Source organism: Streptomyces sp. Edi2 (assembly GCF_040253635.1).
Classification (GTDB): Bacteria; Actinomycetota; Actinomycetes; order Streptomycetales; family Streptomycetaceae; genus Streptomyces.
Genome location: NZ_JBEJGX010000003.1, coordinates 8,933,751 through 9,049,093 on the forward strand (window position 1 = coordinate 8,933,751; position 115,343 = coordinate 9,049,093).

Annotated in this window: 94 protein-coding genes and 4 pseudogenes (2 of these 98 cut by a window edge); 42 read left to right on the forward strand and 56 right to left on the reverse strand. The window is 70.5% G+C overall.

Features of this window, described 5'->3' with window-relative positions; translation table 11 throughout:
• From ABR737_RS42680 to ABR737_RS42715, 8 genes are all read right to left on the reverse strand, one after another.
• On the reverse strand, positions 1-1,284 hold the 5' portion of the coding sequence (locus ABR737_RS42680; RefSeq protein ID WP_350256519.1) for an NAD(P)/FAD-dependent oxidoreductase. The gene continues 396 nt to the left of window position 1, outside the view; 1,284 of the gene's 1,680 nt are visible here — the first part of the coding sequence; the start codon lies at positions 1,282-1,284; the stop codon falls past the left edge of the window.
• 288 nt (positions 1,285-1,572) lie between these two features.
• Positions 1,573-2,970 (reverse strand): M1 family metallopeptidase, encoded by a 1,398-nt coding sequence (locus ABR737_RS42685; protein WP_350256520.1) that lies wholly within the window; start codon positions 2,968-2,970, stop codon positions 1,573-1,575.
• Between the two features lie 97 nt (positions 2,971-3,067).
• On the reverse strand, positions 3,068-6,979 hold the full coding sequence (locus tag ABR737_RS42690; RefSeq protein ID WP_350256521.1) for a Pls/PosA family non-ribosomal peptide synthetase: 3,912 nt from the start codon (positions 6,977-6,979) through the stop codon (positions 3,068-3,070).
• A gap of 332 nt (positions 6,980-7,311) precedes the next feature.
• Positions 7,312-8,598 carry a PucR family transcriptional regulator gene (locus ABR737_RS42695; RefSeq protein WP_350256522.1) on the reverse strand — a complete coding sequence of 429 codons (1,287 nt, stop codon included), beginning with the start codon at positions 8,596-8,598 and terminating at the stop codon, positions 7,312-7,314.
• Between the two features lie 257 nt (positions 8,599-8,855).
• On the reverse strand, positions 8,856-10,637 hold the full coding sequence (mhpA, locus tag ABR737_RS42700) for a bifunctional 3-(3-hydroxy-phenyl)propionate/3-hydroxycinnamic acid hydroxylase MhpA (RefSeq protein WP_350256523.1): 1,782 nt from the start codon (positions 10,635-10,637) through the stop codon (positions 8,856-8,858).
• Between the two features lie 28 nt (positions 10,638-10,665).
• Complete coding sequence (locus tag ABR737_RS42705; protein WP_350256524.1) at positions 10,666-11,586, reverse strand: VOC family protein; 921 nt, start codon at positions 11,584-11,586, stop codon at positions 10,666-10,668.
• Positions 11,587-11,630: 44 nt separating this feature from the next.
• A complete protein-coding gene (locus ABR737_RS42710; RefSeq protein WP_350256526.1) occupies positions 11,631-12,503 on the reverse strand; it encodes a fumarylacetoacetate hydrolase family protein in 873 nt (290 codons plus the stop codon).
• 145 nt (positions 12,504-12,648) lie between these two features.
• Entirely contained in the window at positions 12,649-13,086 is a 438-nt protein-coding gene (locus ABR737_RS42715; protein WP_350256527.1) for a lipocalin-like domain-containing protein, read from the reverse strand.
• A 469-nt stretch (positions 13,087-13,555) separates the two neighbouring features.
• Between ABR737_RS42715 and ABR737_RS42720 the strand changes: the two genes are divergently transcribed.
• Positions 13,556-15,025, forward strand: coding sequence for an MDR family MFS transporter (locus tag ABR737_RS42720; protein ID WP_350256528.1), 1,470 nt, complete (start codon positions 13,556-13,558; stop codon positions 15,023-15,025).
• A 173-nt stretch (positions 15,026-15,198) separates the two neighbouring features.
• On the opposite strand, the gene ABR737_RS42725 is transcribed toward ABR737_RS42720, so the two are convergent.
• A complete protein-coding gene (locus ABR737_RS42725) occupies positions 15,199-15,789 on the reverse strand; it encodes a TetR/AcrR family transcriptional regulator (RefSeq protein ID WP_350256530.1) in 591 nt (196 codons plus the stop codon).
• 70 nt (positions 15,790-15,859) lie between these two features.
• On the opposite strand from ABR737_RS42725, the gene ABR737_RS42730 reads away from it, so the two are divergent.
• Positions 15,860-16,753, forward strand: a complete 894-nt coding sequence (locus ABR737_RS42730) for an NADP-dependent oxidoreductase (RefSeq protein WP_350256531.1) — start codon at positions 15,860-15,862, stop codon at positions 16,751-16,753.
• Positions 16,754-17,146: 393 nt separating this feature from the next.
• On the opposite strand, the pseudogene ABR737_RS42735 reads toward ABR737_RS42730, so the two are convergent.
• Positions 17,147-17,321: pseudogene (locus ABR737_RS42735) on the reverse strand (IS5/IS1182 family transposase); the annotation flags it as partial.
• A gap of 52 nt (positions 17,322-17,373) precedes the next feature.
• Positions 17,374-17,907 carry a hypothetical protein gene (locus ABR737_RS42740; RefSeq protein ID WP_350256532.1) on the reverse strand — a complete coding sequence of 178 codons (534 nt, stop codon included), beginning with the start codon at positions 17,905-17,907 and terminating at the stop codon, positions 17,374-17,376.
• Between the two features lie 503 nt (positions 17,908-18,410).
• On the opposite strand from ABR737_RS42740, the gene ABR737_RS42745 reads away from it, so the two are divergent.
• The 6 genes from ABR737_RS42745 (at position 18,411) to ABR737_RS42770 (ending at position 22,043) form a co-directional block, all read left to right on the forward strand.
• A complete protein-coding gene (locus ABR737_RS42745) occupies positions 18,411-19,415 on the forward strand; it encodes an alpha/beta fold hydrolase (RefSeq protein ID WP_350256533.1) in 1,005 nt (334 codons plus the stop codon).
• 151 nt (positions 19,416-19,566) lie between these two features.
• Positions 19,567-19,974 carry a hypothetical protein gene (locus ABR737_RS42750; RefSeq protein ID WP_350256534.1) on the forward strand — a complete coding sequence of 136 codons (408 nt, stop codon included), beginning with the start codon at positions 19,567-19,569 and terminating at the stop codon, positions 19,972-19,974.
• 14 nt (positions 19,975-19,988) lie between these two features.
• Complete coding sequence (locus ABR737_RS42755; protein ID WP_350256535.1) at positions 19,989-20,201, forward strand: hypothetical protein; 213 nt, start codon at positions 19,989-19,991, stop codon at positions 20,199-20,201.
• 37 nt (positions 20,202-20,238) lie between these two features.
• Entirely contained in the window at positions 20,239-20,445 is a 207-nt protein-coding gene (locus ABR737_RS42760) for a hypothetical protein (RefSeq protein ID WP_350256536.1), read from the forward strand.
• Positions 20,391-21,077 carry an enoyl-CoA hydratase/isomerase family protein gene (locus ABR737_RS42765; RefSeq protein ID WP_350256537.1) on the forward strand — a complete coding sequence of 229 codons (687 nt, stop codon included), beginning with the start codon at positions 20,391-20,393 and terminating at the stop codon, positions 21,075-21,077. Before ABR737_RS42760 ends, ABR737_RS42765 begins: the two co-directional genes overlap by 55 nt.
• 564 nt (positions 21,078-21,641) lie before the next feature.
• A complete protein-coding gene (locus tag ABR737_RS42770; RefSeq protein ID WP_350256538.1) occupies positions 21,642-22,043 on the forward strand; it encodes a hypothetical protein in 402 nt (133 codons plus the stop codon).
• A gap of 163 nt (positions 22,044-22,206) precedes the next feature.
• Here ABR737_RS42770 and ABR737_RS42775 read toward each other — a convergent pair whose 3' ends face one another.
• Both ABR737_RS42775 and ABR737_RS42780 read right to left on the reverse strand, forming a co-directional pair.
• Positions 22,207-22,485, reverse strand: coding sequence for a hypothetical protein (locus tag ABR737_RS42775; RefSeq protein ID WP_350256539.1), 279 nt, complete (start codon positions 22,483-22,485; stop codon positions 22,207-22,209).
• Positions 22,486-22,622: 137 nt separating this feature from the next.
• Positions 22,623-23,105, reverse strand: coding sequence for a MarR family winged helix-turn-helix transcriptional regulator (locus tag ABR737_RS42780; RefSeq protein ID WP_350256540.1), 483 nt, complete (start codon positions 23,103-23,105; stop codon positions 22,623-22,625).
• Positions 23,106-23,480: 375 nt separating this feature from the next.
• Between ABR737_RS42780 and ABR737_RS42785 the strand changes: the two are divergent.
• Both ABR737_RS42785 and ABR737_RS42790 read left to right on the forward strand, forming a co-directional pair.
• Positions 23,481-23,926 (forward strand): annotated as a pseudogene (locus tag ABR737_RS42785) (TIGR03618 family F420-dependent PPOX class oxidoreductase).
• 168 nt (positions 23,927-24,094) lie between these two features.
• Entirely contained in the window at positions 24,095-24,298 is a 204-nt protein-coding gene (locus tag ABR737_RS42790; protein WP_350256541.1) for a PASTA domain-containing protein, read from the forward strand.
• A gap of 30 nt (positions 24,299-24,328) precedes the next feature.
• On the opposite strand, the gene ABR737_RS42795 is transcribed toward ABR737_RS42790, so the two are convergent.
• Together ABR737_RS42795 and ABR737_RS42800 are read right to left on the reverse strand one after the other, a co-directional pair.
• Positions 24,329-25,477 carry a Glu/Leu/Phe/Val family dehydrogenase gene (locus tag ABR737_RS42795; RefSeq protein ID WP_350256542.1) on the reverse strand — a complete coding sequence of 383 codons (1,149 nt, stop codon included), beginning with the start codon at positions 25,475-25,477 and terminating at the stop codon, positions 24,329-24,331.
• Between the two features lie 64 nt (positions 25,478-25,541).
• Positions 25,542-28,466: an FAD-binding and (Fe-S)-binding domain-containing protein gene (locus ABR737_RS42800; RefSeq protein ID WP_350256543.1), complete on the reverse strand. Its 2,925-nt coding sequence runs from the start codon at positions 28,464-28,466 to the stop codon at positions 25,542-25,544.
• A gap of 185 nt (positions 28,467-28,651) precedes the next feature.
• Between ABR737_RS42800 and ABR737_RS42805 the strand changes: the two genes are divergently transcribed.
• On the forward strand, positions 28,652-29,566 hold the full coding sequence (locus tag ABR737_RS42805) for a LysR substrate-binding domain-containing protein (RefSeq protein WP_350256544.1): 915 nt from the start codon (positions 28,652-28,654) through the stop codon (positions 29,564-29,566).
• 79 nt (positions 29,567-29,645) lie between these two features.
• Here ABR737_RS42805 and ABR737_RS42810 read toward each other — a convergent pair whose 3' ends face one another.
• On the reverse strand, positions 29,646-31,043 hold the full coding sequence (locus ABR737_RS42810) for an amino acid permease (RefSeq protein WP_350256545.1): 1,398 nt from the start codon (positions 31,041-31,043) through the stop codon (positions 29,646-29,648).
• 417 nt (positions 31,044-31,460) lie between these two features.
• Complete coding sequence (locus ABR737_RS42815; protein WP_350256546.1) at positions 31,461-32,387, reverse strand: LysR family transcriptional regulator; 927 nt, start codon at positions 32,385-32,387, stop codon at positions 31,461-31,463.
• A gap of 179 nt (positions 32,388-32,566) precedes the next feature.
• Here ABR737_RS42815 and ABR737_RS42820 point away from each other — a divergent pair, with 179 nt between their 5' ends.
• The 4 genes from ABR737_RS42820 to ABR737_RS42835 all read left to right on the forward strand — a co-directional run bounded on the left by ABR737_RS42820 (position 32,567) and on the right by ABR737_RS42835 (position 38,926).
• On the forward strand, positions 32,567-33,736 hold the full coding sequence (locus ABR737_RS42820; protein ID WP_350256547.1) for an NAD(P)/FAD-dependent oxidoreductase: 1,170 nt from the start codon (positions 32,567-32,569) through the stop codon (positions 33,734-33,736).
• Between the two features lie 28 nt (positions 33,737-33,764).
• The gene (gene hglS / locus ABR737_RS42825) at positions 33,765-35,156 is read left to right on the forward strand and encodes a 2-oxoadipate dioxygenase/decarboxylase (protein WP_350256548.1); all 1,392 of its coding nucleotides are present in this window, start codon (positions 33,765-33,767) and stop codon (positions 35,154-35,156) included.
• Positions 35,157-35,212: 56 nt separating this feature from the next.
• Positions 35,213-36,742: an L-piperidine-6-carboxylate dehydrogenase gene (amaB, locus tag ABR737_RS42830; RefSeq protein ID WP_350256549.1), complete on the forward strand. Its 1,530-nt coding sequence runs from the start codon at positions 35,213-35,215 to the stop codon at positions 36,740-36,742.
• 354 nt (positions 36,743-37,096) lie between these two features.
• Positions 37,097-38,926 carry a M28 family peptidase gene (locus ABR737_RS42835; protein ID WP_350256550.1) on the forward strand — a complete coding sequence of 610 codons (1,830 nt, stop codon included), beginning with the start codon at positions 37,097-37,099 and terminating at the stop codon, positions 38,924-38,926.
• A 52-nt stretch (positions 38,927-38,978) separates the two neighbouring features.
• On the opposite strand, the gene ABR737_RS42840 is transcribed toward ABR737_RS42835, so the two are convergent.
• The 5 genes from ABR737_RS42840 to ABR737_RS42860 all read right to left on the reverse strand — a co-directional run bounded on the left by ABR737_RS42840 (position 38,979) and on the right by ABR737_RS42860 (position 43,775).
• Positions 38,979-39,305, reverse strand: coding sequence for a hypothetical protein (locus ABR737_RS42840; RefSeq protein ID WP_350256551.1), 327 nt, complete (start codon positions 39,303-39,305; stop codon positions 38,979-38,981).
• 103 nt (positions 39,306-39,408) lie between these two features.
• A complete protein-coding gene (locus tag ABR737_RS42845) occupies positions 39,409-40,251 on the reverse strand; it encodes a DUF1206 domain-containing protein (protein WP_350256552.1) in 843 nt (280 codons plus the stop codon).
• Positions 40,252-40,460: 209 nt separating this feature from the next.
• Positions 40,461-41,750: a PP2C family protein-serine/threonine phosphatase gene (locus ABR737_RS42850; RefSeq protein WP_350257139.1), complete on the reverse strand. Its 1,290-nt coding sequence runs from the start codon at positions 41,748-41,750 to the stop codon at positions 40,461-40,463.
• 182 nt (positions 41,751-41,932) lie between these two features.
• Positions 41,933-42,826 carry a Vgb family protein gene (locus ABR737_RS42855; RefSeq protein ID WP_350256553.1) on the reverse strand — a complete coding sequence of 298 codons (894 nt, stop codon included), beginning with the start codon at positions 42,824-42,826 and terminating at the stop codon, positions 41,933-41,935.
• 184 nt (positions 42,827-43,010) lie between these two features.
• Complete coding sequence (locus ABR737_RS42860; protein ID WP_350256554.1) at positions 43,011-43,775, reverse strand: TetR/AcrR family transcriptional regulator; 765 nt, start codon at positions 43,773-43,775, stop codon at positions 43,011-43,013.
• Positions 43,776-43,838: 63 nt separating this feature from the next.
• On the opposite strand from ABR737_RS42860, the gene ABR737_RS42865 reads away from it, so the two are divergent.
• Positions 43,839-45,440: a hypothetical protein gene (locus ABR737_RS42865; protein ID WP_350256555.1), complete on the forward strand. Its 1,602-nt coding sequence runs from the start codon at positions 43,839-43,841 to the stop codon at positions 45,438-45,440.
• Between the two features lie 204 nt (positions 45,441-45,644).
• Complete coding sequence (locus tag ABR737_RS42870; RefSeq protein WP_350256556.1) at positions 45,645-46,532, forward strand: SigB/SigF/SigG family RNA polymerase sigma factor; 888 nt, start codon at positions 45,645-45,647, stop codon at positions 46,530-46,532.
• Between the two features lie 106 nt (positions 46,533-46,638).
• On the opposite strand, the gene ABR737_RS42875 is transcribed toward ABR737_RS42870, so the two are convergent.
• The 3 genes from ABR737_RS42875 to ABR737_RS42885 form a co-directional block, all read right to left on the reverse strand.
• Positions 46,639-47,058, reverse strand: a complete 420-nt coding sequence (locus tag ABR737_RS42875; RefSeq protein ID WP_350256557.1) for a PPOX class F420-dependent oxidoreductase — start codon at positions 47,056-47,058, stop codon at positions 46,639-46,641.
• A 136-nt stretch (positions 47,059-47,194) separates the two neighbouring features.
• Positions 47,195-48,493 (reverse strand): PP2C family protein-serine/threonine phosphatase, encoded by a 1,299-nt coding sequence (locus ABR737_RS42880; RefSeq protein ID WP_502964461.1) that lies wholly within the window; start codon positions 48,491-48,493, stop codon positions 47,195-47,197.
• A gap of 117 nt (positions 48,494-48,610) precedes the next feature.
• Positions 48,611-49,369 carry an IclR family transcriptional regulator gene (locus ABR737_RS42885; protein WP_350256558.1) on the reverse strand — a complete coding sequence of 253 codons (759 nt, stop codon included), beginning with the start codon at positions 49,367-49,369 and terminating at the stop codon, positions 48,611-48,613.
• A 286-nt stretch (positions 49,370-49,655) separates the two neighbouring features.
• On the opposite strand from ABR737_RS42885, the gene ABR737_RS42890 reads away from it, so the two are divergent.
• Positions 49,656-50,282: an alpha-ketoglutarate-dependent dioxygenase AlkB gene (locus tag ABR737_RS42890; RefSeq protein WP_350256559.1), complete on the forward strand. Its 627-nt coding sequence runs from the start codon at positions 49,656-49,658 to the stop codon at positions 50,280-50,282.
• A gap of 88 nt (positions 50,283-50,370) precedes the next feature.
• Here ABR737_RS42890 and ABR737_RS42895 read toward each other — a convergent pair whose 3' ends face one another.
• From ABR737_RS42895 to ABR737_RS42915, 5 genes are all read right to left on the reverse strand, one after another.
• Complete coding sequence (locus tag ABR737_RS42895) at positions 50,371-50,649, reverse strand: hypothetical protein (protein ID WP_350256560.1); 279 nt, start codon at positions 50,647-50,649, stop codon at positions 50,371-50,373.
• Between the two features lie 316 nt (positions 50,650-50,965).
• On the reverse strand, positions 50,966-52,462 hold the full coding sequence (gene yczR / locus ABR737_RS42900; protein WP_350256561.1) for a MocR-like transcription factor YczR: 1,497 nt from the start codon (positions 52,460-52,462) through the stop codon (positions 50,966-50,968).
• A 234-nt stretch (positions 52,463-52,696) separates the two neighbouring features.
• Positions 52,697-53,461, reverse strand: coding sequence for an ankyrin repeat domain-containing protein (locus ABR737_RS42905; protein ID WP_350256562.1), 765 nt, complete (start codon positions 53,459-53,461; stop codon positions 52,697-52,699).
• Complete coding sequence (locus tag ABR737_RS42910) at positions 53,458-53,697, reverse strand: hypothetical protein (RefSeq protein WP_350256563.1); 240 nt, start codon at positions 53,695-53,697, stop codon at positions 53,458-53,460. The genes ABR737_RS42905 and ABR737_RS42910 overlap by 4 nt, the downstream gene beginning before the upstream one ends.
• A 77-nt stretch (positions 53,698-53,774) precedes the next feature.
• Positions 53,775-54,383 carry a TetR/AcrR family transcriptional regulator gene (locus tag ABR737_RS42915; protein ID WP_350256564.1) on the reverse strand — a complete coding sequence of 203 codons (609 nt, stop codon included), beginning with the start codon at positions 54,381-54,383 and terminating at the stop codon, positions 53,775-53,777.
• A gap of 121 nt (positions 54,384-54,504) precedes the next feature.
• Between ABR737_RS42915 and ABR737_RS42920 the strand changes: the two genes are divergently transcribed.
• Entirely contained in the window at positions 54,505-55,464 is a 960-nt protein-coding gene (locus ABR737_RS42920; RefSeq protein WP_350256565.1) for an alpha/beta fold hydrolase, read from the forward strand.
• 70 nt (positions 55,465-55,534) lie between these two features.
• Here the strand turns inward: ABR737_RS42920 and ABR737_RS42925 are convergent, their stop codons facing one another.
• From ABR737_RS42925 to ABR737_RS42935, 3 genes are all read right to left on the reverse strand, one after another.
• Positions 55,535-56,803: a glycosyltransferase gene (locus ABR737_RS42925; protein WP_350256566.1), complete on the reverse strand. Its 1,269-nt coding sequence runs from the start codon at positions 56,801-56,803 to the stop codon at positions 55,535-55,537.
• A 180-nt stretch (positions 56,804-56,983) separates the two neighbouring features.
• On the reverse strand, positions 56,984-58,045 hold the full coding sequence (locus ABR737_RS42930; RefSeq protein ID WP_502964462.1) for a class I SAM-dependent methyltransferase: 1,062 nt from the start codon (positions 58,043-58,045) through the stop codon (positions 56,984-56,986).
• A gap of 122 nt (positions 58,046-58,167) precedes the next feature.
• A complete protein-coding gene (locus tag ABR737_RS42935) occupies positions 58,168-59,361 on the reverse strand; it encodes an acyltransferase family protein (protein WP_350256567.1) in 1,194 nt (397 codons plus the stop codon).
• Between the two features lie 650 nt (positions 59,362-60,011).
• Here ABR737_RS42935 and ABR737_RS42940 point away from each other — a divergent pair.
• Complete coding sequence (locus ABR737_RS42940; protein WP_350256568.1) at positions 60,012-61,088, forward strand: S1 family peptidase; 1,077 nt, start codon at positions 60,012-60,014, stop codon at positions 61,086-61,088.
• A gap of 93 nt (positions 61,089-61,181) precedes the next feature.
• Here the strand turns inward: ABR737_RS42940 and ABR737_RS42945 are convergent, their stop codons facing one another.
• Together ABR737_RS42945 and ABR737_RS42950 are read right to left on the reverse strand one after the other, a co-directional pair.
• Positions 61,182-62,210, reverse strand: a complete 1,029-nt coding sequence (locus ABR737_RS42945) for a phosphotransferase family protein (protein ID WP_350256569.1) — start codon at positions 62,208-62,210, stop codon at positions 61,182-61,184.
• Between the two features lie 502 nt (positions 62,211-62,712).
• On the reverse strand, positions 62,713-63,636 hold the full coding sequence (locus ABR737_RS42950; RefSeq protein WP_350256570.1) for a hypothetical protein: 924 nt from the start codon (positions 63,634-63,636) through the stop codon (positions 62,713-62,715).
• Positions 63,637-64,635: 999 nt separating this feature from the next.
• Between ABR737_RS42950 and ABR737_RS42955 the strand changes: the two genes are divergently transcribed.
• The 4 genes from ABR737_RS42955 (at position 64,636) to ABR737_RS42970 (ending at position 68,937) form a co-directional block, all read left to right on the forward strand.
• Positions 64,636-65,328 carry a right-handed parallel beta-helix repeat-containing protein gene (locus tag ABR737_RS42955; protein ID WP_350256571.1) on the forward strand — a complete coding sequence of 231 codons (693 nt, stop codon included), beginning with the start codon at positions 64,636-64,638 and terminating at the stop codon, positions 65,326-65,328.
• A gap of 121 nt (positions 65,329-65,449) precedes the next feature.
• Positions 65,450-66,202, forward strand: coding sequence for an IPT/TIG domain-containing protein (locus ABR737_RS42960; RefSeq protein ID WP_350256572.1), 753 nt, complete (start codon positions 65,450-65,452; stop codon positions 66,200-66,202).
• 171 nt (positions 66,203-66,373) lie between these two features.
• Positions 66,374-68,191 carry a beta strand repeat-containing protein gene (locus ABR737_RS42965; protein WP_350256573.1) on the forward strand — a complete coding sequence of 606 codons (1,818 nt, stop codon included), beginning with the start codon at positions 66,374-66,376 and terminating at the stop codon, positions 68,189-68,191.
• A 113-nt stretch (positions 68,192-68,304) separates the two neighbouring features.
• On the forward strand, positions 68,305-68,937 hold the full coding sequence (locus ABR737_RS42970) for a GNAT family N-acetyltransferase (RefSeq protein ID WP_350256574.1): 633 nt from the start codon (positions 68,305-68,307) through the stop codon (positions 68,935-68,937).
• Here the strand turns inward: ABR737_RS42970 and ABR737_RS42975 are convergent.
• The gene (locus ABR737_RS42975; RefSeq protein ID WP_350256575.1) at positions 68,925-69,512 is read right to left on the reverse strand and encodes a metal-dependent phosphohydrolase; all 588 of its coding nucleotides are present in this window, start codon (positions 69,510-69,512) and stop codon (positions 68,925-68,927) included. The genes ABR737_RS42970 and ABR737_RS42975 overlap by 13 nt on opposite strands.
• Positions 69,513-69,883: 371 nt before the next feature.
• Here ABR737_RS42975 and ABR737_RS42980 point away from each other — a divergent pair, with 371 nt between their 5' ends.
• Positions 69,884-70,450: a GNAT family N-acetyltransferase gene (locus tag ABR737_RS42980; protein ID WP_350256576.1), complete on the forward strand. Its 567-nt coding sequence runs from the start codon at positions 69,884-69,886 to the stop codon at positions 70,448-70,450.
• Positions 70,451-70,556: 106 nt separating this feature from the next.
• On the opposite strand, the gene ABR737_RS42985 is transcribed toward ABR737_RS42980, so the two are convergent.
• The 3 genes from ABR737_RS42985 to ABR737_RS42995 all read right to left on the reverse strand — a co-directional run bounded on the left by ABR737_RS42985 (position 70,557) and on the right by ABR737_RS42995 (position 74,553).
• On the reverse strand, positions 70,557-72,062 hold the full coding sequence (locus tag ABR737_RS42985; RefSeq protein ID WP_350256577.1) for a SufS family cysteine desulfurase: 1,506 nt from the start codon (positions 72,060-72,062) through the stop codon (positions 70,557-70,559).
• A 127-nt stretch (positions 72,063-72,189) separates the two neighbouring features.
• Complete coding sequence (locus ABR737_RS42990; protein WP_350256578.1) at positions 72,190-73,572, reverse strand: family 2B encapsulin nanocompartment shell protein; 1,383 nt, start codon at positions 73,570-73,572, stop codon at positions 72,190-72,192.
• Between the two features lie 588 nt (positions 73,573-74,160).
• Positions 74,161-74,553 (reverse strand): peptidase inhibitor family I36 protein, encoded by a 393-nt coding sequence (locus ABR737_RS42995; protein WP_350256579.1) that lies wholly within the window; start codon positions 74,551-74,553, stop codon positions 74,161-74,163.
• Positions 74,554-75,228: 675 nt separating this feature from the next.
• Between ABR737_RS42995 and putP the strand changes: the two genes are divergently transcribed.
• From putP to ABR737_RS43015, 4 genes are all read left to right on the forward strand, one after another.
• Complete coding sequence (gene putP, locus ABR737_RS43000; RefSeq protein ID WP_350256580.1) at positions 75,229-76,731, forward strand: sodium/proline symporter PutP; 1,503 nt, start codon at positions 75,229-75,231, stop codon at positions 76,729-76,731.
• A 273-nt stretch (positions 76,732-77,004) separates the two neighbouring features.
• Complete coding sequence (locus tag ABR737_RS43005; protein WP_350256581.1) at positions 77,005-77,676, forward strand: hypothetical protein; 672 nt, start codon at positions 77,005-77,007, stop codon at positions 77,674-77,676.
• Positions 77,673-78,986: a sensor histidine kinase gene (locus ABR737_RS43010; protein WP_350256582.1), complete on the forward strand. Its 1,314-nt coding sequence runs from the start codon at positions 77,673-77,675 to the stop codon at positions 78,984-78,986. The genes ABR737_RS43005 and ABR737_RS43010 overlap by 4 nt, the downstream gene beginning before the upstream one ends.
• Positions 78,987-79,140: 154 nt before the next feature.
• Entirely contained in the window at positions 79,141-81,207 is a 2,067-nt protein-coding gene (locus tag ABR737_RS43015; RefSeq protein WP_350256583.1) for a SpoIIE family protein phosphatase, read from the forward strand.
• 248 nt (positions 81,208-81,455) lie between these two features.
• On the opposite strand, the gene ABR737_RS43020 is transcribed toward ABR737_RS43015, so the two are convergent.
• From ABR737_RS43020 to ABR737_RS43070, 11 genes are all read right to left on the reverse strand, one after another.
• On the reverse strand, positions 81,456-82,100 hold the full coding sequence (locus ABR737_RS43020) for a LysE family translocator (RefSeq protein ID WP_350256584.1): 645 nt from the start codon (positions 82,098-82,100) through the stop codon (positions 81,456-81,458).
• Between the two features lie 124 nt (positions 82,101-82,224).
• Entirely contained in the window at positions 82,225-82,509 is a 285-nt protein-coding gene (locus ABR737_RS43025; protein WP_350256585.1) for a hypothetical protein, read from the reverse strand.
• A gap of 252 nt (positions 82,510-82,761) precedes the next feature.
• Positions 82,762-83,133 carry a YybH family protein gene (locus tag ABR737_RS43030; protein ID WP_350256586.1) on the reverse strand — a complete coding sequence of 124 codons (372 nt, stop codon included), beginning with the start codon at positions 83,131-83,133 and terminating at the stop codon, positions 82,762-82,764.
• A gap of 171 nt (positions 83,134-83,304) precedes the next feature.
• Positions 83,305-83,595 carry a muconolactone Delta-isomerase family protein gene (locus ABR737_RS43035; protein WP_350256587.1) on the reverse strand — a complete coding sequence of 97 codons (291 nt, stop codon included), beginning with the start codon at positions 83,593-83,595 and terminating at the stop codon, positions 83,305-83,307.
• A 148-nt stretch (positions 83,596-83,743) separates the two neighbouring features.
• Positions 83,744-85,132 (reverse strand): amidase, encoded by a 1,389-nt coding sequence (locus ABR737_RS43040; RefSeq protein WP_350256588.1) that lies wholly within the window; start codon positions 85,130-85,132, stop codon positions 83,744-83,746.
• Entirely contained in the window at positions 85,119-85,328 is a 210-nt protein-coding gene (locus ABR737_RS43045) for a hypothetical protein (RefSeq protein ID WP_350256589.1), read from the reverse strand. The genes ABR737_RS43040 and ABR737_RS43045 overlap by 14 nt, the downstream gene beginning before the upstream one ends.
• 415 nt (positions 85,329-85,743) lie before the next feature.
• A complete protein-coding gene (gene sbnA, locus ABR737_RS43050; protein WP_350256590.1) occupies positions 85,744-86,820 on the reverse strand; it encodes a 2,3-diaminopropionate biosynthesis protein SbnA in 1,077 nt (358 codons plus the stop codon).
• An 81-nt stretch (positions 86,821-86,901) separates the two neighbouring features.
• Positions 86,902-87,939 carry a 2,3-diaminopropionate biosynthesis protein SbnB gene (sbnB, locus tag ABR737_RS43055; protein WP_350256591.1) on the reverse strand — a complete coding sequence of 346 codons (1,038 nt, stop codon included), beginning with the start codon at positions 87,937-87,939 and terminating at the stop codon, positions 86,902-86,904.
• A gap of 32 nt (positions 87,940-87,971) precedes the next feature.
• Positions 87,972-91,688, reverse strand: a complete 3,717-nt coding sequence (locus tag ABR737_RS43060) for a non-ribosomal peptide synthetase (protein WP_350256592.1) — start codon at positions 91,686-91,688, stop codon at positions 87,972-87,974.
• A 5-nt stretch (positions 91,689-91,693) separates the two neighbouring features.
• Positions 91,694-94,273: a Pls/PosA family non-ribosomal peptide synthetase gene (locus ABR737_RS43065; protein ID WP_350256593.1), complete on the reverse strand. Its 2,580-nt coding sequence runs from the start codon at positions 94,271-94,273 to the stop codon at positions 91,694-91,696.
• 1,062 nt (positions 94,274-95,335) lie between these two features.
• Positions 95,336-95,695, reverse strand: a complete 360-nt coding sequence (locus ABR737_RS43070; RefSeq protein ID WP_350256594.1) for a PRC-barrel domain containing protein — start codon at positions 95,693-95,695, stop codon at positions 95,336-95,338.
• A 483-nt stretch (positions 95,696-96,178) separates the two neighbouring features.
• Here ABR737_RS43070 and ABR737_RS43075 point away from each other — a divergent pair, with 483 nt between their 5' ends.
• The 6 genes and pseudogenes from ABR737_RS43075 to melC2 all read left to right on the forward strand — a co-directional run bounded on the left by ABR737_RS43075 (position 96,179) and on the right by melC2 (position 103,131).
• Complete coding sequence (locus ABR737_RS43075) at positions 96,179-96,670, forward strand: DUF6303 family protein (RefSeq protein ID WP_350256595.1); 492 nt, start codon at positions 96,179-96,181, stop codon at positions 96,668-96,670.
• A 155-nt stretch (positions 96,671-96,825) separates the two neighbouring features.
• Positions 96,826-97,568, forward strand: a pseudogene (locus ABR737_RS43080) (DUF2268 domain-containing putative Zn-dependent protease).
• Between the two features lie 98 nt (positions 97,569-97,666).
• The gene (locus ABR737_RS43085; RefSeq protein ID WP_350256596.1) at positions 97,667-98,866 is read left to right on the forward strand and encodes a CaiB/BaiF CoA transferase family protein; all 1,200 of its coding nucleotides are present in this window, start codon (positions 97,667-97,669) and stop codon (positions 98,864-98,866) included.
• Between the two features lie 231 nt (positions 98,867-99,097).
• Positions 99,098-100,849 carry an amidase family protein gene (locus ABR737_RS43090; RefSeq protein WP_350256597.1) on the forward strand — a complete coding sequence of 584 codons (1,752 nt, stop codon included), beginning with the start codon at positions 99,098-99,100 and terminating at the stop codon, positions 100,847-100,849.
• 919 nt (positions 100,850-101,768) lie between these two features.
• A complete protein-coding gene (melC1, locus tag ABR737_RS43095) occupies positions 101,769-102,272 on the forward strand; it encodes an apotyrosinase chaperone MelC1 (protein WP_350256598.1) in 504 nt (167 codons plus the stop codon).
• A gap of 40 nt (positions 102,273-102,312) precedes the next feature.
• Positions 102,313-103,131 (forward strand): tyrosinase MelC2, encoded by an 819-nt coding sequence (gene melC2 / locus ABR737_RS43100; protein ID WP_350256599.1) that lies wholly within the window; start codon positions 102,313-102,315, stop codon positions 103,129-103,131.
• 705 nt (positions 103,132-103,836) lie between these two features.
• Here the strand turns inward: melC2 and ABR737_RS43105 are convergent.
• The 3 genes from ABR737_RS43105 to ABR737_RS43115 form a co-directional block, all read right to left on the reverse strand.
• Positions 103,837-104,106, reverse strand: coding sequence for a hypothetical protein (locus tag ABR737_RS43105; RefSeq protein ID WP_350256600.1), 270 nt, complete (start codon positions 104,104-104,106; stop codon positions 103,837-103,839).
• Between the two features lie 523 nt (positions 104,107-104,629).
• Positions 104,630-105,454, reverse strand: a complete 825-nt coding sequence (locus tag ABR737_RS43110) for a hypothetical protein (protein ID WP_350256601.1) — start codon at positions 105,452-105,454, stop codon at positions 104,630-104,632.
• Between the two features lie 250 nt (positions 105,455-105,704).
• Entirely contained in the window at positions 105,705-106,571 is an 867-nt protein-coding gene (locus tag ABR737_RS43115; protein WP_350256602.1) for an alpha/beta fold hydrolase, read from the reverse strand.
• A gap of 368 nt (positions 106,572-106,939) precedes the next feature.
• Between ABR737_RS43115 and ABR737_RS43120 the strand changes: the two genes are divergently transcribed.
• Both ABR737_RS43120 and ABR737_RS43125 read left to right on the forward strand, forming a co-directional pair.
• Positions 106,940-107,716 (forward strand): methyltransferase domain-containing protein, encoded by a 777-nt coding sequence (locus ABR737_RS43120; protein WP_350256603.1) that lies wholly within the window; start codon positions 106,940-106,942, stop codon positions 107,714-107,716.
• Positions 107,717-108,509: 793 nt separating this feature from the next.
• The gene (locus ABR737_RS43125; protein WP_350256604.1) at positions 108,510-109,337 is read left to right on the forward strand and encodes an APH(3'') family aminoglycoside O-phosphotransferase; all 828 of its coding nucleotides are present in this window, start codon (positions 108,510-108,512) and stop codon (positions 109,335-109,337) included.
• Between the two features lie 42 nt (positions 109,338-109,379).
• On the opposite strand, the pseudogene ABR737_RS43130 reads toward ABR737_RS43125, so the two are convergent.
• Both ABR737_RS43130 and ABR737_RS43135 read right to left on the reverse strand, forming a co-directional pair.
• Positions 109,380-109,695, reverse strand: a pseudogene (locus ABR737_RS43130) (helix-turn-helix domain-containing protein); the annotation flags it as partial.
• Between the two features lie 53 nt (positions 109,696-109,748).
• A complete protein-coding gene (locus ABR737_RS43135; RefSeq protein WP_350256605.1) occupies positions 109,749-110,870 on the reverse strand; it encodes a lipid II:glycine glycyltransferase FemX in 1,122 nt (373 codons plus the stop codon).
• 294 nt (positions 110,871-111,164) lie between these two features.
• Between ABR737_RS43135 and ABR737_RS43140 the strand changes: the two genes are divergently transcribed.
• The 3 genes from ABR737_RS43140 to ABR737_RS43150 all read left to right on the forward strand — a co-directional run bounded on the left by ABR737_RS43140 (position 111,165) and on the right by ABR737_RS43150 (position 113,523).
• The gene (locus ABR737_RS43140; protein ID WP_350256606.1) at positions 111,165-111,668 is read left to right on the forward strand and encodes an MFS transporter; all 504 of its coding nucleotides are present in this window, start codon (positions 111,165-111,167) and stop codon (positions 111,666-111,668) included.
• Between the two features lie 704 nt (positions 111,669-112,372).
• Positions 112,373-112,768, forward strand: coding sequence for a peptidase inhibitor family I36 protein (locus ABR737_RS43145; RefSeq protein WP_350256607.1), 396 nt, complete (start codon positions 112,373-112,375; stop codon positions 112,766-112,768).
• 413 nt (positions 112,769-113,181) lie between these two features.
• Positions 113,182-113,523 (forward strand): GNAT family N-acetyltransferase, encoded by a 342-nt coding sequence (locus ABR737_RS43150; RefSeq protein WP_350256608.1) that lies wholly within the window; start codon positions 113,182-113,184, stop codon positions 113,521-113,523.
• 207 nt (positions 113,524-113,730) lie between these two features.
• Here the strand turns inward: ABR737_RS43150 and ABR737_RS43155 are convergent, their stop codons facing one another.
• Positions 113,731-113,892: a hypothetical protein gene (locus tag ABR737_RS43155; RefSeq protein ID WP_164993132.1), complete on the reverse strand. Its 162-nt coding sequence runs from the start codon at positions 113,890-113,892 to the stop codon at positions 113,731-113,733.
• Positions 113,893-114,187: 295 nt separating this feature from the next.
• Here ABR737_RS43155 and ABR737_RS43160 point away from each other — a divergent pair, with 295 nt between their 5' ends.
• Both ABR737_RS43160 and ABR737_RS43165 read left to right on the forward strand, forming a co-directional pair.
• Positions 114,188-114,430 carry a hypothetical protein gene (locus tag ABR737_RS43160; RefSeq protein ID WP_350256609.1) on the forward strand — a complete coding sequence of 81 codons (243 nt, stop codon included), beginning with the start codon at positions 114,188-114,190 and terminating at the stop codon, positions 114,428-114,430.
• A 468-nt stretch (positions 114,431-114,898) separates the two neighbouring features.
• Positions 114,899-115,343: the 5' portion of a glutamate racemase gene (locus tag ABR737_RS43165; protein WP_350257142.1), read on the forward strand. Its footprint extends 377 nt past the window's final position; only the first 445 of its 822 coding nucleotides appear in the window; it begins with the start codon at positions 114,899-114,901; the stop codon falls past the right edge of the window.

Below are 115,343 nucleotides of genomic sequence, written 5' to 3' on the forward strand. Positions count from 1 at the left end.
CGTGGGCGTCTCGTCGACCTGCTGGACGAGGTAGTGCGACATCGACGTGGACAGGGAAGGTCTCCGCACCAGTACGGTGACCGACTTCGCGCTCCGGGCCAGGTAAATCGCGGCCTGGCCGGCGGAGTTCGCGCCGCCGACGATGTACACGTCATGGCCTTGGCACGCGGCCGCTTCGGTCAGGGCGGAACCGTAGAACACGCCGCAGCCCGTCAACTCGGTCACCCGGGGCGCATCCAGTTGCCGGTACGACACGCCGGTCGCCAGAATCACGGAGTGCGCGGCGACGGCGGAGCCGTCCGAGAACCGGACGACGCGCGAGGCGCCGTTGACCTCCAGCCCGGTGACCTCGCGCGCGGTCAGTATCTCGGCGCCGAACTTCGCCGCCTGACGCCGGGCCCGGTCGGTGAGCTGCGCGCCGGACACGCCGTCCGGAAAGCCGAGGTAGTTCTCGATGCGTGAGCTCTGGCCCGCCTGGCCTCCGGTCGCCGAGCGCTCCACGAGGACGGTGCGCAGGCCCTCGGAGGCCCCGTACACCGCCGAACCCAGACCGGCCGGTCCGCCGCCGATGACGACAAGGTCGTAGAAGTCGGTGGCCGGGGTGGTCGCGAGACCGACCCGGGCTGCGAGTTCCGGGTCCGAGGGTTCGACGAGGGCCGTGCCGTCCGGAGTGATCACCAGCGGGAGCCGCAGGCCGCCCTCCTCGCCCGCGGCGCACAGCAGTCGCCGGCCTTCCGGATCGTCGGACGAGTACCAGCGGTACGGCACCTGATTGCGGGCCAGGAACTCCCGTACGGCCGACGAACGGGCCGACCAGCGGTGCCCGACGACCTTGGTGACGGCCACCGGCCGGTTGTCGGCGGTCCGCCAGGCCTGCAGCAGGTCGTCGAGGACGGGGTAGAGCTTTTCCTCGGGTGGCTCCCAGGGCTTGAGGAGGTAGTGGTCGAGGTCGACGACATTGATCGCGTCGATGGCGGCGTTGGTGTCCGCGTACGCGGTCAGCAGTACCCGCCGGGCGCCGGGGTAGATGTCGAGAGCCTGCTCGAGGAACTCGATGCCGTTCATCTTCGGCATCCGGTAGTCGGCCAGGAGCACGGCGACGGGGCCGCCGCGCAGCTTCAGCTCGCGCAGGGCGGCCAGCGCGGACTCGCCGGACTCCGCGCGGACGATCCGGTACGACGCGCCGTAGCGTCGCCGCAGGTCGCGGGCGACGGCCCGCGACACGCCCGGATCGTCGTCCACGGTCATGATGACGGTCCGCGCCGGACCGGCGGTCTGCTCCATAGGCATCTCGTCCCCGAGTCGATCACCGTTCCCGAGTCGTTCGCCCTTCCGCACCGGCTTCAGCGGCCTGTCCGGTACGACGCCAGTGCGCGAGCAGTGCCCATTTTATGGGGGAATATCATGCTTCGCTCTGCGCCGTCAGGGACGTGGTTCCGATCATGGCCATGGGGGGCGAGGCGATCTCCACCGTCCTGGCACTGTGCTCCACCGTGTGTGCCCTGCGTCCGGCGCCGTGCGCAGCGGCGCCTACCTGTGGCGGGGGGACCAGGGACCGGCGCGGCCTGGCAGTCAGTCCGGCGACAGGGGGTCGACCTGCAGTTTTGCCGGATGGCGGGGCCCCGCGGGCTGCGGTAGCGGCGGCAGGGAGGGAGCTCGCAGCCAGGCGTCGAAGAGGCCGTCCAGGGGGGCGGCCGCGTACCGCTGGGCGTGCGCGGTGAAGTCGTCGGTGCTCACGGCCCCGTGGCGATGGATACCGGTCCAGTCCTTGAGCATCGGGAAGAAGGCATCGTCGCCGAGGGCGCAGCGCAGCGCATGGACCGTCAGCCCTCCCCGCTCGTAGAGCCGGTCGTCGAACATCAGCTCCCTGCCCGGGTCGGCCAACAGCAGGTCCTGCGGAAGCGAGGCCAGCAGCTGGTGCGCGGCGGCGGCGTGAGAGACAGCACTCCGGCCTCCTGCGTGCTCCGACCACAGCCACTCCGCGTACTTGGCGAAGCCCTCGTTGAGCCAGATGTGCTGCCAGTCGGCGACCGAGACGCTGTTGCCGAACCACTGGTGGGCCAGTTCATGGGCGATCAGGCGTTCCGAGGTGCGTGCGCCGTCGAGGTGGTTGGCGCCGAAGGTGGCGATGCCCTGGGCCTCCACGGGGACGTCCAGTTCCTCGTCGGCGACCACGACCGTGTACTCCCCGAAGGGGTACGGTCCGAAGGCCTCCTCGAAGAACTGCATCATGCGGGGCTGCCGGGCGAAGTCCTCGGTGAACTCGGGCAGCAGCCGCGCGGGCAGGTAGGCGGTCTGCGGCACCGGCGGGCGCCGTCCGTCCACCGGGACCGGGCCGGCGAGCGGCACGGCCGTGTATCTGCCGAGGGAGACGGTCATCAGGTAGGCCGAAGTGGGGGCCGGCTGCTCGTATACCCAGGTGGTGCTGCTCGCCCGGGTGGTGCGGCTGAGCAGCCGGCCGCCGACGATCGCGGTGTACGGGGACGGCGTGGTGATCGCCACCCGGTACGAGGCCTTGTCGGCCGGCCGGTCGTTGCAGGGATACCAGGACGGTGCTCCGACCGGCTGGCTGGCCACCAGCGCACCGTCGGTCAGCTCCTCCCAGCCCAGGCCGCCCCACGGGCTGCGCACCGGCTCGGGGTTGCCGGAGTAGCGCACCCCGACGGTGAAGGCGGTGCCCGGGGCGAGCGCCTTCGCCGGGCGGATCCGCAGCTTGTCCGCCCGGTGGGTGTAGCGCACGGTCCGGCTGTCCAGCAGTACCCGCTGAATCCTGAAGGCGGCCAGATCGAGGATGATCTCCCCCAGTGGCGCCGGGCCTGCCAGCGCGCTGAGCCGGGCCGAGCCGCTGAGCCGATTGGACACCGGCCGGTAGTCCAGGTCGAGTGCGTAGTGGCGGACCCGGTAGCGGGGATCCCCGTGATCCGGGAAGTACGGGTCCGTACCGGGAGGGGAAACCTGTCGGGGGTTCAACGGTCTCACTCCCTCCTGGCAGCGGTGGGCTGACTCCTGGTAGCGGTGGGTTGACTCCGGGCACCGGTGGGCCGCCGGTGCGGCGTCGCGCTGTGCCTCATTCTCGCCAGGCCGCCATCGGGTTGCCCAGCCACCGGGTGCCGTCCGGGACGGTTTCCGCACCCATGGCCAACGACGCCGGCCCGAGCGTGCTGCGCGCCCCGAGGGTGCTGCCGGGCAACACGATGCCGCCGGGACCGAGTGTGGCGCCCTCGCGGAGCACCACGGTGTTCATCCGCATGATGCGGTCGTGAAAGAGGTGGGTCTGCAGCACACAGCCCCGGTTGACGCTCACCCCGTCCTCCAGGGTGACCAGGTCGGCCTCCGGCAGCCAGTAGGTTTCGCACCACACGCCCCGGCCGACGGAGGCTCCCAGAGCCCGCAGCCAGAGGTTCATCAGCGGGGTGCCCGGCACCGCACCGACCAGCCACGGCACCGCCAGCACCTCGACGAAGGTGTCGGCGAGCTCGGTACGCCAGACGAAGCCGCTCCAGAGCGGGTGCTCCGCCGGGCGGAACCGGCCCACCAGCAGCCACTTGGCGGCGATGGACACCCCGCAGGCAACGATCCCCGCGGCCGGCAGCACCAGGCCGGACAGCAGCGCGGCCACCGCCGGCGAGCCGTGTCCGGCCAGGTGGGCCAGCGCGGCAACCGTCAGCAGGCCGAGGGCGGCGGAGACCAGCACCGGAAGCAGCCGGCACCCTTCGACCAGTCCTCGGGCCCAGAGCAGCCGGGCCGGCGGATCGTAGGTCAGGTGACGGTCCACGGTGTCGGCCGAGCGCGGCAGACGCATGGGCGGCATCCCCAGGTACGAGCTGCCCTTCTTCGCCTTCTCCGGAGTTGCGGACAGCACCCCCACCAGGCCTCGCGCGGGGACGGCGCGGCCCGGCGCGGTCATGCCGGAGTTACCGAGAAAAGCCCGCTCGCCGATCTCGGCCGTGCCGATCCGCAGCCACCCGCCGCCCAGCTCGTACGGGGCGACCAGGGTGTCATCGGCCAGGAAGGCTCCGTCGCGCACCGTGGTGAGCCCGGGCAGCGCCAGCACGGTGGAGACCTCGACGCGCCTGCCGACCTTCATTCCCAGCGCCCGCAGCCAGACGGGAGTGACGAGGCCGGCGTAGAGCGGGAACAGCGTGTCACGGGCCCGGTCCATGAGCTGGCTGACGGTCCAGGCCTGCCAGCCGGTCCGGCCGTGCAGCGGATACCAGCCGGGGCGCAGACCGCGGCTCAGCAAGCGGACGGCGACGATCAGCAGGGCGGCGTACGCCAGCCCGAAGGCCAGCGTGGCAGGCACGAGCGCGATCAGCGCTCCGCATACGGCGTCGCCGAGGCCGTCCCCGGCGTGGACGAAGCAGGCCGCCACGGCCAGTGCCGGGAGTGCTGCCGGCAGCCGCAGCAGCCCGAGCCCCGAACCGCTCATTCCGTAGAGCGCCGCCCACCCGGCCCGGCGCGGGGGACGACGCTTGGGCCAGCGCCGTTCGGCCTTGCCCAGCTTGACGGCGGGCGCACCGCCCCAGTGCTGCCCGGTCGGCACTCGGGCGGTGACGACGGAGCCGGGCGCGACCTGGGCCCGCTTGCCCACCCGGGCGCCGGGGAAGAGCGTGCTGCGGACACCGACCACCGCGCCGGAGCCGACCTTCACCGGACCGACCTCCAGCCGGTCCCCGTCCAGCCAGTAGCCGGACAGGTCCACCTCGGGCTCGACGGCACACCCCCGGCCCAGCTTGAGCATCCCGGTGACCGGCGGCAGCGAGTGCAGGTCGGCATCCGGCCCGATACGGGCGCCCAGCGCCCGGCCGTAACGGACCAGCCAGGCCCCCGACAGGCAGACCGCCCCGCTCACCTCCGCGAGCCGTTCCGCGGTCCACAGCCGCAGATGGACGCTCCCGCCGCGGGGGTAGCTGCCGGGACGCAGTCCCCGCAGCAGCAGCCGCGCCCCACCGGCCGCTATCGCCAGCCTGCCCGGCGGGCTGAAGAACAGCAGGCCACCGGCTGCCGGCCACCACCAGGAGACCGCCGGCGCCCACGGATAGCTGCCGCACCACGCCAGGACCTTGCCCAGAGCCAGCAGCGCGACGGTCCAGCGGAGCCCGGCCACGGTGAAGAGCGGCAGGAGCAGCAGCAGTTGCATGAGGCCGGCCCGGGCCGGGACGGGCGTCACCCGGCGTGTGGCGTCGCGTTCGTCCGGCACGGAACGCTCCAGCAGACGGGCCAACTTGCGCAGCGTGGGCTGCCGGTAGATGTCGCGGACGGCGGTGGCCGGGTAGCGGTCGCGGAGCAGGGTGGTGAGCTGGGCGGCGGCGAGGCTGCCGCCGCCGATCGAGAAGAAGTCGTCCCGGGCGTCGGTGACCGGCACACCGAGGATTTCGCGCCACTGCTCGGCCAGCCAGGCTTCGGTGCCGGTGGGCTGCCCTCCCGAACCCGGGAGGCCGGGACCGGGCCCTGCCGTCCGTGGCAGCGGCCAGGGCAGCGCGGCCCGGTCCACCTTGCCGGAGGTGCGGGTGGGCAAGGCATCGACGGGAGCGAGCAACGGCACCAGGGCGGCGGGCAGCTGGGCGCGCAGCCGCTCGACGGCCTTCGCCCGGTCCCAGCCGCCCCAGGTCACCACATAGCCGACCAGCAGGGGGTTGCCGCCGCGTGCGGTCCGGAGGGCGGCCGCGGCACCGCTCACGCCGGGCAGAGCCTGCAGGGCCGCGTCCACTTCCCCGAGCTCGATCCGCCGGCCGCCGAGCTTGATCTGATCGTCGTCACGTCCCAGGAAGAGCAGTCCGCCGGGCTCGGCCCGTACGAGGTCACCGGTGCGGTAGGCCCGGGGCCAGCCGAGTGACGCCAGCGGGCCGTACTTCTCGGCGTCCTTGTCGAGGTCCAGGTAACGCGCCAGTCCGGCCCCGCCGATGACCAGTTGGCCGCTGCCGCCCATGGCGACCGGTTCACCGGCCCGGTCCACCACGGCCACCTCCCAGCCGGACAGCGGCAGGCCGATCCTGACGGGCCCTTCGCCGGTCAGCAGCGCCGCACAGGTGACCACGGTCGCCTCGGTCGGACCGTAGGTGTTCCAGACCTCCCGCCCCTCGGTGACCAGCCGCTCCACCAATTCGGGCGGACACGGCTCACCGCCGAAGACCAGCAGCCGTACCTCGTTCAGCGCCTCGGCCGGCCACAAGGCGGCGAGTGTGGGGACCGTGGACACGACGGTGATGTCCTGTTCGGCGAGCCACGGGCCGAGACCCGCTCCGTCGCGCACCCGGGAACGCGGCACCGGCACCAGACAGGCGCCGTGCCGCCAGGCGAGCCACATCTCCTCGCAGGAGGCATCGAAAGCGACGGAGAGACCCGCCATCACCCGGTCACCCGGACCGATCGGCTCCTCCTGGAGGAACAGCGCCGCCTCGGCGTCGACAAAGGCCGCCGCATTGCGGTGGGTGACGGCGACGCCCTTGGGCCTGCCGGTGGAACCGGAAGTGAAGATGATCCAGGCGTCATCCGCGGGACCCGGGCGGCGCGGAGAGCCGCCGGCGCGGATGCCCGTCAGGGTGAGACGCCGCCCGGCCTCCAGGACGGCGCTCACCGCCGCCTCGCCGAACACCAGATCCGCACGTTCGTCCGGGTCCTCGGCGTCCACCGGTACGTACGCCGCACCCGCGGTGAGCACCGCCAGAATGCAGACGTAGAGGTCATTGGTACCGGACGGCAGCCGCACCCCGACGCGGTCGCCCACGCCGATCCCGGCCGACGCCAGTCGGCGCCGTAGTGCATCGACCTCACCGGCGAGCTCCTGGTAGCTCAGCGAGGTCCGTCCGTCGTCCAGGGCCGGCTCGTGCGGATGGATCAGGACGGTGGCGTCCAGGACGTCCACGAGCGTCCGGGCAGCGGGAGCCGTACGTCCGCCGAACACGGCGGGAGGGCCGTCGGCGCGCTCACCGACGGGGTCCGGTTCCCGCACCATGCGCCCCGACACCAGGTCAACCATGCGCTCCTCGTCCTTCGTTCCCCTTGCACGCCCCTTCCACGGCGACGGGTCAGGGCCGGGGCCGGCGCCGGGGGACCGGGGGGCGTGTACCTCGTGCCGGGGTGCCGTGCGGCTCCGCCCCGCCGCGGCATGACACGGCATGACACGGGATGAGATGGCACGGCACCGCGGCACGGAGCAGGTGAATCGCCTGCAGGGCTCACTCACTCGCCCGTCCATGCGAATATCCGGCATCCCGCAATGCCCAGCGAGGATTACGGGCAAAAGGGTTGCTTTGTCCGGACCGCGCAGCGCTCCCTCCCCGCCGGGAGGGAGCGGGCCCGTCGGCGTCGTCAGCCGAGCAGGGCGCGGGCGATCTCCAGGGCGAGCCGCAGTTCCAGCGTGTTGTCCGTGGTGGTGGCCGTGGGCAGGAGTTCTTCCGCGCGTTTGACGCGGTAGGTGACGGTGTTGCGGGCCACGTGCAGGGTGCCGGCGGCGGCCCGCAGACTGCGTTCCGCCGCGAGGTAGACCCGCAGGGTCTCGCGCAGCTCCCGTACCCGGGTGCCCTCGGAAGCCAGGGGACCGAGGAGGTCGTGCACGAACCAGCGGGCGTGTTCGGGGTCGGCGGTGGCCAGGGCGACCAGGCGCGCTTCGCGGTAGTCGGTCAGCCAGCCGCCGGGAGCGAGCCGGGCGACGCGTTCCGCCTCGCGGGCGCCGTAGTGGCTGCGGCGCATCCCCGCCGCGCCGGGCGCGGGTGGGCCGAGGGCGACGTTCACCCCCGGGGCGCGGTCGGTCGCGGCCCGTGCGCGGTCGGGGAGGCTGGTGAAGTCGTCAGGGGCGTGCAGCCACAGCCAGGCGACGGTCCCGGTGGCGGGGATCATGAGCGGCCGGCCGGTGCCGGCCGTGCGGGCCAGCGCGGTCGCCGTGTGTTGCAGCCGCTCCGCTGTGGGCAGCGGGTCCTCCGTGCTGGTGCACCACAGCACGGCGGCCAAATGCGTACGGGTGACGTCGTAGCGCAGCTTCCGGGTTGCGGCTTCCGGGTCCACCGGGCGGGCGGCCAGCAGGTCGTCGATCGTCTTGCGGCGGGCCGCTTCGTCACTGCCGCGCCAGCGGTCGCGTTCGGCGATGTAGGACTCGGCCATGAGGCTGGCGTGGGTGTCGGCGTGGGCGAAGAGTTCCTCGGTGACCCGGCGCAGCTCGGGGAGGCGTTCGCCGGCCGGGACGTACTGCTCGACGGCCGAGGTGAGTTCCTGGGTGAGTCTGGCGTGGCCGAGCCGTACTCCGCGCAGGACCCGGTCGAGTCCGACGCCCCGGCGCGCGAACTCGCGGCAGCCCTCCAGGGCTTCATCGGGCATCGCGCCTCCCTCGCCGGCGCTCTCGGTGAGCAGCAGGCGCATGGCCGCCAGGACCGTCGACTCGGTGGAGCGGCGCAGCGTGGCCAGGGGCGCCGGGCCGCCGCCGTGTTCGGGAACCTGCTCCAGGATCTCCGCGGCCATGGTGTCGGCGGTCTGCACCGCCCACCGGACGGGGCCGGGTCCGAGGACGGCGGTCATGGCGGTCACGGCGGCCGGGGACAGCGCCGGCTCGTGGTGCGGGTGGTCCTGGTCCGCCTTGAGCTGCCGGAGCCATTGCCGTGTCATGACCGCCTCCCTTCGGGTCCATGGTGCCGGGCCGAGGACCGCACCGCTTCCGGCTCGTCCCGCCCCATCCCGCCCCATCCGTCGCTGTCACCCCCTACCCCCACCGGTCTCTGCCGTCCGCCGTGGACCGTCCCTGCCGTCCGGGCCGTCCCTGCGGTCCGGGCCGTCCCTGCGGTCCGGGCCGTCCCTGCGGTCCGGGCCGTCCCTGCCGTCCGTCCGCCCCTCCCGGCGCGGACGGACGCAGGGACGGAGCTGCCTCACCGGGCGGGCGACACGGCGGCGGGTGCCACGAACTCCTGGGATGCCACGAGCCCCTGCCGCAGCGCCGCCACCAGGCCGGGCACCTCCGCCATGCGGGGCGCACCGCCGAAGAGGTAGTGGTCCGGACGCAGCAGCAGAGCCTGCAAGCCGCACCGTTCCAGGTGGGAGCCATAGGCGCCGTCAAGGTCGACGACATCGGCCGGCCCGTTCGCCGCCGGGTCTCCGGTGACCCGCAGGAGGCGGATGCCGAGCCGCGCACACCAGCCGAGTGTGTCGTCGTCGAGGACGGTCCGTGGGTCCTCGGTGGCGAGCAGGGCGAAGCCGGTGCCGATGACCTGGTCGAAGAGCCCGGCGCGGCCGCGGAAGCGTACCCGGCCCTGGTAGCTGAGCTGTCCGGCCGGGGCCGTCGGGGTCCCGTCCGCTGCCTGCCGCAGCAGTCCTCCGGTGAGGATCTGCGGGGGCATCTCCGCCAGCGGGTCCCGGCCTGCCCGCCGGTCGGCGAGCATCCGCGTGTCGCGCAGGGCAGCGGCTGCGGGGTCGGGTTCGCAGATGATGCCGCCCAGGAAGACGGAGAGTTCGATGGCGTGCTGCAAGTGCTGGGAGCGTTCCGTGGTGTAGGTGTCCAGCAGGGGCTCGCCGGCCTCGCCGCGGAGCACGAGGTCCAGTTTCCAGGTGAGGTTGGCGGCGTCGCGGATGCCCGAGCACATGCCCTGGCCGGCGAACGGCGGCATCTGGTGGGCCGCGTCACCGGCCAGCAGCAGTCGGCCCTCGCGCCAGTTCCCGGCCCAGCGGGCGCGGAAGGTGTAGACGGTGTGCCGCTCCAGGGTCGCGTTGCCCGGGTGCAGGTCCCAGCCGGCCAGCAGCCGCCAGGCGTTCTCCGCGCTGCCGAACTCCGCGGCCGATTCGCCGGGCAGCAGCATGAACTCCCAGCGGCGCCGGCCCGGACCGCCGGAGACCGCCGTGGTGGGCCGGCGGGGGTCGCACACCTGGAGGTTGCGCGGGGCGAAAACGCGGTCCGGGTCGTGCGGGAGGACGTCCAGGACCAGCCAGTCGTGCTGGAAGCCGCGGTCGGTCATCGGGGTCGTCATCCGGGAGCGGACGAAGCTGTTGGCGCCGTCGCAGCCGACGACGTACTGCGCGCGCAGCGTGCGGTGTCTGCGCATTCCGCCGCGGAGCACCGGCTCGTCACCGGCGCTCTCGCCGACGGTCAGCGAGACCCCGGCTGCGTCCTCGGTGAGATCCGTGGCCTCCCAGCCGCGCAGCACCTCGACTCCCGCGGTGCGGTGGGCGTGCGCCTCCAGGGCGGCCTCCAGCTGCGGCTGGGTGAAGAGGTTCATCGCCGGCCAGCCGGAGGCGCCGGTGTCCTCGAATGCCAGCCGCAGCAGCGTCTCGCCGCGGCCGTTGCGCCACTCGTAGTCCGCGGTCGGCTCGCTGAAGGTGGACAGCGTGTCCGCCAGGCCCAGCGAGGCCAGGATGCGGGCGACCTCGTGGTCGAAGACCACCGCCCGCGGCAGCGGATAGGGCTGCGGCCAGCGTTCGACGAGGCCGACCCGCCATCCCCGGGCCCCGAGCTGTATCGCGCAGCTGAGCCCGACGGGCCCGGCACCGACGACCAGCACGTCATATGTGTCATCGCCGCCCGACGCGACGGCGACGGGGCAGGGGCTGGCAACCGGGAGGGCGCCGGCAACCGGGGCGGCGCCGGTAACCAAGGCGGGGCGGTCGGCCGTCTCCGTCGCGCCACCCGCTTCGGCATCCGTCGTCTGGTTCTCGTTCATGGTGTCCTCCTGCCGTACGGGTCGGTCGTCAGCTCGCGTCGTGGGCGCCGGTCATCAGCGCGGCAAGGTCCTCGGGCGCAAGGAAGGAGGGCGGGACCGGCGGGCCCCAGTTGTAGAGCGAGCGGGCGTCCTCCCACACCCGGGGCGTCCACAGCTGGTCGTCGACGATGCAGTCCATATCGGCGAAGTACTCGGAGAAGTTGCCGGCCGGGTCCTTGAGGTACCAGAAGAAGTTCGAGCCGACGTGGTGGCGGCCCAGGCCCCAGACATGGCGTTCGGGGTGGCCCTCCAGCATGTGCGTCGCGCCGCGCCCGACTTCGTCGACGTCGTCGACCTGCCAGGAGGAGTGGTGCAGGAAGGGGATCGGCGCCTGCTGCACCAGGACGTTGTGATGGTCGGTGGAGCAGCGCAGGAAGGCGGCGCCCGGAACCAGATCGCTGACCTTGAAGCCCAGGCCCTCGGTGAAGAACCGCTGCGAGGCCGCCTGGTCGGTCGACCCCAGCACCACATGCCCCAGGCGGCGCGGCCGGACGGTGCCCTCGCGCAGGACCGCCGGTGCCCGGCCGTCGGGCCGCTCGGCGCGTCCGGGCGCGTTGTACGGCACGGGTGCGGCGGCAGGTTGCACGAGACGGGGCTGGACCTCGACGGTGACGGTCACCTCCGTCCCCGGATCGACCGCACGCAGGCAGTGCCCGTCGCGGACGTACGGCAGCTCCAGGCGGCTCAGGGCGGCGCCGATGTGCCCAAGGTCGTCGGCGTCATCGGCGGCGACCACCAGTTCGTCCAGCCGGCGGCGGGCGGCGTGCACGATCTTCAGCTGCTCGCCGCCGTCGGCCGAGGCGAAGCGCCCGCGGCCGAGCGCGGTGAGCCCGAAGTCGGCGTAGTAGTCGTGCGTGGTGCCCACGTCGGGCACGCCCATGGTGATCCGGGCGAGACGGTGCAGGGGCATAACGGTTCCTTCAAAGGGGGGAGAGGGACAGGGATGTCATCGGGTCAGGCGCCGGGGCCGTCGGGGTAGCCGACGCCGGCGACCAGCCGGTTGCGGAGCGCGCCGATACCGTCGATCCAGCTGTGCAGTTCCTCGCCGGGGGCGAGGAAGCGGCGCGGAGTGCGGGCGCCGCCGACGCCCGCCGGAGTACCGGTGAAGACCAGGTCACCGGGCAGCAGCGGGCAGACGGCGGAGAGCCACGCGATCTGCTCCGCGACCGGAAAGACCATCCGGCCGGTGCGGGACGCCTGCATCGTCTCGCCGTCAACGGCACAGCCGAGTGCCAGGTCATCGGGATCGGCGAACTCATCGGGCGTGACCATGACCGGACCGGTCGGACTGAACCCCGGGAACGACTTGCCGAGCGCGAACTGCGGTGCCGGCCCCTGGAGTTGGATACGGCGTTCCGAGAGGTCCTGCCCCAGGGTGAGACCGGCGACGTGCTTCCAGGCGTCCTCCGCACGCACCCGGTGCGCGCGGAGGCCGATGACCGCGACCAGTTCGACCTCCCAGTCCACCATCGCGCTGGGCAGCTCCACCGTGTCGTAAGGACCGGCCAGCGAGGTCGGGTACTTGGTGAAAACGGCCGGGCGGGCCGGGGTGTCGAGGGCGGACTCCGCAATGTGGTCGGCGTAGTTCAGCGCGACCGCGAACACCTGGCGCGGGCGCGGCACGGGGGCGCCGAGCCGGCGCTCCTCCAGCGGCATCCGCTCGGCGTCCTGCGCGGCAGGTGTCCGGGCCCAGGCGGTGAACTCCTCCCAGCGGTCGAAAACGGCCTGCGGGTCGGACGAAAAGCGACCGACACTGGCCTTCTCCACGTCGACGGCTCCGTCCTCGTGAACGAGTACCAAACGGTTGCCGAGATGTGCTGTGCGCATGGCGCACCACCTCCAGAAAGAAAGAAGGGAAAGGGGAGGGAGAAGAAAGGGAGAGGGAGAAAAGGAAAGGGGAAAAAGGGGGAAGCCGAGTGCTGCGGGACACAGCGGCAGCACGGGAGAGGAACGGCCCGCGCCGCCTGCGAAGTCAGCCCCGCATTCGGCGCCACCGCAGACGCTGACGGGCTCCGTCGTCCGTGGCGGCCGTCAGCACCAACTCGTCCGGCTCGCGGCGGACGCCCCGCTCCAGGGCGATTCCCACCCACGGCCCGTAGTGGCTCGCGACGACGTGATGCCGCACCGACCCGTCCGGCATGCGCTCCCAGCGCCCGGCGTACGCCACGGTCCCGCCGGCCACCCCCGCCTCGGTGGCGGCTTCCGGTTGCCCCGCGGCCCGGCCGGCGATCGCCGGGTCGCTCGTCAGCAGTGCGCTCATCCAGCCGTCGCGGGTGTACAGCAGCATCCCGCCGGGCCGGTCACCCAGCGGCCGGGTCTCCTTTCCGGCCCGCTCGACCGAGCAGCGCACCAACCTCCAACCGCCGATGATCTCGTCCACGTCCACGCCCACCTCTACGTCCACGGCCATATACGCCTCACAGGTTTGATTCCGGACCGGTCCGGCCGGGGACCGAGCGCCCAGGAGCACCACACAGGAGCACCACACCGGAGCACCACACAGCAGCACCCGGCCCGACCGGACCGCGGGCGACCGAAGCCGCCCACGTCCTCAGCCAACCGCGGCCCCCGCCCGCCCGCCTCGGCCTGCGAGCCCAAAGAGTGGGTCCGTGTTTGCGCTCAGTGGCCGCTCCGCGGGACCGGCGGGGCCGTCAGCGGGGCCGGTGGGGAGGGGCTGGCGGCGCGACGCATACCTTCGTCCGCGGGTGAAAATTCGGGTGAGATCGGCGCGACGATGCGAAACACTCGCGCTGACCGATGAGTCTTACGAGGCATGCCGGTCTCTTCCTACAATCACCACCCACCCACCACCCACGTTCGTGCCGACAGCCCTTGGCTGCGAGGCGACTGTGCCCAGGAACCCCCAGCGAGGTGCTGCCATGACAGCTGCGATTCAAGAACGACCGGCCGTGCAGACGGGCCGCATACCGACTGTGGTGCGACTGCTGGTGCTGGCCACATTCGTGGTGATCCTGAACGAGACGATTTTGATCAACGCCATCCCGCGGTTGATGGAGTCGTTGCACATCACCCAGCAGTCGGCGCAGTGGGTCTCCACGGTGTTCATGCTGACCATGGCCGCCGTGATTCCGATCACCGGCTGGTTCCTGCAGCGGGTCACCACCCGCCAGGCCTACGCCATCGCGATGGGAGTGTTCCTCGCGGGTACGGCTCTGTCGGCCGTCGCGCCCTCCTTCGAGGTGCTGCTGCTGGGACGCGTCGTGCAGGCCGCAGGGACAGCCGTGATGATGCCCCTCCTGATGACCACGTTGATGATCGTGGTGCCCGAGCAGGACCGCGGCCGGGTGATGGGCAACGTCACCCTGGCGATCTCGGTGGCGCCCGCGCTCGGACCTGCTGCCTCCGGGCTGATCCTGCAGGCCGGCTCCTGGCGGATGCTGTTTGTGGTCGTCCTGCCGATCGCGGGCCTGGTGACCCTGTTCGGGCTGCGCAAGGTGGACAACATCAGTGAGCCGCAGGTGAGCGCCATCGACTGGCTCAGTGTCTCCGTGGCGGCGCTCGGCTTCGGCGGCCTGGTGTACGGTCTGAGCCTCCTCGGCGAAAGCGGCGGCAGATTCGGGCTCGGCATCGGCATCGTCGTCGCCGGGGTCGCGGCAATCGCGGTTTTCGTGATCCGTCAGCTCAAATTGCAGCGCACCGGCACGCCTTTGATGGACCTGCGAACCCTCGGTCACCGCACCTATGCCCTGTCCCTGGCCCTCATTTCCATCGGTTTCCTGGCGATGCTCGGGTCGATGATCCTTCTGCCGCTGTACCTGCAGAACGTACGCGGGCTCAGCCCGCTGGAGACCGGCTTGCTGGTCATGCCGGGCGGCCTGGCCATGGGACTGCTCGGACCGACCGTGGGGAAGCTGTTCGACCGGTTCGGCAGCCGGCCGCTGGTGCTGCCCGGCTCGATCGGGATGGTGCTCACCCTCGCCGGTTTCACCCAGGTCTCGATGACGATGCCGTACTGGCAGGTGCTGGGACTGCACGCGCTGCTGATGGTGAGCCTGGCGGCGACGTTCACCCCCGTCTTCACGCTGGGCATGGGCGCGCTTCCCCCGCACCTGTACCCCCACGGCAGCTCGATGCTCGGGACGTTGCAGCAAGTCGCCGCGGCGTTCGGGACCGCACTCGTGGTGACCGTGATGTCCGCGCGCACCGGTCACCTGGTCGCCGACGGCGTCGCCGCAGTGCCCGCAGAGCTCAGCGGAATGAAGCTGGCCTTTGCCGTCGCCGCCGCTCTCAGTGTGGTGACCATCGTCTTTGCCGCAAAACTGCCGCGCAGGATCGCCGACGCCGACGCCCACGACAGCAACGTCGCGGACCAGCCCACCGGATCATGAAGGCCGGCGGGAGCGAGCCGCCGTCCCCATGACCATTGCGCGGCCCTCCAGCCGTCGCCGACGCCCGCTTTGCCACAGAGAGACGCCTCGACTCACACCGAGACCGCGAAGGCCGGACGGTGTCGAGGCCGACGCGTTACCCGCGCCTCGGCCTCGGCCGGCCGACGGCGACTCTAACGACCGCCCGCAGAAGGGCAGGTGACCTCCCAGGCCGCCTCGATCATCCGGAAGATCTCGTCCAGCGCGGCCTCCGGATCGGTCGCCTCACGGGCCAGCGAATAGGCGTCGATCACGAACCTCGCGATCGTCCGGCTCGCTGTTGTGGTCTGTGACAGGTCGGGATCGGCGGCGATGGCTGTTCCCAGCGACTCTGCATGGCGCAGCCTCATCGACTCCTCGTACTCCCGCAGCGCAGGCGATGCGTCGATCATGTGCCAGATCGGAGCGGCGCCGTCCGCCGTGCAATGCCGCACCAGGGCCTGGATCTCGCGGCGCAGTGCAGGGATGAGCGGTTCGTGCGGTGCCCGGCCGGTGACCGCCTGCGTGAGGCGTTGCTCGAAGTCCTCGTCCTGCTCGAACACCAGGGCCTCTTTCGAGGCGAAGTGGGAGAAGACCGTGGTGACGGCCACGTCGGCCTCGGCGGCCACGTCACGGATGCCCACCGCGTCGTACCCGCGTTCCAGGAAGAGCCGCAGGGCGGTGTCAGCGATCTTCTGGCGGGTCGCGGCCTTCTTGCGCTCACGGCGTCCGGACTGCACGGTCATGCGCTGACACTATCAGGAACAAACTCGAAATCGTTCTCAAACCCTAACCGTTAGTGTTATCTTCGTCCGCATGAAGAAAGTGAGCTTCGCCGAGTTCGGCGGTCCGGACGTTCTGCAACTCATAGATGCCGAGGAGCCCCACGCGGGCCCCGGTCGGGTACGCATCGCCGTGCGGGCGGCGGGCGTGAACCCCTTCGACTGGAGGGTCCGTGAGGGCCAGATGCTGGCGGCCCACCCGGTCGAGTTGCCCGCCGGAGTCGGGCAGGACGCCGCCGGGGTGGTGGACGAGGTCGGCGAGGGTGTCGAAGGGGTCGAGGTCGGCGACCACGTCTTCGGCGAAGGCTCGAGCGCCTATGCCGAGTTCGCCGTGCTGTCGGCCTGGGCCCGTATGCCCGAGGGGCTGACATTCGAAGAGGCGGCCGGGTACCCCTCCGTGGTGGAAACCGCGCTGCGCATCATCCGCCAGGTCGATGTGGAGCCCGGGCAGACGCTGCTGGTCAGCGGTGCGTCCGGGGGAGTCGGATCGGCGGTGCTGCAGATCGCCCGCGACCGCGGCATCACGGTGATCGGCATGGCCGGGGCCGCGAACCAGGACTACCTGCGCAGCCTGGGTGCCCTCGCCACGACGTACGGTGAGGGCTGGGTCGAGCGGGTGCGGCGGCTCGGCCCTGTCGACGGCGCTCTCGATCTGGCCGGCTCGGGCGTGATCCGCGAGCTCGTCGAGCTGACCGGGGATCCGCAGAAGGTGATCTCCATCGCCGATCTCGCCGCGCCGGAGCTCGGCGTCCGGTTCTCCGGCGTGGCCGGGAGCATGCCGGAAGCGCTCGCCGAGGCCGTCGGCCTCATCTCGAGAGCGAAGCTCCATATCCCGGTCGAGAAGTCGTACACACTCGCCGAGGCCGCGGCGGCGCACATCGACAGCAAGGCCGGTCACACGCGCGGGCGCCGGGTCGTGGTCGTCTGAGCCGCTTCCTGCGCAGCGGAACGCCCCGGCACGGTGGGCCCAGCCGCTCTGGCAGAAGGTGATCGTCGCGAGCAGGGTCAGGGCAGCGGCGTCGATGACCAGTTCACCGATACGGCATGCCGGGCCTGTTGGTGTACGTAGGTACGCCGAGCTTGTAGGCAGCTTGTCGGAGGTGGTCTTGTCGAAGGTGGGCGGCGGGCGGCCTCCGGCACGGCCCTGCCGCTCGTTCGGCACCCGACGGGGGAGAGCGGGGGATGGCTCGACCAAGGCGCTGCGCCAGCCAATCAGCCGGGGCGATGGCAATTGCTGAGGAAGTGATGAGGCAACGACGGACGTTGCTGGGTCGAGCCGGTGTGTCACTGACTTCGGTTTGGCAGGGTGAACATTTGCGAGTTCCCTGCGGTGCGGGATGACGAGGCCGGTGCCGGGGGTAACCGCCGTCGGCGATCGTGGTGATCGTGGTCGTCCTCCCGACGGCGGCCGGCGCGGCGGACTCGGCCCATGCCTTGGAGTCGCTGCGGTGCCAGGGACGGGGGCCGACGTCGACGACCAGGCGGGGCCCTGCGTTCGCTCGCATGCACGGGGCCATCCGGGCTCGGCCGGTCTGGACCGACGAACCATCAGGCAGGTCGGCGCCGCTGGTAGTAGGCCCAGGCCAGGGCCAGTACGGTCGGGCCCCACAGCATCGCCGGGCTGATGCACACCCGGGCCAGGGCCATCCACCATCCGTTGCTGAACCCCGCCTCGGGCAAGACGCCCACCCAGACGAGCGGGTAGAGGTCGAACATCGCCACCAGGGCCAGGCCGCCCAGGACCGCCGGGATCACCGCGGCGAGCGGCGCCACCCGCCGACCACCGACGAACGGCATCCAGCGCGGCACCACTTCGCCCCACCCGCTCACCAAACCGGTGGTGAGCAGAGCCAGCGCCTCGGTGAGCACACTGAGCCCGACGACATAGAACGGAAACCACCAGGGGGCTTCCGCCTCGGCCGCCGGATCGATGGTGCCCATAGGGAAGTTGACGGCGAACGGCAACCGCCACAGGCAATGCGGCAGCACTATGAAGGGGAGAGCCTTGGCGAGCCGGAGGGCCCAGACGGGGACGGGATGCTCGGTGTCGCCGAGCGGAAGAGCGAGACGTGTGATCGGCATGACCCCTACCGTCGGCGAACCTCAACGACACCGCGTCGGCCACCCGCACGATCAGGATCCCCCACGAGAGCTACCCCTCGATCGTCCTGGCGGCTGACCGTCGGCAGGACCCGGGCGACCAACTCGGAGGTCGGTCCACAGAGTAGGGCAAACGGCCAGGTCAGAGGCTTGTCTCCGGCAGCGGTTCGCCGGGGGTATGACAAATGGGTGGCACTATGTCGTCGAGGAGGTCCGCGGGAATGCCGTCTGCACCCACCCCAGTTCCACCGAGGCCTTCAACGACGTCATCACGCCCCGTTGTCCGCACCGAACCGACGAACCGCAGACGGCCGACGGCAGACACCCACACCCGTTGGCACTCACGACTCTTTGACACCCACACCCGTCGACGCCCACCCCCATCGACCCCGCACTCACTCCCATGGCCCGCCTCAGCGACCCGATCGGAGTACATGACCTCGCCTGCCACCGCGGATGCATGAACGCTGGGTGCCATAGCTCTCATGGGAAGCGAGAAGGACATGTCGGCATTTCCGGTCACCCGCTCACGGCGGCGAATACGTATCGCACCTGTCTTGGCGGCCGGGTGCGCGATGGTCGTGTGCGCGGCGGTGGCGGCCCCTGCTGCCGCGGACGGTGGCGCGGCACCGGCCAAACCCACCATCGTGCTGGTGCACGGGGCATTCGCGGACGCCTCCAGCTGGAACGGGGTCGCCGAACGGCTCGAACGCCGCGGCTACACCGTCATCGCCCCCGCCAACCCGCTGCGCGGGCTGTACAGCGACTCCACCTACATCGCCTCCGTGCTGGACAGCATCAAGGGCCCGATCGTGCTGGCGGGCCACTCCTACGGCGGCGCCGTGATCAGCACGGCCGCCGCGGGCAACCCCAAGGTGAAGTCGCTGGTGTACGTGTCGGCGCTGATGCCGGACGTGGGCGAGAGCGGCATGTCCCTGGGCGCCAGGTTCCCCAGCGAACTCGGCACCGCCACCAGGTCCGTTCCGTACCGGGCCGGCGGCGGCGTCAGCGGGACCGACCTGTACGTCAAGCGCGACAAGGTGTACCCGGTCTTCGCCGCCTGCCTGCCGGAGAGCCAGGCGAACCTGCTGGGGGTCACCCAGCGGCCCGCTGCCACCACCGCGTTCTCGGAGAAGGCCAGGGGCGCGGCCTGGAAGACCATCCCCTCCTGGGCCCTCGTCGGCCGCCAGGACAGGACCATCAACCCGGACCAGGAACGCTTCGAGGCCAGGCGCGCGCACTCCCACACCGTAGAGATCGACTCCTGCCATGTGTCCCTGATCGCGCGCCCCGAAGCGGTCTCCGACCTCGTCCTCCAAGCCGCCACGGCTGCCACGGCTGCCGGATCCGCCGGGGGCGCGCTGGCCGCCACCGGGCCTACCCGCGACGCCCGGGCCGAGACCGTACTCGCCGGCCTCGCCGCTGCCTCGTTGACCGCGGGGGCGGGGGCCGTCCTCCTGGGCCGTCGCCTGAGACGCCGCGCGCGCTGACGGCGCGGTACGGCGTTCCTTCCAGTGCGCCGCCGCCCCCCCGCAGTGCCGCCTCCCCCCCCCCCCCGCGCCGCCGCCCGCAGCGTCGCCGCCCCGCAGCCCCGCCGCCCCGCAGTGGTTCGTCACCACGTCACTTCGGAAGGCGGTCCCCATGCCCCACGAACCTGCGGACGAGCAGGCCGGGGAGAGCGCCGGCGCCAGGACGCCCCGGCGCCGTGCGCTCCGCGCGGCCGGTGCGGGTGCGCTGGGCCTCGGCCTCGGAGGCCTCACCCTGACCGCCCTCGCGACGCCGGGCGGCGGACCTCCTGACCCCCGGGCCACCCCCGGCCGGCGGCCCCTGCCCACCCCGGAAGGCCCCACCCCGGAAGGCCCCACCCCGGAAGGCCCCACCCCGGAAGGCCCCTCCTCGGAAGGCCCCGGCTCGGTCCGGCGGGCACCGCACCTGCCGCCGGGGTTCACCAAGACGTTCACCGCGACGCCCTCCGCGGCAGCTTCGCGTGGTACCGCGCGCTCGACGCCACCACCGCGCAGAACGAGCGGCGCAAGACCCGCCGGCTGACCCTGCCCGTCCTGGTGATCGGCGGAGCAGAGGGCACCGGTGAGGGCGTCGGGAACACCATCAAGCTCGTCGCGGACCAGGTGCAGAGCCTGGTCGTTCCCGGCTCCGGCCACTGGGTCGCCGAAGAGGCGCCCGAGGCGATGCTGGCGGCACTGACACGTTTCCTGGCCCCGTACCGCGACCAAGGACGAGGCGTACGGCCCCGCGCCGGCACCACGGGGAGGTGATTGCCGCCGGGCCGTCACGAGCGCCGAGAGGAAAGACATGACCACCTCGTACAAAACCCTCAGCGCCAGCCTCAACGGCAATGTCCTTTCCGCCACCTTCCACGCGCCGCCGATCAACCTCATCGGTCCCGAGGCCGTGCGCGATCTGGTCGGGCTCCTGGAGGAGTTGTCCCAGCCGGCGCTGCCCGCGTGGTGGTCTTCGACAGCGCGGATCCCGAATTCTTCTTCCCCCACGTCGACTTGACCAAGGTCTCCGAATACACCGCTGAAGCCGCGAAGGCCGGTGGGCCGGGCGATGCCTCCGTGGGGATGCTGTTCCGCAAGCTGAGTCTGATCCCGGCCGTCACGATCGCCAAGCTGCGCGGCCGGGCACGGGGAGCGGGCAGCGAGTTCCTGCTCGCCTGCGATATGCGCTTCGCCTCCCGGGAGAACGCCCTCGTGGGCCAGCCCGAAGTCGGCATCGGCACCCCGCCCGGTGCGGGCGCGATCCAGCACCTGACCCGTCTGCTCGGCCGGGGCCGAGCGCTCGAAGCCGTACTGACGTCGGCCGACTTCGATGCCGAACTCGCCGAACGCTACGGGTGGATCAACCGCGCGCTGCCCGACGCCGAGCTGGACGAGTTCGTGGCCACCATGGCCCGGCGCATGGGGAACTACCCCCGCGAGGCGCTGATCGCGGCCAAGTCGGCCATCAACGCCGTCAGTCTGCCGGCTCCGGCCGAGGTACGCGCGGATGCCGCGCTGTTCCAGCAGCTTGTGAGGGGCGAGGCAGCGCAGCAACGCACCGCGGCGTTGTTCCAGCAGGGCTTCCAGACCCGTAGCCGTACCGAGCTCGAACTCGGAGACGTACTCGGCGACTTGAGGGCCGTCGACTGATGTACCCGAAGGCGGTCGCCATCGGGTACGGGCATCGCCCTCGCGACCGTGGTGATCCGTTCAGAGCGGCGTGGCAGAGGGCTGCGGGGCAGGCATTTCCCTCCGCCGGAGTCACGCCTGGTGTCGTGTGTGCGCTGAGCGTCATGCGGAGGAGTGTGGGAGAAGTGCGGAGGAGCGCGTCGTCGAGCGGAGGTGAAGGGGTGCGGACCGGCGTTCGGCCGTGAGGGGCAGCGGTGGTCGCGTACGCGCTCTGCAGCGTGCTGCCCGATGGGCTGCCCTCATGCCTCTGTCTCCCCATCCGACCTGATCCGACCTGATCTGACCTGCGGCGATACGGCTGTGCTCGTTCGAGATGCCCACCTGCCGATCGCCAACTAGCGTGAAGGGGTGAGAGTCGCAACCGGGACACGCCCCGGGCGGCAATGCTCCCGAGGGGTGGGAACACTTCAGCCGCGAGACGTGCTCCCGCGTCAAGCAGTGACCCTTGCGACCGCACCGCATACGGCGTATGCGTTGCGGCCCATCCACTGTCGACTGTCGATGGTGGAAGGAAAGGTGAGAATCATGCGAGCACCACATATCAAGCGTTCCCTCGCTGCGGCAGCTGCCGGTCTGATGCTGGCAGGTGGCGCCGCGCTCGGCGCGGCGGGCACGGCTACGGCCGCCCCTGCCCACACGACCCAAGCAGTCGCCCAGCACTCAGCCCATGACGGCTGCGGCTGGTATGACTGCGGCGGTTATGGCGGTTATGGCGGTTATGGCGGTTATGGCGGTTATGGCGGTTATGGCGGCTACGGCGGCTACGGCGGCTACGGCGGCCACGGCGGGTACGGCTATGGCGACTACGGGGGCTACGGCTATGGCGGCGGTTACGGCGGTGGCCATGGCTACGGCGGTGGCGGTTACGGCGGTGGCTATGGCTTCGGCGGTGGCGGTTACGGCGGTGGCGGCTACGGCGGCCGCTGAGGCAACCCCAGGAAAGGTGATGGGGCGGGCTCCCCGAAAGAGGAGGCCGCCCCCTTCTGCGTCGAGAAGTCAATCGCCCGGTCCGGGCTCGGGGCTCGGTCCGGGCTTGGTCCCCGCTCGGGTACCCGCGGACCGCCGGGCACCCGGGTATGACAGTCAATCATCAGCCGTTGTCGTCGTTGTATCCGCTGTCGTAGCCCGAGCTGCCATGGTCGTCGTGATGGTGATGGCTGTGGTGGGCGTGGTGGCTGCTGAACGTAAAGGACACGGCTGTCGGCGTCGTGGTGGCGACGTTGGCCGATGTCGTCTGTGGGGCTGCGGCGGGCGTGGCCGCCTCGGCAGCACCGGCAACGGCACCGGCACCCGCGCCGGACAGCGCAAGCAGGAGTGCGGTGAAGGCGGCGACGGTGAGCCGGCGGCCCCTAAGTGTCTTGGTGAACATGGTTGTTGTCCTTTGCGGATCTTGAATGGGCGCGACCGCAAGGCCTGTCATGGCTGTGTGCCTCCTTGGGTCGCTGTGTGCTTCGTGCGCTCCGGGAAAGCTCCGGGAAGCTCCGGCCGAGACCTGCCGGTGGCTGCTCAGGGTGCGGCCGGCGCACCGTTGGGCCGGGGGCGCTTCGTAGCGTTGTGGATCAGCTGCCGGACGACGGGCAGGGCTGCCCGCATGGCTGTGGCCAGCACCTCTTCGTCTTCCGCGGGCAGGCTTGCCGCCAGGTCGGCCAGGCGGGCGTGGTAGGCGCGCTGCCGTTCCGCCCGAAGTTTCTGCCCGGCGTTCGTGACGGTGACCAGGGCAACCCGTCCGTCCTCGGGATCGCTCACGCGCCGCACCAGGCCCTGCTGCTCCAGTCGCTTGACCAGCTGGGTCATCGACGGCTGAGCAATGCCCTCCGCCGCGGCCAGCGCCGTCAGCCGGACGGGCGCCTCACGTCCGAGCCTGTCGAGAGTCGAGGCGGCGGTGAGGCTGAGCTCCCGGTCGACCAGGTGCCGCACCATGAGGATCGCCACCTCCGACAGCGCGTCGGCAATGACTTCGTGGTTTTGACCAGCACGTGTTCGGTTCATGAGCTCGTCGCATCACTTTTCGCCGTAGGTCGGCTGATCGCTCCTGGTGGATGCCCTGAGCGGTGGGCGGGTGTGTCCACGGCATTGGTGGCGAGTTCGGAGGCCGTCACGGTGAAGGTGACGTCGGCGCGAACCTCGTCGGGGATCGTTCGCCGGGACGGGCGGCGCTCGCCGGACCACCGCTGTGGTGCACCAGCGGTCAGACGCATCCGGCCACTACCACGCCCTATTTGTTCCTTATGTTCATTTATATCACGCCCCTATATAGGAAGGCTATGGTTTTGGCGGCCTGGCTCGGCTCGGTGTCGGCTTCAGTCGTCGGAATCCACGGCTCCCACGAACTGTCTTGTCGATCATGGTTGGTAGCCTGCGGAGATGACTGCGACATTCGACGAAGCCGTCCGCGCCCGGCTGCAAGCCCCCAATATCTGGTATGTCGGCACCTGTTCGCCGACGGAGCACCGCAGGTCAGCCCGATGTGGGTGGACCTGGAGGGAGACGGCGAGCTGATGTTCAACACCTCGGTGGGGCGGGTGAAGGAGGAAAACCTGCGCCGCGATCCCCGCGTCTACCTCTCACACGCGGACGCCGTCGATCCCTTCGACCGCGTACAGATCAGTGGTGTGGTGGACCGCTTTGTCGAGGGCGAGGAGGCGCACGAGCGGATGGACCGCCTTGCCCGCAAATACCTGGGCAGCGAACGCTTCGAGTGGCTGATGCCGGGAGAGCGGCGGGTCGCGGTGATAGTGCGGCCGCTCAAGGTGCGGCACATCGTCGGGGTGGAGCGGTTCCGGCCCGGCGGCCCCGTCCCTGCTCCCTGACAGGCGCACCCGTCGTGACCATCGCCACCACCGCCTCGCCGGGTGACCCTTGCGCAGCGTGATCGTTTTCCGGTGGTGAACAGAATCGTTACTGCCTCGGTCCTTTCCCTCTGCTGCCTGGTTCCGGCCGTTCCGGCCCATGCCGACGGTCCCCGGACGATGCCGCAGGTGGCAGGCCATGGGCTGGTCTCCGCGTACGCGGCGCTCCGTTACGACACCTCCGTTCAGCTCAAGGACGGGCGCGGCGCCGGCCGCCATGTGCTGTGGCCGGCGGGCTGGAAGGTCTGTGCGCAGGATCCGGCGGCGGGCACGGACCTGCGGGGCCGGCGGGTCACGCTCACGGTGGTCAAGCGCACGGAGTCGTGCCGGTAGGGGCGTGCGGCGCGGGCTCCGCCGGCCGTATCAGTCGCGGGGGATGCGCCCCTTGCTGTGCATGGCGGTGCGGACCCGGTCCTCGGCCAGGCGGCGGCCGGCGGTGTGCGGGGTGATGTGCTGCAGCCGCGCCTCGTCCAGGACGGTCATGGTGTTGGCGCGCAGCCGGGCGGACACCGTCTCGACGATGGTGGAGGTGTCGGGCCGGAACCCGGAGTAGCGGGCGTCCATCGCGAAGGCGGCTGCGACGACACCGCCCGCGTTCGCCACGAAGTCGGGGAGCACGGTGATGCCGCGCTCCGCGAGGATGCTCCGGGCTTCGGCGGACGTGGGCAGGTTGGCGCCCTCCACCACGAGCTTCGCCTTGATGTCGCGCGCGGTGTTGCGGTCGATGACGTCCTGCAGGGCGGCGGGCACCAAGAGGTCGCAGTCCACGGTGAGTTCACGGCCCGGAGCGAGCACGGTGCCGGAGGAGTGGCGGGTGACGAAGTGGTCGCCGTGCTCCTCGCGCGCCGCCAGAAGCGCGTCCACGTCGAGACCGCTGGGGTCGTGCAGCGCCCCGTGGGCGGTGGACACCGCCACGACGGTGGCACCCAGGGCGGCGAAGCGGCGGGCGGCTGCGCTGCCGACCGCACCGAAGCCCTGCAGGGCCACCCGGGAGCCGGCCATCGTCAGCCCCTGGTGCCCTGCCGCGGCGTCGGCCGCCTCGGCAACGCCGTAGCCGGTGACCCCGAGCTTGTCGTAGGCCACGCCACCGAGGTGCGCGGGGGTGCCGACGGCGGCGCCGCGGTCGCCCAGTTCGTCCTGGATGATGGCGGCGTCGTCTTCGGTCAGGCCCATGTCGAGTCCCATCACATACTCGCGGGGCACCTCGTTGGACAGCGCGCGGGCGAAGGCACGCAGCACCGCCTCCTTGTCGCGGGAGGCCGGATCCGCGACGATGCCGGCCTTGGCGCCGCCGTAGAAGAGGTCGACAGCGGCCCACTTCCATGTCATGACGCGGGCCAGCCGGGACACCTCGTCGACGGTCACACCGGGGCTCATCCGGGTGCCGCCCTTGCCGATGCCGCGGGCTGTGTTGTCGATCACCAGCACGCCCTTCATACCGGTGCGCCGGTGCGAGACGACGACGATCTTCTCGGGGCCCCACTCGTCGACGAGGGAGAGTGCATCAGTCACGGTGTGTTCCTTGTCGGTAGGAAGGGAGGGGAAGGAAGGAGGGGCAAGCAAGGGAGAGCGCGGGTCAGGAGGAGGTGTCGGACGGGGCCAGTGCCTGGGCGATCAGTTCGGCGAGGTGGGTGCCGCTGCGCGGGGTCTGCTGGGCGATCTGGGTGCGGCAGCTGAAACCGTCGGCCAGGATCCGGGTGTCGGCGGCGGCCGAGCGCACCGCGGGGAGCAGCACCTGCTCACCCGCGGCGACCGAGACGTCGTAGTGGCCGCGCTCGAAACCGAAATTGCCGGCGAGGCCGCAACAGCCGGAATCGAGCGCGGTGTTGTCGATGCCCATACGGGCCAGCAGCGTGCTGTCCGCGCCGAAGCCGGAGGTGGCGTGCTGGTGGCAGTGGGTCTGGCTGAGCGAGCGGGCCTCGATCCGCGGGGGCTGCCAGCCGGGCGTGTGGTGGATGAGGAGTTCGGCGAGGGTGAGAGTGGCCCGGGAGAGGGCGCGGGCGTCTTCGCTGCCGTCGAGGAGTTCGGGAAGGTCGCTCTTGAGGGCCGCGGTGCAGCTCGGCTCCAGTCCGACCACGGGTATGCCGGCGCGGGCCGCGGGAGCCAGCGCGGCGGCGGTCCGCCGGGCGATACGGCGGGCGATGCCGAGCTGCCCGGTGGTGATCCAGGTGAGCCCGCAGCACTGTGTGCCCTCGGGGACCTGCACCCGGAAGCCCGCGTCTTCCAGCACGGCCACGCCGGCTTGGAGGACTTCGGGACTGAAGTGGTTGTTGAAGGAGTCGACCCACAGCATGACGGGGCCGCGCCGGCCGTCACCTTCGGGCGTGCGGCGGCGGAACCACGTCAGGAAGGTCGGTGTGGCGAAGCGGGGGAGGTCCCGCTGCGGGGCGATGCCGCCCAGCCGTTTGAGGACCGGGGCCAGGCGGGAGGACGTGAGCGCGTTGACCAGGCCGGGGATCCGGGCGGCGGCCCGTGACAGCAGTGGCAGCCAGCCCATGGTGTAGTGCGAGGCCGGTCGCAGGCGCCCCTTGTAGTGGTGGTGAAGGAACTCCGACTTGTAGGTGGCCATGTCGACGCCGACGGGGCAGTCGGCGCTGCACCCTTTGCACGACAGGCACAGATCCAGGGCGTCGCGGACCTCGGTGGAACGCCAGCCGTCGGTGATCACTTCACCCTGGGTCATCTCGTACAGGAGCCGGGCGCGGCCGCGGGTGGAGTCCTTCTCGTCCCGTGTGACCCGGTAGCTGGGGCACATCACGTCGCCGCGGTGGGCGGTGGAGCGGCACTTGCCGACGCCGACGCAGCGGCGGGTGGCCTTGGCGAAGTCACCGTCGTCGGAGTGGAAGGGGAAGACCGTGGCCAGGGGCAGGGGAGTGCGGTGCGGGCTGACGCGCAGGTTGCCGTCGACGGGCAGCGGCCGCACGATCATGCCGGGGTTGAGGCCGTTGTCGGGGTCCCAGATGTTCTTGAACTCCTCGAACAGGGCGATGACGTCCGGGCCGTACATCAGGGGCAGGAGTGCCGAGCGGGCCTGGCCGTCGCCGTGTTCTCCGGACAGCGAACCACCGTGTGCGGCGACCAGGCGGGCGGCGTCGGCGAGGAAGGCGCGGAAGACGGCGGTGCCCTGCTCGGTGGTGAAGTCGAAGTTGATCCGGACGTGCAGACAGCCCTCGCCGAAGTGGCCGTAGACGGCGCCCTGCAGCTCGTGGCGGTGCAGCAGGGCGGTGAATTCGCGCAGGTAGGAGCCCAGTTGGTCGGGCGGGACGGCCGCGTCCTCCCATCCGGGCCAGGCCTCGGCCCCGCTCTCGGTCCCGGTGCCCGGGGGCAGGCGGGTGGCCAGGCCCGCACCGTCCTCGCGGATCCGCCACAGACTGCGGGCGCGTGCGGGATCGGTGACGATCTCGCTGCCGGTGCAGCCCGCGGCCGCGTGCGCGGTCCCGGCCAGGGCTTCGGCCAGCCCGGGCAGCGCGTCCGCGGGGCCGCCGAGTTCCGCGAACAGCCAGGCCTGCGCGGTGGGCAGGGTGTCGATGGCGGTCCTGGTCGCGGGCCGGGTGACGATGTCGGTCAGTCCGCGGTCGAGTCCTTCCAGGGCCAGCGGCTGATGCCGGAGCAGTGCGGGGACCGCGTCGGCCGCGGTGCCGGCGTCCGAGAAACCGAGGACGACCAGGGCCCGTGCCGGGGGAGGCGAGATGAGGCGGACGGTCGCCGAGAGGACAACGGCCAGCGTGCCCTCGCTTCCGACTAGGGCCCTGGCGAGGTGGAAGCGCCGCTCGGGCAGCAGCTGTTCCAGCGCATAGCCCGACACCTGCCGGGGAAACTGCCCCAGTTCGGTGCGGAGCGTCGCCAGATTGCCCTGGGCGAGCCGGTCCAGGGCGGCGATCAGCTCTCCGCGGTCGTCTCCCGCGGCCACGGCCGCGTCGATCTCCTCCCGGGTCATCTCACCGAGCCGGACCACCGTGCCGCGGTAGGTGACCACTTCGAGTTCGACGATGTTGTCCGCGGTGCGCCCCCAGGCGAGCGAGTGCGAGCCGCACGCGTTGTTGCCGATCATGCCGCCCAGGGTGCAGCGGCTGTGGGTGGAGGGATCGGCGCCGAACACCAGGCCGTGTTCGGCGGCGGCGCTCTGCAGGTCGTCCAGGACGATGCCGGGCTGCACGGTCGCGGTCCGGGCGTGGGGATCCAGCGCCGTCAGCCGGTTGAAGTAGCGGGAGAAGTCGAGCACCACACCCGGCCCGACGGCCTGCCCGGAGGTGCTGGTGCCCGCGCCACGCGCGGTGACCGGCACCCCCAGGCGCCGGCACACCCGCAGCGCGTTGAGGACGTGCTGCCGCTCGCGGGGGAAGACCACGGCGAGCGGGATCTGACGGTAGTTCGAGGCATCGGACGCGTACTGTGCCCGGTGACCGGCGTCGCCGGCGACCTTGCCGCAGCCCCCGTGGTCGAGGGCTTCGGCCACCGCTGCCGCGTCGGGGCTGATGACGCCCTGGGCTGTCGAGGTCACCCTGCTCGCTCCTTCGTGTTCACCGGTCGTCTTCCGCCTGGTCCCGTCCACGATGTGGGCCGCCGGGGCCGGGGACAAGGGCCAGCAGGGCGAAAGAATCCATGCTTGAGAGTAAGAAAAGCTGAGTCTCGCGTTCGAGGGCGGCGGACGCTTATGCTCGCCTCCCGCGTCGTTGGGAGCCCGCGTTGCTGAAGCCACTGCATCTGCTCACCCTGAAGGCCGTCGTCCGCAGCGCCTCGTTCGCCCTCGCGGCCCGCGACCTCGGTTACACCGCCTCCGCCATCTCGCAGCAGATCTCCGCGCTGGAGAAGGAGACCGGCCTGGCGCTCTTCGAGCGGGAGGCGCACGGGATCCGACCCACCGCCGCGGCCCACCGCCTGGTCGATCTCAGCACCCATGTACTGGCGGCCATGGAGGACCTGGACCACCACGTCCAGGAGCTCGCCACCGGCGCCACCGGCCGGCTGCGATTGGGCAGCTTTCCCACGGCCGATGTGCGGCTGGTGCCCGCCGCCCTGTCCGCGCTCGTCGAGAGCCATCCGCGGGCCCGGATCCAGCTGGAGGAGGGCGAGCCCGAAGAGCTCGTCACCGCCCTCAGCCACGGCGATCTCGATGTCGCGCTCGTCTTCGAGTACGGGCTCAGCCCCCGCCAGTGGCCCGACGGCCTGACCTGCCATCAACTGCTGCGCGAGGACCTGGTGCTGCTCAGGGCCCGCGACAGCGGCCTCGGCGCCCAGCTGTCCCAGCTGGCCGGGGCCCGCTGGATCACCAGCCGGGAGGACACCGCAGGGGCCCGTTCCTTCGTCCGCCTCTGTGCGGCCGCGGGGTTCGAGGCCGCCGTCGCCTTCCGCAGCAACAACTACGCCGTGGTGCGGGAGCTGGTGTCCGCGGGACTCGGCGTGGCCGTGGTCCCGGCGCTCGGCCACGTTCCCGGCGACGGGATCGAGGCGACCCGGGTCACCCAGCGCTCCGCGCACCGCACGGTGATGGCGCTGCACCGCAGCGAGAACAGCAACCCGCTGCTTCCCGCAGTGATCAGCTGTCTGCGGCGCGCGGTGCCCGACGGCGATCCGTACGTGCACCCCGCGTGCGACGCATGACCGGCCGGGACGCGGGCGGGCTCCGCCTCTCCTGAGGCGGGGGAGCGGCGGAGCACCCACGTGGACGGCCGGCCGTCCGTCACCGGAGGGGCGTGGGCTCGGATGCGTCGGAGTCGGACATCCGGTCGAGGGCGTCGAGATCCACCGAGCCTCCCGGCATGACCCTGCGGGTCCGGCGGTAGCCGTACGTGGCGTAGATGACCAGGCCGACGACCAGCCAGCCGCCGAGCCGCACCCAGGTCTCCCACTGCAGGAACGACATCAGCCAGACGGAGAAGGCCATGCCGAGGACGGGCACCACCGGCATGCCCGGGCAGCGGAAACCGCGCTTGAGGTGCGGCTTGCGGTAGCGCAGGACCAGCACGGATGCGGAGACCACCACGAACGCCAGCAGCACGCCGATATTGGTGAGTTCCGCGACCGCGTTGATGGGCAGCAGTCCCGCCAGCACCGCGGACACCCCACCGATCAGCCAGGTGGCGCGGTGCGGAACCTTGCGCCGGGGGTGGATGGCGCCGAACCAGGCCGGCATCAGTCCGTCGCGGCTGAGCGCGTACCACAGGCGGGAAGCGCCCATCATGAAGGAGAAGGTCACGGTGACGATGCCGATGACCGCGCCGACGGCGATCACATTGGCCAGCCCGCTCAGCCCCACGCTCTGGAACGCGCTGGAGATCCCGCTGTTCGGGTTGAGCTCGCTGTAGCGCTGCATGCCGGTGAGCACGATGCAGACCAGCACGTACAGCACCATGGAGACCGCCAGCGACAGCATCATCGCCTTCGGCAGCTTGCGCCGCGCCTCCATCGACTCCTCCGCCGCCGTGCTCAGCGCGTCATAGCCGAACACGGCGAAGAAGACCGTGGCCGCCCCGGTGAAGGCCCCGCTGAAGCCGAAGGGCGCGAAGGGATGCAGATTGCCGGTCTTGACCTTGGTGAAGCCCACCACGATCACCAGCAGCACGATCGCGATCTTGATGAGGGTCAGCACCGTCTCCACCCGGGCCGAGGTACGGGTGCCGCGGGTCAGCAGCCAGGCCACACCGAGGCAGATCGCCATCGCGAGCAGGTCCACCCGGTGGCCGGCACTGGTACCGGGGGCGCCCAGGGCCCAGACCGGCAGATGGATGCCGACCGCCTGCAGCAGAAATCCCAGATAGCCCGACATCCCGATCGCCACGACGGCGACGATGGCGGTGTACTCCAGGAGCAGGTCCCAGCCCACGATCCAGCCGGCGATCTCCCCCAGGACCGCGGCGCAGTAGGTGTAGGACGAGCCTGCCTTCGGCACCATCCCGGCGAACTCGGCGTAGGCGAAGGCCGCACAGAGCGAGGCGGCCCCGGCCACCAGGAACGAGATCAGGACAGCGGGGCCGGCGACGTCCCGGGCGACGGCCGCGGCCAGGCTGAAGATCCCGGCCCCGATGATGGCGCCGATACCGATCATGGTCAGCTGGGTGAGGCCGAGCGTGCGCACCATGCGCTCACCGCCGGGCTGTTCATGGGGAAGCGTGCGCCGGAAGATTCCCTGGGGGCCTCTTCCCAGCAACGCGCGAAGGGGAGAATTCGGGGTGTGATGGGGGGACATCGCTCGCTCCCTGTCAGGCAACGGCGGCACGACGGGCCACCGTCGTGGCGGGGGTCACCACTGGCCTGAAACCTTCACTCAGGATCCGCCCCGGCAAAAGGGACCCCAGCGCGACAACTTGCGTGGCTGAGGACAAGCGGAACTGGGGAAGGGGCTCCGCAGGGCGAGCGGTCCGGATTCTCGTGCACCAGGCATCTTGTTCCGTTGTGCGCCAACTGGCCCAGGTTGCACGCCTGTTGACGCGAGGGTGTCGCGGTGCGACAGCGGCCGGGGCTCTGGCGTACGGATCGCGGCGGGCCGTGCCCTGTCTTACGGGTCGCGGCGGGCCGGGCTGCCGTGCCGGGCCCCGGACACCGCCCGCAGGACGTCGACCAGCGCCGCCACCGTGGGCCGGTGCTCGACGGAGGAGCGGAACAGCACCACGATGTGCCGCTCGACCTTCTCCCGCAGCCGTACGACATCGAGGCGGGACGCCCGCAGGCCGAGCATCAGATCCGTCACGGTGCTCACCCCGATCCCCGCCTCGACCAGCGCCAGTGTGGCCGCGGTGTCGGTGACCTCGTGCTGCACCCGGGGTTCGATGCCCGCGCGCCGGCAGGCCGTGCGCACCGCCCGGCCGTAGTAGCTGTCGGCCGACGGCAGGATCCACCCCAGGTCCTGCGTATCGGCCAGGCCGATGACCTCACGGCCGTCCATCGACCCGGCGGGGACCGCCAGCGAGAACCGCTCGCGGTACAGCTGCCGCACCTGCAGGGCAGGCTCCCGCGGAAGGGGCACATCCGGGTAGTCCAGACCGAGCGCCAGGTCCACCGCTCCGGAAGCGACCGCGTCGTGCACCTCGTCCACCTCCATATCGCGGCTGTGCACCGCGAGCCGGGGATGGACCTGCCGCACCTCCTGCAGCGCCGGCGGCAGGATCTCGGCGGCCGCCGTGGCGAACAGCCCTACGTGCAGCACCCCGGAGATCTCGTGCCGGGTGCGCTCCAGAGCCTCGACGGCTTCCGCCCCCGTCGACAGGATCCGCTCGGCGTGACACGCCAGCGTGCGCCCCGCATCGGTCAGCTCCACCCGCCGCCCGACCCGCCGCAGCAGCTCCGTGCCCGCGGCCTTCTCCAGCGCGGCGATCTGCTGGGAGACGCCGCCGGGCGTGTATCCAAGGGCCTGGGCCGCCGCGGTGATCGTTCCGCGCCTGGTCAACTCCACCAGGGACCGCAGCTGGGCACTCGTCCAGTCCATATAGAGATCCTAATAGATCGGACGTACTAACTGTTCGTAGACGTCAAAGGTTCGAGTGCTGCACGATGACGGGCAGCTAGCTGATCAGCTCTTCTCGCCATGCACTGACAGCCCAGCCGGCGCCGGACGGATGCCCCCGGCGCAGGCGCCGGCCTCCGGAAGGGATCGGCCTCTTGTCCATGTCATCCACCTCCCGCACCGTGCCGCCGACTGCCGACGTCGTGATCGTCGGCGGCGGTGTGATGGGCACCAGCATCGCGTTCCACCTGGCCGAGGCCGGGGTGTCCGACATCGTCGTCCTCGAGCGCGGAGAGCTGGCCGGCGGCAGCTCGGGAAAGCCCATCGGCGGCGTGCGGGCGCAGTTCTCCGACCCGCTCAACATCGCCCTGGGCAGCAGGAGTCTGCGCGCCTGGCAGGACTTCGGGCAGCGTCCCGGCGCCGACATCCGGCTGGACAGCGTCGGTTATCTCTTCCTGCTCACCAGCGACCAGCAGGCCGCGGACTTCGAGACCGCCGTCCGGCTGCAGAACGGCCTCGGCGTCCCCAGCCGCATGATCGGCCCCCGCGAGGCACAGCGGCTGTGCCCCTACGTCAGCACCGACGGGCTGGTGGCCGCCGCCTACTCCCCGACCGACGGCCACGCCCGGCCCCAACTCGCCGTCCGGGGCTATGCGCGCGCCGCCGCGAGCGCGGGCGTCACCTTCGCCACGCACACCACCGTCACGGGCCTCGACACCACCGGCGACCGGGTCACGGCCGTCCACACCGATCACGGCCGGATCTCCTGCTCCACGGTCATCTGCACCGCGGGCGCCTGGTCCGCGCGGCTCGGCGAGATGGCCGGCGTCCACCTCCCGGTGCGTCCGGTACGCCGCCAGCTCGCCTTCACCGCGCCGCTCGCGCCGCCCGCCCCGCGTATCCCCTTCACCATCGACTTCGCCTCGACCGCCTACTTCCACAACAGCGACGACGGCCTGCTGTTCGGCCTCGCCGACCCCGGACAGGACGAGGGCTTCGACACCACCTGGACGCCGGACTGGCTCGACCTCTTCCGTGCCGCCGCACGCCGTAGGGCCCCCGCCCTCGCCGACATGGAGACCACCGGCGGCTGGGCCGGACTGTACGAGGTCACTCCGGACCACAACGCACTGATCGGACGGGCCGGCGCCCCGCACAACTTCCTGTACGCCACCGGGTTCTCCGGTCATGGCTTCCTCCAGGCCCCCGCCGTCGGCGAGATCGTGCGCGACCTCTACCTGGAGCGCGCACCGTTCGTCGATGTCACCCCCTTCAGCGCCGACCGCTTCACGGCCGGTGCCGAGATCCGCCCCGAAATCCACGTGGTGTGAATCCCCCCGACGGAAGGACGACCTGCCGATGATCAGCCAGTGGCAACTGCGCGCCGCGTTCGCCCAGCGGCTCTCGGACATGTACGGGCGGGAGGTGCCCGCCTACACCACGCTGGTGGACGTCTCACGCGAGGTGAACCAAGACGTGCTGCGGGCGCAGGGCGCCGACGCCGAACGCCTGGGGTCCATCGGCCGGGTGACCGCGGAGCGGCACGGCGCCATCCGCGTCGGCACTCCGGAGGAACTGCGCCAGGTCGCCCGCATCTTCGGCGCCCTGGGGATGTACCCGGTCGGCTTCTACGATCTGCGGGAGGCCGCCGCCAGCGCGATCCCCGTGGTGTCGACCGCGTTCCGCCCCGTCGACGCCGGCGAACTGGCCCGTAACCCCTTCCGCGTCTTCACCTCCCTGCTCACCCCGGCCGACCCCCGGTTCTTCGACCCCGACCTGCGCGCCCGTCTGGAGAACTTCCTCGCCGGCCGCGAACTCTTCCCCCCGGAACTCCTGGACCTCGCCGACCGCGCGGAAAGCGCCGGGGAACTGCCCGAAGCGGACGCCGAACGGTTCCTCCACCTCGCCGTGCAGGCCTTCGAGCTGTCCCCCGAGCCCGTCGACCAGGCGTGGTACGCCACCCTGGAACGGATCTCCGCCGTCGCCGCGGACATCGGGGGCGTGGGCAGCACCCATATCAACCACCTCACCCCCCGCGTCCTGGACATCGACGAGCTCTACCGGCGGATGACCGAGCGCGGCATCGAGATGATCGACACCATCCAGGGGCCTCCCCGCTGGCAGGGCCCCGACGTCCTGCTGCGCCAGACCTCCTTCCGGGCGCTCGCCGAGCCCCGCGCCCTGCGCGCCCCGGACGGCAGCGTGACCAGCGGATCCCTGCGGGTGCGCTTCGGTGAGGTCGAAGCCCGCGGTATCGCCCTCAGCCGCGAGGGCCGGGCCCGCTACGACCGGCTGCTCGCCCGCGTCGACGACCGGGCCGCCGGTCTGTCCCCTGCCGACCGGGCCGCACTCGCCCGCCGCCTGTGGGCGGAGGAACTTCCCGACAGCGAGCAGGGACTCGCCGCGGCGGGCCTGGCGCACTTCACCTATCACGCCGCGCCGGACCGCCCACGTGACGGCAGCCGCCCGCCCGCCGGGCTCCACGACCTGCTGGAACAGGGCTGGCTCCGGGCCGAACCGCTGGTCTACGAGGACTTCCTGCCGCGCTCCGCGGCCGGCATCTTCCAGTCCAACCTCAGCGAGGAGGGCTCCCGGAACAGCGACCAGCAGGGTGCCGCCTACGACAGCGCCTGGCTCTCCGGCGTCCTCGGCCGCGAGGTACTGGATCCGTTCGACCTCTACGAGGAGCAGCAGGACCGCTCCCTCGCGCTGGCCGCCCGGGAACTCGGACTCGACGGCACGCCCGGCTGACCCGCGGCCCGCCCCCCTCGACACCCGCCATCCCCTCAACACCCCAGAGGAGCATCATGACCGGCACCATCCTCCCCACCACCGAGGACCTGCGCACCCGTGCCCGCGGCAGCCTCGCCGCCCTCGGCGTCACCGTCCCGGAAGGCGACGACTTCCCGGCCCGCAGCCCCCTCACCGGTGACGACCTCTTCGGCCTGCGCGCGGCCACCGCCGCCGACACCGAGGAGGCCATCGCCGCCACCCGCGAGGCGTTCCTCGCCTGGCGCACCACCCCCGCGCCCCGCCGCGGCGAACTCGTGCGCCGCCTGGGCGAGTTGCTGCGTGAGCACAAGGGCGACCTGGCCGACCTGATCACCATCGAGGCGGGCAAGATCCGCTCCGAGGCGCTCGGCGAGGTCCAGGAGATGATCGACATCTGCGAGTTCGCCGTCGGCCTGTCCCGCCAGCTCTACGGCCGCACCATCGCCTCCGAGCGCCCCGGCCACCGGCTCGCCGAGACCTGGCACCCGCTGGGCGTGGTCGGCGTCATCTCCGCGTTCAACTTCCCCGCCGCGGTGTGGTCGTGGAACACCGCCGTGGCGCTGGCCTGCGGTGACACCGTGATCTGGAAGCCCTCGGAACTCACCCCGCTGATCTCCCTGGCCTGCGACCGGCTCCTGACGCAGGCCGCCGAGGACGTCGGCGCCCCGCGCGATGTGCACCGCCTGCTGCTGGGCGACCGCGCCACCGGCGAAAAGCTCGTCGACGATCCCCGTATCGCGTTGATCAGCGCCACCGGCTCGACCCGCATGGGACGCGAGGTCGGCCCCCGCGTCGCCGCCCGCTTCGGGCGCAGCCTGCTCGAACTCGGCGGCAACAACGCGGCAGTCGTCGCGCCCTCCGCCGACCTCGACCTCGCCGTGCAGGGCATCGTCTTCGCCGCGGCCGGCACTGCGGGCCAGCGCTGCACCACGCTGCGGCGTCTGATCGTTCACCGGGACATCGCCGACACCCTGATCGCCCGGCTGACCGCCGCCTACCAGAAGCTCCCCATCGGCGACCCGTTCGACGAGACCACCCTCGTCGGCCCGCTGATCTCCACCACCGCCCTGGACACCATGCAGGACGCCCTCACCCGGGCCCAGGCCGAGGGCGGCAAGATCCTTGCGGGCGGCAACCGGCGCCTCGCCGACGCCGCGCCCCGGGCTGCTTACGTCGAGCCGGTCCTCGTCCGCGTCGACGAACAGACCGACGTCGTCCGCGAGGAGACCTTCGCCCCCATCCTGTACGTGCAGACCTACGACACCCTGGAGGAGGCCATCGCCTTGCACAACGACGTCCCGCAGGGCCTCTCGTCCAGCATCTTCACCCGCGACCAGCAGGAGGCCGAGCTCTTCCTGTCCGCGGAGGGCTCCGACTGCGGCATCGCCAATGTCAACATCGGCACCTCCGGCGCCGAGATCGGCGGGGCCTTCGGCGGGGAGAAGGAGACCGGCGGCGGCCGGGAGTCCGGTTCCGACGCCTGGCGCGCCTACATGCGCTCCGCCACCAACACCATCAACTACTCCAGCCGGCTCGCCCTCGCCCAGAACGTCAGCTTCCTGTAGGCACGGGGCGGGCCCGCGCCCGCACCGATACGCCCTCGATCGCCCCCGCCCTGCCCCGTGCAGGGCGGGGGTTCGTCGTGCCCGGGGCGTCCGAAACCGCCCGCGGACCCGGCCAAGTGCCCGGTTATCGGGCGCCACCTGCCGTTTTTCGACAAACACGGCGCTGCGCCGGGACATCCGTTGACGCGGTGGGTGCCGCGGTGTGATGGTACGGCGGCCTGGGTCATGGACATGCCGTTCTCGCACCGCGCTGACGCCGCCCCACGTGGCCGAGGCCGGCCGGACGAGACGCCGCCATGGCCCGGCGCTCCACCAGAACCTCCGTCGGTAGTACTCCCTACCCCTCAAGGAGCCATGGTGTTACGAAGACTCGCGGTGGCCGGCGTCTCCCTCGCCGCCACCCTCCAAGCCGCCGTGCTGGCCCTCGCCCCCACCGCAGCGGCCACTTCGCAGACCGCCCCGCCGCCTCACCCGCCGGGCGCCGCGACAGCAGCCGCCGACCGGGCCGCGCCGGGCGGACCCGCCACGCCCGCCGAAGGCCCCGTCGCCGGCCGCACCCGGGCCGCCGACGCCCCCGACATCGATGTGACCAAGGTCCAGGCCCATCTGGCCGAGCTGAACGCCATCGCCACCCGCAACGGCGGCACCCGCAAATCCAGCGGCCAGGGCTACCGGGACTCGGTCGCCTATGCCAAGGCCAAGCTCCAGGCGGCCGGATACACCGTCACCGAGCAGCCCTGCACCTCCGGCTGCGCCACCGGGGCCGGCCCCAACCTGATCGCCGAATGGCCCCAGGGCGACGCCACCAAGGTGTACATGTTCGGCTCCCACCTCGACAGCGTCGGGGCAGGTCCCGGCATCAACGACAACGGCTCCGGCTCCGCCGCGCTGCTGGAGACGGCACTCACCCTCGCGCAGCAGCACCCCGCCATGGCGTCCCGCGTCCGGTTCGGCTGGTGGACGGACGAGGAACAGGGCCTCAATGGCTCCGACTTCTACGTCAACTCCCTCTCCTCCGCCGAGCGGTCGAAGATCAAGACGTACTACAACTTCGACATGATCGCCTCGCTCAACGGCGGCTACTTCATCAACCACGTGACCTCAGCGGCCGCCCAGCCGATGAAGGCCTACTGGGACTCCCTGGGCCTGCAGCCCGAGGAGAACACCGAGGGCGCAGGACGCTCCGACGACTACTCCTTCGAGCAGGCGGGCATCCCCACCTCCGGATATGCGATGGGCGCCAGTGCCCGGAAGACCTCCGCGCAGGCGGCCAAGTGGGGCGGCACCGCGAACCGTGCCTACGACTCCTGCTACCACCAGTCCTGCGACACCACCAGCAACATCAACACCACCGGACTGAACCGAAGCGTCGATGGCATCGCCGCCACCCTGTGGAAGGTCGCCGTCGCCGACACCACCCCGGCGAACGACTTCTCCCTGACCGCCGGCCCCGCCACCGGCAGCGTCGATCCCGGCGCCTCGGCCACCAGCACCCTCTCCACGACCACCACCGGCGGGTCCCCGCAGACGGTGGCCCTGTCGGCCTCGGGCGCTCCGGCCGGGGTGACCGTCTCCTTCAGCCCCGCCTCGGTGACCTCCGGCGGCAGCTCCACCATGACCCTCGCCACGACGTCGAGCGCGGCGCCCGGCACCTACCCCCTCACCGTCACCGGCACCGGGTCCGTCACCCACAGCACGCCCTACACCCTGACGATCAAGGGCGCCGGAGGCTGCACCGCCCAACAGCTGATCGCCAACGGCGGCTTCGAGAACGGCACCACACCCTGGACCGGCGACACCGGGGCGATCGGCGCCCAAGCCGGCCAGTCCGCCCACAGCGGCAGCAGGTTCGCCTGGCTCGGCGGCTACGGCTCCTCCGCCACCGACACCCTCAACCAGTCGGTGACGGTGCCCGCCGGCTGCGGCAAGGCGACCTTGACCTACTGGCTGCACATCGACACCGATGAGACCGACCGGGTCGCCTACGACACCTTCAAGGTCAAGGCGGGCAGCACCACCTTGACGACCCTCTCCAACACCGCGGCAGCGGGCGGCTACACCCAGCGGACCCTGGATCTGACCCCCTACATCGGACAGCGGATCACCCTGACCTTCACCGCCACCGAGGACTCCAGCCTGCAGACCAGCTTCGTCATCGACGACGCGACCCTGCAGACCGGCTGACCGACGGCCCGGAGGGGCGGGGCGGAATCCGCCTCGCCCCTCCGGGGCCGCGTCAAGCGGGCGTCTCGTCCGTCGCGTAGCAGGCGGCGGTGTAACGGTCGCGGTCGCCGGTGGGTGTCCAGCCGCCGGTGCCCCGGTCGGGGTCGGCGAGGTCGAATCCGCTGTCGCGCAGTTGCGCGCCGAGGGAGGCGGCGGGGAAGCCGCTGCCGTTCGGCGCTTCTTCGACGGGCCACAAAGTGACGAGCAGGGCTTCGGTGTCGCCGGCGTCGGGTTCGCTGTCGAGGCTGGCGACTTCGAGATGCCAGCGGCCGTTGCGCACAAAGGCCTCGGCGCGGTAGGCGGACCGTGCGGCCGGGGCATTCTGATGGGTCTCGGTCATCCGAAGAGAGCTCCTGACGTGGAGTGGGAGTTGCGAGTGTGTCGTGAGGCGGGGGCTACGTGCGGCGGAGCGTGTCGTGGGGCGGCGGGCAGGCCTCGCAGGCTCAGACGTCACGCCAGCGGGCCATCGCGCACGAGAAGGCGCCGAACAGTGCCAGGCCCGCGGCGATCGCGGCCAGCAGCCAGGGACCGGCCGGGGTATGGGCGAACGAACGGAGCGTATCGTCCATGCCTTTGGCGCGGCCGGGGTCGTAGGTGACCGCGGCCTTGACGACGTAGGTGCCGGCCAGCGCGAACACTCCACCGCGGGCGATGCCACCCGAGACGCCGAGCACATCGATACCGCGCCGGGCAGTCCGTGACATGCCGCTCCTGTCGAGGTGCTTGTGGAAGGTGCGCAGGACGGCCCGCACCGCGATCCAGACTCCTGCCACGGCAATGCCCACCCCCGCGGCGGCCACCAGCCAGGGACCGCCGGGCAGCTCCAGAGCCTTGGCCGTGGCGTCCCGGGACTGCTGGTCGCTCGCCCCGCTTCCGCTGCCCTTCTTCCCCGCCGCGAAGGACAGCACGGAGAAGGAGACCACGCCGTAGAAGACGCAACGCACGAGCGACAGCAGTCGCGTTCCGGCCTTGTGCCCGTCGGGTCCTGCCGCACCGAACGCCGCTTCGGACAGGCGCCACAGCGCCATCCCGGCCAGTCCCAGACCGAGCGCCCATATCAGCACGCTGCCGAACGGCCGGGCGGCGATCTCCGCCAGCGCCCCGCCCCGGTCGGCCTGCTCACCGGGGTCGCCGAAGGCAATCCGCAGCGCCAGCACCCCCACGAGGAGGTAGATCACGCCCCGGGCCGCGAACCCACCGCGTGCCGCGGCCCGCACTGCCGGGCTGCGCGCGGCGCGGTGAGCGGTGCGTCGTCCGAAGTGCGGTACCGCAAGAGTCGATGGCATGTGTGACCTCCAGAGGGCTTCTGCCCCGCCGTCGGGGGTGCACCCGGCCGGTCTCCAGGACCGACGAGAGCGGGATACTTCTGCCCCGCCGTCGGCGACACACTCCGGTTGTCTCTGCCGAGGAGCCTCCGTTGCCGTTGCCGTTGCCGCTGCCGAGGAGCACCCCCGTTGCCGCTGCCGAGGCCATCCCCGTCGGCCGGTCCGGCGTCTCACAGGACGTCTCTGCTGGGTGTGCTCCAGGGGGTGGCCAGGGGCGGGTCTTCGGTGGTGTGCTCCGGGAGCCCGGCGAGGGCTTCGACCCGCGCGGGGCGGTAGGGGGTGGGGCCGTTCCACTCCAGCAGCAGGACCGTGGCATCGTCGTCGAGCCGGCCGTCGTGGTAGGCCAAATGACGCCTTATCAGACGCCGCAGGGTCTCCGGAACGGGCAGCCCGTCGGCGTGGTGCTGGATGAGGAAGTCGGTGAAGCCCGCCAGGCCGAATTCCTGGCCTGTGTGGTTACGGGCTTCGGTGATGCCGTCGGTGTAGAGCAGCAGGCGGTCGCCGGGCTCCAGCTGTTCCCGGACCACGGTGGGCGGCAGGCCCAGATCGGTGCCCATGGGAGGGGCGGGCGGGCAGGTCAGGCTCAGTACGGTGCGTCCCTTGCGGATGATGACCGGCGTAGGGTGCCCGACGCTGGTCCAGGTGAGCAGCCCGGTGGCGGTGTTCAGCTCGGCCAGAATGCCGGTGGCGTAGCGGCTGCAGCCGAACTGTTCCACCAGTGCGTGTTCCACGGCTTCGGCGATCTGCAGGATTCCGGGGCTCTGCCGGCGCCGGTTGCGGCTGGCGGCGACCGCGAGGTTCGCGGTCAGCCCGGCGGCCGTGTCGTGGCCCATGGCGTCGAAGAGCGCCAGGTGCACGGTCTCCCCGGCGATGGCGTAGTCGAAGACATCGCCACTGACCTCATAGGCCGGCTCCATCACCGCACTGACCAGCACCCGGTCGGTGGCGAAGGTCCGCGGCGGCATGATGCGCCACTCCATCTCCGCGGCCACATTCATCCTCCGGCGCCGCACCAGCCGGGCATAGGTGTCGCTCGCTCCCCGTTTGCTGACGATCATCAGCGCAATCAGCCCGGCAAGGTTGCGCAGATCCTGGGCCGCCTGCGAGTCCATCTCCGTGCCCGGAGGGCCGGAGGCGCGCAGCACGCCCAGTCGCTCGGTGCCGTCGAGCAACGGGACCCACCACTGCTCGGCCTCGGGGGTGGGGCTCCCGACGATGCTCCCGGTCTGAAACGCCCGCCCGGCGAGGGTGCCCTCCACCCGCACCACGTCCGGCGGCGCCTCTGGGCCGCCGCCGGCGCCGGGCCCCTGACCGGCCAGCAGACACAGCACTTCCTGCTGCAGATCGGCCAGGTAGATCAGCACCCCCGGCCAGCCGACCCGGGCCGCGTGCTTGACGACCAGGTCCGGCACCTGCTCCAGCGTGATCACGTGACTGGCGGTGATCAGGTCACCGAGCATCCGGGCCCGGGCAGCTGCATTGCTCATTCAGGCACCTCTCCTCGGGTTGCAGCTCGCCGAGGCTTCGCCCCGTGGGCTGCCCATGTCGCGGCACCGTCGGTCGCCCTCGCTCCCAGCGGCGATGCTTGTCTTTCGATGGTGACACCGGGAGGGAGCTTGCCGAGAACGACACCTCGGTGTGTCTAGAGCGCCACGCGGGCGATCGCTCCGATTTCCAGCGCCACATAGAGGGCGCCATCAGCTCCGAAGGCCAGGCCGTGCGGTTCCGAAGCGGGGCTCGGAAGGTCGTACTCCTCGATATGGCCGTCGGCTGTGATGGACCCGATGCGGTTGGCTCCCCACTCGGTGAACCAGCAGTCGCCGGCCGGGCCGGCGACGATCGCATGGGGCCGGGACGCCGCGTCCGGCAGCGGGAACTCGTCGATCCGACCCTGCGTGGTGATACGGCCGATCCGGCCGGCACCTATCTCGACGAACCAGAGCGCGCCGTCCGCGCCGCAGGTGATGCCGACCGGCGCGGCGTTCTCGGTCGGAAGCCGGTGGACGGTGAGGTCGCCCTCGAAACCGAGGCGACCGATCGCGTCCGCCTGGTTGAGGGTGAACCACACGGCGTCATCGGGGCCGGTCGTGATGGCTGAGGGGAAGGCGCCGCGCAGGTGCAGCGGGAACTCCGTCACCCGGCCGTCCGTGTCGATACGCCCGATGCGGTCGGTGTGCAGCTGGGTGAACCACAGGGCTCCGTCGCCGGCGGCCACGATCCCGAAGGGACCGCTGCCCGGACCCGGGAGGGGGAACGAGGTTGCCTTCCCGTCCACGGTGATCCGTCCGATCCGATGGTCCTGACTACGGGTGAACCACAACGCCCCGTCGGGCCCCGAGGTGATGAGAGAGGGACCGCAGGCGGCGGAGTCGAGCGGATAGCGGTCGAGCTTCCCGTCCGGTGCCAGACGGGCGATCTGCCCGGCGTGGACCAACGTGCACCACAGCGCGCCGTCGGGGCCCGTGGTGAGGGCGTAGGGGCCTGAGCTGGCGTCGGAGACGGGAATCTCCTCGAACGAAACGGCGCGGCGGGACATCGGCGGTCTTCCCCCAGTGGCTGGCACTTGCACTTACTGCTACGAATGTTGCGTTAAGGAAAGGATGGCATGGCGCCTCCGCGCACGCAATGGAATTTCGGTGTGAGCTGTGGCGCGTACGGCGGCCGCGGCCGGCGAGCTGCGCCGGGCGCGAGCAGTGAGTTGCGCGCCCCTCGTCTCGTCCTCACCTCGTCGCGCCGTCGCCCCCTCCTGCGGGTGCGCTCCGCCGCGGCAGCCGCGTCGCGATGCCGTCGATGAGGAATGCCAGGCTGAGCTCGAACTGCTCGTCCATGCCGGCTCCCGACGGGGCGGTCATCCACTCCGTGAGCAGCGGATGGCGCCCGCCCTCGGCCGCCAGGTCGCGGGCGGCCGTGATGGCCTCGCTGAGCTGCTGTGGCGTGTGGAGTCCGTACCGGCGGCGCATGGCGAGCTCCTCCGCCTCCTGTTGTGCGCTGCCCAGGATGTGCCGGTCCAGGAGTGCCGCGTAGGTCATGGCCTCGCCGACCGTGAAGCCCTGCCGTACCAGCACCCGGAGGAGGAACTCGGTGCGGCGCATCAAGTGCGGACCCAGGGGCGGGCGCGTGGGCATGAGCTGGGCGTACCAGAGGTGGCGCTTGACCATCGCCCAGCTCTCCGAGGCCAGTGCATGCAGGTCCGCGCGCCAGTCGGCGCCCGGCTCCTCGGGCACCGGGATCTCCGCCGTGACGCCGTCGAGCATCAGGTCGATCAAGCCGTCCTTGCTGAGCACGTAGCGGTACAGCGCCATCGGAGTGTAGGGCCCGAGCCGCTTGGCGACCGCCGTCATCGTCAGCGCCTGCGCCCCGCCCTCGTCGGCGACCGCGACGGCGGCCCGCACGATGTCGTCCCGCTCCAGCGGGCTCCGGCGCCGCGAGGGCGGGGGCTGGGTCCAGATCAAGGGCGCCGATGCGCTGCTCGGATTCTCCTTCATGGCGTGAGTTTATCTCGTCAAGGTAAGGTATATGTCATATACGCAAGGTGAGGAGCAGCCCGCATGAACCAGCACCCGTCCGTCGCCCCGTCTGTCGCCCCGTCTGTCGCTCCGCCCGTCGCCCCGTCCGGCGTCCGTCTGGGTGTCGTCAGGGGAATCAGCTACGGCATGTTCGGAGCCCCGGACAGCTTCGTGCCCGAGATGCGCAGGCTCGGCGGCACGCTGGTGCGCGTCTATGTCTACTGGGGCCAGGTCGAACCGGAGCCGGGGCGCTATGACTGGACGGTCGTCGACGCGATGCTCGGCCAGCTGGATCCGGCCGACGAGGTATGGGTGACCGTGTGTTCCAGCTCCCCGTGGGCGACCCGGCACCCGACGGGCTTCCTGCCGTCGTCACCCGCCCACGATCCGCGGCAGTACGAGCGCTTCGTCGACGCCCTGGTGACCCGCTGCCGAGGCCGTGTCCACTACTGGCAGTGCAACAACGAGCCCAGCAACACCGGCCTCCTGTGGGCGGGTACCGCGTCGGAGTACGTGGATCAGCTCACCGCCTTCCACCGCGGTGTGCGCGGCGCGGACCCGCAAGCGAGGGTCGTCCTCGGGGGGTGCGGCTACGACGTGCTCGCCGGCACGGCCGGCAGTCCGGCCCGGCAGTTCTTCGACCATGTCGTCGCGCACGGCCGGGATTTCTACGACCTGTTCTCCGTCCATCTCTACGGCGATCCGCACCACATCCCCGAGCAGGTGGAATCCGTCCGCGAGATGATGCGCCGCCACGGCTACGAGCGGCCGGTGGTGGCGGGGGAGTACAACGGACCGACGCTCTTCGAATTCCCCGAGGCCCAGGCCGCGTTCCAGCAGACGATGATGGCGGCCTTCGCGGGACCGGAACCGGCCACCCCCGAGACGCAGCCCGCGGACGCGGCCCCGGACGGGTCGGCGGACGCGGCCCCGGACGAGTCTCCGGACGCGGCCTCCCACGGGTCCCTGGACGAAGCCTCCCACGAGCCCCCGGACCGCACGGCCATGCGCTCCCTCTACGCGCGCAGGTCTCAACTCCCGCCGCAGTTGCAGATGTTCATGGAGGACTGCCCGCCCGAGCTGGCCGCGAAGCGGGACCGGATCAACTGCCGTCAGATCGTCACCCGTAATGTCCTCGCCCTCGCCGCCGGGGTGACCCGCACGGCATGCTGGAATCTGGCGCCCGAAATCCCCGGCTACCGCGATCGGTTGAACATGATGGGATTCCTCTTCGGCAGGCTCGCCCTGATGGACTACGACGGCAGCGGCCGCCTGTCCCGGCGCCACCCGTCCGCCGACACCTTCGCCCTCGTCACCGCCTGCCTCGACGGCACCACGCAGGTCCGCCGCCTCGACGCCGGAGGCCGGCCGGAGTTGTACGCGTTCGAGGTGTCACGTGGGGGCCGCGGGCCACTGCACGTCCTGTGGGTGGCCGGGGACGCCTTCACCGGCGAGGACGAACCCGGGACGCCCGTCGACTGGCCGTGGCCCCACGCGACGGTCCACGCGCTCGACGCCTTCGGCACCCGTGTGCCCGTCGAACGGAACGGCGGCACCGTGCACCTCTGTGCCTCGGTCACCCCGCTGTTCCTCTCCACCCACCCGGAGGCGTCGGCCCGCTTGGAGGCGTCGGCCCGGCCGTGAGACGGCCTGCCGGGCAGGCCGGTCGGAGCCAGGCCATGGTCGGGTCGGAGCTGAGGCAGAGCCGGGGCAGATCCAGGTCAGATCCAGGCCATGGAGGAGCGCCGGCGGGCGGGCCGGACAAGAGAGGATGACCTGACATGCCTGCGTCGGCGTCGGGTAGGGGAGCATGCGACGGGGGCTCAGCAAGAGGCGGGAGCCGGCAGCATGAGCAGCAACAGCACCATGAACGCGGGAACGGAGTCGGAGACCACCTTGCAGGAGTGTGCCGCGCCGGCCCCGACGGTGCTGCCGCAGATCCAGGCTCCGCTGCGCGTCGCTCCGTCCGACGCACGGGAGTTGTCCAAGCAGTTCCTGCTGCGGCTGCAGGAACTGGACGAGGGGACCCCGGAGTACCAGTACGCGCGCAACACCCTCATCGAGATGAACCTCTCCCTGGTGCGCTACGTCGCCCGCCGCTTCTCCAGCCGCAAGGACTCCATGGAGGACGTCCTGCAGGTGGGGACCATCGGTCTGATCAAGGCGATCGACCGCTATGACCCTTCCCGCGACGTGGAGTTCACCACGCTGGCCGTCCCGTACATCCAGGGCGAGATCAAGCGGTTCTTCCGCGACACCACCTGGTCGGTGCGCGTACCGCGGCGCCTGCAGGAGCTCCGCATCGACCTCGCCCGCGCCCGGGAGGAGCTGGAGAGCGAGGGCAGCCACGAGCCGTCCGTCGCCGACCTCGCCGCCCGCCTCGAGCTGGCGGAGGACGAGGTGGCGGAAGGGCTCGTGGCCAGTAACGGCTACGACAGCGACTCCATAGACCGGCCCGTCCAAGCCGGCGGCGGCAAGCAGCAGACCACCGGTCTCGTCGCCGACCTCATCGGCACCGAAGACCCCGCCCTCACCCTCGCGGAAGACATCCAGGCCCTCAAGCCGCATCTGGCCGAGCTCGATGACCGCGAACGCACCCTCCTTCAGCTGCGCTTCGGGGAGGAAATGACCCAGTCCGAGATCGGTGCGGAGCTCGGCCTCTCCCAGATGCATGTCTCGCGCCTGCTGACCCGCGTGTGCACCACCCTGCGCAGGGGGCTCCTGGCAGGGACGTGAACCCGCCTGTCTCTGCCGGGACGACGGCTGCGGGACGACGGCTGCGGGACGACGACTGCGGGGAGGAGGACCGTCAGAACTGGTCAGGGCCGGTCTGAGGCCGTAGTCAGCCCGCCTGGCTGCTGTCCTTCATGCTGCCCCAGCCGTGCCAGCGGTCGATCTCGATCCAGGCGCTGACCCGGCGGCGGTCCCGCTGCGGGTACGGCTTGCCGAGGTACTGCTGCGCCAGCCGGTCGATGTCGGCGAGCCCTTCGTCGTCACGGAACTCGGCGACCCGGCCGATGATGCTGAGGTGCGTGTACCAGTTGCTCTCGTCCAGCACGGTCAGCGAGACGCGGGGGTCGTTGCGGACATGCTCCAGCCGCTTGCGGCCCTCATCCATGTTGACCAGGATCCGGCCGTTGTCCCAGAGGTACCAGGTGGCCGTGGACACCGGCTGGCCGTCCGGCCTCAGCGTCGTGATGACGGCCGGATTCGGCTTGCTCAACAGGGCGGCTGCGGTATCGGGAAGCGGTGGTTTCGACATACGAGGCGCTCCTCAGTACGTGGGTACGGTTCAGTACGTGAGTACGGTGCTGCGGTCCTCTCGGGTCGCTGCGTGCATGCGTGCCGATGGTGCGGCTCGCCGTCCGGGGCGATCCACACGAGCGACCGTACTCAGCTCACCACCGGTACATGCCTCCCGGTGCGCCGCCACACCGCACACCGTCGGGGCGGTGCTCCTGATCGGCGGCCACCGGAGGGCAGGGCAGCCGTCCGGTCGGCAGGTCCGGTGCGTTCGGGACCTCCGAGGGGGCGTCGGCCGTCTTCCGGAGGAGGAGCATGGCGGCGTCGTCGTGCAGCTCGCCGCCCACATGCGCGAGCAGGTCCTCGTGGAGCGCGGCGAGAGTGCGGGAAGGCTCCGGCGAGATGTGCTGTGACAGCCGCTCGACGAGCGGGTAGAACTGCCGGCTGTGGTCCCGGGCCTCGGTCACGCCATCGGTGTAGAAGAGCAGTTGGTTCCCTTCGTGCAGGGCGATTTCCTGGAGGCCGGGGGCCTCGTCGGCCAGGGCACGCAAACCGAGCGGCGGGGCCGGACGGACGGGCTCGACGGGCACGACGCCCGCGTCGTGGACCAGGAGCGGAGCGGCATGCCCGCAGTTGACCAGCTCCATACGGCCGGCCTCGGGGTATCCGGCCAGCACCGCGGTGACGAAGTCGTCCGGACCGAGGTTGCGCGCCAGGCTGCGCTCGATCCTGTGGACCACATCGAGCAGATCCGGCTCGTCGTAGGCCGCTTCCCGGAACACGCCCAGCACCAGCGCGGCGATTCCCACCGCGGGCAGCCCTTTGCCGCGCACATCGCCCACGATCAGCCGGACCCCGTACGGCGTCGGCACCAGGGCGTAGAGGTCCCCGCCGATCCGGGCCTCGGCAGCGGCGGCGCTGTAGTGGACCGCCGTCTGGAAGGGCCCCACCGTGGCCGGCACGGGTTTGAGGAAGGCGTGCTGTGCGGCCTCGGCGACCGAGCGGACGGCTGCCAGCACCTGCTCGCGACGCCTGCGCAGGGCGCCGGCCAGACTGCTGGCCAACGTCACGGCGGACAGTGTGGAGAGCACGATCGCCTGGTCGCTGCCCGGCGCACCATCATGCAGACCGAGCGCCGCACCCAGCGCCACGGCCAGGACACCGACACGGAGCACTCCCCACGGCCCGCTGGTGGCCGCGGCCAGCGCGGGGCCCACGGCGAGCAGCGGCAGCCAGCTCATCCCGCTTCCGCCGGAAAAGGCGAGGATCGCGACGGCCGCGATGATCAGAACCGGCAGGCAGGAGGTGTAGTGGCGGCGGGTGTCCGCCGCGCGGGCCGGAGTGTCACCCCGGTGCGGGGCGGGTCGGCGGACCGCGTCCCGCAGGGTGGAGAACGGCTTGGGGACCTGCCACCGCGGCAGGCGGTCGTGATGATGGATCCGGGCTTGGCGCATGTACTGGTCCGCGGCTCGCTTCCCTGCTCAGGGCACTGGGCTCAGGTACTGACACCTGAAAATGTCCGTTTCATCAAGGAAAGCGGCATATATGGGGGAGCGGCAAGGGGCGGGATTTCACATAGTGAACGACAGTCCCCTGGTCACGCGGCTCGCGGTCGGCAGCAGTCGGCGGCGGATCTCCTCGATGCGTGAGACGCGGTCCACGCGCAGCGATACGCCGAGGGACCCGAGCGTTTCGCCGCTGTAGACCGGCACCGCGACGCAGAACGTGCCGAGCGCGTACTCCTCCATGTCCGTCACCAGCGGCGCCATGGGCAGGGTGTCGATCTTGCGCAGCAGTTCGGCCCGTCCGGTGATGGTGCGGGGCGTGAGGTCGGCCAGGGGGTGCCGGGAGAGGTAGTCGTCGCGGGCCGCGTCGTCCAGCTCGCGCAGCACGCACTTGCCCAGAGCCGTGGCGTGCCCGGCGTCCTCGAAGCCCACCCAGAGGTCGACCCGGGGTGCCCGGGGGCCGTCGACGATCTCGGCCACCCGGATCTCCCCGTCCTCGTAGAAGGTCAGGTAGGCGGCGGCCGAGAGGTCGTCCCGCAGTGCCGCGAGCGCGGGGCGGACCCGGTTGAGCAGTGCCTGTGCCTGCCCTCCGGCGTGCAGGGTGCCCAGTTTGTCGCCCAGGACGAAGCCGCCGTCCTCCAGCTTCCGAATGTACCCGTCGTGCGCCAGCGTGCGCAGGAGGTGATACGCGGTGGCCAGCGGCAGCTCTGTCTCGCGTGCCAGCTGTTTCGCCGGTGCGCCGCCCTCGTGGGCACCCACGGCCTCCATCAAGCGGAAGGCGCGCTGGACGGAAGTGATGAGCGTAGGGCCGTCTCCATTGCCCATGTCTTCAGCCTGCTCCTGGTGGCCCTGGGGAGGCAAGGCCGTCCCGTGACGGCTGCCGCTTCTCGCGAACGGTGCGTGCTGGAGCGCCGGGCTGCCGGGGTGTGCACTGGTGCGTGCCGGGGTGCGTGGGCGCGTCTCGGGGTGTGTAGGGGGGATGCGCGTCGGGGTGGAGGGGTGTGTGGGTTGCGTGTCGGGGTGTGCCGGAGTGCAAGCGATGACCAAGGAGTGTCCGCGTGTGACGGCCGCGCGACAGAACACGTATTCGAATTATGGGTACTCTGGAAGCATGGCCATGCACCTTCAGGGCTCGCTCTTCGACCAGGCCGACGAGGTCCGTCTCGGGCCACTGCGCGGCGTGCGCAGGACCGAGCTCGGTGACGGGGCCTGGATCGACCTGCTGCCCGGGTGGCTGAGCGGGGCCGACGCCTTGTTCGCGCGGCTCGCCGCCGAGGTGCCCTGGCAGGCTGAGCGCCGGCGGATGTACGAGCGGGTGGTGGATGTCCCGCGGCTGCTGGCCTTCTACGAGGTCGGCGACGCACTGCCGCACCCCGTGCTGGCCGAGGCGAGGGATGCGCTGTCCGTCCACTACGCCACCGAGCTCGGCGAACCGTTCACCACGGCCGGGCTCTGCTACTACCGCGACGGCCGCGACAGTGTGGCCTGGCACGGCGACCGGATCGGCCGCGGCCGGCGCGCGGACACGATGGTCGCCATCCTGTCCGTGGGTACGCCGCGCGATCTGCTGCTCCGTCCGCGGCGCGGCGGCGGCACGGTGCGGCGGCCGCTGGGGCACGGCGACCTGATCGTGATGGGCGGCTCCTGCCAGCGGACCTGGGAACATGCGATCCCCAAGACCGGCCGTGCGGCGGGGCCGCGGATCAGCATCCAGTTCCGGCCCCACGGCGTGCGCTGAAGCCGGACGCGGGTGGGCCCCCGAGTCCGCGTCGGCTCGGGGGCCCTGCAACTGCTACGGGAGTGTGGTCAGTTACTCCGGGGAGTGGTCAGTGGCGGTGGCAGACCAGGTGCTCCCGGTGCCAGGTGCGGGTCCAGTAGCCGGGGTGGCGCACGCCGTGCCGGTCACGCCAGGCCGGGTGCCAGGTGCGGGTCCAGTGTCCGTGGACCATGTGGCACCGCCCCCTGTCGACGTGTCGGGTGGTGGAGTGGTCTCCGTGGTGCGACGGCGTGGCCGAGGCGATACCCACCGAGGAGAGGAGGGTGCCTCCGGCGAGAGCAACGGTGGCGGCCCCGAGAGCGAGGGCGCGCTTGAATCCGTCAGTCATGGATCGTGCCTTTCTGCATTGCCATGGCGCGAGGCCGTGGTGCGAGATGCCCTGCCGATGGCCGGGCATCACTGACCATGCACCCATGACGCCCTCCATATGTGGCTAACACCAAAGGTTTTACACAATGCAGACGGAGTGTGAAAGAGAGTAATTATCAGACTAATGGGTGACGAGGGGGGCGAGCGTGGTGTGGTGGCCAAGGCGGACGGCAGGCCGAGGGCGCGGCTGCCCGGGGACCGCGTCAACTCCGGTGCGGTGCACACCGGCTGGAAGCGCCGACGCCGCAGAAGGCCGCTCGCATGCAGTGCCCGGGTCAGGCAACCCAGTGCGCTCGGCGGGTGGCGGACGACGGTGAAAGCCCCGCCGCGAGGGCGGCGGCCATGCGGTGCACGGCCTCACGCAGGGTCTCCGGCGACATGGTGTAGGGGATGCGCAGGCGCTGTTCGAACAGGCCCGGATCGGCGCCGAAGTACGCACCGCCCTCGATCCGTACCCCGTAGTCCAGGGCCCGTTCGGCCAGCGCCGAGGCGAGGGGCGCGCCGAGGTCGACCCACAGCGACAGTCCGCCGGGCGGCAGTTGCCAGGTCCACTGCGGCAGGTGCTCGGTCAGGGCCGCGGCCAGAGCGGCGCGCTGCCGGCGCAACTGTTCCAGGCGGGCCGGCAACAGGTCCCCGGCACGGGCCAGGAGGGGGACGGCCAGCAGCTGGTCCAGCACCGAGCCGCCCATGTCGGTGGCGACTCGCTGGCCGGCGAGTTCGGTGACCAGCCGCGCGGGGGCGCGCACCCAGCCCATGCGCAGACCGCCCCAGTGCGTCTTGCTCATCGAGCCGATGGTGATGACCTGGCCTGCCCCGCCGGGAGTGGCGCGGGAGGCGAACGGCGCCGGGGCGGGGACATCGAGCGCGAGGTCGGCCAGGGTCTCGTCGACGACCAACCAGGCGCCGGAGCGCTCCGCGGCGCGCAGGACGCGGACGCGCTCCTCATCGGGCATGAGGCAGCCGGTCGGATTGTGGAAGTCGGGGAGCAGATAAGCCAGTTGGGGCACCGCCTGGCGGAAGGTCGATTCGGTGATCTCGATGTCCCAGCCGGTGTCGGTCACCGGGACCGACAGCGTGCGCAACCGGGCGCGGCGCATGGCCTCCAGGGCGTTCGGATAGGACGGATTCTCGACCATGACCCGGTCACCGGGCCGGCACAGCAGCCCCAGGACGAGCGTGAGCGCGTGCTGGGCGCCGGCGGTCACCAGGATCTGTTCGGGCATGGTGGCCAGACCCCGCCGGGTGAAACGCTCGGCGACGGCGGCGCGCAGTTCCGGAAGGCCGTAAGGGTGGTAGCCGGGGGTGTGCGCGTGCTCGGCCAGTCGGGGGGTGGCCTGGGCGAGGGCATCGAGGAGCGTCTGCTCCGGCAGTCCGGGGGCGGCGCTGGCCAGGTCGATCGCGGTGTCCTGAGGCCCGAGGAGCCGTGCGATGCCGCTGGGGGCCCGGCCCTCCGGAAGGGCCGTCCAGGTACCGGAACCCTGGCGGCTGTGCGCGTAGCCGCTCTCGCGCAGCAGGTCGTACACGGCGGTGACGGTGGCCCTGCTGGTGTTGAGGGCCGTGGCCAGCTCCCGTTCGGCGGGGAGCCTGAGGTGCAGCGCGAGGCGTCCGTCCAGTATCAGCGCACTGATCGCCCTGGCCAGGTGGCGGTAGGCCGGCCGCGCCTGGGCCGGGTCGGGCAGCATCGCGGCGAGCTGCCGGCTCCCCAGGGTCCGGTCGGCGCGGTCCGCCCGGTCTGTCCGTTCCGTGTGCGGGAACCGCTGCCGGTCGGCCATGCCACTCTCCCCCGATTGGTCGTGCTCACCAGGCCAATCACTCTACAGAGGCGGCAGGTTGGCCTTGACGCGCAGGGCCGCGCAGGGTCTGTGCAGGCTCCGTGCCTTCCTTCAAGCCCTGCCCGGCTGCCGGGGTGCTGCCGGACACCTGTCGGACGCACTCCCCACGCCGCGGCGACGCAGGGCTGTCCGGGGCGGCGTACCCCCGTGGCCGTGAGATCTTGCCGACGTGTCTCACTCCCGCACGGCGTCCTGCAGAAGCGCGGCGATCAGGGCATGCCCCGTCTCCCCCTGCCATTGGGCTCCGCCCCTGCCGTCCGGTGAGCTGACCGTGACCTCGACCAGCTCCGTGCCCTCGGGACGGGGACTGCGCCAGACCTCGCACCTGCTGGCCGGGGCGGCGGCAGCCTTCTCCCGCAGCTCGCTCTCGACGTCCCTGCCGCACTTGTCGCGGGCCATGTCCCCTGCCGTCCGGCCCCACGTATCGGTGAGACGGGGGTCGGCACCGTGGAACAGCAGAGCCCGCACCACCGCGATCGATCCCCGCTCGGCCGCCGCCATCAACGGGGTCTGACCGCGATGGCGCGCGTCCGGATCGGCATCCGCCTCGAGCAGGAGCCGGGCGGTCCGGTGGTGGCCTCCGGCGGCCGCCCACATCAGGGGGGAGTAGGCGGTGCCGTCATCCTCCCGCCGGTCGGGGTCGGCGCCGTGAGCGAGCAGTTCGCGCACCGCCCCGAAGTGGTCCCAGCACGCCGCCGCACACAGCGGCAGTCCCGCACTGCCCGGCTCTCCACGGCTCTCCGTGTCAGGTGGGGCGCCCGCTTCGAGGAGCAGTCGCACGAGGTCCGTGTGTCCGCTCACCGCGGCGAGGTACAACGGCGTCTCCCCGTCGGTGTTCGCAGCGGACGGAGAAGCCCCCTTCCGCAGGAGCGAGTCCACGCGGTGCACCTGCCCCCTCTCGAGGGCGGTGATCAGTCGCTGGGTCAACGACTCGGTCATGCGGCTTCCTTCCTCGGGGCGTCATGGGGACGGGCCCCGGCCCTTGAGTCACTGCGCCTGCAGTTCTCCGGCACCGGCTGTTCTCCGGCACCGGCGAGGGGCCACGTCTGCCGCCCGCGGTTGCACTCGTGGGTGACGCCCCGAAGCGCCGAACCGGCCGTCGTACGGCGGGAGATGTCACCGAGGACGACGCCCCGGACGGGCGCGTCATCGATGGTCTGCAGGGTGGTGGTCACGGAGGCCGAGGCTAACTGCAGATGCCGGGGGAGGCGACGTAATTGTCCGGGCGACGGCTCCGGCATTCCGGGTCCATTCACCCACCGTCCGGGAAGAGCCGGTCCAGGTGATGACGGAGAACCGCTGCTGCGGCCTCCGGGGTGCGCTGGCCCACCAGGACGCTGGTGCCGAGACCCGCCGACAGGGCGAGGAGGCTGATCGCCTCCGTGCGTACGTCCGTGCCGGGCGCGGTCAGGCCGGCCTCGCGTGCCCGCTCCAACTGGCCGGCCACCAAGTCCTCGGCGGCATCGGGGCCGTCGATGAACGGCTGGGCGGCCAGTGCCTCATCCGTCACGGAGAGCACGGCGTAGGAGGTGTAGACGAGGTGGAAAGTCCGGCTCTCCTCGTCGACGGGGAGAGCTTCGAGGAGGATGGCCTCGATCATCCCGCGTGGTCCCGGGGTATCCCCCGCGGCCCGGACCCGGTCGGCGATACGGGCGCCGAGTCCGGTGGTCAGCTGCTGCAAGCCGTGGAGCAGCAGCTTTTCCTTGGTCTCGAAGTAGTACTGCACCAGCCGCAGGGATACTCCTGCTTCGGCCGCCACATCGCGCATCCCGATGGCGTGCAAGCCGCGCCGCCCGGCGACCCGGACCAGCGCCTCGGCGATCTGGGTGCGCCGCTCTTCGTGGTCCACGCGCTTCGGCATCAGCCCGTGCCCTCCGCCTCGTTCGTTCCGTTCCGGCCTGCGGGATCGGCTACATGGTACCGCTGTACCACTTTAGTGATACGGTGGTACCACTAAACCTGCTGTCAGGAGGTGGCCCGCCGTGCCCGGCACCACGACGCAAGACCACAACCCCGCCGTCGGCCGCTATGTGAACGAGGCGGTGCGCGACCGGTACTTCGCCGCGTGCGACGCCGTCTATGCCCTGGGTCCGGCCCCGGCCGGGGAGTGCGACGTGGAGACCCGCTTCGGGACCACACACGTCTACCGGTACGGGCCGACGGAGCCCGGCGCCGCCTCCCGCACTCCGGTGGTCCTGGTGCACGGCGCCGGCGGCAACTCGTCGCAGTGGTACCCGAACGTCGCCGCCCTGAGCACACAGCGCCCGGTGTATGCGATCGACACCCCCGGCGATCCGGGCCGCAGCGTGCAGCAACAGCCGATCCACCAGCCCGAACGTGCCGCACAGTGGCTCGACGAGGCGCTTGACGGCCTCGGACTCGACCGGGTCCACCTCGTCGGGTCCTCCTACGGCGGATGGCTCGCCCTGAACCAGGCGCTGCACCGGCCCGGCCGGCTGGCCTCGGTCACCCTGCTCGACCCAGGCGGCCTGGAGAAGGTGGGACTCCGGTTCTTCGCCTGGATCTTCGTCAGCCTCTTCGCGACCTGCGCGCCGAAGGCGCTGCGTCCACGCCTCGCTGCCTGGCTCGACCAGCCGGTCCTGGTGGTGCCGGAACTGCGCGCGATGATACGGCTCGGCGTGCGCGCCTACCGCATCCGCCGTCCCGCCCCGCTCCCTCTCACCGAAGCCGAACTGCGCAGTATCCGCACGCCGCTCTACCTGCTGCTCGGAAAGCGGAGTCTGCTGGTGCATCCCCAACGGCAGCGCGAGCGTGTCCCGCGTCTGGTGCCCGGCGCCCGCGTCGAGATCGTCGCCGACACCGGCCACGGACCCCAGATCGACCACGCGGAGTCGGTCAACAGCCGGATGGTGAGCTTCCTGGAATCAGTGGACGGGCTCGACTCACCGGACTCACCGGACTCGCTGGGCTCCGCTGACTGAGGTGCACCGGCGCCGCACCCCGACCGAAGGGGGGCGGGGGCGAGCCCGGCCGGACCCCCGGCAGGCAGCCTCAGCGCCCTGCGTCTCGATCGCCCCTGCGGTCTCCTCCCGCCCCGCGCTCGACCGCCGCCAGCACCCGGCCGGCCCCGTCCTCCGTACCGAGCAACGCCGCCACCTGACGGGCGCGATGACGGTATCGGGGGTCCCGCACGGCCTTCCCCACGGCGGCCGCGAGGTTTTCCGCGGTCAGCCGCTGGAAGGGGATCTTCCCGGGACCGACTCCGAGCGACGTCAGACGTGACGCCCAGAACGGCTGGTCCAGCATCATGGGAACGGGGACTGCCGGCACGCCCGCGCGCAGGCCGGCCGCCGTGGTTCCGGCCCCCGCGTGGTGGACGACGGCTGCCACCTGCGGAAACAGCTGGGCGTGCGGCACCTCGCCCACCGTCAGGACATCGTCCCCCTCGACCGACAGGCCCGCCCCGCTCGACTGGACGACACCGCGTACCCCGGCGAGCCGCAAGGCGCGTACCAGGAGGCGCCCGAGCCGTTCCGGGTCACTGGGCGCCATGCTGCCGAAGCCCACGAAGACCGGTGGCGGACCGGCCTGGAGGAAATCCGCCAGCCTGGAGTCCGGTGTCCAGCCGGGTACTTCCGACGGCCACCAGTAGCCCGCCACCTCCATGCCCGGCCGCCAGTCGGCAGGCCGGGGAACCACCGCCGGGCTGAATCCGTGGTGGACGGGCCAGGTGGCCCGGCGCCGCTCCAGAGCCTCCCGTGTCACTCCCAGCCGGCGCTGCAGATGGCGCACCCCGGGAGCAAAGGCCCGGGCCAGCAATGACTGCGCGCACTGTCCCAGCGCGCGGTTGGCGAGCGGTCCCCACGACGGCACGTCGAAGATGACCGGCGGGAACTCCCGGGTGGGCTCCAGGGGCTGCAAGAACACGCCGGCGCAGGGCAGTTGCAGACCCTCCGCCGCCACGAGCCCCAGGGGAGCCAGGCTGCTGGAGAACAAAAGCACCTCGGCCCCAGCGGCACAGGCCTCGGCCACCGCGTCGGCCATCTCCGGCGCCAACTCCCGTGCCAGCCGCATCTGTTCGGACTTGGGCAGGCCGGCGCCCTTCCCCGGCCTGTGCCCCGGCGTGTCCTCCGCTCCGGACGTGGCGTACCGGTCGAGCGGAAGGGGGTGAAAGCCCAGGCCGCTGCGGCGTACGAACTCGGCCGAGCGTTCATGGGTGGCCATCACCACCCGGTGTCCGGCGCGATGCAGCCGGGCCCCCAGGCCGGTGTAAGGAGCGACGTCCCCGTGCGAACCCGCGGTAGCGATCAGGATGTGCATGGTCGGCAGTGTCCCGTTTCGTCGGCTGCGGTGATTCCGACTGCGGCCGGCTTCACCCGGGCGGTGTAAGCACCGCATTTCCGTGTGCAGTCGTACGCGTGGGAACCCCGCGCAGTGGTGTGGTGGACGAGGGCCGGGTGACCTCCTTGCGGGCGATTTCGCGGCATCCCGGCGCGGTGGTCAGTCGCGGCGTGCGATCACCCGGTAGGCGTTGGACAGCCGGGTGCGCCGTGTGAAGGGCGCCAGCAGGAGGTCGAGAACGAGGAGGACCAGGAGCACGGGCGCCACGGCCGGCAGGGCAAGCCCGCGGATCCAGCGGCTGACCGGCCCCGGCCTCCGGGGCAGCCATGGCAGATCCTCGCTCGGCAGGACGGACTTGAGCATGTTCACCGCCGCGGAGGTCAGATCGGTGGGGACATGGGGCTCGTGCCGGTCGGTGGCCACGACGGTGAACCCCTGCTCGGCCAGTGCACTGCACAGGTTGTCCAGGGGGACGAAGTGCAGATGCTGCGGCTGGAGCCACGGTCCCCACCATTGGCCGAGCAACCGGGCGGCGGCGGATTCCGGGTCGGGCACCTCCACCAGGAGGTGGCCGCCGGGCCGGAGCGCGGTGTGGGCGGCGGCCAGTTCCTGCCGAGGCGCCAGGGTGTGTTCCAGGTAGTGATACATGCTCACCACGTCGTACTGGCAGGCCAACTGCCCTGCCAGACCGACGAAGGAGCCCCGGTAGGCCCGGGAGATACGGCCGTTGCGGGCGGCGATCTCGACGCCCTCGCCCCAGTCGAGCCCGTGGAACAGCGTGCCCGGATGGATCTTCCGGGCTTCGGCGCAGAAGTGGCCGTGACCGGTTCCCACGTCCAGCCACCGTGACGGGCGGCCGAACGGGAGCAGTGCCCGGGCCCGGGCCCGGTAGAGCCGCACCGCGAGGGGCGAGCGGGCCAGCCGGGCCATCGTCGCCTCGCCCAGGCCGTCGTAACAGTCCCGGTAGTAGAAATCCAGCCCATCCGCGCTCAGCCGGGGATTCTGGAACACGTGCCCGCAACTGCGGCACTGGTCGAGTACGAACGTCCCGGGCTTGTGCTGGGGGTGGTCGGTGGTGCGCAGGCGCCCGCGCAGCCGGGAGGAGGTGCACCAAGGACACGTGGTGCGCCGTGGTTCGAAGAACCGCTCCAGCCCGTGTGCCAGCTCGTCTTGGTAACGGGGCCGGTGGGCGGCGATCTGCTCGCTTCGCATACTCATCATGGGGGCTTCTTTCCGATGTGGTCCTGAGGGGGAGCGCTGCCACCGGTGCGGAGGGCGGGCCAGGCACGCCGGCCGCTCCGAAGACCGGGCGCACCGCACGGACGCCGGAACGCCTGGGTGCACTACGCAGGGGCGGCGGCACGGGGACGGGCACGGCGGGACATGGAGAGGCGCCGCACACACGGCCGCTCCACCCCCGCATACAGCAGCCACGAGGTCAGCAGCACGACGGGCAGGCCGGCCAGGACCACGGCGACGTTGCTCCATCCATGACCCGTCAACGACAGGTACAGCAACCCCAGCACCATGAAGTGGACGAGATACATGGCGTAGGAGATCTCGCCGAGGAACACCAGGACGGGCGTGCGCAGCAGCGACCTTCTGCCGCGCAGGTCCAGCTCGGCGGTCGCGTACACGAGCGTGGCGAGCGGGATCACGGTCGAGGCCGCGTACAGGAAGCTGTGCGGCAGCAACGCGGCGTTCACCACGATCGTGCTGATGACGCCCAGGGCGGCCGGGAGAACGCCGATGCGCGGAATCCGCATTCCCGCCGAGGAGAGACGGGCCAGCATCATGCCGAGGACGAATTCGGGGAGCCGCGTGATCGGCAGCATGTACAAGGACCAGTATCCGGGGAAGGACGGTCCGCCCGGATTGAGGACGAACTCGTAGAGCACCGGGCAGATCCAGACGACCGTGACGGCCCCTCCCGCCCCGATCAGCAGTCCACGGCGTGACAGCCGCTCGACATACGGCAGAAGCAGGGGGAAGAGAAGATAGAAAAACCCTTCGGCGGCCAGTGACCAGGAAACCGGATTACCCGCGGAGACAAAGCGCTGGCTGGGAACCCAGGTGTTCACCAGGAAGAGACTGGAAAGGTTCGCCGGCCATCCGGAACCGTGTGTCGCCGTCCCTCCGGCACAGAGGAGCGCGGCCATGACCACGCACCAGGTCAGTACGTGATTGGGCAGAATCTTGGCGGCCCGGCGCCGCCAGAAGGCGCGTGCGGTGTCGCCCGGGCGGGCGGAATGCGTCAGCACATAGCCGCTCAGAATGAAGAAGAGCGAAACCGAACTCGCCCCGACCCATACCTCGGGTCCCAGGGTCCTGGCGAGGTGGGGGTTGATCAGCAGCGCACTGTGGGTGAAGACGACTCCGCCCGCAGCGGCGAACCGCAGACCGGTCAGCGAAGGCAACTGCCGGGGCCGGCCCGGTCGTGTGGTGTCCTTCGCCGACGGCTCCTGTGCACCGATGCGGCCGACGACGCGGCCGACCGTCGAGGTGGAGGGGGACGACGGTCCGGGGAGATCGTGCACGAGTGGCCTCCTGCGAGAACGACCGGGCCCATGACCACCACGCAGATGCACAGGTGCGCGGAGGGGGTCGCCGGGGGATCGACGGGAATGACTGATCCGGCCCGTGCGGAGGAATGGGCGGCCCGTCGCGCGGATACCTCGATTGACCCACCGCTCCACGCCCGTGCCTAGGGAGGATGACCCGATTTCACTCATACGGCCCAGGGGAGGCCCCGGTGCGCCGTAAGTCCCGCCCGCAGCAACGCCCGTATCCGCTGGTGGCCTACGGGACATCCCTCAGGCGTGCCCCCGGCCGTACAGGTGATTCCTGCGGACCTGTGGCCGGGCGGGTGGAGCGCGAAGCAGCCGCGGGAAAGAATGAGGTCATTCCGCCGTGCCATGCACACCGGCTGCCTGGGGCGCCGATCACCCTCAAGGGCAGGGCATATGACGAGGCAACGCATTCCGGTGCACAGGGTGCGCGGTAACACCGGTAACAGCGGTACCGCGATATAGGAGCGAACTGATGCGCCGCTGCGCGTGTGCGGGAAATGCCCTGCGCGAAGGACCGGGCGGCGCGGACACGGCTGGGTCGAGGGGGAGGGAAACGCCTGCCTCAGGCGGGCCCGGATATCCACCGCAGGCCCCACTCCCACACCAGAGGTCTTGAGTTGAAGCACACCAGCGCACCTGAGTCCCGCACCGTCCTCGGCAGTGCGGCGACCGTGGTTCTGATCGCCGCCGCACTCACCCTGCAGTGCGCCCAAGCCGCCCCCGCCAAGGCCCCTGAGCCCCCGTCAGCGACCGCTGCCGCGCAGCGCGCCAGGACCATCAGCTCCGCCCTCGGAGCCAGCGCGGCGGGCTTCTACTACGACGCGCCGCGCAACAAACTCATCGTCAATGTGACCACCGCGGCCGCCGTGGCCAAGGTCCATGGTGCCGGCGCCGATGCCAAGATCGTCAAGCACTCCCTCACCTCGCTGAACGCGGCTCGTGCGACCCTCAAGCAGAAGGCCACCATCCCCGGGACGTCCTGGGCGATGGACCCCAGGACCAACAAGGTGGTCGTCGTCGCCGACCGTACGGTCAAGGGCGACCGCTTGACGCAGCTCAAGAAGGTCACCTCCTCGCTCGGCGACCGGGTCGTCCTCAGGCAGTCGGCGGGCACACTCCGGCCGCTGATCTCCGGTGGCAACGCCCTCTGGGGCAACGGCGCGCGCTGCTCGCTCGGCTTCAACGTCATCAGGGACGGACAGCCGTACTTCCTGACCGCCGGCCACTGCACCAACGCGGTGCGCAACTGGTCCGCCTCACAAGGAGGTCCGGAGATCGCGGTGACGGAGGCCGGAGCCTTCCCCGGTGACGACTTCGGGATCGCGAAGTACACCGACGCCGGTATCGCCCACCCCAGCCGGGTGGACCTCTACAACGGCAGCCTGCAGCCGATCGGCAAGGTGGGCGATGCCATCGTGGGCGAGCGGGTGCGGCGCAGCGGCAGCAGTACGCATGTCCGGACCGGTGAGGTCACCGCCGTCGAGGTGACGGCCAACTACCAGGAAGGGCCGGTCGACGATCTGGTCCAGACCGGTATCTGTGCGGAATCCGGCGACAGCGGCGGCCCGCTCTTCGACGGAGACACCGCGCTGGGCCTGACCTCGGGTGGCAGGGGCAGCTGCCTTCTGGGCGGCGAGTCCTTCTACCAGCCCGTACGCGAGGCCCTGGAGAAGACCGGATCTCACCTCGGCTGATCTGACGGACGGGGCGGACGGGGCCGACCGGGTGGGGCGGGCGGACGAGGTGAACCGGGCCGGTCGGGCCCGGTCCGAGTCCGGGGGCGGCCACTACGGACGCTGCGAGGGCAGTGGCTTGAGCCTGGGCCACCGGTCCAGCATGCGCCGCCGCAGGTCCGAAGTGAGCCGGTGCAGACCTCGCAGATCGGCCCGCTCGGCCGTCAGCTGCGCGACGACGCCGAGCCGGTGGGCCAGCCGCTGCCGGGCCGTGGCGGTGCCCCATTTCCAGTCGTGGTCCGGGATGCGGTCCAGGTGGTCGACGGTGCCGCGGTGGGCCCGCTGTACCAGGGCGTCGCCGCGCAGCAGCCAGCCGGCACAGGCGTCGGTCAGATCGCCGTGGGGCTCGGTCCCGGTCGCGGTGGTCCATGCGGTGCGGTAGGCCGCCTCGGCGCGGTCCATGAGCGGTGCGGTTGCCGCGGTGGAGCACCAGCAGGTGGGAAATCCGATGCGCAGGTAGGCGAGTTCCATGATCCCGTTGCCGAGCGCGGCCTGTTCGAAGTCGATGAACCGGACGCCCTGTGCGGTGTGCAGGTCATTTCCGGGGCACGGGTCCCCATGGAGCAGGGCGTGCCCCGTTGCCCGGCCGATCCGGTCCGCGAGAGCGCGGAGTTCGGCGGGCGCGCAGGACGGCACGGACACGTCCAGCGCCTCGGCCAGGCGGAGGAACGAGCCGATGTCGTCCTGCGCCGGGCCGGACCAGGCCGGCAGGAGACCGGTGTCCTCGGGGGTGCCGGTGGCGTGCAGCCGGGCGAGTGCGGTGGCGTAGTCGACAATCCACTCCCGGGGCGGCCGGCGGGGCTCGAGACGCTCCAGAACCAGCACCCGCTCCTCGTCGTCGGTGCCCAGCAGGCCCGGCACAATGGCCGGTTCGCCCCGGGAGGCGAGCCGCAGGGCCGTCACCTCGCGTGCATACCGCTGTGCGGCGTCGGGGGCGCCGACGATCTGCTTGACGACCGCCGGTCTTCCGTTCAGCTCGACGCGCCAGACGCGCGAGCGCGGGCTGCTGTCCAGCCTGCGGTGTCTTCCGGGTGTTCCCAGCCTTGCCCGTAACCCGTCTCCGAACGGCAGTTGCGCTGTCATGGCCCGCATCCTTCCACCCGTGCGCACGAGCGTGGCGGTCAGGGCGACGCCGCCGGGGCGAAATCGCCGCCAGGAAAACGCTGACAGGGGAAACGCCGACAGGGGGAATTCGCGGCCGGGGCGGACTCGATGTGCGGTTGCCTTGGATGCGTCCGGATGCCACGCACCCCCGGTGCGGGCGAGCCCGTTCACCGGGGGAGCGGGAGACAAGGGTGATGGCCTCGCCGCCCCCAGATGCGGCGATGCGGGATGCGGTCGAGCCATGGGTACGGCACTGCGCTCGACGAAACAGCGGGAGGACCGCGCCCCCGTCGGTACCACCGTCCCGACGGGGGACTCGGACGGTCTGGGGAGGAATGGCTACCAACCCGCCTCGCCGGCGGAGGAGACCGTCGCCCACGCCCCTTCTGGAGGGACCCTGAGCGGGCCCTCGTCCGAGGTGCCCGCCGCGGGCATCAGGTCGTCCCCGCCGCCGAGAACTCCGCGCAGCGCGTGGCTCGTCTCAGCCGATGGTGGCGCCGGTGCTGGTGGCGCCGGTGGTGCCGCCTGCGCCGCCGCCGATCGTTGCGCCGGTGGTGGTGGCGCCGGTGGTGCCGCCTGCGCCGCCGCCGATGGTCGCGCCGGTGGTGGTGGCGCCGGTGGTGCCGCCTGCGCCGCCGCCGATCGTTGCGCCGGTGGTGGTGGCGCCGGTGGTGCCGCCTGCGCCGCCGCCGATCGTTGCGCCGGTGGTGGTGGCGCCGGTCGTGCCGCCCACGCGGCCACCGATCGTTGCGCCGGTGCTGGTGGCGCCGGTCGTGCCGCCGCCGAGCCTGCATCCCGCCGGCACCAGGACGAGCCTGCCTTGGACGACACGGAACTGGCAGAGCGTGCCTCCGCCGCCGCCGATGGTGGCGCCCGTGGTGGTGGCGCCGGTGGTGCCGCCCAGGCCGCCGCCGATGGTGGCGCCGGTGGTGGTGGCGCCGGTGGTGCCGCCCAGGCCGCCGCCGATGGTGGCGCCGGTGGTGGTGGCGCCGGTGGTGCCGCCCAGGCCGCCGCCGATGGTGGCGCCGGTGGTGGTGGCGCCGGTGGTGCCGCCCAGGCCGCCGCCGATGGTGGCGCCGGTGGTGGTGGCGGCTGTGGTGCCGCCCAAGAGGCCTCCGCCGATGGTGGCGCCCGTGGTGGTGGCGCCGGTCGTGCCGCCCACGCCTCCGCCGATGGTGGCGCCGGTGGTGGTGGCGCCGGTGGTGCCGCCCACTCCGCCACCGATCGTGGCGCCGGTCGTAGTGGCTCCTGTGGCTTGTTCGGTGCTGGTCGGGGCCGAAGCTTTCGCTGTCTGCGGCGCTTCACTGCTCATCGCGGTGATCGCGCCCACCGTTCCGGTGAGTGTCACAGCCAGGACAGATGCACCGATCACGTGGGGAATGCGCTTCCGGATGTTGGTCGCCATGATGCCTCCTCTTGAGTGGACGGGCCGTCGATAGCCAGCCTGGGAGGTCGGGCATGACCGCGGTGTTGATCCGGCGTGGCCCTCGCGTGACGCGCTCGGTACGGCCCGCCGATCCGCCGCTTCTTACCGGCCGGCCCGCCCCTGGTGAGCTGTCCCGTCAACCGGACCGGTCCGCGCTTGACCAGGTAGGACGCAGTCGTCATCACCGAAAGTGCCGAGATGATCGCCTTCCGTGGCGGCCGTGCGTCTCGCTGATATCCACGTCGCGGATTCATCGCTCCCCCGAGGGGATCGAGTCCTTGGCGGCCCTTTCGCGGGTGAGGTGTAAGGCGTCGTTGCCGCCGGACCGGCTGTACGCCATGGGGGAAAGCGGTGCGGGTGGCCGGCAGTGCGCACCGACGCCCGGCAGTCGCTGGGGAGAGGGTCGGACGAAGGCGCCGGACGAAGGCGCCGACCGGACCCGGGCGAACCGGACCGGCTGGGCAGGAGCCGACCGAACTGGACTCGTGCCGAATCGGACGTGTCGAATCGGACTCGTGTCGAACCGGACCCGGCTGAGCAACTGCCCGCGGTCGGGCCGCGTCGCTACGGTGCCACGCCCCAGCGGCCGCTGCGCCCGCCGCCTGCCGCCCGGCATCCGCCGCCCCGGACCGGCCGTGGCGACAAGAGGCCGCGAGCCCACGCGCCCGCGGCCGGCTCCGGCGTTGTGGAGTAACCCGATGCGCGCTCTGCCATCCGGGTGACGGGGCGTCAAGACCGTTGCAGGCGTGCTCACTCGGGTGGATTACTTGGAGCCATCCAATCCGGTGGGCCGCCTACCCTCTCGGGCGAGTGGCAGCCGGCCTACCTCGACCACACACCCACGTGAGGGCAGGCGGCGGTGCAGCACTGGCACCGCGACGGATGCCCTCCCGGGCAGAGGCGTGAAGACACCAGGCAGGTGCCGTTCGTCGGCATCGGCTGGTGCGGCGGCTCACATCACCTCTTCCTGGGGACGTCATGCGAACTGTCCGTACATTGCGCTCCATCCTCGGTGTCTGCGCCCTGACCGTGGCGCTGACCGCCGGGCTGGTCGCGGTCCCGAACGAGGCACACGCCCAGACGCCTGTGCTGTGCAGCGAAACCTCGCTGGTCAATGCGATCACGGAGGCCAACGCTGCCGACGGGGGCACCCTGGCACTGGTCCCGTTCTGCACCTACCAAATCACCAGCGCGCACGGCACCGGACCCACCGGACCGGTGGGGCTTCCGCCCATCACCACGTCGATCACCCTGGTGGGAATGGGCGTCACCATCGCCCGTGACCCGGGCGCCCCGGCCTTCCGGGTCCTCCAGGTCCAAGGGGCCGCGAACGTGCCCGGCACCAAAGGCCAGTTGAGCATGGTGGGGGTCACCGTACGCGGCGGCAGTGCCGTGTCTCCCTGGCCGGGAGGCGGCATCTCGAACCTGGGGGGCACGGTCTCCCTGCTCACCAGCGCCGTCACCGGCAACACCGCCGTTGCCGGGGGCGGAATCTACAACGACAACGGTGCCGTGTCGCTGACCGCCAGCTCCGTCACCGGAAACACCGCCACCTCCAGCGGCGGCGGCATCTACGTCAACTCCGGGGGTGTGACCCTGCTGGGCACCACCGTGAGCGGCAACACCCCGGACAACTGTGCTCCGTCAGGCAGCGTCATCGGCTGCACCTGACGGCCGGCCGGCGCCTCGGCCACCACGCATCACGCAGCCCATCCCGACACCGGCGGCGCACACGGCCGCCCGGTCTCGGCTGATCACTCCCACTCACACACTCCACCGAAGGAGCTTCGCCATGCCCATCTCTCCCAGTCAGGGTTCGACCGGAGGCGGGACCACCGTCAGCATCACCGGTACCAACCTCGGCGGCGCCACTGCCGTGCACTTCGGCTCCAAGACAGCCACCATCACCGGTAACACCCCCACCTCGGTCACCGTCATCAGCCCGTCGGGCAGCGGAACGGTTCCGGTGACCGTGACCACCCCCGGCGGAACCAGCAACCCGCTGTCGTTCTTCTACGTAGGCGCGCCCTTCAAGTCCAGCATCTCTCCGGTAACCGGCGTCACCGCCGGCGGCAACACCGTCACCATCAACGGCACCGGCCTGACCACCGCCAGCGCGGTGAACTTCGGTGCCGTCACGGCGACCCCGACCGTGGTCAACGACGGCCAGCTGACCGTCGCCGTGCCGGCGGGCACGGGCCCCGGACCGGTCAGCGTCAGCGTCACCACCGCGGGCGGAACCAACAACGGCCTGTCCTACACCTACGTCGACGCCCCGACCGTCACCACACTGAACCCCAACTCCGGCCCGGCCAGCGGCGGAACCGTGGTGACCCTCACCGGCACCAACCTCAGCAGCACCCAGTCGGTCGTCTTCGGCGCCACGCCCGCACCGTTCACCGTCATCAGCGACACCACTGTTTCCGTCGTCACCCCGCCCACGCCGGACGGTTCCCCCGGCCCCGCCGCTGTCACCGTGACCACCACTGGTGGCGTTGCCACCGCCCCGGTCGACTTCACCTACCTGGCCGGCCCCGGCATCTGACCGGAACCCCGAGCCACTGACGGCCCGGTCCCCGGATCAGGCCACCGAACCACCCGTCCGGACAGGGTGCGCCCAGCCCTGCCCGGTCCTCACCCAGCTCACTGACAAGCCTCGGCCCGGCGCTTCTCCTCGGCGGCCGGCCGGGGCTCACGCTCTCGAAGGACCATGGCCGTGAATCGCTCAGCAGAACCGCCAACCGCTTCCGCCGCGCAGACGTCGGCCGCAGCCACACCCGCAGTCCTCTCCGTCTCTCCCGCCTCGGGTGCCTCCGCGGGCGGCACCATCGTGACGATCACCGGCACCGGCTTCACCGGTGCCACCGCCGTGCGCTTCGGTGCCACACCGACGTCGCAGTTCACCGTCGTCTCCGACACCCAGATCACCGCCACCACGCCGCTCGGCACCGGCACGGTGCAGGTCACCGTCACCACCCCCAGCGGCATCAGCAACCAGTTCGTCACCTTCTCCTACGTCGCCACCCCCGCGCCGGTCTTGACGTCGGTGGTTCCTGCTTCGGGTCCGTCGTCGGGTGGTACGTCGGTGACGTTGACGGGTTCGGGTTTTACGGGTGCGTCGGTGGTGCGGTTCGGTGCGGTGTCGGCTTCGTTTGTGGTCAACTCCGCTACGCAGATCACGGCGACGGCGCCTGCGGGGTCGGGCACGGTGCAGGTCACCGTGGTCGGGCCGGGCGGTACGAGCAACGGTGTGCCGTTCACCTACACCACGGTCTCCGCGCCGGTCTTGACGTCGGTGGTTCCTGCTTCGGGTCCGTCGTCGGGTGGTACGTCGGTGACGTTGACGGGTTCGGGTTTTACGGGTGCGTCGGTGGTGCGGTTCGGTGCGGTGTCGGCTTCGTTTGTGGTCAACTCCGCTACGCAGATCACGGCGACGGCGCCTGCGGGGTCGGGCACGGTGCAGGTCACCGTGGTCGGGCCGGGCGGTACGAGCAACGGTGTGCCGTTCACCTACACCACGGTCTCCGCGCCGGTCCTGACCTCCGTGACCCCGTCTTCGGGCCCTCCGGCCGGGGGCACCACGGTCACTCTCGCCGGCACGGGCCTGGCCACCACCAGCTCCGTACGGTTCGGTGCCACGGCGGCAACCTCCTTCACCGTCGTCTCCGACACCCACGTCACCGCCGTCGCCCCTGCCGGGACCGGCACGGTGCAGGTCACCGTCACCACCCCGGGCGGCACCAGCAACGGCGTCTCCTACACCTACGCCGTGACGCCCGCCCTGAGCGGCGTCAGTCCCCACCAAGGGCCCACGTCCGGCGGGAACACCGTCACACTCACCGGCGCCAACCTCACCGGAACGACCGCGGTCACCTTCGGCACCACCCCCGCGACCTCTTTCACGGTGCTGTCCCCGACCCAGATCTCCGCCGTGGTCCCCGCGGCCACCGCGGGCCCGGTCGACATCACCGTGACCACCCCGGGCGGCGCCAGCACCCTCCAGAGTGCCTACTTCTACGTCAGTACGCCGGTCCTCACCGGTGTTGCCCCGCCCTCGGGACCGCTCTCGGGCGGGAACACCGTCACGCTCACCGGTGTCCACCTCGTCGAAGCCACCGCGGTGCGCTTCGGGACGACCGCGGCAACCACATTCACGGTGGTCTCGGACACTCAGATCACCGCCGTGGTTCCGCCCGGAGGCGCCGGTCCGGTCGACGTCACCGTGAGCACAGCAGGGGGAACGAGCAACGGGATCTCCTACACCTACCTGGCGGCACCGGTCGTCACGACCGTGGTCCCGAATCAGGGGCCCACCGCCGGTGGCATCACCCTCACTCTCACCGGCACCGGCTTCGCCCAGGCAACCCAGGTGCTCATCGGCACCGACCCCGCGGGGTTCACCGTCGTCTCCGACAACCACATCGTCGTCGACGCCCTGCCCGGTCCCGCCGGCCCGGTCGACGTCACCGTCACCAGCCCCGGCGGTACCAGTACACCGAAGACCTACACGCGGGTGGCCTCACCCGGGATCTGAGGCGTGCAAGCCGCGCGCAGCCCGGGACGCGGAATGAAAAATGCCGCGTCACCACCCTTCGAGCCAAAGTAAGATGCCCTATCGAATATCACCACTTACTTCGGGAGGGCTTGATGGTTCCGGATCTGGTCAGGATCTGGGCGTCCGGCTGGGCCGTTTCACGGCGCACGCCCCGGCCGGTCGAGCATCCGTGGGGGCTGTATATCGAGGTGGGCAAGCCCGACCAGGTGGGGCGCCATGTACTGCCCCACGCCGATGAGCCCTCGGTACGCCGGGCCGCCGCCGCGGTGACGGTGCCGCACACCTGGCTCAAGGTACCCATGGAACCCGTGGATGTGGGGCACTGGCTGCCGCAGGGCTGGGTGGTGGACAAGGACGAGGCAGGACATCTGATGGCCGTGGACCTGCAGGTCACCGACCCAGTGGTGCCCCAGGGCTACACCGCGGCCGTGGAGACCGGCGACGGCCTCATCCACGTCCGGCTACGGGATGCTGCGGGCGACCCGGCCGCCGACGGGCAGATGGCCGTCCTCGGGCGGGCCACGGTCATCGACCGCGTCACGACCGAGGAGCGGCACCGCCGCCGCGGCCTGGGCAACTTCGTGATGCGTACGCTCGCCGACCGTGCCGTGGCCGAGGGCGCGGACCTCGGCATTCTGGGCGCGACCGACGAGGGCCGCGCACTCTACGAAACGCTGGGCTGGAAGGTGCACGCCCCGCTGGCGGCATGCATTTACCGGCCCTGATACTGGGTTCGGGCAGTCACCCGCTCGACGCGGTGCCGCCACTGCTCCAGGCCCGCCACCCGAAGGCCCACGACCTTCCCCGCGTCATCGGCGTGGCGCAGCGCGACGGCCGCGAGGAAGTCGGGATGTGCCTCGAACGCGGCCTGCTCCTCAGGCGTCATCGGGCCGCCCTGGAGGGCGAGGGTACGGGTGCTCTCCGGGGACAGCCCGGTCGCATGCTCCGCGTCCGTCGCCGCGAGGTATCGCTTGGCAGGGATGTGGAGCGCGACCAGCCGTGCGACCTGCGCGCCCAGCAGGCCGGCGACGGCCGCGGCGGCGTGCTCGCCGTGCCGTGCCTCGTCCCCGGGAACCAGGTGGTGGCCGATGTCGTGCACCAGACCCGCGACCTGAAGCTCCTCGTCGTGCGGGTGCCGCAGTGCCAGAACGGCCGCTACCTGAAGGCCGTGGTCGAGGATGTCCACCGGGTCGCCCGACCGGTCCGGCGTGTCCCAGACGTCCTCGCAGTTGGCCAGCATGCCCATCGGCCCGTCCACGGAGAGCGGTTGCTGATTCCCTCTGCCTGCCGGTTCGTTCATCGCCTAGTCCTCGCCCTGCCTGCTTACGTCCTTGTGTGACTTGCCTGCCTGCCTGCCTGCCTTCGCAACTCGCGGCACAGGAATCTGCCGTATGCGGTTGTCCACGAGGTGTACGCGAGCCGTCCGGGCGGGGGCCCGTCGCGCCCGCCGCACACGGAGAGGAGCGACCCATGCCGGCACCTCCTGCGCTGCACGAGCGTCCCGGGCGTCCCGGGTGTCCCAGGCCCCGGGGCGGCACGGAGAGGTGGCGCATGCCGCTGTGGGACGATTCCGGGCGCAGCGCAGCGCACGGGCGACGACGGCACAGCCACTCGTCCGGTCAGGCGCGCACGACAACAGGCTGACATGGCAGTGAGACGGGGAAGAATCAGATGTTCGCGAGATCGCTGGGCGACGACGGTGCGGAGCTGCGGCCACTGGAGCCGTGGCATGCCGGGGAGTACCTCGCCCATATGGACCGGGGCCGCGAGTACATCGGCCGCTCCATCGGGCTGGCGGACCGCGCCACCGATCTCGCCTCCGCCACGGCGTTCTTGCAGTCCTACGCGGACAAGGCGGCTGCCGACACCGGCCGGCTCTACGGAATCTGGGCGGACGGTGTGCTCGTCGGCGGCGTCCTGTTCAGGACATTCGACACCGAGTCCGGCAACTGCGAGGTCGGCTGCTGGCTGGAGGAGGCGGCCGCCGGGCGCGGTCTGATCACGCGCGCGATCCGGGTGCTCATCGACTGGGCGGTCGGGGAACGTGGGATGCACCGTGTGGAGTGGATCGCGTCCTCCTCCAACACCGCAAGCATCAACGTCGCCAAGCGGCTCGGCATGGTGCGGGAGGGAGTGCTACGGGAGAGCAACCCCTACCGCGGTGTACGTCACGACATGGAGATCTGGTCGGTCCTGGCCCGGGACTGGCCCACACAGCGCGCGTCCGGCGGCCGGTGACCTCCGCCGGCCGGAGCCCCGGTGCAGGCCAGGGCCCCGGCGCCGGCGTTGCCATCCGGGTCGCCGACCGGCAGGATGGCCGGCAACCCGGACGGACGGAGTGGGGTCAGGCGGTCTGCTGCAACCGGTGCAGCGATGCCACCAGTTTGTCCACCTCCTCGGATGTGTTGTAGAGCGCGAGTGACGCACGCGCCGCGCTCTCCAGGCCGTAGTGGGCCAGCGCCGGTTGGGCGCAGTGGTGGCCGGCCCGGATGGCGATGCCGTCGCGGTCCAGCCACTCGGCGATCGTGGACGGGGCGTGGCCGGCGAGGGTGAAGGTCAGTACCGCGATTCTGTCGGGCGCGGAGCCCAGCAGCTCAAGGCCGGGGACCGTGGCCAGGGCCTGCTGTGCGTACGCCATCAGCGAGGTCTCGTAGGCGGCGATGGCGTCCCGGTCGAAGGAGGTCAGCCAGTTCAGCGCGGACAGCAGACCGACCACGCCGGAGATGTGCCCGGTTCCGGCCTCGAGGAGGTGCGGTACGGGGGCGTAGGTGGTGCGGTGGAAGCTGACCGAATCGATCATGTTGCCGCCGCCCTGCCACGGCGCCATGTCCCGCAGGACCTCCGGCTTCGCGTACAGAGCGCCGATGCCCGTCGGGGCGAACAGCTTGTGGCCGGAGAACACATAGAAGTCGGCGTCCAGGTCCTGCACATCGACCGGGAAGTGCGCCACCGCCTGGGCCCCGTCCACCAGAACCTTGGCGCCGTACCGGTGGGCGAGCGCGGTCATCTCGCGCACCGGCGGGACGGTGCCGAGCACATTCGACGCCTGGCTTACGGCGACGAGTTGCGTACGCATGGAGAGCAGATCGGCGTACGCGTGGAGATCGATCTGACCGTCCGGCTGGAGGGGTACGGGTACCACCCGGGCACGGGTTTCCTTGGCGATCAACTGCCAGGGAACGATATTCGAGTGGTGCTCCAGTACAGGCACCAGGATGTCGTCCCCGGGGCCGAGGTTGGCCCGCCCCCAGCTCTGGGCGACGAGGTTGATCGCCTCGGTGGTGCCGCGTACGAAGACGATGTCGTCGGGTGACGGTGCGCCCAGGAACCGGGCGACCGCCGCCCGGCCCGCTTCGTAGGCCTCGGTGGCTTCCCGGGCCATGGTGTGCGCACCACGGTGGATGTTGGAGTTGGCGGATCCGTAGAAGCCGGCCAGTGTCTCGATCACCTGGCGTGGCTTCTGTGTGGTGGCCCCGTTGTCCAGCCAGACCAAGGGGTGCCCGTTCACGGTCCGGTGCAGGATCGGGAAGTCCCGGCGGGCCATCTCGGGCGAGAAGGCGACGTGTTGGCCGGGGAGGCCGGTGGGTTGTACGGGCTGGGTGGCGGCGGCTTGCACGGGCTGGGTGGTGGTGGGGTGTATGGGTTGGTCGGTGGATGGGATGGCGGCGGCCGGATCGGCGCTGACCGTGGCGGTGCTGGTCGGGACGGCGGCGGTCGGAGCGGTGCTGACCGGACCGGCGGCGAGCGGGGCAGTGCTGACCGGCCCAGCGGCGGCCGGAGCAGCGGCGGTCGTAGCAGCGGTGACCGGATCCGCGGGCACGTCCGTGCCCGCGCCCGCGCCCGTGCTCATGGCCGACGCTGCAGCCAGTGCCGTGGCCAGCGCCGCAGTCAGTGCCGTGGCCGGATCGGCGGATGTCAGGCCGTCGGCCGGGGGGCTCGCGGGGGGAGCCGTGTGCGGCCACCGGCTCCCGGTAACGTCAGGAATAGTCATGGAAGTTGGAGACCTCGACGTTCTGGAGTACGGCGAGCGCATCCTCCACCAGTACCGCGGTGTTGAAGTACGCCGTCATCAGGTACGACGTGACGCCCTTCTGGTCGACACCCATGTTCCGCATCGACAGGCCGGGTTCCACCTCGTCCTCGACCTTCGCGGGACGCAGACCCACCACGCCCTGCTCCGCCTCACCGGTGCGCATCAGCAGGATCTCGGTGGTGCCGACGCCGGCACTGCCGGAGAACCGCACCTTGTCGGAGGGGAGCAGCGGCACGCCGCGCCAGGTCAGCAGCGGACTGCCGAAGCGGTTGTCGATCACCGGGGGCACGCCCCGGCGCGTACATTCCCGGCCGAATGCGGCGATGGCCCTGGGGTGGGCGAGGAAGTAGCCGGGCTGCTTCCAGACCCTGGTGAGCAGTTCGTCCAGGTCGTCGGGGGTCGGGGAACCGGTGCGCGCCTGCACCCGCTGCCCGGGGGCCACATTGTTGAAGAGGCCGAATTCCGGGTGGTTGAGCAGCGAGGCCTCCTGCCGCTCACGCAGGGCGTGCACGGTGAGGTTGGACTGGGCGCGAGTCTGGTCGATGGGCCCGTTGTAGAGGTCGGAGACCCGGGTGTGGACGCGCAGCACCGTCTGGGCGAGGGTCATGTGGTACTCGCGGGGTGTGTCCTCGTAGTCGACGAACGTCATGGGGAGTTCCGGTTCGCCGACGTGCCCGGCGCTGAGATCGACCGGTACCTCGGCGCCCGGCAGGACGCCGTCGGCCGAGAGGTAGGCATCCATCGCTCCCCGCACTGCCGTGTTCCGGTCGCACAGCCCGGTGAGCACGCTGCGTTCGAGGCACAGGGCCACGCCGGGGGTGAGCGCCCGGATGCGGTACGGCAGGGGCTCGGAGCGGGTCCAGGCATCGAGATCGAAGAACTGGCCGTCACCGATCACTTCGAGTACGGCGTCCTCGCCGTAGCGTCCGCTGACCCGCTTTTCGGCACGTCCCTGGGCGATGACCCACAGCTTGTCGTGCGCCTCACCGTCCTGGGCCAGCATTTCTCCGGCCTCGAAGGTGACTTCCGTGAAGGAGCCCGCAAGTTCGGAGAGCAGTGCGTCGTCGGCGTCCCGCAGGTACGGAAGTTCCCGCAGATCCCCCGGAATGACGCGGGGCGAACCACCATCGTTGTGAGTGCTGATGCGGTCGTCGCCGAGGACGTAGGTACGGCGGCGGTTGACGCGGAAGACACCCGATTCGACATCCACCCATGGCAGGGCGCGGAGCAGATAGCGCGGGGTGATACCGCGCATCTGCGGGCTGGTCTTGGTGGTGGTCGCCAGTTGCCGTGCCGCATCCGGGCTGAGACTCGTCTGGTCGTTCATCACAGGACCTCCTCGACGACAGGCGTGTCAGGTGGCCGGAACCCGGCCGAGCGACACGCGGGAATCTGATCGTGTTGTCGAAGCCCGCCACCCGCAACCAACCGTTTGACGGCGTTAGGCCGGAAATATTCGCTGTATGAACTTCGCAATTGCGGATATATGTACGATAGTTTGGCCGTGAGGTGCCGCTATGGTGCGCGCCCATTCCGGGATCTTCGGAGTCGAGGCGCCCCGGTCGCTTTCCTCTGCCGCTCGCCGTACCGGATATGCGACGTGATTTGCTCTCATAACAGTCCTTGGCGAATCCTCAAGGATGGCTTATGCAGGGGGAGTTGGTGCTCTTCGGCGCCGCGTCAAACCACTCCGGGGCTCTTCTTTCCGTGGTTTCCGAGGGCGCGTCGGCGGTGGCGTGGCCCTGCGGCGCGGGCCGGGTTCTGTGCGCGTCACCGGTGCGAGCGCAGTGCGTCAGCCGCGGCGGTGCGCAGGGGGTACACGGTGCTCCGAAGGTGTCCCGAGAAGATGCAGGAGCCGCCCTCCCCGGGGCGACGGCCCACGGGAAAGGCGGCTCCTGTGCCGTGCCGGTTCCCCCTACTGGGGCTTGAAGGAACGGATCTGGTAGCTGCCCTGCAGGTTGCCGCCCGCGCCGGAGGGTGTGGACCCGACGCGCGCGTGGTAGTTGGTCTGCGTGTAGTACTGCACGCGGTGCCGGGTGTTGTTCCATACGGAGCGGACATTCTGTCCCCGCTGGATGAAGGAGCAGTTGTCGGCGGTGTTCGCCTTACTGGACTGCGACCACTGGCAACGGGTTCCCCCGCCGTTCCAGTCGCTGTAGATGCAGAAGTAGCCGGAAGTGCAGTGGAAGGCCGCCGGGCGGGCGGACGCCGTGGGGGCCGCGGTCGCGGTGGGTGCGGTCCCCAGAGCGGCTGTCAGGGCGGCGGTCAGGGCGGCAGCGGCGACGGCGAACGAGCGGAGACGGCGCATGGGAAGAACTCCTTTTCCTCGATTTTTCCTCGGTGGTGGCCGGCGAGGGGCAGGGTCGCCGCGGACCGGCCGGGAAGGTCGCGTACGAGCAGGGAAGGCAGGCCACGCCGGGCCGGAGGGGCAACGGGTGGCCGGGCCGTGAAGCGTCATCAGTATGGTTCGCAGCCGTGCTGCCGACTCAGGGCATTTCTGGCCTCACCAGGGCCTGTTGGAGCGCGACGGCGTAGGTACCGGGCGTACGCCGCACGTACCTCCGCTCACACGCGGAGCGCACTCACGCGAAGAGAGCACTCACGCGAAGACTTCACGCGCACTCGGTTCGCAGCCGGTCGGCCAGCCGGCCAGTCCCGCCCGGCAGCTACCGGGCGGGGCTTGCCGAAGCCCCGCCCCGTTGGCCCGGATCGCCGGGCTCATGGGCAGCTGACGGGTTTGGTGTGTTGTGGGCAGGGGTGCCCGGGTTTGGCTCCGGTGGCCGGGCCGCCTCAGGTCTGTGGGGGCCTTTGATTGCAAGGGACATCCGTCCCAAGGGGTGCCGCTCCCGATGACTGCTCCGTATTGTCAGCTCGCGCCGGAGCCTTCCCGTCCGGAAGCTCGTGGAGGGATGCCCTCCGGGCCCGCGATACCTGGCAGCGCCTGCACCGAGGAGCAGTGGTGACACCCCTGATCGTACCGGTCATGATCGTATTTGGAATATTCCTGCTCGCCATGGTGACCGTGGGTATCTGGACGTACCAGGACACGCTGACGTTCTCCGACTTCGCGCTGGGCGGGCGCCGGTTGAGTGCACCACTGGCGGCCCTGTCCGCGGGCGCCAGTGATATGTCCGGCTGGCTGTTCCTGGGTCTGCCCGGGGCCGTATACGCGGCCGGGATCGGCGCCTCGTGGATTGCCGTCGGCCTGGCCGTCGGTACGTATCTCAACTGGCGCCTGGTCGCACCGCGGTTGCGTACCTACACCGAGCTGGCCGGCGACGCCAAGACGCTGTCGGCGTACCTGGAGGAGCGGTTCGAGGACGGCAGCAGGATGCTGCGTCTGGTCTCGGCAACCGTCATCGTCGTCTTCTTCACCGTCTACGTGGCCAGCGGCCTCCTGGCCGGGGGAGTGCTGTTCGAGGAAATCTTCGGTGGCGGTTTCGAATTCGCGCTCACCGTCTTCGCCGTGGTGATCGTCGTCTACACCGTCCTGGGCGGCTTCCGCGCGGTGAGTGTGACGCACTCGGTACAGGCCACGGTGATGTTCTGCGCGGCCGTCGCGCTCCCCGTGATCGGTATCGGGCTGCTCGGGGGATTCGGCGCGATGCACAGGCTGCTCGCCCACAAGACGCCGTCCCTGCTGGACATGGGCGCCAAGGCCCACTTCGACGGCGCCCGGTGGACGTCCGGTGAGCCGCTGGGCGCGGTGGCCGTCATCTCCCTGCTCGCCTGGGGTCTGGGCTATTTCGGGCAGCCGCACATCCTGGCCCGCTTCATGAGCATCCGCAGCACCCGTGACATCCCGTTGGCCCGCCGTATCGGTGTGGGCTGGGTGGTCGTCTGTCTGGCGGGTGCCTCGCTCGTGGGCCTGGTCGGGATCGCGGCCCTCAACCAGCCGCTGGACAACCCTGAGACCGTCTTCATCGAGCTCTGCGCCCAGTTGGTCAATCCGTGGGTCGCCGGCATCCTGCTGGTCGCCGTGCTCGCCGCGATCAAGTCCACCGCGGACAGCCAGCTGTTGGTCTCGGCGATGGCCCTCACCGAGGACTTCTACCGGGCCTTCGTCAAGCGGCGGGCCTCGGACGCGTCGATGGTACTGGCGGCTCGTGTGACGGTCGTGGCCGTGGCGCTGGTGGCCTACGTCATCGCACTCAGCGGCGGTGCCGTACTGGATATCGTCGCCTACGCCTGGGCGGGCTTCGGCGCCGCCTTCGGCCCGGTCATCCTGCTGTCGCTCTACTGGCCGCGTATGACCCGGGCCGGGGCGATGGCCGGCATCGTGACGGGTGCGGTCACCGTCGTCATGTGGAAGCAGATCGACCCGCTCCTCGGGCCGCTCCGCTCGGGCATCTACGAGATGGTGCCCGGTGTGCTCGCGGCCACCGCGGCGGCGCTGGTCTTCGGGAAGTTCGTCGGCCGCCCTCCGCGCCGCACCTGGTCGGGCCCCATGGAGAAGCGGGCCGCCGCTACGGTGCCGGCCGGCTGAGCCCGCGAGGGCTGGGGAGGCTGAGCCCGCAGGGCCGGGGGCGGCCGGGCGCGGTGCCTGGTTCCTGCGGCCCGGCCCCACGGGACTCACGGGCCCCACCGGCCCAACGGCCGTACAGTCCCACCGGCCGCACCGCCCACCGCCGAACGTTCCCCGGTCGCACCCGTCCCGCCCGTGCGTCACGCGCCTTATGATCCAAGAGGCTCAGCGTGCACCACGACGGGAAAAGATGTGCCTCCTCACCCTTCCTTGTCGCCCCCCGGGCTTCTGCGGATGGCGTCGTCCGCTCTCGCGGCGGCGGGCCTGGTCGTGATGTTGAGCAGCTGTGCGCAGAGGGGTGAGCCGCTGAGCGCCGGCCACACGTCGGCCGCCTCCGCCCCGGTGCGGCTGTGGCCCGAGCGGAAGCCCGCGCCACAGCCCGAGCGCGGAAGGGGGGAGAACCTTCCCGCGGCCGTTCCCGGAGTGCCGCCCGTGCCGTCCGGGGACATCCGCAAGGCGGACCTGTTCACCGTCGTCAAGGCACAGACCGCCGCGGGTTCCGCGCTCGGCGGCGGGCCGCAGTTCGACTCCGCCACCACGCGGAAGATCAAGGCCTGCGCCCGGGAGCCGGCGCACTGTCCGGTGCGAAAGCCCCAGTACCGGGATCTGACGGGGGACGGCAAGGACGAACTCATCGTCGGTATCGAGGCGCCGGACCACTCCCTGGCACTGTGGGTCTTCACGCTCGACCACGGGCAGGTCACCCGGATCATGGACGCCGGCGCGACACCGCTGTCGGTGGAGATCGCGAACGGCGATCTGATCCTGCGGGAGCCCGCCGGCACGCCCGGCTACGACACCCGCACGGTCTACGCATGGGACTCGCGGACGCGGACCATGGCCCTGCGGTCGATGGAATTCGACCAGGCGCACTCCGCCACCCCCGCCCCGGAGCGCACACCATGAGCGCCGGCCGGCCCCGGAAGCGGCTGCGCCTGCCCGCCTGGACGATGACGCTCCACGGGAAGTTCGCCGCCTTCGTCATCGTCATGTGCTGCGTCCTCGCGACGGTCGTCGGGGTCCTGGTGCACGTCCTGGTCTGCCGGCAGGCCGAGAGCCAGGCCCGCAGCACGGCGCTGTCGCAGCTGGACTCCGTCGCCGAGGCGTACGCCGCCGGGGAACCCCTCGGCCGCGACGCCGCGGTGGACCCCGCGGACCTCCCCGCCCCGCTCCGCGCCATGGCCCTGCGGGGCGAGCGCGGTACCCAGCTCGCCGACCACCAGGGCCGCCCGGCGATGTGGGCCGTCACCCCCGCCGACGGCAAGGCGCTGGCCGTCCATCTCGACTACAGCCGGCGAGCCGCCGCGATCCGCGGACTGGACCGGACCATCGTCGGCTCCTCGGCCTTCGCGATCGCCCTCACCCTCGCCGTCGGACTGTTCGGCGTCTCCCGTATCACCCGTCGGCTGCACCACACCGCCCAGGTGGCCCGCAGGATCAGCACCGGCGATCTCGACGCCCGGGTGGACGACCCCCGCGTCCAGTGCGCCCCCTCCGCCCAGGACGAGACCGCCGCCGTGGCGGCCGCCCTCGACGCGATGGCCGCGACACTGCAGAGCAAGCTGCACAGCGAGCAGCGCTTCACCGCCGATGTGGCTCACGAGCTGCGCACCCCGCTGACCGGCCTGCACCTGGCGGCGGAGCTGCTGCCCCCCGGCCGCCCGGCCGAGCTGGTGCGGGACCGGATCCGGACCATGAGACGGCTGACCGAGGACCTGCTGGAGATCTCCCGCCTCGACGCGGAGGTGGAGCAGGCCGATATCGAGGTGCATCAACTGGGACCGCTGGCCGAGCGCGCGGTGCTGGCCACCGGGCTGCAGGCCGAGGTCCGTGCCGAGCGGGACACCCGGGTGGAGACCGATCAGCGAAGGCTCCAGCGCGTGCTGGGGAACCTCGTCTCCAACGCCCACGGGCACGGCCGCCCGCCGGTGCTGCTGACCGTCGACGGCCGCGTCATCACCGTGCGGGACCACGGGGACGGCTACCCCGGCCACCTCCTCGACCACGGCCCCCAGCGGTTCCGGAGCCGGTCCGGAAGCGGCCGGAAGACCGGACACGGCCTCGGCCTGACCATCGCCATGGGACAGGCCCGGGTCCTCGGCGCCACGCTGCGGTTCTCCAACGCGCCGGACGGCGGAGCCGTCGCCGAACTCGTCCTGCCGCCGTCGGTCCCGGGCCCGCGGCGCTCCCCGCCGACGAGGACCGGCAGCGCTTAGGCGAGGACCGGCAGCTCTTGGCCGGTGTCTCGCTGGAACCCGGCACCCCTCGCCGGAGTGTCCGCGCCTGAGCGACAAGCGCAGAATGAAGAGAGCCGCTCTGCCGTCCGGCGGGCGGCCCGCCACCGTGCGCGGCGGGTGGAAGGGAAAGCCGGTGCCAGCAGATCGGCCGAGCGACGCGAGGGCTCGTGGTCCGCTCTGGTCCGAGCCCGGTTCGCTGCTGCAGCATGTCGCCGTCGCCGTGTTCGGCCTCGACGACGACAACCGGATCTGCTACTGGGGCCCGGGCGCCCGGGATCTCTTCGGCTACCACGCGGCCGAGGCGCTGACGAAGCCCGGCGCCCTCCTCCTCCCCGGGCCGCCCGGGGGAGGGCCCGACGACTGCGCCCGCATGGCGGAGCGGGGCCGGACCCTGGGGTACTGGCGTGGCCGCCTGCACGCCACGCATCAGGACGGCACGGTTCTCGACTGCGGGTTCCGCGTCTTCCCGGTGACCGGCGCCGCGGGACGTTCGGTGATCATGGCGCTGGCGAGCCGCGGCGACGAGCTGGACCGGGTGAAGACCAACCTCGCCTTCCTCGACGCCCTCTTCGAGACCTGCCCCATAGGCCTGGCCATGTTCGACGCGGAACTGCGCTACCTGCACGTCAACCAGGCACTCGCCGACATGAACGGACTGCCCATCGAGGAGCATCTCGGACGCCGCCTCGCCGAGATCATGATCACCTCGGACGGCGGTGAGTACGAGCGCATGCTGCGCGCCGTCGCCGCGGAGGGCAAACCCGTCACGGGCGTGCGGGTGGGGATGCGCACCCGGGGCCACCCGGACCGGGACAAGGTCCTGTCGGTGAGTTTCTTCCCGCTCACCCAGGCCGTCGGCACCCACCAGGGGGTGGGCGGCCTGCTGGTCGATGTGACCGACCGCGAGCAGGCCATCGTGGAGGCCAGCGCCACCCGTCAGCGGCTGGCACTGCTGAACCGTGCCTCCGCCCGGATCGGCACCACCCTGGATGTGCAGGTCACGGCCCAGGAACTGGTCGAAGCCGCGGTCCCGGACTTCTCCGACGCGGCCGTCGTGGAGCTCGTGGAGTGGGGCGACGAGCACGCGGCGTTCGACCCCGCCCTGCCGGTGGACACCCACCGCATCGCCTACGGCACCGTCCTTCCTCCGCCCGCGACGGAACTGGTGGGCGGGGTGGACGTCGTGCACTACCCGCCGGGCTCCGCGATCCATCAGATGCTGCGGACCGGCCGTCCCCTGTGCGTAGCGGTGGACCAGGAGTTCATGGTCCGCACCATGCTGAACGAAACCCGCGCCCGGCTGATGGCCGACAGCGGTCTGGCCTGCCTCCTCCTCGCTCCGCTCATCGCCCGGGCAACGGTCCAGGGGATCGCGGTCTTCGGCCGGTCGGCGGCCAGACCGGCCTTCACCGAACAGGACCTCAGCCTGGCCGGTGAGCTCGCTTCCCGGGCGGCGCTGTGCCTGGACAACGCGCGGCTCTACAACCGGGAGAGAAACATCGCGCTCACCCTCCAACGGGCCCTGCTCCCCACCACCTTGGATACCGGCCCGTACCTGCACATCGCGCACCGGTACCTGCCCGGCAGCCGCGTCACCGAGGTCGGCGGCGACTGGTACGACGTGATCCCCCTGCCCGGTGGCCGGGTTGCCCTGGTCGTCGGTGACGTCATGGGACACGGGGTGTCGGCCGCCGCGGCGATGGGCAGGCTGCGTATCGCCGCCAAGGCGCTGGCCCGGCACGACCAGGAACCGGACGGGCTGCTCACCGAACTCGACCAGTGCGCCGAAGAGTCCGGCATCGAGCTCGCGACCTGCCTCTACATCCGCTACGACCCCGCCACCGGAGGCACCCGGATCGCCAGCGCCGGCCACCCTCCGCCGCTGGTCCGCCACCCGGACGGCCGGATCCAGCTCATCGACGACGTGCTCGGAGTGCCGCTCGGCGTCGGCGGCTGCCCCTTCCGGACGACGGAGATCGAACTGCCCGACGCCGCCACCCTCGTGCTCTACACCGACGGCCTCATCGAGTCACGAGGCCACGACATCGACGAGGGCCTGGACACCCTCCGCACGGAACTGGGCCGGATCTCCGCCTCGTTGGAAGACGCGGCGGACCGCATTCTCGCCCGCCTCCTGCCGAGTTCCCCGGCCGACGACACGGTTCTGCTGCTCGCCCGGGTGCACCGTGCGCCGGGGTGACGTCCGAAACGGGAGTGAGCGACGACGGGCCAGAGCGCACCTGTGACCGGCCGGAGCGCATCCACTACGGGCCGGAGCGCATCACGGCCCCGGCTCTGCCACCGGAGGAGAAGGGAAGCGGACGCGCCTGCCCCAGCACCGGCGCACCATCCGGCGCGCGGCATCCCCGGGCCTCGACGACGCAGTGGGCAAGCAGGCAGGTAGGCCGGCCGTCCGGTCGGAACAGCTCGGGTGCCGGTCGGGCGCGGTCAGTCCGCGCGGCCGGTGGCCGCCACCGTCACGCCCAGACCGATCATGGCGAAGCCGCCCGCGCCACCGATCATCGACAGCCGGCGTTCGGAGCGCGCGAACCAGGTACGGGCCGCCGAGGCCGTGAGCCCCCATACCGTGTCCGTGATCAGGCCGATGCTGATCGGCACCAGGCCCAGGACGAGCATCTGGGCGGGCAGCCCGCCCGCCGCGTGGTCCACGAACTGGGGAAGCACAGCGGCGAAGAACACGATGCCCTTCGGGTTGGTGACGCCGACCAGGAGGCCGTCGGCGATCGTTCGCAGGTCGCCGCGGGCGGGCTGCGCGGGCGCGTCCACGGCACCCATCTTCATCTCCTTGCGGTGCCGGAACGCCTGGACTCCGAGGAAGACGAGGTAGGCCGCACCGGCCAGCTTCACGGCGAGGAAGACAGCTGCGGACTGCTCGACCAACGAACCGAGGCCGAGCGCCACCGCGGCCACCAGCAGATACGAGCCCAGCACATTGCCCAGTACCGTGGCCAGCGCTGTGCGGCGGCCGTGCGCCAGAGCCCGGCCGATCACGAAGAGCACGCTGGGCCCCGGGATCGCAATCACCAGCAACGACATCGCCGCGAACGCAAGCAGCCGGTCGGTCGACACCATGTCTCTCACCTCGGCGACCATTGAATCAGCTGCGGTGCGGTGCCTTGACCCCGGTGGTTCGCAGGTTCGCAGGTTCGCGGCCTCGGCCCCTTCCCGCTTCGGCCGCGAACCGTAGGGAACGGGGCTAGGCGACGACGGGCAGCAGGCCCGCTACCGGGGCGGCCAGGTCGGTCACCTGGTGCAGCTGACCGAGCTCATGGAGGTGCTGAAGGCCGGTGAGCTGCCCGGTGACCGTGGGCATCTGGCCCTGGTATTTGGCGGGTACGGGCGCGACACCGAGGCTGTCGAGTGTGCTGAGCACGGAGATGCCCTGCGCGGTCGGCGGGGCGGACGGGGCCGCGGGCGCGGCCGAGGCGGACGACATCGCAAGGCCCGAGGCGCCGGCGGTCAGGACGAGTGCTGCATACATGCGTCGAGTGGAGATCACGCTTTCACAAACGGCACCGGCGCCGGGGCGGACACGGTTCCTTGCCGACTTCACCCGGCCAGAGGAGGCGCACGGCAGACTCCTCCCGGCGCCGCCCCGTGGCCTTTTGCGCCCCGGGCGCCTCCGGGCCTCCCATGAGGTGACCAACCACGTTGGCGGTGCCGTTCGGATGCCTGCGTCCGCGATGCATTCTCCGGTACGGAGCCATGCCGGTCCGAACGAAAACGAAGCGGCCTAATTGCGGCGGGAGACGTGGTAGTGGCTGATGTACCAGTCGTGCTCCGTTTGCTGTAGCAGCACGGTGAGGTTCACGGCGATCGTAGGCCTGTCGGTGAACGAGAAGTCCACGCTCAGATAGCCGAGTACGAGGTCGTCGGCGGGATGCCTGGTTTCGAGAATCCGGTACTCGGCGGTCATCCCGAGGGGCTGCGATGCGTAGTACTCGGTGATGCCCTGCCGCCCGACGCTGTAGGGGTGCAGCCCTTGGAAGATCGCGTCCTCGGTGAAGTGGGAGGCGGCCCGCCTCGGTTCATGTGCGTCGACGGCTGCCTTCCACCGGTCGAGCACGTCGCTCAGGATGGCTTCGGTGTCTTGTGTGCTGTTCATCAGGGCTCTCCTGCGGGAGGGGGCTGCACGGCAGCGGTCCGCGCAGACCGGGCCGGGATCGTGAGGGGGCGAGACCCGGTAAGCCCCCTCGGACTCGATGACGGCGCCGCCTGGTTGCCCGCCGCAGACGCGCCGCCGAGGCCGCCGTTCCGGAACTGACCTGGCTGCCGCTCAACGGCCCGGGTCATTCGGATGCGGGGACAGCGGCGTCACCGTGTCGTGCCGCCACACCCGCAGCGGCATCGACGCGAGCAGCTGCTCCAACTGCTCCGCGTCGTCTGCGCGGAAAAGCCCCCAGGTGCGCCATTCATCGGGGGCGAGCGGCGGCCGCCACAGCCGTAGCAGGCTTCCCTGCGCGGCCAATTCCCGCGACCGTCCCGCCTCCCGGGCCCGGATCTCCGCCACGGCCTCCTCGGACGTGCCCTCCGGAACGGTGGTCACCATGTCGACCAGGAACTCCATCAGCGGCTCTCCTCGTCACGTCATGCCCGTCACGCCCGTCATGCCCGTCATGCCCGTCATCGGGAACAGTAACGTCGGCGGCCCCGGCCTGTTGGTGATCACGTACGGGCACGGCGTGCCGACCCGCAACGACGGCCATCGCTCGCACTCATGCCGGCGGCATCGTCCATGGATGGGCGGTCTCGTACGCGTGCCCGGTGCGCAGCACCGCTGCTTCACCCAGCGGCCGTCCGACCAGCTGCATGCCGATGGGCAGGCCCGCATGGTCGCGGCCGACCGGCAGGCTCAGGGACGGCAGCCCGGTGATGTTCGCCGGGGCGCTGAGACGGACATAGGCATCGGAGACGCTTTCCGTGGTGCCGTCCGGCCAGGAGACGGAGGGCTGGTCTGCTTTCGTGGCGGTCATCGGCACCGTGGGCGCCGCGAGTACATCGATCCGGTCGAACATGCTCATCCATGCCTGGCGCATGAGGGTGCGGGAGCGCTGGGCCCGCAGGTAGTCGCCCGCTGAGACCAGTTCGCCGGCCTCCAGGAGGATCCGCACGTCCGGTGCGTACAGCTCGGGGACCGACCGCAGCGTTCGTTCGTGGGAGGCGGTCGCCTCGGGGACCATCAGACCCCACTGGGTCGCCTGAACGTAACGCGTCATCGGGATCTCGACCTCGACGAGTTCGGCCCCCATGTCCGCCAGCTGTGTGTGGGCCTTACGCACGGCGGCTTCGACTTCGGGGGCCACACGGTCGAAGTAGTAATTGACCGGTATTCCGACGCGCAGGCCCGTCAGGTCACCCTCGCCCGGGGGCAGCGGGTAGGCGGTCGGCGCCGTGCGGAGACTCGCCGGGTCCTGGGGAGAGTGGCCCACCAGCGCGGAGAGTACGAGCGCCGCGTCCCGCACGGTGCGGGTGAGGGGGCCGACATGGTCCAGCGACCAGGACAAGGCGACCACGCCGTGCCGGGGGACGAGACCGTAGGTCGGTTTGAGGCCGACCATCCCGTTGAGTGCCGCGGGCACGCGGATCGAACCGCCGGTGTCCGTCCCGAGGGCAAAGGTGGCGGCCCCTGCTGCCACCGCCACCGCAGAACCGCCGCTCGATCCGCCCGCAACCCGGTCCTGGGCCCAGGCGTTGCGCGTCTGAGGCGTCGTCAGCCCGTAAGCGAACTCATGTGTATGCGTCTTCCCGATCAGGACCCCGCCCGCTGCGGACAGGCGTCCGGCCACGGCGCTGTCCGACTGCGCGAGGTGGTCCGCCCTGACCCGGGAGCTGGCCGTGGTCGGCATCCCGGCAGCATCGATCATGTCCTTCAGTCCGAAGGGTATGCCGTGCAGAGGACCGCGATACCCGCCCGCGGCGATCTCGCTTTCCGCTCGCGCGGCCGCGTCGCGGGCCGCCTCGCCGGCCAGGGTGACATAGGCCTGCAGCCGTTCTTCCACGGCGTCGATCCGACCGAGCACAGACTCGGTCAGCTCCACCGGGGAGAGGCTTCTCTCCTCCACGGCAGCGGCCGCCTCGGCAAGTGTCAGCTCAAAGAGCTCCATTGGCCGCCTCCTCGCCGACGAAGTAGGTGGCAGCGGGCGGCGTCTCTCCGAAGTCCAGCTCGCGCAGGGTGCGGATGACGCTGTGGATGTGGTTCGCGGTGGCGGCCACGTCGGTATGGCGCTCGTCCGGCAGCGGGAGTCCGGCGTGGAGCGCCCATCGGGCGACTTCCCCGGCGGTGAGTTCGACGGATGTCATGGCATGTCCTTGGCGTATGTGTGCCGGTCGGTCGGTCAATCAGTCGGCGCAGTGCTGTAGTGCAGCTCTGCACTGCAGAGGTGAAGCAGCGCCACGAAGGGAAGTTAACGCAATTTGTTTGCGTTAGCTTCAGGGTACGGGTCGATGCGGATTAAAGCAAACAGATGGCTTTTGGGGCGGGTTCCGGTCCGAGGCGGGCCCGGGGCCGGACCGATGCCGCCCGCGGCGCATTCATGCCGCTCAAGAGGGCAACCGCCGCCCGTGGAGCAGCAGGAGAGCCGGCCAGCCGCGCCGCGAGACAGCACGGATCCGGCCGACCAGGCTGTACCGGCCGACCGGATCCGTGCCAACTACCGCGACCGGCTTCCGGAGTGCCCGGACCGGACCTATCCGGTGCCCGGGCCCGGTCCCCGGCCTAGATGTCGCCCGCCTGCTCCTTGCGCTGGTGGTGCGGATACGGGTCCTCTCCGCGCCTCGGCGGTGCGGGGCGGATCTTCTGGGATTCGGCCGGCGGTGCGGCTTCGGCGGAGGCACCGTCGGAGCCGAGCATGTCCTCGCCGTACAGGTCCTGCACCCAGTTGGCCTGGTAGATGGTGTCGAGGTAGCGCTCGCCGAGGTCCGGGGCGATGGCCACCGCGGTGAGCCCGCGCGTGTCGTGCCGGGACAGCCAGTCCATCGCGCCGCTGACGACCGTGCCGGTCGAGCCGCCGAAGAGGAAACCGTGCCGGGCCAGTTGGTGGCAGGCACGGACGGTGTCCGCCTCCGCCACGCGTACCGCCTCGTCCACGAAGGACTCGTCGAGCAGCGGGGGAGGGACGCTCATGCCCAGGCCGGGGATCATACGGCGTCCCGGTGCGCCGCCGAAGGTCACCGAACCGACACTGTCCACCGCGACGATCTGCACCGGCCGGTGCCACTGCCGGAAGTAGCGCGCACAGCCCATCAGGGTTCCGGTGGTGCCTGCTCCGATGAACAGCACATCCAGATGGGGGAACCAGCGGGCGATCGCCGGTGCCGTCGTGCGGTAGTGCGCCTGCCAGTTACCCGGATTGGTGTACTGGCTGAGCCACACCCAGCGGTCGTCGGAGGCGCACAGATCCCGGACGTAGTCGAGCCGTGCACCGAGGAGGCCGCTGCCGGAGCCGTCGGCGGCGACGACGTGCACCTGGCTGCCCAAGGCCTCCATCATCAGCCTGGTCGACAGGTTGCAGCGGGAGTCCGTCACGCACAGAAACCGGTAGCCCTTGCTCGCCGCGATCATGCTCAGTGCCACGCCGAGGTTTCCGGACGAGGACTCGACCAGGACCGAATCGGGAGTCAGGACACCCTCCCGCTCGGCCGCCTCCACCATCTCGGTCGCCGCCTTCAGCTTGATCGAGCCGGCGAAGTTGAGGCCCTCGCACTTGAGGAACAGGGACTGCCCGAAGATCGCCTCGAGGTCGACATAGAGTTCTTCCTCGTTGAAGGCGTAGGGAACGGATATGACTGGCATGATGGGTCCCTCCTCTGGAGGCAGAGCACCTTCGGATATCCATCCGACTAGGGCGGGCTCCTCATTGCGCCGGTGCCGCTCTCATCCGTACCGGCACAGTTCGTGGAAGAAGTTGTCGACGACCTGCAGTTGGCCGGAGCGGACCACCTCGTCGTAGACGTACTTGCCGACCGCGAGATCGAGCACGCCGAGGCCGAACGGTGAGAAGACCGCGGGCCGGTCCGCCGGCAGCGTCACCCGCCCGTTCATCACGTCGTCCAACGTGCCGTGCAGGAATTCCCGGTTGCCCGTGAGCCGTTCGGCCAGATGCGGGGAGGTGTCGGCGGTGAGGCAGTGCTCGACGTCATCGACGATATTCGTCGAGGCCAGCAGGATCTCCGGCGCGAGGTCGCGCAGCGACACATGCAGGACCACCGGGTTGTGCGCGAACCACGAGGGGTCGTGGACGTGCGGCCGGCCGGCCACGGTGGCAAAGACCACCAGATCGCTGAGGCGGATCAGTTCCTCGGCGCTGTGGTGCACGGTGATCCGGCCTGCGGTGCCGGTCTGCTCCAGGTACAGGCGGAAGCCGGCCGCGCTGTCGGCGGACAGGTCGTGCACGCCGATCTCGTCGAACGACCAGCCGGTGCCTTCCAGGAACGTATGGATGTAGCGGGCGATCAGGCCCGCCCCGAAGAACCCGACGCGCAGCGGGCGCGGGCGGCCGCGGCTGAGCCAGTCGGCCGCCGAGGCCGCCGACGCGGCAGTTCTGGTGGCGCTGATGATCGAGCTCTCGAGGCAGGCGAACGGGTAGCCGGTGGCGGGGTCGTTGAGGATCAGCACGGCGGAGGCCCTGGGAATGTCGGACGCCACGTTCTCCGGGAAGCTGGAGATCCACTTCAGCCCGTCCACCTGGGCCTCTCCACCGATCGAGGCGGGCAGCGCGATCATCCGCGAGGACCGGCGGTCGGGGAACCGGAGGAAGGCGGACGGAGGGTTCACCGAGGCCCCGGCGCCGTGCAGCCGGTAGGTGTCCTCGACCACCTCCACGATGTGCTTCTCCCGTCCTTGCAGGGCGGTCTGGACCTGCACTCCTGAGATCACCGCGAAGGGGGGCACGGTGAGCGGCGTTCTGGTCATGGCGGACTCCGTTGCGCTGGAGCGGATGGTGTTCACGAGGTGGTCACCTCGACGGTCGGTGAGCAGTCGGCCAGCCGCAGCGGATCGGCCATCGCCACCACCACCTCTCGCGGCCCCTCGAAGGGCTCCCTGCTGTGCGCGGTACGGACGTTGTCGACGAGGAGCAGGTCACCGGCCTGCCAGGGCCGGCGCACGGTGTGCGCCTCGTAGACCTTGTTGAGCAACTGGACGGTGTCCTCGGTGAGGGGGTCGCCGTTGCCGTAGCGGGTGTTGAACGGCAGCCCGTCGGCGCCGTACTCGTCGATCAGGTACTCGCGGACCTCGGGGGCCATCGTCCACTCGTTGAGGAACGCGATCTGGTTGAACCAGCAGCGTCGTCCGCTGACCGGGTGGCGCACCACCGCGCTGCGGCGCTGCCGTGTGCGCAGTCCGCCGTCGGGCTGCCATGCGCACTCGATCGCGTGGGCGCGGCAGTAACTCTCGATGGCGCCCCGGTCGTCGGTGCCGAACGCCTCCGGCAAGGAGGCCCCGATCTCGTCGTGGTAGCTGCGGGTGAGCAGCCAGCCCTCCCGCTCGAACCGCTCGGTCAGATCGGGCGGCAGCGCGTCGAGCACCGCAGTGGAGTCCGCGACCCCGGTCGCCCCGCCGTCGGTCGGTGCGCCGAGGCAGGCGAACAGCATCAGGCCGGGGAATTCGAGCGTGTAGCTCAGCTCGTGGTGCAGGCACATCGGCTGGTTCGGCGGCCACTTGGAGGAGGTGTAGACGCCCTCGAAGTAGGTCTGCCGGGGGGCGAAGGATTCCTTCTCCGTCACCGGAGCGAGGCCCAGCCGCTGCACGACCGCGCCCACCTCGGCCGCGTGCTGAAGCTCCAGGCCGCGGACGAGGACGGCACCGTGTTCGAGGACCGCGGCGCGCAGCGCGTCCCGGTGCTCGGCCACCCAGCTCGCCGCGTCGGCAACGGTGGTGAGCTGCAGCATCGGAGTGAGGCCGGATGCCGACTCCAGGTCCGGCAGCGAGGTCGGGAGTGAGGGTGCCATCGTGGTGTCCTTTCGCTCTGCTTCAGCGGGCGGCCGGCCGGTGCCGTCCACCGTGGTGCGGCCCTGGCCCGTGGCGTGGTTCCGGCCCGTGCGGTGGCCCTGCACCGTGTCGCCCCGCCCGGCCCCGGGCAGCGCCCCCGCCGGCTCGGAGCCGGTCATGGAACGGCTCTCGACCAGCCGGGCCAGGTCGGCGAGGACCGGGTGCTGCAGGAGGTCCTTGGGCGAGACCACACGATCCAGGCAGATCGCGACGCGTACGGCCGACAGCGAGGTGCCGCCCAGGTCGAAGAAGTTGTCGCGGCCTCCGATCCGGTTCTCCGGGATGCCCAGCGCCTCGGCCCATGCGGCGGCAAGCCGCTCTTCCGCAGGTGTGGCGGGCGGGTGACGGCCGTCCGGGGTGCCGCCTTCGTCGGTGGTGCGACCTGCCACGGCAGTGCGGCCTGCCTCGGCGATGCCCCCCTTCTCTGTGGTGCCGCCCTCCTCGGCGAGTGCGGCCAGCGCCTTCTTGTCGGTCTTTCCGTTGTCCGTCAGTGGAAGGCTCTCGCGCCAGTGGAAGGCCGACGGAACCATGTACGCGGGCAGGGACCGGCTCAGCTGCTCCTGCAGTGCGGCCACGTCCAGCGGGCGCGGACCGGAGTAGAAGGCCACCAGCCGCTGAGCCCGGCCGCCCTGTGGCGAGACCACGACGGCACCGTCGCGGATTCCGGGCACCCCGAGGAGGGCGTTCTCGATCTCGCCCATCTCGATCCGGAAGCCGCGGATCTTGACCTGGGCGTCCCGGCGGCCGAGGAACTCCAGCTTTCCCTCCGGTGACCACCGGCCGTAGTCGCCGGACCGGTAGAGCCGCCTGCCCGCGTGGTGCGGATCCGCCGTGAACGCCATCCGGGTGCGCTCGGGATCGTTGACGTACCCGCGGCCGACGCAGACGCCGGAGAAGACGATCTCACCGGGCGCGCCGAGCGGCACCGGTGACAGGTACTCGTCGACGAGGTAGACGTGCACATTGTTGACGGGGCGGCCGAGCGGGATCCGCTCGCCGTCCGGCACCCCGTCCATGACCTCGTGGTTGGTGTCGTCGGAGGTCTCGGTCAAACCGTAGGCATTGACCAGACCGATCCGGGGCGCGGCAGCGAACCAGCGCTGGACGAGCTCCTTCTTCAAGGCCTCGCCCGTCACCGACACGCACCGCAGGGAGGGGAGTTCACGGGGGTGCTGTTCCAGGAAGGACAGGACCACATCGAGGTAGGACGGCACCACCTGGAGCACGTTGACCCCGCCGTCCGCGAGCGTGTCGACGAACCGCCGGACGTCCAGGACGGCCTCCTGCTCGACCAGCAGTACCCGCCCGCCGGCCAGCAGCGCGGAGAGCAGTTGCCACAGCGAGATGTCGAAGCACTGCGGCGCGGTCTGGGCGACGACCTGTCCCTCGGCGATCCCCAAGTCGTCGATCTTGGCGTACAGGTGGTTGAGCATCCCCTCGTGCTCACACATCGCGCCCTTGGGCTCGCCGGTGGAACCGGAGGTGAAGATGACGTAGGCGAGGTCGTCCGGGGCGACGGGGACGCAGGGGTCGCTGTCGTCGCCGCTCTCCTCGCACGCGGCGTCGATGAGGAGCCGCTGGATCCCGGGCAGCGACGCCAGCGCCCGGTCGAGGGGAGCGGTGCTGCCGGGTTCGGTCAGCACCAGCCCGCACGAGGCACGGGAGAGCATGGTGGCCATACGGTCGGCGGGGAAGTGCGGCTCGATGGGCAGGTACGCGCCTCCGGCCTTGAAGACCGCGAGGACGGCGGTCAGCCAGTCCAGATTGCGTTCGCTCACCACCGCGACCACGTCTTCCCGCCGCAGTCCTCGTGCCAGCAGCGTGTGGGCCAGCCGGTTGGCGCGGGTGTTGAGCTCCTGGTAGGTCCACTGCCGGTCGCCGTGTACGGCCGCGACGGCGTCCGGGTGCGCCCGCACCCGCTGCTCGAACAGCTCGTGGAACCGGTGGTCCGGCAGCGCGCGCCGCGGCCCGGCGAGCCCTTCGAGCTGGAGGTGACGCTCCTCGGCGGACAACAGGCTCTGCCGGCCGTGCTCCGCGTCCGGATCGGCGGCGATCAGCGCGAGCGCGGTGAGGTGGTAGCCGGCGATCCGGGCGGCACACGCCTCGTCGAGCACATCGGTCCGGTAGTGCAGCCGCAGCAGGTGCCGGCCGTCCTGGCACACCACCACGGTCACCCGCAGCACGGTGCCCTCGCCCGCTCCACCGCCCGTTCCACCGTCATTGGTCGGATCGAACACCGTCTCGGGCGACGGAACGGACGACCGGTCCGGCATTTCCCCGGGGCCACCGGACGGAGCGCCCTCGCGCGCCGACAGGTGGGACGCGACCTGATGTACGTCGCGCACCAGCGTCCGCCACGACGCGGCCGCAGTCGTCAGCCGGCAGGGCAATGGATTGCCGCCCGCCACGGCGACGTAGCCGGTCGCGACCGTCCGTTCACCGGACAGCGCACCGAGAACCTTGGCGTGCGCGGCCAACAGCACCGAGTGCAGCGTGACGCCCCACTCCTGTGCCCACCGTTCCAGCGCCGGCAGCAGGTAGCCGGGTATCACCGACTCGTGTGCCGCGGTGCCCGGAACCGGGGTGCGGGTCCACCGCGGGACCGTGGCGAACCCGCCGGCGGCGGGCTCGTCGCGCCGGAAATCCACGTCGTTCGTCAGAGGCGTTGCCATCGGAGCTACCTCCATTCCCCGCCGTCGCCCCGGCGGATCTGCCGGGCCGGATTTCCTCCCCACCACGCGTGTTGCGGGACGACCTCGCCCTTCATCAGGAACGAGTCGGGCGCGAGCACCGCGCCGTCGCCGATCGCCACGCCGTAGTGCACGAAGGCGCCGACCCCGACAGTGCAGCCGGAACCGATCGTGCTGCGGTCGGACTTGAAGGTGCCGTCCTCCTGCGAGTGGCACTGGACGACGCTCCCCGCATTGAGCGTGCAGTCGTCGCCGATGGTGACCATCGTCCGCTCGGTCAGATAGCAGCCGTCGTCGAAGACCCTGCTGCCGATGCGGACCCCCAGCATCCGCCAGATCACGCTCTTGAACGGGGTCCCGTCGAACATCCGCAGGTACGTCTCCGACGGCACCTTCCAGTAGCGCTCACGCCGCCAGAAGCGGAGGTCGTAGATCGAGCAGAACAACGGGTCTGTGGGATGGCAGGCCGTGACGGCGCGTTCGATCAGCACGTAGTACACGGCGGTGATCAGCACGACGAGCACATTGGCCAGCGCGACCGCCGCCGCACCGAACGGGGCGTAGAGATCGGCTGCGGCCGAGGCGAGCAGCGTGACCAGGAAGAAGTAGACCCACCGGGCCAGCAGGTACCACGCCATGGTGGTGGCGTTGTGCCGGTTCTTGGCTGGCAGCCGGTGGCGCAGCTGCTCCTCGCTCTTCAGCCCGTCGAAGCTGCTGTCGCGCTGGACCGACCGCGGAATCTCGAAGCTGGGCGAGCCCAGCAGCCCCACGCCCTCCCGGACCTTCCCGTCGACGGGGACCATGACCTTCGTCGCGAGCAGGCAGTTGTCGCCCGTCCTGCCCCGCGAGGGGTAGGCGATCCGGTTCCCGAGGAAGTTGTGTGCGCCGATCGACGTCCGGGAGACCCGGAACGAGGTGTTCGAGAAGTCCGCGTTGTTGATCGACAGCCCGTCGGCGACCATCGTGCCGCTGCCGACGGAACTCAGGTACGGGGTCTCGTGCTTCACCTCCGTGCCGAAGTTCGACCCGGTCTGCTCGATCCGCGACAGGTCGTACCCCAGGCACCGCAGGTAGTGGACGATGCAGGAGCTGTCGCCGAACAAACGCATCAGCGACCTCCTGTTGGTCATGAAAGTGATCGCCCGGTGGACCCCGTAGTGGAAGCCGTACAGGGGATAGACCTTGCCCGGCGTGATGGTCCGGTTCAGCAGGCGCGGAACCGTGGTCACCAGGAGGAGACCGACGGGGAGGGCACCGAAGAAGACGACGAGCGAGAAGGCCAGGGCGTCACCGTAGAACGTCCAGCTCGTGAGGGCCGAGGGCCCCGGCTCCAGGGCCGCGGCCAGCTGCGGGGCCGCGGCGAGCAGGATGGCCACGGCGCCGATCGCCAACGGCACGCACACCAGCAGCACCGTCAGCAGTTGCAGGACGCTGTGGAGCAGCCTTCTCGCGGCACCGCACTCGGCCGCGTCCACCACCTGGTAGTCCACATCGGTCCGCTGCGCCGGTGACCCGTGCCAGTGCTCGCCGTCGGGCACTGCCTGCCCGCTGTGCAGCGAGGAGGCGTGTCCGAGCTGGGCCGCGTCGCCCAGTGAGGTGTCGATGTCGAGCACGGTGGCCTCACTGACGACCGTGTCCTTCCCCAGGGTGACCGGGCCGGTCTGGATCAGGCCGGCCTGGGCCCGATAACCGTTGAAGTACGCGTCCTTGCGTATCAGCGCGCCATCGCCCACCGTGAGCAGATCCGTGCAGACGGGAACGTTCCTGGACAGAATCACGACGCGCCGCCCGATCCTCGCGCCCAGCGCCTTGAGGTAGAGCGCATAGAGCGGAGACCCGGCGAACAGGACCAGGGGATCGGAGCGGACCAGCGTCTTGACTATCCAGAAGCGGACATACGCCAGGCTCCAGACACGGACCTGACGGGGCTTCCACCGGCCTATGAGTATCCACTTCAGCAGGATCGGAAGGGCGGACAGACACCCGAAGCTCGCCGCGCCGAACAGCACTGCGCGCAGGTACGCGTCGACCACGCCCGACCCGGCGGAGATCCACGCGTAGCCCCGGGCGGCGACATAGGCGACGAGGTAGGAGTACCCGAGGAAGGCGAGTAGCTGCAGCGTTCCGCACAGGACGTAGTGCGGCGTGCCCGTCGGAGCCACCGCCACCGGCGGGGGAGCCGGCGACTCGGCGCGGGCAGCAGGGGGCGTGGGGGCCGCGGAGGCCGTGGGGACAGCGGGGACGGCGGAGGCCGTGGGGGCAGGGGAGGCCGTGAGCGCCGTCGCCAGGCTCCGGATCGTCGGGTTCCGGTAGACGTCCTTCATCGATACCGAGGGCAGGTCCGCATGCTTCCTGACCCGGGCGCAGAACTGAGCCATCACCATCGAGTCGGCGCCCAGTTCGTCGAAGAAGTGGCTGTCGACCGATACCTGGGCGACGCGCACGACGTCAGCCAGCACCGCAGCGAGAACCCTCTCGACGTCGGCGGGCGGGGCGGCAACCCCGCCTCGCACCGTGGGGGATTCCCCCAGATCGGGAGGCAACGCTTCAAACGACTTTCCCGCCATGTGAGCTCCCTGGGGAAGTTCCGGCCGCCGTCGTTCAGTGCCCTGGCGCCTGGCGCCTTTGCTTGTTCCGGCGCAGGCCCGAGGGGGCGAACCGAGCGGTGGGTGAGATGTCGGCACGGACGGCGGGGCCGCCAGCGGAAAGTTCCATTCCCGCTTATCGCCTGTGCTCGACACGAGAGAGGGTCAGACAGCACAACCTTTGCTCGATGCTAGCGCGGGAATCGGTCGGCGACATTTTGGAAAAACTTTCTCCTATGGACCGCCTACCGGAAACCTGGATACACGCCCCTTCCTGGACGGAATCCTGTGTGCCCCGCGACCGGCTTGTTTCACTCGAACGGGGGTACTTGGGTGCGGCCCCTCTGCCCCCTTGGAGCGCCCACGTCCACGGCTCCTCAAGGGGTTCTGGCCTGCATTTCCTCAGGTGCGGCGAGATGCATTACGGATTTACGGGCAATAACTTGGTGCAAAGCCAGCCGGTATGTAACGAAATGGAACCGAATGCAGCGGAACGGAACGGAACGGAAGGGAAAGGGGTGGGGCGGAGAGGAACGCATGAAGTATGCGATGTCGCCCGGGCAAACTTCCCTCTCGCTCGTTGCGGAAAGCGACGAGGAGATTGAGTGAGGAGGTTATGCATGCTGATAAATTGGGCGCATAGCTGCCCTGGTCGCAAAGTAAAAGGGGCGGCATTCGCTCGTGCCCTGTGCTCGTCCGGTTTCTCGTGCGGTTTCTGCGATTTCCTCGTGCGGCTCGGTCGACCTGCTTCGGCCGACATGCATCGTGCCGTCGCGGCCCAAGGTGGGCCGTGACGGCACGTATGCCCGCAGCAGCGTCTGCCGGGGCTGAAGGGGGCGGCCTGGTGCGGCGCTTATTCCGGGGTTAGGGGATCACCTTCCCGCCGGGCACGCGACTGCGACTGTGACTGCGGCTGTGACTGCGGCTGACGGCCGGACCGAGGCCGCTCACCGCCGAACCGAGGCCGCTGGCGGCTTCAGTCGCCCAGGAACCCGGCTTGACGCCCCGTGGGAGCAGTGGGGGCCTCGGTTTCCGTCTCGTTCCTCACAGGGCGGCGGGCTGTCCGAGCGCTGCGTAGTACCTGCCGACCTCGGTGAGGTAGCCGACTTCGGCGGTCTGGCTGTCAAAGGCAAAGCGGGGAGCGGCCTTGATCTCGTCCCTGGCATGGGTGACCGTTACGGTTTTGGTGGCCGTGTCGACGGAGTGAACGATGCCGGCGGGGACCAGGAGACTCTTGCCGAAGACCCACACGCTGGTGTCGACGATGAGATGCTGCCTGCCCGGCTCGTTCATCTGACGTTCCACTTGCCCCAACGTCCCGTCAGGGGTCTCCACGGTGAACCCCGTCAACGGCTCCTGTCCCTGGTAGCCAACGTCTGCCGGGTACGCCCAGATGTTCTTCATGACGGTCGGTTCCTTTCTCTGTGCACTATCGGGCCGGGACGGTTCGCGAGGTTGACCGCCGCCGCGATGCCGTCCCGGCTCGCCCCCTGCCCTACCCAGGTAACAGAACGTCACACTGGCAAGCATCCAGAGAGAGGCCAAACCAGGGATGGCACCGGCTCGGCGTGATCGGCCCGGCCGATGCCGGCCACGTGCCTCCACCTGCGGTTTCACCCACTCTCGCGCACCATGGGCGAAGGGCGCCGGGAGGATCCGCGGGGGTGAATCCCTTTCGTGTCCGGTGCGCTGGGTAAGGGCAGAGAACACCGTTCACCGCCTCAGCCTCACTCGCAGCCAGAGCCACTGACGGGGAAGGGGCGGGCTGATCGGGTGGTTCGGGGTTTACCGCTCGTAGGGCGGGCACGCTCCCCGCCCACAACGGTCGTCACCGGTGCCGTCGGTGTCGTCAGTCGTGACTGATGCCGCCTGAAGTGAGGAGAACACGTGAGTGCCGACTTTCCCGTCCCGCAGACCGACCCCGTCGACCCGCAGACGGGTCCCGTTGACCCGCAGACCGACCCCGTCGACCCGCAGACGGGTCCCGTTGACCCACGGACCGATCCCGTCGACCCGCAGACCGAGGTCCCCGACCCGCAGGCCGAGCTGCCCGGCCCGGAACCGGAGCGGACGGCCAACGGCCACCTCACCCGCGCCCAGCTGACCCGGCCGCCCGGCGACGAACGCTGGGAGATCGCTGTGGTCCTCTACGGTGTCCCCGCCGACGACTGGCCCTGCACGGAACTTCCCGGCCCGCACGTGCCGACTCTCACCGCACGCGGGCAGGCACTCGCACGCTTGGGCTACGCCCAGACCGGCCCTGGCTCCCACTACTGGGAGTGGGCCGAATGCCAAGACGGCGACCACGACCCCGTACAGCTGATGGCGCACACCGAAGTCCAGCCCATCGGCCCGAACCCGTCCACGCCCCTTCGATGAGGTGAGGTAGCAACAGAAGCCGCGCAGACACACACCACGCCGACATACGCCACTGCCTGCGGCGGCCCCTGGCGGAGCGGCCTGACGCGCTGCGGGACATCCTCAACCCGCTCCAGAGTGTGATGTCCACGGTGGGTGACATGGACCTGGTCCAGATGCACCAGCTGGATTGTGGCTTCCGGACCGACCGTGACGATCCGCGTTATCTGCCCGCCCTAAGAAGGTTGCAGGACGCCGGGGTGTGGACTCGGATCGAGGACTCTCTCGCCAGCGCGTGGGCGCGACTCAACGGTGCGGCGCCCGGCATCAAGCACGCGGAGACCGTGCACGTGGTCGTGGTGCTCGGCGATCCCGACGACGACCACCTCACCGTCCGCAGCGCCGGCTACCTCGGCATGGGCGGCATCCCGGGCGCGATCCACCTGACGATGTGGCCCACTGACACGAGCCTGACGAAGATCGGCTACGCCGCCGCCCACGAACTCCACCACAACGTGCGCTATGCGAATGTGGCCTGGGACCCGAGGACCGTCACGGTGGGCGAACAGGTGGTGGCCGAGGGACTGGCCGAGGCGTTCGTGCGGGAGCTGGCCGGCGAGCAGGCCATGGGCCCTTGGTCGACGGGCCTGACCGGCACCGAACTGGACGACGCCTACGAGAAGATCACCGCCGGGATCGATGTGGCCGGGATGCCCAACCTGCCCCCTATGTCTTCGGTGACGCCGCCGCGCGGCACATGGGGCAGCGGCCCGTGGGACGGCCGGACTTCGCCGGGTATGAGGCCGGACTGCGGATCGTGGACGCCCACCTGGCGGCCTGCGGTTTGACCGCTGCGCAGAGCACCGCCCTCGCGGCACGCGAGATCCTCGTCAACGCCGGCGTGGCGACCAGTGCGTGACGGGGCGCGGGGAATGGGGTACGGGGAACGGGGGTGGGGGATGGAGGACGGGGGATGGGGGAGTGGGAAGTCACCCGCTCTGCCCTGGAGGTCACCGCATGACCGAACTCACCGAAGACCTGCCGCTTTCCGGCATCACCGTTGTCAGTATCGAGCAGGCGGTGGCAGCCCCCTTCGCCACCCGCCAGCTGGCCGATCTCGGGGCCCGGGTCATCAAGGTGGAGCGCCCGGGAGGGGGCGACTTCGCCCGCCGGTACGACACGACGGTCAAGGGCGAGTCGAGCTATTTCGTGTGGCTCAACCGGTCGAAGGAATCCGTGACGCTCGACCTCAAGTCGGACCGGGGACGGGACGTCCTGGGGCGCCTGCTCGCCGAAGCGGACGTCTTCGTGCAGAACCTCGCCCCCGGCGCGGCCGCCAGGATGGGCCTGGGCGCGAAGGCCCTGGCAGAGCGCTTCCCGTCACTGATCTCGTGCTCCCTCTCCGGCTACGGATCCACCGGGCCGTGGGCCGACCGCAAGGCCTACGACCTGCTCGTGCAGTGCCAGACGGGCCTGGTCTCCCTGACCGGCAGCGCACAGGAGTCGGCCCGGGTGGGGGTGTCGGTAGCCGACATCGCCGCCGGCATGTACGCCTACTCGGGCATCCTCACCGCTCTGTTCACCCGCGCGGTCAAAGGCGTCGCCCGCTCCGTGGAGGTGTCGTTGTTCGAAGCCCTCGCCGAGTGGATGAGCCAGCCCGCCTACTACACCTCCTACGGCGGAACCCAGCCCCCGAGGATCGGCACCCAGCACGCCACCATCGCTCCCTACGGCGCCTACACCGCGGCGGACGGCAAGGACGTCCTGTTGTCGATCCAGAACGAGCGCGAATGGGCCGCACTGTGTGAGCAGTTCCTGGAACGCCCCGACCTCGTCGCGGACCCGCGCTTCCTCACCGGCTCCGACCGCGTGGCCCACCGCGACGAACTGAACGCGATCGTTGCCGAACGGTTCAGGACGTCGGACAGCGCAGAAGCGATGCAGCTGCTGGACAAGGCGCGGATCGCCAACGCCGGGGTCAACGACATCGAGGGGTTCCTGGCGCACCCCGTGCTCAGCGCCCGGGACCGCTGGCGGGACGTACGGATACCCGGGGGAGAAGTGGTGTCTGCGCTTCTGCCACCGGTGGATCTCGCTGGCGCCACTCCGCGCATGGGCGACGTCCCTGCCGTCGGCGAGCACACCGACTCGATCCTCGCCGAACTGGGTTACGGCGTAACCGAGATCGACGGCATGAGGAACGACCGCGTGGTGTGACGGTCCGTCCGAGCTTCCCTCCGGCAAGGACCGCCACCGCGCACGAGCCCACAGGGGGAGGGCTTACGGGCGGCACGAGCCGGGGCACGGGCGGCTGGGATGGCGGCGAGACGGTGGCGGGGCGGCGGTGGCGGGGCGGTGATGGGTCGGCGTGGCGCGAAGGTTGGCACGGCGTGCGGACATGCTGCGGCACCCTTGTGCCGGGGGCCGGAATGTAGTGCGCTGACTCTCATGGGGAAGAGGAGCGTTGTTGCCACGTTGGCCGCCGCCCTGGCGACAGGGTCTCTTTTGACGGGTGGGGCGGGTGGGACGGGTTCGCCGGGTTGGGTGCGTTCGGTGGGCGCACCGAGTGCGCGCGCGGCAGCCACTGAAGCCGGGGCAGCCGTCGGTTCGCCGCCGTCGGCCGACGCGTCCCCGATGCCGGGAGTCGATCTCGACACGGTGACGATCCCGGAGTTACAGGACCGGATGGCGGACGGTTCACTCACCCCGTCGGCACTGACCACCGCCTACCTGCGGCGGATCAAGGCCATCAACCCCAAGATCCACGCGGTGCTGCGGACCGACCCGACGGCTCTGCGCCAGGCCGCCGCCAGCGATGCCAGGCACCGGCACGGTAATACCCGCGGCCCGCTCGATGGCATCCCCGTCCTGCTCAAGGACAATGTGAACACCCGCGACATGCCGACAACGGCTGGGTCGTCGGCGCTGGCCGGGAGCCCGCCGGACACCGATGCCCCGCTGGTGACCCGGCTGCGGGACGCGGGGGCGGTGATCCTCGGCAAGACCAATCTCTCCGAGTGGGCGAACTTCCGGGCGGCCAAGCCGACATCGGGGTGGTCGGCGGTGGGCGGACAGACCCATAACCCGTATGTACTGGACCGGAACCCGTGCGGCTCGTCTTCCGGCTCGGCTGCTGCGCTCGCCGCTTCGCTGTCGCAGGTGGCGATCGGTACCGAGACAGACGGCTCCATCGTGTGCCCGGCCGGGATGAACGGGGTGGTCGGCCACAAGCCCAGCCGCGGACTGGTCAGCCAGGCCGGCGTGGTGCCGATCTCCGCCGAACAGGACACCGCGGGGCCCATGGCCCGCAATGTCACCGATGCCGCGCTCACCCTCTCCGTCCTCGTCGGCGGTGGCGAGGCCCCGCGTCCTGGCGACGCCTCGCACCCCGGCGGCCACTCCGACCTCGTCAGCTCCACCAGCTCCACCAGCTCCACCAGCCCTGTCAGTCCCACGAGCCCCCTCGGCTCCTCCGACCTCCTCGGTGAGCTGACGCACCGCGGCAGTCTGCGCGGCAAGCGGATCGGCCTGTGGCGGCTGCCCTCGCTCGGGCCGGAGGTGGACGCCGTGATGACCCGCACGGCAGAGAATCTGCGTACCGCGGGAGCTGAGGTCGTGGAGGTGACACCGCCGTATCAGCAACGTCTCGCCGAACTCGAATTCCCGGCGCTGTTCAGCGAGTTCCACCGGGACATCAACGCCTACCTCGCCACTCGCCACGGGCCCCGCAACCTCGCCGCACTGATCGATTTCCACCGCACCCACCCAGAAGAGCGGACCTGCTTCGCCGGCCAGGAGCTGTTCGAGCAGGCCCTCGCTGCGCCTCCCACCACCGACCCCGCATACCGCGCCAAGCGCGCCGAGTTGAAGGACCTTTCCCGGCGCTCCATGGACGAGACCCTGAGCGCCCACCATTTGGACGCCATCGCCGCACCGACGAACCCGCCCGCCTGGACGACCGACTGTGCCCGCGGCGACAACGATGTGATCCCGTCTTCGACCCCCGCCGCCGTCGCCGGGTATCCGTCGCTGTCGGTGCCCGCCGGGTTCGTGAACAAGCTGCCCGTCGGCCTGCTCCTGATGGCCGGTGACCATCAGGATGCCAAGCTCCTGTCGCTGGGTGCCGCGGTGCAGCACCGGCTGGACGCCTGGCGGGCACCGGCCTACCTGCCGTCGGTGGGGCCCGACGCCTCCCGGTGAAGGGTCGGGTGACGGCGTCGGCTCCAGCCGCACGACGCGCTCGCGCACGAGGCTCGCGCACGCCGCCGCACCACGCCACGCCTCGTCACTCCCCGCGGGTACGGGCTTGCCGTTGAGGTCTCGGCGACCTCGCCCGTCGCTGGACGTGTCGTGAGCGGTGCGGGCGGGCGTAACCCCCTCGGCGGGGGCGTCGAGAGCCGGAGCGGGCAAGGGGGTCTACGACAGCGGCAGCAGTGGCAGCATCGGCAGCAGTTACTGTGCCGGTGACGGCGAGGGCTCCGGCCAGGGGACTCGTCGTTGAGAGCTTTGCGGTGGCCGAGAGCGCTGTCTTCCTTACGCGCGAAGTAGTTGGCCGACGGTCCGCATGTTCACCCGCTACGAGCCCACGGGCGGACGCGGAGTCGGCCTCAGCGCCCGACCCCCGGCCCCGACCCCGGCGTCGGACCCGGCGCCGACCCCGGAAGCGGTCGCGTTCCAGGCCGCGTCGGCCGACTGCCCCTCACTCACACCACACCACACATCACACACCACCCACCAATCTCCACTGATGCGAAAGCACAGGCCCCAAACACCAGCCACCCCAAGGCCCGTGCATTCGCGCCGAGTTCCGGCCGTGCGACGTCTCACGGTTTCGGCAGCGGGAGAAAAGAATCTCCGGCTGATAGCGCTCCACCGCGCGGAATATCCGGTTCCGCGCGCTGGTGCGCCGGGGCATGAGCACGATCACCGCCGTTGAACTCTGCACCTTCCCTAAGGTGTTGGCCCGTTCGTTGCCTGATCCGACGGTGCCACTTGATGATCCCCTCGTCCCTGCCAGCATGTGGCGGCGCGGGCCGGTCTTCGGCGCGCCGGCTGAAGACCTCCTCTGCTGCCTCGCAACAAAGGAGGAGCCGAGACGAGCAGAACAGAGGAGTGGAACATGTCGCGTCCCACCCGACGACAGGTGCTGCACGGCAGCGCCGCGGCCCTTGCCGGAGCGGCGCTCGCCGCACCGGTTGCCCTGGCCGACACCGCCGTCGCCCGCCCCGCCGGCGGCCACAAGCACCCAGCGGGCGATGGAAACCCCGGGAGCAACGGACACCCCGGCGGTCACGAAATGCCGGAGCCCTTCGACGAGGTGTACCAGGGCCGTCACATCGAGGGCTGGCCGGCGGACGAGCAGAACCCGGAGCGCGGAAGCCACGGAAGCCGCGAGCGGAAGGGAAGCCATACAGATGCCCAGGCCGGCCCGGCCGGACCCCACGACGGCATGGACTTCGTCGTCCGCATCGACAACGACGACCTCCATGTGATGCGGAACGCGGACGGCACCTGGATCAGCCTCGTGAACCACTACGAGACGTTCACCACGCCACGCGCCGTGGCGCGCGCCGCCGTTCGTGAACTGCAGGGCGCCGATCTGGTCCCAGTCGTCACCGGCTGACGTCTTCCCCTGACCGTCCCCCCACCGAGGAGTCCTCGACATGGCAGTCCGGAAGAACCAGGCGGACCTCACCGCCACCGAAAAGCGGAACTTCGTCGATGCGGTGCTGGAGCTGAAGAACAGCGGCCGCTATGACGAGTTCATCAGCACCCACAACGCCTTCATCATCGGCGACACCGACAACGGAGAACGGACCGGTCACCGATCCCCGTCATTCCTCCCCTGGCACCGCAGGTTCCTCCTGCAGTTCGAGGAGGCCCTGCAGAGCATCACCCCGTCGGTCACCCTGCCCTACTGGGACTGGACCGTCGACCGCACACCCCGCAGCTCCATCTGGGCTGACGACTTCCTCGGCGGCGACGGGCGGAGCGGCGACGGCCGGGTGTCTTCGGGACCGTTCGCCTTCAGCAACGGCAAGTGGCCGATGAACATACGCGTGGACGGCCGGACGTTCCTGCGCCGCTCGCTCGGAACCGGGGTCCGCGAACTGCCGACCCGGGCCGAGGTCGACCGGGTGCTCGCCATGACCACCTACGACGCCGCTCCCTGGAACAGCTCCTCGGACGGCTTCCGCAACAACATCGAGGGCTGGCGCGGCCCGAATCTGCACAACCGCGTGCACGTCTGGGTCGGCGGCCAGATGACCACCGGCGCCTCGCCCAACGACCCCGTCTTCTGGCTGCACCACTGCTTCATCGACAAGCTGTGGGCCGACTGGCAGCGACTGCACCCCAAGTCGGGGTATCTGCCGACCGGCAACACACCCGACGTCGTTGACCTCCACGACACGATGAAGCCATGGAACGACGTCACCCCGGCCGACTTGCTGGATCACACCAAGTTCTATACGTATGCATGACAGGTACATGACAATTTGACCGTTCTCCGCACTCCGATGCCGCCCCACTCGGCGCCTGGCTCGGCGCTCGAGCCGACGCCCGAGTCTGCGGCGCCAAGTTCCCGGAGGCGCCCGCGATCTGCGCCCTCGCGTCCGATCGCATGACCCATGTGCTGGCACGGCCTCGCGCACTACGGCGCGAGGCCGTGCCGGCGCTCTGGGCAAGCGGAATCGTGGTGGTAATGGTCATGGGAATGACAGTGGCGGCGGTGATCACGGTGCTCCGGGCTCGCCACACGTCCCTCTCCTCATGGATGAGCAGGCGGGCGGCCCGGTCGTGAACGGAGCATTCACTCTGCGTCGGGTCCTTGGCGGCCCCATCTGCGCTGCGTCCGCCGCGGCCCGATACGAACAGGCCACGTTCAACGGCCTTCCGCCGGCGGCCGCACACCGCAGCAAACTCACTGTGCTGACTCGCACACCGACCGTATTAGTCCGCCCCGGTCATGCAAATTCAATACGTCACCGCACCGCAGCGGCGATGTCGCAGCCGCCCAGGCCGCACGACTGTGGCGCGCCCCGGCGGAACGCTGTCCTGGCTGACGACGGAACGACGGAACGACGGAATGGCGGATGCCCGGGATGGCTGGTGCCCGGGATGGACATCCCGGGCACCAGGGGGTGCACGCTTGGCCGTCAGGAGGTGACGGCCATCAGCGGCTGCCGTCAGCCGTAGTAGACGACGATGACACTGGGGCCGAAGCCATAGCCGTAGTAGCCCCCGTAGTCGTAGTAGTCGCCATAGCCGTAGTCATAGCCGTGGCCGTAGCGGTCGCCCCAGCCGTGGCCGTCGCCCACGTGGCTGGAGTAGCTGAATGGCGCATGTGTCGGGGCGGCGGCGGTAGCCGTCCCTGCAGTGGCGACCGCTGCACCACCAGCCAGCAGGAGCCCTCCTGCGGTCAGCGCGATGGCTCGTGTCAATCGATTGGTGGACATAGGTCCACACCTTCTTATTGCTAGGGATTTGGCGGCCCGCCACCCGATGATTGAGTCCTCGCCACAGGCGAGAACCAGAGGCTCGGGAGTTCCCTGGGCTAACCGCCTCCTGGCGGCCGCCCCGGATGAGTCGGATTTGCCGCATATGTGCCTCTTATGTGGAGCTTACACCCCTCCCCTCAAACGCTTCAAACGAGAGATGGGTAATACACCCAATGAATCTCGCGGCGAGGCGTATACAGAGGCGGGTCGTATGCGGGGACCGGACCTTTCACCCCCACGGTGGGTCGCAACTGTGCAGGCTGGCTGACTGTCGTGGGACTCGCTTGACCGTGAGGGGGAGGCGGAAGGGGAGGGAGGGGGCGATCGAGTGCGAAACCGACGTCAGCGGTTCGACCCGACTCCACGGGTCATCCCTCATCAGCCGCCGCTGCGAGGCCTATCCCGCCCCCGGGGCTTGCCCAACGAGGCGACGGGCAGCGGGAGCGGGACACGGTCCTGCCAACAATCCTGTGAGCTCCCCTTAGACGTCTTCCGGGTCAAATACTGCGTGCCAGGCGGCAGTCAGCACGATGGCGGCATCGCGGTCCAACAAGTGCGGCCCACCGAAGGCCATCGCGGTATCGAGCAGAGCGCTCAGGGCTGAATCCCACGGATCTGCGAGAACTGCTTCCCCGTCCTCATCGAGGAGGAAGGAACTGGTTCTTGCCCGTTGCTGGGCACTCTTCGTGACCACCCAATAGATCAGCGAGAATCCGTGCCCGACGGGTGACCGGGAAGGTCCGGCCCCGGCGATCGACAAGGTCGATGCGTGATCCTGGTTCCGGTAGTGCTTGCCTTCCGGCTGGTTCACGAGCCACCGACCCCATGCCTTGTGGTACTCCTCATCGGCTTCGGGGTGTCGAGCGGACGCAAGTTCCCGTGCGCCTTCCTCGTCCAGGACGAGCCCGGCTTCAAGGACGCGGATTACGTGGTCGCCGTGAGAGCCGAAGAGGACCGACGGGGAGAGCTCCTCCAGCAGGTCGACAGCGATGGCGCGTGTGTAGCCGGCGCCGGACGACAGACCTCGCGCGGCTCGTGCCATCGCGGTACGTTCCTCATCCGTCACCGGTGGCACCACCCGGGCCCGGAAGAGCCGCCCAGGCCAGCGGGTGACCGATACCCGCTCCAGTGAGTGTTCGACCACGATCCACGGCGGTGTGAACACTGGCAGCATCACCCGCCCACCAGGCGTCGGTGCCTTCAGGCATTCATGAGACGCGTCACTGGCGAACACAAAGCCCGTTTGCTCGTACGGAGCCGCGAGTTCCTCCATCGACACCCCTCCACCTCTGAATTCCTGCACCACTGCACTCCTGCGCCCCTGAAATTCCTGGACTCCCGGGCCACTGCGACTCCTGGCCGCTCTGGCCTCGATGACACGAACCCTCGAAAGTATCGAGCACGGCGCGTCACTTGAGGATCTGCTTATACGCTCATGCCTGGGGAACGACGGGCGTGCTCCGCCGGGTGGATCTCCATCCGGGAGGGGGCGGTAAACACGGCACGGGATGGCACAGTGCAGCGCAGCACGGTAGGGCACGGCGCTCGGATGTCGGCTACCCCACCGGGGCATCGGAGGCAGGCCGGCTCGGGATCTTCAGCAAGGTGGCCAGATATCCGGGGCACTCTTCGACCACCAGGTGTCCGGTCCCGGGGATCACGCCCAGATCGGCGCCGAGGGCGGCCCGCACCGCGGGGCCGAGCCGCCTCGGAGGGAGGAAGACATCGTGCTCTCCCGTGACAGCCAGGCGGGATATTGCCCGGGCGGGCAGGGCAGCGGCGCCGGGTGCCCCGCTGGAGCGCGAGTGCCGGGCGACCAGTGTCATCCAGTGCACCAGTTCCTCGCGGGGCCGCCGGCCGGGCGCGAGCATGGCGCGCAGGAGCCGGGCGCTGTGCGTCGGCGTGGGGCGGAGAAACCAGGCGGCCGAGGCAGCCAGCACAGTGGGGGTCAACCTCAGCTTGGTCAGCCCGCCAGGGGACACCAGGACGAGCCGGTCGATCCGGGGGGAGCCGCTGGACAAGGCGATGCCGGCACCGAACGAATGGCCCATCACCGATACCGGCCCGGACGAGTGCTTCTCGATGACCTCGCTCAGCCACGCGCCATACCAGGACAACCGGCCGCGGGAGAGTCCACGTTCGCCTGAACTGAGACCGGGCTGGCCGGGGACGTCCACCAGCAGGACCCGGTAACCCGCGGCGACCAGGGCGGTGGCCAGCGGCAGGGACGTGGCGGCGTTGAAGTTGGTGCCCGGGACGAACACGACCGTCATCTCACCAGAGCCGGCGAGAACCATGTGGGTTTGTGCGCCGTTGGCGGTCGTGGTCTTGCGTTCGTGCGGCACCTGCCAGGCATCAAGCTGGTCGAGGCACCAGCGTCGGATGAGCTCCTTGCCCGTCGTACTGCGGTAGATAGAGTCCACTGGTCGAGTATCGCGCCTCGTCCTGGACAGTGAGTGCCAAGAGCCGTACGGACTAAGTGAGTTGGGTCCTGATCCTGGTGTAGCCCTGCCCTGCCCTGCCCTGTCTGGTGCTGCGCGGCCTGTTCCCGTCCTGTGTTCACACCGGCATCGGAGCGGCCAGGCGGGCGAGCGTAGGCAGCGGCGATGAACACGTCGTGTGGCAGATGGTCGGCCACGCCGGCCGGGAGGGGCCTCTTTCCGTATCCCCCGCGGGCATGGGAAGCACTGGCGGCCACCACCGCCGCAAACTTACTGCCAGGACCGACCCCGAGACCGACCGACCCCGAGACCGACCCCGTCGGCTTACCGGAGTTGGTTGACTGCTTCGTATGACCTCATCCGCGTTCGAGACCGACACTCCCCACCCGATCGTCTACCTCGATCGGGTCGCCGCGACCGACCACGGCCGCTCCTATAAGGGGCGCATGCGCGACGAACTCGACATCTGCCCGGGCCAAACGGTGCTCGACCTGGGCTGCGGCCCCGGAACCGATCTCGCCTCGCTCGCCCAAGCTGCCGCCGCGACAGGCGCTGTGATCGGTGTCGACCACGACCGGGCCGCGGTCGACGCCGCCAGGGAGCGCACCGCCGGGCAGCACACTGTCACAGTCCGACTCGGCGACATCCACGACCTGCCGCTGCCGGACCGCACCGCCGACCGGGCCCGCACCGACCGGGTGCTGCAACACGTCGCCGACCCTGTCCGAGCGCTCCGGGAGATTCACCGCGTACTACGACCCAGCGGGCGGCTCATCATGGGTGAGCCGGACTGGGACACCCTGGCCGTCGACCATCCGGACAGCGGCCTTTCGCGCGCCTACACCCAGTTCGTCACGGACAAGGTCGTCCGCAACGCCCGCATCGGCAGGCAGCTCCCCAGGCTGGCAACAGAGGCCGGATTCGCGGTCCCTGCGGTCATCCCGATCACCTCCGTATTCCGAGATGCCCGGGCGGCCGACGAAATCCTTGGACTGGAGCGCACCACACAGCGCGCGGTGGCCGCCGGTTACCTCACCGAGGAAGGCGCACAACGCTGGCTTGACCACCTTTCCACCGGCCCCTTCTTCGCGGCGGTGACGCTTTACCTCGTCGTGGCCGAGTCGTAGCCACCAGTCCCGCGACGCCGGCCCGCCCGGCACGGCTCCCGGCCGGTACGACCCGGCCGGTACGACTCCTGGCGGGCACGGTCAGCGACCAGCAGCCCGTGCATACACCTGGCACGTGCGACACGTGAATTCGCGAGCCCAGCGGCACCGAGAGCCATGTATATGACGCGGCGGTGCGTGCGCCGGCCAGGAGCCTGCAGCCTGCGGTGGTTGCTCTGCGGCGGCACTTCCCACCTCAGGTTGCGGTCCAGCGCCGCCATCACCGCCTGGTAGCACCCGCCGCGGCCCGCCGAGCGTCCGTCAGTGCGTCAGACACTGGTCCCGGCAGCCGGCTGCATCATCATTCCCTGGCGGCCGGCTCAGGCATGTGGCCCTCACTCTCGCCCCGTCGGACGGGCAGTCGGCGAACGCTTACGTACAGCGCTTGGGTACAGGCTGGCTGGCCACCAAACCGACGCAACACCAACGCCCGTCACCTGGTCACCCCGACGCGCTCGCCGATCCATGTCGCGAACACACGAACACACCCCGCATTCGCAGAGAGAAGGTGAACCACCGGGGCGCCAGACCTGCGCGCTCCAGGCATGACGGCTTCGCCGCTCGGAGCACTCGCGGGATGCGCATGGCCGCCCAGGGACGGAACAGTGTTTTTTGAGAGCCTTGGTCAGGTTGCCGGACCCCCCACGCGGCATGAAACGTCTTCTCGGATGTCCGTGCCTCCACCCAGTCGTGGGTCCGAGCCGGATGTCGGGCTACCGGGCTACCTGGCTGCCGGCTGGCTAAAGTGGCTGCTATGAGCGAGCATCCCGGACCTCAGACCGTATCGTCGGTGCTGCTCGGCGCGGGTGGCGGCGACGGCGACTGGTTGCCCGTCACTGCGGGCGAGTCGGGAGCCGGTGTCTTTCGCAGTGCGGACGCTGCCCGGTACGCCAAATGCGTGCCCGCTGCGGACGCCGTCGACCTGAAGGCCGAGCGCGACCGGATCGCATGGCTGGGCGATCGGGGCATACCGGGGCCGCGGGTGCTCGACTGGCGCTCCGGGAACGCGGGTGCCTGCCTGGTGACCAGCGCCGTCCCCGGCGTACCGGCTGACCAGGTGTCCGCCGTGGACCTGCGAGTCGCCTGGGAACGCATCGCGGACGCCGTCCGCCGGCTACACGAGGTGCCCGTGGGGGAGTGCCCGTTCCGCCGGGGCCTGGACGGCATGGTCGCCGTCGCGCGTGACGTCGTGACCCGCGAGGCGGTGAACCCGGAGTTCCTTCCTGTCGAGCAGCAGCACACGCCGGCCGCCGAGTTGCTGGCCCGCCTCGTCGCGCAGGTCGCGCGGCGACGGGAACAGGAGGCCGCCGACACGGTCGTCTGCCACGGGGATCTGTGCCTGCCCAACATCATCCTCGACCCGCAGACCCTGAACGTATCGGGCTTCATCGACCTGGGCCGCCTCGGGCTGGCCGACCGTTACGCCGACCTTGCGCTGCTGCTCGCCAACGCGCGCGAGACATGGCCGAACGAGGAGCAGGCGCGGGCCGCGGACGTGGCGTTTGCTGAGAAGTACGGCATCACCCTCGACCATGACCGCCTGCGCTTCTACCTCCATCTCGACCCGCTCACCTGGGGCTAGAACTGCGACCGCAGCAATTCGCCGGCTTGGTGGTGGGCTCGGTTCCTTCCAGGTCTTGGTGCGCTGGAAGGTGCCCCGGCGACGGGCGAGGAGGCATCGAACGGCCTCGCGTCCGATCCGAATCGGACAGGCGAGGTTGCGCCGCAGATGATCGGCGAGTTTCCGGACTGACCAGCGAGTGAAGGGCTTGCCGAGCTTTGTCGGGTGGGTGGTGGCCGTCTCGATGATGAAGTGCTCGTCGTCAGGCGTCAGGTCAGGCGTCTGCAGGCAGGGACGGCATCCCGCCCGCGGAGGGGCAGGCCGACCCGATCTCGTTGAACTGGTGGATGACGTCGCGGACGCTGTCCTTGTCGCCCTGGGCGGGTGGGACGTCGACCGGGGAAGCTGTTCGAAAGTCCGCGCCTTTCGGGCTCAGCGGCGGGACATGTAGAGGTTGAGGGCCTTGTGCAGGAGCTTGTTGAGGGGGAAGTCCCACTCGCCTAGGTATTCCACGGCCTGGCCGCCGGTGCCGACTTTGAACCGGAGGAGGCCCAGCAGGTGGTTGCTCTCGTCCAGGGTGTCGGTGATGCCTCGGAAGTCATAGATGCTCGCGCCGAGCGCATGGGCGTCGGACATCATCCGCCACTGAATGGCGTTGTTCGGCTGAACCTCGCGCTTTCGGTTGGTAGAGGCACCGTAGGAGTACCAGACATGCTCACCGACGGTCAGCATCGTCGCCGCCGCGAGTACTTCGCCCTCGTGGTGGGCGAGGTAGAGGCGCATGCGGTGAGGGTCCTCGGCCGTCAGCGCGGTCCACATGCGCTGGAAGTAGCTCAGCGGGCGTGGGATGAAGCGGTCGCGTTCGGCGGTCTCGACGTAGATGTCGTAGAAGGCGGGCAGGTCGTCGTAGCCGCCGAGGACGACTTTGACGCCTGCTTTCTCTGCCTTCTTGATGTTGCGGCGCCACTGCTGGTTGAGGCCACGCTGGATATCCTCCAGCGACCGTCCGGCAAACGGGACTTGGAAGACATAGCGCGGCTGACCGGCGGCAAAGCCGTCCTCGTTGCCGGGCTCGGTCTGCTGCCAGCCCATTTGCCGAAGCCGGTCGGCGACGTCGAAAGCCGGCGACTCGTGCGTGGTGGCTTTGGCATCCCCCAGCCGCCTGGCCTGCGGGTCGGCAATCGCAGCCTTGACCGCCTCCGCACTCCAGCGGCGGGCGACGACCGGCGGGCCCATCTTCACCGAGAACGCGCCCTGGGCCTTGAGATAGGCGAGCATCGGCTTCAGCCACTGCTCAAGATCGGGCGCAGCCCAGTCAATGACCGGCCCTTCAGGCAGATATGCCAGGTACCGCTTGAGCTTCGGCAGGGGCCGGAACAGCACCAGTCCCACGCCGACGAGACGGCCGTTACCGTCGAACCAGCCCAGACTCTCCGCCCGCCAGTCCGGCTTCACATCCCCCCAGGAGGGAACCTGCATGTGACTCGCTGAGGGCCGGGCCATAACGAAGGCCAGGTGCTCCTCGCGGGTGATCGCCTTCAGGCGAAAACTCATCTGCGGCACTCCTTTGTCCAGCGCATCAGACTACTGAAGGGCACCGTTGTACATCAGTCCCGTTTGCTGAACGCGCTGGAAAACGCGCCGGGAGCTGCACCCGGGAAACACGCTGGGGTGTGTTGTTCGGACTCGGTGGGCTGGAAGCGGTAGGACTCGGTGTCGGTCTGGATGAGGGTGCAGCGGAAGGTGATCCGGTCGGCGGTGGCGACCGCGCAGAGTCGACCAGCCGCTGCGGCTCGATCCGCCCCCCTGTGCGTCGGCCGGCGGCACACCAGTCAGTGGCATACCGGGTTGTCGGCCGCCGCCGGCCCCGTCATCGGCGGGGTGCTGGTCGCCCACCTTGGCTGGCGAGCCGTCTTCTTCCTCACGGTGCTGCCCGCGCTCGTGACCGGCGTACTGGCTCTGGCCGTACGCGTCCCGATTGCGACGCAGGCGGCTCCGCGGACACCCTCGGCCGGCGCCACGGACCGCTCCCTCTCCGCCCGACTCGACCTCCCCGGGGCCTGCCTGCTCGCGGTGGCGCTGCTGTGTCTGGTGCACACCCTCGTCGCGCTGCCGGAGAGGGGTTGGACGGTGGTTACGGCGACCGGAGCGGTTGCGGCCGCGGCCGCCTGTGCCGCTTTCCTCCATCAGGAGCGACGTAGTGCAAGTCCCTTGCTGCCACTCGGTTTTCTGGGCTCGCCGCCCGTCGCCGCGGCGTTGGCCGTTCTGCTCTCCGCGTCGGCCGCCATGTTCGGTGCACTGTTCGTCAGCACCTACTTCCTCCAGGATGTCCTCGGGCTGGACCCGCTGTAGAGCGCTCTGCGGGTGCTGCCCCTGGCCGTGCTGATGGTGCTGGGGGCGCCGGCCGCGGTGGTACTCCAGCGTCGGTACGGAGCCCGTCGTACGACTGTGACAGCGATGGCGCGGAGGGCAGGGAAGGCGCGGAGGGCGCGGAAGACCGGCGCGGCCACGACGGTCACGATGGCCAGGACTTCCGGGAGGGACGGAACATCCGGGACGGACGGGATCGCCAGGAACCCGCCGGAGTGACCACCGTGGCCGCTGCTGAATGAACCGTGTACCCGCCCGGGCGTGGGCGGGGACACGGCGTGTACCCACCCGGCGTCGTCTTGCTCGGCGAGGCGATTCGGTCATCGTTGGACGGGTGTGCGAGGGGGGAGAGGGAGCGGGAAGGCGGGGCGCCCCCTCGGCGGGAGTGAAGTCGGCACAAAGGAAAGTACGCAGGACGCGCGCAACCGAACAAAAATTCAGCACCCGGCAACGCAATTCTGCGAGGCGCAATGACGCCCATGAGTTCATTGACCGAGCAGGGCTCATAGAAAAGCGTCCCAGGTTCGGTAAATTGGGTATCTCCACCCCCGGATGCTGCGCTTCTGGTGAATGGGGAGCAGGCGCCCGTCACTGTCAGATGAGTCGTTACCGGTCGGCCCGGACACACCGTTCACAGCCGTTCACGCAGTACCCATTCCATCACTCAAAGGATTCGGAGTAGGTCATTGTTCCGCAAGCGTGAAAGAGCCTTTGCAAGCTTCGCCGTCGCCCTGCTACTCGGCGCTGTCGGCTCCACGACCCCGGCACAGGCAGCACAGAGCTGCCCGGCGGGAAGCCTCTGTTCCTACAGCGGGCCTGCGCTCTCGGGCGACGTCACCGTGATTCCCCCCTCGAACATCGAGAAGGCGGGCACCGATGGTGTGAAGCTGCCGGCTTCGGCACGGTCCTTCGTCAACGGGACACACTTCACTCTTCGTTATGGTCCCGCCCGGCGGGCGATCTGCGTCCGTTTCCCCTGCTATCAGTACGCCACGCTCGGGAAAATCGCCCCGGGTGCCCAGCTGCCGTCTCTCCCCTACGCCGCGAGCGCCCTCACGGTGGGGCAGGACTTCGGCGGCTGATCGATGTCGACTCCATCTTCCCGGCACCACATAATTGCCGGGGAGATGGAGTCGGCCCGCTCGTTCGGACCCATCGTCGGCGGCCACCTTGAGGCGTGGAACATCATGCCCTCGGAGAGGCGGATACGGATGGTTTCCTCGGCGTGGGGCTCGCCGCCATCCACCTCGACCGGGCCGACGCCCACGCGCCGGGGAACCGCTATCGCAGCTTGTACGCGCCGGGGAACTGCTTTGCAGCTTGGGTGTTGAGTGCCGGTCAAGATGGGGACATGGGCTTGCCACTCGAGGTGAGCATGTCCGGGGTAGCGGGAGGGCCCCGCCGTGGGTGTTCGGTGGGCCTCGTTGGCCTTCATGGTTTCACCGGGATGCTCGGAATGCCGTCAATCCTTTCAAGGCTTTGACATCATGCTCCGATGATTGCTCCGATACCTGCCGTGGTGCCCTCGGACCGGATGAGTCAGGCCGGCCAGCCCGTGTTCGGCCTGGCCGGCAATCTTGAGCTGCGACCGTGGTCCCTCGATGACGCCGAGGTGCTCGCGGACGCAGGCCAGGACCCGGACATCCAGCACTGGAACCGGCCTGGACACTTGACCGTGGACGAGGCCCGTGACCGGATCTTGCGGTGGCAGCAGCGCTGGCAGGCCGAGAAGGCAGCGATCTGGGCGATCGGTGGGCCTCGCGGCGGCAGCCCTGTCGGCCTGATCGGTCTGGCCGACTTCGATCTCGTCGGGGGCAGCGCCGAGTTCCTGTACTGAGCATCTGCATGCGCGCGTCCAAGGCGATGCCTGGCCGGCGTGAGGACGCTGGTCACGGGCGGCGTGTTGTCGCGGATGGTGATTCGCTGGTCGAGCGCGGCCCGTACGCCGAGTTTGATGTTGCGGCGGAGAGCGGGCAGCCCGACCAGGAGACCGGTGAGGAAAACCGGCCGGCGGACTGTCGAATCCACGTCGTGATACGACAGCTCAGAACAGGTGGGACGCCATCCACATGACGAGTACGTACAGGCCCGCCCCGGCCCCGCCGATGACGGCGAGCCACAGCAGCGCCCCGACCGGCCACGGGACAGGCGCCTCGGGCTTGGGCGGGGTGACGGGACAGCAGTTCGAGCAGTGCGGATCGGGCATGCCTCATCGTCGCGCACCCGCCACGGCAGGGGGTAGGCCTGGGCGGGCCAGAACATACGAACGCACCAGTTGGTCGGACTGGCCGGACGGGGCGGACTGACCGCACGGGGCTGACCGGCCGAAGCCAGGCGCGTCTGGCTGCTCGTCCCCTGGCGGGTCGGCGTGCGTGAGCGGCGTGGTCTGTGTCTCATCGCGCGTCGAGCATGGCGTAGTGGAGCCCGGGTACCGGCTCAGGACACCGCGCGGTACGCACCACCCTCCACACCGCACAGCCATAGAGGAGGCGCCTCAACCGATGTCCCGTCGTGACACGTCCAGTGAAGACGGCACTCCGGTGCCGCATGACCTGCCGAGCCACCAGGCTGATGCCGCCAGTGAAGTGCCTGATCCGTGGGATCCCGAACTTTCGCAGAGCGAAGGTGAGGGACCTGACGAGACGGTTCCCGACACCGATCAGGCCGGCACCGGGCGGACCGGCGTTCCGAAGGCCCCGGGCGTCCGCTCCGACCAACCTGTTCCGCACGAGCCGGTCGACTGACGTCGCCCGCCTGGGCCGGGCGGTGGGGCCCGGCCCAGGCGGTGGGGGCTGATCCGGCGGATGGCCCGACCGGGGCCCTCCGCGGTCGAACCCGCAACCCGCAACCCGCAACCCGCAACCCGCAACTCTCAAATTTCAACTGTCGCTCAAGGGGTGTGAGTTGGGTCGGAGCTATCGGCCGCCCCGCGGCGGCGGCCCCTGCGCGGCCGTAATCCCTCCGCCCCCGAACCCGTAACTGAACCCCGAAACCGAACCGGAACTCCGACCCGAACCCGTACCACTCTCCCGGAATTGGTCATGCCGTGCAGACCAATGACGGTACAAACTCTCCGCCAGTGGCATGAAGCAACAGGCACACGAGAGGCGAGTGGCGTGGAGCAGGACATCAGGGATCGGCGCGAGGGCGACGTTCAGCGCTGTCACGAGGAGTACCCGGCAGCCGTACCGACACCGCGGCGCGAGGGAGGGGTGAAGGTCGCGCTCATGGACGCGGGAATCGGACTGCTGGCGGCAGCCGCCGCGGTACGCCGTCTGCGGCCCGACGCCGATCTCGTCCTGTCCTCCGATCCCGATGGCATGCCCTGGGGTCCACGCTCCCCGCAGGAGCTCACGGCCCGTGCCCTCACTGTCGCCGAAGCGGCTGCCGCGCACCGGCCCGATGTGCTGATCGTCGCCTGCAACACCGCTTCCGTGCATGCCCTACCCGCCCTGCGTGCCCGTCTGGAGCCGGATCTGCCCGTCATCGGCACCGTCCCGGCGGTCAAACCGGCCGCCGCGGACGGCGGGCCGTTCACTGTTTGGGCCACCCCCGCGACCACAGGCAGCCCCTACCAGTGCGGTCTCATCAAGGAGTTCGCGGCCGATGTGAGCGTCACCGAGGTGCCGTGCCCCGGACTTGCAGACGCCGTCGAGC

Coding starts and splice junctions, on each gene's coding strand:
- ABR737_RS42690 (WP_350256521.1), bottom strand. CDS start 6,979: ATGGTTGACCTGGTGTCGGGGCGCATGGTGCGGGAACCGGACCCCGTC.
- ABR737_RS42695 (WP_350256522.1), bottom strand. CDS start 8,598: ATGACACGGCAATGGCTCCGGCAGCTCAAGGCGGACCAGGACCACCCG.
- mhpA (WP_350256523.1), bottom strand. CDS start 10,637: ATGAACGAGAACCAGACGACGGATGCCGAAGCGGGTGGCGCGACGGAG.
- ABR737_RS42705 (WP_350256524.1), bottom strand. CDS start 11,586: ATGCCCCTGCACCGTCTCGCCCGGATCACCATGGGCGTGCCCGACGTG.
- ABR737_RS42710 (WP_350256526.1), bottom strand. CDS start 12,503: ATGCGCACAGCACATCTCGGCAACCGTTTGGTACTCGTTCACGAGGAC.
- ABR737_RS42715 (WP_350256527.1), bottom strand. CDS start 13,086: ATGGCCGTGGACGTAGAGGTGGGCGTGGACGTGGACGAGATCATCGGC.
- ABR737_RS42720 (WP_350256528.1), top strand. CDS start 13,556: ATGACAGCTGCGATTCAAGAACGACCGGCCGTGCAGACGGGCCGCATA.
- ABR737_RS42725 (WP_350256530.1), bottom strand. CDS start 15,789: ATGACCGTGCAGTCCGGACGCCGTGAGCGCAAGAAGGCCGCGACCCGC.
- ABR737_RS42730 (WP_350256531.1), top strand. CDS start 15,860: ATGAAGAAAGTGAGCTTCGCCGAGTTCGGCGGTCCGGACGTTCTGCAA.
- ABR737_RS42740 (WP_350256532.1), bottom strand. CDS start 17,907: ATGCCGATCACACGTCTCGCTCTTCCGCTCGGCGACACCGAGCATCCC.
- ABR737_RS42745 (WP_350256533.1), top strand. CDS start 18,411: ATGGGAAGCGAGAAGGACATGTCGGCATTTCCGGTCACCCGCTCACGG.
- ABR737_RS42750 (WP_350256534.1), top strand. CDS start 19,567: ATGCCCCACGAACCTGCGGACGAGCAGGCCGGGGAGAGCGCCGGCGCC.
- ABR737_RS42760 (WP_350256536.1), top strand. CDS start 20,239: ATGACCACCTCGTACAAAACCCTCAGCGCCAGCCTCAACGGCAATGTC.
- ABR737_RS42770 (WP_350256538.1), top strand. CDS start 21,642: ATGCGAGCACCACATATCAAGCGTTCCCTCGCTGCGGCAGCTGCCGGT.
- ABR737_RS42775 (WP_350256539.1), bottom strand. CDS start 22,485: ATGTTCACCAAGACACTTAGGGGCCGCCGGCTCACCGTCGCCGCCTTC.
- ABR737_RS42780 (WP_350256540.1), bottom strand. CDS start 23,105: ATGAACCGAACACGTGCTGGTCAAAACCACGAAGTCATTGCCGACGCG.
- ABR737_RS42810 (WP_350256545.1), bottom strand. CDS start 31,043: ATGGTGCGCACGCTCGGCCTCACCCAGCTGACCATGATCGGTATCGGC.
- ABR737_RS42815 (WP_350256546.1), bottom strand. CDS start 32,387: ATGGACTGGACGAGTGCCCAGCTGCGGTCCCTGGTGGAGTTGACCAGG.
- ABR737_RS42820 (WP_350256547.1), top strand. CDS start 32,567: ATGTCATCCACCTCCCGCACCGTGCCGCCGACTGCCGACGTCGTGATC.
- hglS (WP_350256548.1), top strand. CDS start 33,765: ATGATCAGCCAGTGGCAACTGCGCGCCGCGTTCGCCCAGCGGCTCTCG.
- amaB (WP_350256549.1), top strand. CDS start 35,213: ATGACCGGCACCATCCTCCCCACCACCGAGGACCTGCGCACCCGTGCC.
- ABR737_RS42835 (WP_350256550.1), top strand. CDS start 37,097: ATGGTGTTACGAAGACTCGCGGTGGCCGGCGTCTCCCTCGCCGCCACC.
- ABR737_RS42840 (WP_350256551.1), bottom strand. CDS start 39,305: ATGACCGAGACCCATCAGAATGCCCCGGCCGCACGGTCCGCCTACCGC.
- ABR737_RS42845 (WP_350256552.1), bottom strand. CDS start 40,251: ATGCCATCGACTCTTGCGGTACCGCACTTCGGACGACGCACCGCTCAC.
- ABR737_RS42850 (WP_350257139.1), bottom strand. CDS start 41,750: ATGCTCGGTGACCTGATCACCGCCAGTCACGTGATCACGCTGGAGCAG.
- ABR737_RS42855 (WP_350256553.1), bottom strand. CDS start 42,826: ATGTCCCGCCGCGCCGTTTCGTTCGAGGAGATTCCCGTCTCCGACGCC.
- ABR737_RS42860 (WP_350256554.1), bottom strand. CDS start 43,775: ATGAAGGAGAATCCGAGCAGCGCATCGGCGCCCTTGATCTGGACCCAG.
- ABR737_RS42865 (WP_350256555.1), top strand. CDS start 43,839: ATGAACCAGCACCCGTCCGTCGCCCCGTCTGTCGCCCCGTCTGTCGCT.
- ABR737_RS42870 (WP_350256556.1), top strand. CDS start 45,645: ATGAGCAGCAACAGCACCATGAACGCGGGAACGGAGTCGGAGACCACC.
- ABR737_RS42875 (WP_350256557.1), bottom strand. CDS start 47,058: ATGTCGAAACCACCGCTTCCCGATACCGCAGCCGCCCTGTTGAGCAAG.
- ABR737_RS42880 (WP_502964461.1), bottom strand. CDS start 48,493: ATGCGCCAAGCCCGGATCCATCATCACGACCGCCTGCCGCGGTGGCAG.
- ABR737_RS42885 (WP_350256558.1), bottom strand. CDS start 49,369: ATGGGCAATGGAGACGGCCCTACGCTCATCACTTCCGTCCAGCGCGCC.
- ABR737_RS42890 (WP_350256559.1), top strand. CDS start 49,656: ATGGCCATGCACCTTCAGGGCTCGCTCTTCGACCAGGCCGACGAGGTC.
- ABR737_RS42895 (WP_350256560.1), bottom strand. CDS start 50,649: ATGACTGACGGATTCAAGCGCGCCCTCGCTCTCGGGGCCGCCACCGTT.
- yczR (WP_350256561.1), bottom strand. CDS start 52,462: ATGGCCGACCGGCAGCGGTTCCCGCACACGGAACGGACAGACCGGGCG.
- ABR737_RS42905 (WP_350256562.1), bottom strand. CDS start 53,461: ATGACCGAGTCGTTGACCCAGCGACTGATCACCGCCCTCGAGAGGGGG.
- ABR737_RS42915 (WP_350256564.1), bottom strand. CDS start 54,383: ATGCCGAAGCGCGTGGACCACGAAGAGCGGCGCACCCAGATCGCCGAG.
- ABR737_RS42925 (WP_350256566.1), bottom strand. CDS start 56,803: ATGCACATCCTGATCGCTACCGCGGGTTCGCACGGGGACGTCGCTCCT.
- ABR737_RS42930 (WP_502964462.1), bottom strand. CDS start 58,045: ATGATGAGTATGCGAAGCGAGCAGATCGCCGCCCACCGGCCCCGTTAC.
- ABR737_RS42945 (WP_350256569.1), bottom strand. CDS start 62,210: ATGACAGCGCAACTGCCGTTCGGAGACGGGTTACGGGCAAGGCTGGGA.
- ABR737_RS42950 (WP_350256570.1), bottom strand. CDS start 63,636: ATGGCGACCAACATCCGGAAGCGCATTCCCCACGTGATCGGTGCATCT.
- ABR737_RS42955 (WP_350256571.1), top strand. CDS start 64,636: ATGCGAACTGTCCGTACATTGCGCTCCATCCTCGGTGTCTGCGCCCTG.
- ABR737_RS42960 (WP_350256572.1), top strand. CDS start 65,450: ATGCCCATCTCTCCCAGTCAGGGTTCGACCGGAGGCGGGACCACCGTC.
- ABR737_RS42970 (WP_350256574.1), top strand. CDS start 68,305: ATGGTTCCGGATCTGGTCAGGATCTGGGCGTCCGGCTGGGCCGTTTCA.
- ABR737_RS42975 (WP_350256575.1), bottom strand. CDS start 69,512: ATGAACGAACCGGCAGGCAGAGGGAATCAGCAACCGCTCTCCGTGGAC.
- ABR737_RS42980 (WP_350256576.1), top strand. CDS start 69,884: ATGTTCGCGAGATCGCTGGGCGACGACGGTGCGGAGCTGCGGCCACTG.
- ABR737_RS42985 (WP_350256577.1), bottom strand. CDS start 72,062: ATGAGCACGGGCGCGGGCGCGGGCACGGACGTGCCCGCGGATCCGGTC.
- ABR737_RS42990 (WP_350256578.1), bottom strand. CDS start 73,572: ATGAACGACCAGACGAGTCTCAGCCCGGATGCGGCACGGCAACTGGCG.
- ABR737_RS42995 (WP_350256579.1), bottom strand. CDS start 74,553: ATGCGCCGTCTCCGCTCGTTCGCCGTCGCCGCTGCCGCCCTGACCGCC.
- putP (WP_350256580.1), top strand. CDS start 75,229: ATGATCGTATTTGGAATATTCCTGCTCGCCATGGTGACCGTGGGTATC.
- ABR737_RS43005 (WP_350256581.1), top strand. CDS start 77,005: ATGGCGTCGTCCGCTCTCGCGGCGGCGGGCCTGGTCGTGATGTTGAGC.
- ABR737_RS43010 (WP_350256582.1), top strand. CDS start 77,673: ATGAGCGCCGGCCGGCCCCGGAAGCGGCTGCGCCTGCCCGCCTGGACG.
- ABR737_RS43020 (WP_350256584.1), bottom strand. CDS start 82,100: ATGGTGTCGACCGACCGGCTGCTTGCGTTCGCGGCGATGTCGTTGCTG.
- ABR737_RS43025 (WP_350256585.1), bottom strand. CDS start 82,509: ATGTATGCAGCACTCGTCCTGACCGCCGGCGCCTCGGGCCTTGCGATG.
- ABR737_RS43030 (WP_350256586.1), bottom strand. CDS start 83,133: ATGAACAGCACACAAGACACCGAAGCCATCCTGAGCGACGTGCTCGAC.
- ABR737_RS43035 (WP_350256587.1), bottom strand. CDS start 83,595: ATGGAGTTCCTGGTCGACATGGTGACCACCGTTCCGGAGGGCACGTCC.
- ABR737_RS43040 (WP_350256588.1), bottom strand. CDS start 85,132: ATGGAGCTCTTTGAGCTGACACTTGCCGAGGCGGCCGCTGCCGTGGAG.
- ABR737_RS43045 (WP_350256589.1), bottom strand. CDS start 85,328: ATGACATCCGTCGAACTCACCGCCGGGGAAGTCGCCCGATGGGCGCTC.
- sbnA (WP_350256590.1), bottom strand. CDS start 86,820: ATGCCAGTCATATCCGTTCCCTACGCCTTCAACGAGGAAGAACTCTAT.
- sbnB (WP_350256591.1), bottom strand. CDS start 87,939: ATGACCAGAACGCCGCTCACCGTGCCCCCCTTCGCGGTGATCTCAGGA.
- ABR737_RS43060 (WP_350256592.1), bottom strand. CDS start 91,688: ATGGCAACGCCTCTGACGAACGACGTGGATTTCCGGCGCGACGAGCCC.
- ABR737_RS43065 (WP_350256593.1), bottom strand. CDS start 94,273: ATGGCGGGAAAGTCGTTTGAAGCGTTGCCTCCCGATCTGGGGGAATCC.
- ABR737_RS43070 (WP_350256594.1), bottom strand. CDS start 95,695: ATGAAGAACATCTGGGCGTACCCGGCAGACGTTGGCTACCAGGGACAG.
- ABR737_RS43085 (WP_350256596.1), top strand. CDS start 97,667: ATGACCGAACTCACCGAAGACCTGCCGCTTTCCGGCATCACCGTTGTC.
- ABR737_RS43090 (WP_350256597.1), top strand. CDS start 99,098: ATGGGGAAGAGGAGCGTTGTTGCCACGTTGGCCGCCGCCCTGGCGACA.
- melC1 (WP_350256598.1), top strand. CDS start 101,769: ATGTCGCGTCCCACCCGACGACAGGTGCTGCACGGCAGCGCCGCGGCC.
- melC2 (WP_350256599.1), top strand. CDS start 102,313: ATGGCAGTCCGGAAGAACCAGGCGGACCTCACCGCCACCGAAAAGCGG.
- ABR737_RS43105 (WP_350256600.1), bottom strand. CDS start 104,106: ATGTCCACCAATCGATTGACACGAGCCATCGCGCTGACCGCAGGAGGG.
- ABR737_RS43120 (WP_350256603.1), top strand. CDS start 106,940: ATGACCTCATCCGCGTTCGAGACCGACACTCCCCACCCGATCGTCTAC.
- ABR737_RS43125 (WP_350256604.1), top strand. CDS start 108,510: ATGAGCGAGCATCCCGGACCTCAGACCGTATCGTCGGTGCTGCTCGGC.
- ABR737_RS43135 (WP_350256605.1), bottom strand. CDS start 110,870: ATGAGTTTTCGCCTGAAGGCGATCACCCGCGAGGAGCACCTGGCCTTC.
- ABR737_RS43150 (WP_350256608.1), top strand. CDS start 113,182: ATGATTGCTCCGATACCTGCCGTGGTGCCCTCGGACCGGATGAGTCAG.
- ABR737_RS43155 (WP_164993132.1), bottom strand. CDS start 113,892: ATGCCCGATCCGCACTGCTCGAACTGCTGTCCCGTCACCCCGCCCAAG.
- ABR737_RS43160 (WP_350256609.1), top strand. CDS start 114,188: ATGTCCCGTCGTGACACGTCCAGTGAAGACGGCACTCCGGTGCCGCAT.